103 protein-coding genes, 1 tRNA gene, 2 rRNA genes and 4 pseudogenes (1 of these 110 only partly in view) are annotated in these 111,748 nt (G+C 65.3%); 63 read left to right on the forward strand and 47 right to left on the reverse strand.

The features are described from left to right. The 3 genes from QU595_RS19605 to QU595_RS19615 form a co-directional block, all read left to right on the forward strand. Nucleotides 1–2,105, forward strand: a 23S ribosomal RNA gene (locus QU595_RS19605); it begins 694 nt to the left of the window's first position. Nucleotides 2,106–2,308: 203 nt separating this feature from the next. Next, nucleotides 2,309–2,423: ribosomal RNA gene (rrf, locus tag QU595_RS19610) — 5S ribosomal RNA — on the forward strand. 439 nt (nt 2,424–2,862) lie between these two features. Further along, nucleotides 2,863–2,939, forward strand: a tRNA-Met gene (locus QU595_RS19615). A 215-nt stretch (nt 2,940–3,154) separates the two neighbouring features. Here the strand turns inward: QU595_RS19615 and QU595_RS19620 are convergent. The 4 genes and pseudogenes from QU595_RS19620 to QU595_RS19635 form a co-directional block, all read right to left on the reverse strand. Next, entirely contained in the window at nt 3,155–3,439 is a 285-nt protein-coding gene (locus QU595_RS19620) for a hypothetical protein (RefSeq protein WP_315924993.1), read from the reverse strand. A gap of 50 nt (nt 3,440–3,489) precedes the next feature. Then, a pseudogene (locus tag QU595_RS19625) lies at nt 3,490–3,932 on the reverse strand (cupin domain-containing protein); the annotation flags it as partial. A gap of 338 nt (nt 3,933–4,270) precedes the next feature. Continuing rightward, complete coding sequence (locus tag QU595_RS19630) at nt 4,271–4,912, reverse strand: PQQ-binding-like beta-propeller repeat protein (protein ID WP_315924994.1); 642 nt, start codon at nt 4,910–4,912, stop codon at nt 4,271–4,273. Between the two features lie 34 nt (nt 4,913–4,946). Continuing rightward, nucleotides 4,947–6,167, reverse strand: coding sequence for a helix-turn-helix domain-containing protein (locus QU595_RS19635; protein WP_315924996.1), 1,221 nt, complete (start codon nt 6,165–6,167; stop codon nt 4,947–4,949). Nucleotides 6,168–6,277: 110 nt separating this feature from the next. Here QU595_RS19635 and QU595_RS19640 point away from each other — a divergent pair, with 110 nt between their 5' ends. Beyond that, on the forward strand, nt 6,278–7,075 hold the full coding sequence (locus QU595_RS19640; protein ID WP_315924998.1) for a thioredoxin family protein: 798 nt from the start codon (nt 6,278–6,280) through the stop codon (nt 7,073–7,075). A gap of 16 nt (nt 7,076–7,091) precedes the next feature. Then, nucleotides 7,092–7,355: a hypothetical protein gene (locus QU595_RS19645; RefSeq protein WP_315925000.1), complete on the forward strand. Its 264-nt coding sequence runs from the start codon at nt 7,092–7,094 to the stop codon at nt 7,353–7,355. A gap of 16 nt (nt 7,356–7,371) precedes the next feature. Here the strand turns inward: QU595_RS19645 and QU595_RS19650 are convergent, their stop codons facing one another. Then, nucleotides 7,372–8,292 (reverse strand): LysR substrate-binding domain-containing protein, encoded by a 921-nt coding sequence (locus QU595_RS19650; protein ID WP_315925002.1) that lies wholly within the window; start codon nt 8,290–8,292, stop codon nt 7,372–7,374. Between the two features lie 238 nt (nt 8,293–8,530). Here QU595_RS19650 and katG point away from each other — a divergent pair, with 238 nt between their 5' ends. The 3 genes from katG (at nt 8,531) to QU595_RS19665 (ending at nt 13,225) form a co-directional block, all read left to right on the forward strand. Further along, entirely contained in the window at nt 8,531–10,723 is a 2,193-nt protein-coding gene (katG, locus tag QU595_RS19655) for a catalase/peroxidase HPI (RefSeq protein ID WP_315925004.1), read from the forward strand. Between the two features lie 153 nt (nt 10,724–10,876). Then, entirely contained in the window at nt 10,877–11,524 is a 648-nt protein-coding gene (locus QU595_RS19660) for a 2'-5' RNA ligase family protein (RefSeq protein ID WP_315925006.1), read from the forward strand. Between the two features lie 54 nt (nt 11,525–11,578). Then, nucleotides 11,579–13,225: an acyl-CoA synthetase gene (locus QU595_RS19665; protein WP_315925008.1), complete on the forward strand. Its 1,647-nt coding sequence runs from the start codon at nt 11,579–11,581 to the stop codon at nt 13,223–13,225. A 14-nt stretch (nt 13,226–13,239) separates the two neighbouring features. Here the strand turns inward: QU595_RS19665 and QU595_RS19670 are convergent, their stop codons facing one another. The 6 genes from QU595_RS19670 to QU595_RS19695 all read right to left on the reverse strand — a co-directional run bounded on the left by QU595_RS19670 (nt 13,240) and on the right by QU595_RS19695 (nt 19,023). Further along, on the reverse strand, nt 13,240–13,752 hold the full coding sequence (locus QU595_RS19670) for an L-2-amino-thiazoline-4-carboxylic acid hydrolase (protein ID WP_315925010.1): 513 nt from the start codon (nt 13,750–13,752) through the stop codon (nt 13,240–13,242). After that, nucleotides 13,749–14,537 (reverse strand): ABC transporter ATP-binding protein, encoded by a 789-nt coding sequence (locus QU595_RS19675; RefSeq protein ID WP_315925011.1) that lies wholly within the window; start codon nt 14,535–14,537, stop codon nt 13,749–13,751. The genes QU595_RS19670 and QU595_RS19675 overlap by 4 nt, the downstream gene beginning before the upstream one ends. Then, entirely contained in the window at nt 14,530–15,333 is an 804-nt protein-coding gene (locus QU595_RS19680) for an ABC transporter ATP-binding protein (protein WP_315925013.1), read from the reverse strand. Before QU595_RS19680 ends, QU595_RS19675 begins: the two co-directional genes overlap by 8 nt. Continuing rightward, nucleotides 15,330–16,160, reverse strand: coding sequence for an ABC transporter permease (locus tag QU595_RS19685; RefSeq protein WP_315925015.1), 831 nt, complete (start codon nt 16,158–16,160; stop codon nt 15,330–15,332). Before QU595_RS19685 ends, QU595_RS19680 begins: the two co-directional genes overlap by 4 nt. Further along, nucleotides 16,157–17,143 carry an ABC transporter permease gene (locus tag QU595_RS19690; protein ID WP_315925017.1) on the reverse strand — a complete coding sequence of 329 codons (987 nt, stop codon included), beginning with the start codon at nt 17,141–17,143 and terminating at the stop codon, nt 16,157–16,159. Before QU595_RS19690 ends, QU595_RS19685 begins: the two co-directional genes overlap by 4 nt. A 269-nt stretch (nt 17,144–17,412) precedes the next feature. Further along, the gene (locus QU595_RS19695; protein ID WP_410000530.1) at nt 17,413–19,023 is read right to left on the reverse strand and encodes an ABC transporter substrate-binding protein; all 1,611 of its coding nucleotides are present in this window, start codon (nt 19,021–19,023) and stop codon (nt 17,413–17,415) included. Between the two features lie 137 nt (nt 19,024–19,160). Between QU595_RS19695 and QU595_RS19700 the strand changes: the two genes are divergently transcribed. Beyond that, a complete protein-coding gene (locus QU595_RS19700; protein ID WP_315925019.1) occupies nt 19,161–20,570 on the forward strand; it encodes an amidase in 1,410 nt (469 codons plus the stop codon). Nucleotides 20,571–20,595: 25 nt separating this feature from the next. Here the strand turns inward: QU595_RS19700 and QU595_RS19705 are convergent, their stop codons facing one another. Then, nucleotides 20,596–22,101: an altronate dehydratase family protein gene (locus QU595_RS19705; protein ID WP_315925022.1), complete on the reverse strand. Its 1,506-nt coding sequence runs from the start codon at nt 22,099–22,101 to the stop codon at nt 20,596–20,598. Between the two features lie 168 nt (nt 22,102–22,269). Here QU595_RS19705 and QU595_RS19710 point away from each other — a divergent pair, with 168 nt between their 5' ends. From QU595_RS19710 to gndA, 6 genes are all read left to right on the forward strand, one after another. After that, complete coding sequence (locus tag QU595_RS19710; RefSeq protein WP_315925024.1) at nt 22,270–23,166, forward strand: GntR family transcriptional regulator; 897 nt, start codon at nt 22,270–22,272, stop codon at nt 23,164–23,166. 158 nt (nt 23,167–23,324) lie between these two features. Beyond that, complete coding sequence (locus QU595_RS19715; protein ID WP_315925026.1) at nt 23,325–23,702, forward strand: DUF2946 family protein; 378 nt, start codon at nt 23,325–23,327, stop codon at nt 23,700–23,702. Nucleotides 23,703–23,801: 99 nt separating this feature from the next. Beyond that, a complete protein-coding gene (locus QU595_RS19720) occupies nt 23,802–24,365 on the forward strand; it encodes a copper chaperone PCu(A)C (RefSeq protein WP_315925028.1) in 564 nt (187 codons plus the stop codon). Nucleotides 24,366–24,406: 41 nt separating this feature from the next. Beyond that, nucleotides 24,407–24,928: a YcnI family protein gene (locus QU595_RS19725; protein ID WP_315925030.1), complete on the forward strand. Its 522-nt coding sequence runs from the start codon at nt 24,407–24,409 to the stop codon at nt 24,926–24,928. A gap of 56 nt (nt 24,929–24,984) precedes the next feature. Then, nucleotides 24,985–26,655, forward strand: a complete 1,671-nt coding sequence (locus QU595_RS19730) for a copper resistance CopC/CopD family protein (RefSeq protein ID WP_315925032.1) — start codon at nt 24,985–24,987, stop codon at nt 26,653–26,655. A 78-nt stretch (nt 26,656–26,733) separates the two neighbouring features. Next, nucleotides 26,734–28,152, forward strand: a complete 1,419-nt coding sequence (gene gndA, locus QU595_RS19735; protein WP_315925034.1) for an NADP-dependent phosphogluconate dehydrogenase — start codon at nt 26,734–26,736, stop codon at nt 28,150–28,152. 30 nt (nt 28,153–28,182) lie between these two features. On the opposite strand, the gene QU595_RS19740 is transcribed toward gndA, so the two are convergent. Beyond that, a complete protein-coding gene (locus QU595_RS19740; protein WP_315925036.1) occupies nt 28,183–28,458 on the reverse strand; it encodes a hypothetical protein in 276 nt (91 codons plus the stop codon). 189 nt (nt 28,459–28,647) lie between these two features. On the opposite strand from QU595_RS19740, the gene QU595_RS19745 reads away from it, so the two are divergent. The 4 genes from QU595_RS19745 to QU595_RS19760 all read left to right on the forward strand — a co-directional run bounded on the left by QU595_RS19745 (nt 28,648) and on the right by QU595_RS19760 (nt 33,000). After that, entirely contained in the window at nt 28,648–29,394 is a 747-nt protein-coding gene (locus tag QU595_RS19745; protein WP_315925698.1) for a sugar phosphate isomerase/epimerase, read from the forward strand. A 10-nt stretch (nt 29,395–29,404) separates the two neighbouring features. After that, nucleotides 29,405–30,544 carry a Gfo/Idh/MocA family oxidoreductase gene (locus tag QU595_RS19750; protein ID WP_315925038.1) on the forward strand — a complete coding sequence of 380 codons (1,140 nt, stop codon included), beginning with the start codon at nt 29,405–29,407 and terminating at the stop codon, nt 30,542–30,544. A 153-nt stretch (nt 30,545–30,697) separates the two neighbouring features. Next, nucleotides 30,698–31,744, forward strand: coding sequence for an L-glyceraldehyde 3-phosphate reductase (gene mgrA / locus QU595_RS19755; protein WP_315925700.1), 1,047 nt, complete (start codon nt 30,698–30,700; stop codon nt 31,742–31,744). Between the two features lie 167 nt (nt 31,745–31,911). After that, nucleotides 31,912–33,000, forward strand: a complete 1,089-nt coding sequence (locus QU595_RS19760; protein WP_315925040.1) for a glycosyltransferase — start codon at nt 31,912–31,914, stop codon at nt 32,998–33,000. A gap of 18 nt (nt 33,001–33,018) precedes the next feature. Here QU595_RS19760 and QU595_RS19765 read toward each other — a convergent pair whose 3' ends face one another. Next, complete coding sequence (locus QU595_RS19765) at nt 33,019–34,056, reverse strand: glycosyltransferase family 2 protein (RefSeq protein WP_315925042.1); 1,038 nt, start codon at nt 34,054–34,056, stop codon at nt 33,019–33,021. A 90-nt stretch (nt 34,057–34,146) separates the two neighbouring features. Between QU595_RS19765 and QU595_RS19770 the strand changes: the two genes are divergently transcribed. The 7 genes from QU595_RS19770 (at nt 34,147) to QU595_RS19800 (ending at nt 41,063) form a co-directional block, all read left to right on the forward strand. Then, nucleotides 34,147–35,424, forward strand: a complete 1,278-nt coding sequence (locus tag QU595_RS19770) for a glycosyltransferase family 2 protein (RefSeq protein ID WP_315925045.1) — start codon at nt 34,147–34,149, stop codon at nt 35,422–35,424. Nucleotides 35,425–35,549: 125 nt separating this feature from the next. Next, a complete protein-coding gene (locus tag QU595_RS19775; protein WP_315925046.1) occupies nt 35,550–36,062 on the forward strand; it encodes an acyltransferase in 513 nt (170 codons plus the stop codon). Between the two features lie 2 nt (nt 36,063–36,064). After that, on the forward strand, nt 36,065–37,102 hold the full coding sequence (locus QU595_RS19780; protein WP_315925047.1) for a Gfo/Idh/MocA family oxidoreductase: 1,038 nt from the start codon (nt 36,065–36,067) through the stop codon (nt 37,100–37,102). Then, complete coding sequence (locus QU595_RS19785) at nt 37,099–38,205, forward strand: DegT/DnrJ/EryC1/StrS family aminotransferase (RefSeq protein WP_315925049.1); 1,107 nt, start codon at nt 37,099–37,101, stop codon at nt 38,203–38,205. The genes QU595_RS19780 and QU595_RS19785 overlap by 4 nt, the downstream gene beginning before the upstream one ends. Further along, nucleotides 38,195–38,923 carry an acyltransferase gene (locus tag QU595_RS19790; protein ID WP_315925051.1) on the forward strand — a complete coding sequence of 243 codons (729 nt, stop codon included), beginning with the start codon at nt 38,195–38,197 and terminating at the stop codon, nt 38,921–38,923. The genes QU595_RS19785 and QU595_RS19790 overlap by 11 nt, the downstream gene beginning before the upstream one ends. Beyond that, nucleotides 38,920–39,894 (forward strand): NAD-dependent epimerase/dehydratase family protein, encoded by a 975-nt coding sequence (locus QU595_RS19795; RefSeq protein ID WP_315925053.1) that lies wholly within the window; start codon nt 38,920–38,922, stop codon nt 39,892–39,894. Before QU595_RS19790 ends, QU595_RS19795 begins: the two co-directional genes overlap by 4 nt. Then, nucleotides 39,891–41,063 carry a DegT/DnrJ/EryC1/StrS family aminotransferase gene (locus QU595_RS19800; protein WP_315925055.1) on the forward strand — a complete coding sequence of 391 codons (1,173 nt, stop codon included), beginning with the start codon at nt 39,891–39,893 and terminating at the stop codon, nt 41,061–41,063. Before QU595_RS19795 ends, QU595_RS19800 begins: the two co-directional genes overlap by 4 nt. Nucleotides 41,064–41,093: 30 nt before the next feature. Here the strand turns inward: QU595_RS19800 and QU595_RS19805 are convergent, their stop codons facing one another. From QU595_RS19805 to rfbA, 3 genes and pseudogenes are all read right to left on the reverse strand, one after another. After that, entirely contained in the window at nt 41,094–42,623 is a 1,530-nt protein-coding gene (locus QU595_RS19805; protein WP_315925057.1) for an O-antigen translocase, read from the reverse strand. Between the two features lie 25 nt (nt 42,624–42,648). After that, complete coding sequence (locus QU595_RS19810; RefSeq protein WP_315925059.1) at nt 42,649–43,953, reverse strand: polysaccharide biosynthesis/export family protein; 1,305 nt, start codon at nt 43,951–43,953, stop codon at nt 42,649–42,651. Between the two features lie 327 nt (nt 43,954–44,280). After that, nucleotides 44,281–45,147: pseudogene (gene rfbA / locus QU595_RS19815) on the reverse strand (glucose-1-phosphate thymidylyltransferase RfbA); the annotation flags it as partial. Between the two features lie 425 nt (nt 45,148–45,572). On the opposite strand from rfbA, the gene QU595_RS19820 reads away from it, so the two are divergent. From QU595_RS19820 to QU595_RS19845, 6 genes are all read left to right on the forward strand, one after another. Continuing rightward, nucleotides 45,573–46,340, forward strand: coding sequence for a response regulator transcription factor (locus QU595_RS19820; RefSeq protein ID WP_315925061.1), 768 nt, complete (start codon nt 45,573–45,575; stop codon nt 46,338–46,340). After that, on the forward strand, nt 46,337–46,909 hold the full coding sequence (rfbC, locus tag QU595_RS19825; RefSeq protein ID WP_315925062.1) for a dTDP-4-dehydrorhamnose 3,5-epimerase: 573 nt from the start codon (nt 46,337–46,339) through the stop codon (nt 46,907–46,909). The genes QU595_RS19820 and rfbC overlap by 4 nt, the downstream gene beginning before the upstream one ends. 2 nt (nt 46,910–46,911) lie before the next feature. Next, nucleotides 46,912–47,952 carry a dTDP-glucose 4,6-dehydratase gene (gene rfbB, locus QU595_RS19830; protein ID WP_315925063.1) on the forward strand — a complete coding sequence of 347 codons (1,041 nt, stop codon included), beginning with the start codon at nt 46,912–46,914 and terminating at the stop codon, nt 47,950–47,952. Continuing rightward, nucleotides 47,949–48,806 (forward strand): dTDP-4-dehydrorhamnose reductase, encoded by an 858-nt coding sequence (rfbD, locus tag QU595_RS19835; RefSeq protein ID WP_315925065.1) that lies wholly within the window; start codon nt 47,949–47,951, stop codon nt 48,804–48,806. Before rfbB ends, rfbD begins: the two co-directional genes overlap by 4 nt. A 24-nt stretch (nt 48,807–48,830) precedes the next feature. Then, nucleotides 48,831–49,565 carry a Crp/Fnr family transcriptional regulator gene (locus QU595_RS19840; RefSeq protein ID WP_315925067.1) on the forward strand — a complete coding sequence of 245 codons (735 nt, stop codon included), beginning with the start codon at nt 48,831–48,833 and terminating at the stop codon, nt 49,563–49,565. 166 nt (nt 49,566–49,731) lie between these two features. Then, nucleotides 49,732–50,679: a glycosyltransferase family 2 protein gene (locus QU595_RS19845; RefSeq protein ID WP_315925069.1), complete on the forward strand. Its 948-nt coding sequence runs from the start codon at nt 49,732–49,734 to the stop codon at nt 50,677–50,679. On the opposite strand, the gene QU595_RS19850 is transcribed toward QU595_RS19845, so the two are convergent. Next, nucleotides 50,669–51,898 (reverse strand): glycosyltransferase family 4 protein, encoded by a 1,230-nt coding sequence (locus QU595_RS19850; protein ID WP_315925071.1) that lies wholly within the window; start codon nt 51,896–51,898, stop codon nt 50,669–50,671. The genes QU595_RS19845 and QU595_RS19850 overlap by 11 nt on opposite strands. A gap of 396 nt (nt 51,899–52,294) precedes the next feature. Between QU595_RS19850 and QU595_RS19855 the strand changes: the two genes are divergently transcribed. Both QU595_RS19855 and QU595_RS19860 read left to right on the forward strand, forming a co-directional pair. Continuing rightward, nucleotides 52,295–53,209 (forward strand): hypothetical protein, encoded by a 915-nt coding sequence (locus QU595_RS19855; protein WP_315925073.1) that lies wholly within the window; start codon nt 52,295–52,297, stop codon nt 53,207–53,209. Nucleotides 53,210–53,218: 9 nt separating this feature from the next. Beyond that, nucleotides 53,219–54,715, forward strand: a complete 1,497-nt coding sequence (locus QU595_RS19860; protein ID WP_315925075.1) for a hypothetical protein — start codon at nt 53,219–53,221, stop codon at nt 54,713–54,715. Nucleotides 54,716–54,721: 6 nt separating this feature from the next. On the opposite strand, the gene QU595_RS19865 is transcribed toward QU595_RS19860, so the two are convergent. Continuing rightward, nucleotides 54,722–56,170, reverse strand: coding sequence for an O-antigen ligase family protein (locus QU595_RS19865; protein ID WP_315925077.1), 1,449 nt, complete (start codon nt 56,168–56,170; stop codon nt 54,722–54,724). A 467-nt stretch (nt 56,171–56,637) separates the two neighbouring features. On the opposite strand from QU595_RS19865, the gene QU595_RS19870 reads away from it, so the two are divergent. After that, a complete protein-coding gene (locus tag QU595_RS19870) occupies nt 56,638–57,762 on the forward strand; it encodes a hypothetical protein (protein ID WP_315925079.1) in 1,125 nt (374 codons plus the stop codon). A gap of 10 nt (nt 57,763–57,772) precedes the next feature. Beyond that, a complete protein-coding gene (locus tag QU595_RS19875) occupies nt 57,773–58,561 on the forward strand; it encodes a WecB/TagA/CpsF family glycosyltransferase (RefSeq protein ID WP_315925081.1) in 789 nt (262 codons plus the stop codon). 89 nt (nt 58,562–58,650) lie between these two features. On the opposite strand, the gene QU595_RS19880 is transcribed toward QU595_RS19875, so the two are convergent. From QU595_RS19880 to QU595_RS19900, 5 genes are all read right to left on the reverse strand, one after another. Beyond that, the gene (locus QU595_RS19880) at nt 58,651–59,547 is read right to left on the reverse strand and encodes an ExeA family protein (RefSeq protein ID WP_315925083.1); all 897 of its coding nucleotides are present in this window, start codon (nt 59,545–59,547) and stop codon (nt 58,651–58,653) included. Nucleotide 59,548: 1 nt separating this feature from the next. After that, complete coding sequence (locus QU595_RS19885; protein ID WP_315925085.1) at nt 59,549–60,355, reverse strand: CpsD/CapB family tyrosine-protein kinase; 807 nt, start codon at nt 60,353–60,355, stop codon at nt 59,549–59,551. 30 nt (nt 60,356–60,385) lie between these two features. After that, nucleotides 60,386–61,909 carry a GumC family protein gene (locus QU595_RS19890; protein WP_315925086.1) on the reverse strand — a complete coding sequence of 508 codons (1,524 nt, stop codon included), beginning with the start codon at nt 61,907–61,909 and terminating at the stop codon, nt 60,386–60,388. 208 nt (nt 61,910–62,117) lie between these two features. Continuing rightward, nucleotides 62,118–62,447 (reverse strand): hypothetical protein, encoded by a 330-nt coding sequence (locus QU595_RS19895; RefSeq protein WP_315925088.1) that lies wholly within the window; start codon nt 62,445–62,447, stop codon nt 62,118–62,120. A 69-nt stretch (nt 62,448–62,516) separates the two neighbouring features. Further along, the gene (locus QU595_RS19900; protein WP_410000531.1) at nt 62,517–64,127 is read right to left on the reverse strand and encodes a GMC oxidoreductase; all 1,611 of its coding nucleotides are present in this window, start codon (nt 64,125–64,127) and stop codon (nt 62,517–62,519) included. Between the two features lie 110 nt (nt 64,128–64,237). Between QU595_RS19900 and QU595_RS19905 the strand changes: the two genes are divergently transcribed. Then, nucleotides 64,238–65,155: a glycosyltransferase family 2 protein gene (locus QU595_RS19905; RefSeq protein ID WP_315925093.1), complete on the forward strand. Its 918-nt coding sequence runs from the start codon at nt 64,238–64,240 to the stop codon at nt 65,153–65,155. Between the two features lie 591 nt (nt 65,156–65,746). Next, nucleotides 65,747–66,346 carry a sugar transferase gene (locus QU595_RS19910; protein ID WP_315925095.1) on the forward strand — a complete coding sequence of 200 codons (600 nt, stop codon included), beginning with the start codon at nt 65,747–65,749 and terminating at the stop codon, nt 66,344–66,346. A gap of 380 nt (nt 66,347–66,726) precedes the next feature. On the opposite strand, the gene QU595_RS19915 is transcribed toward QU595_RS19910, so the two are convergent. Then, on the reverse strand, nt 66,727–67,545 hold the full coding sequence (locus tag QU595_RS19915) for a response regulator transcription factor (protein ID WP_315925097.1): 819 nt from the start codon (nt 67,543–67,545) through the stop codon (nt 66,727–66,729). Nucleotides 67,546–68,569: 1,024 nt separating this feature from the next. Between QU595_RS19915 and QU595_RS19920 the strand changes: the two genes are divergently transcribed. Further along, on the forward strand, nt 68,570–68,974 hold the full coding sequence (locus QU595_RS19920) for a Fur family transcriptional regulator (RefSeq protein ID WP_315925099.1): 405 nt from the start codon (nt 68,570–68,572) through the stop codon (nt 68,972–68,974). A gap of 52 nt (nt 68,975–69,026) precedes the next feature. Here the strand turns inward: QU595_RS19920 and QU595_RS19925 are convergent. Together QU595_RS19925 and polA are read right to left on the reverse strand one after the other, a co-directional pair. Then, nucleotides 69,027–69,240: pseudogene (locus QU595_RS19925) on the reverse strand (DUF4287 domain-containing protein). Nucleotides 69,241–69,259: 19 nt separating this feature from the next. Further along, a complete protein-coding gene (polA, locus tag QU595_RS19930; RefSeq protein ID WP_315925100.1) occupies nt 69,260–72,202 on the reverse strand; it encodes a DNA polymerase I in 2,943 nt (980 codons plus the stop codon). Between the two features lie 467 nt (nt 72,203–72,669). Here polA and QU595_RS19935 point away from each other — a divergent pair, with 467 nt between their 5' ends. The 5 genes from QU595_RS19935 (at nt 72,670) to QU595_RS19955 (ending at nt 75,657) form a co-directional block, all read left to right on the forward strand. After that, on the forward strand, nt 72,670–74,061 hold the full coding sequence (locus QU595_RS19935; protein ID WP_315925102.1) for a M20/M25/M40 family metallo-hydrolase: 1,392 nt from the start codon (nt 72,670–72,672) through the stop codon (nt 74,059–74,061). An 8-nt stretch (nt 74,062–74,069) separates the two neighbouring features. Beyond that, nucleotides 74,070–74,696, forward strand: a complete 627-nt coding sequence (locus tag QU595_RS19940; protein WP_315925104.1) for a ribonuclease D — start codon at nt 74,070–74,072, stop codon at nt 74,694–74,696. A gap of 93 nt (nt 74,697–74,789) precedes the next feature. After that, entirely contained in the window at nt 74,790–74,990 is a 201-nt protein-coding gene (locus tag QU595_RS19945) for a hypothetical protein (protein ID WP_315925106.1), read from the forward strand. A gap of 242 nt (nt 74,991–75,232) precedes the next feature. Further along, nucleotides 75,233–75,487 carry a GlsB/YeaQ/YmgE family stress response membrane protein gene (locus QU595_RS19950; protein WP_315925108.1) on the forward strand — a complete coding sequence of 85 codons (255 nt, stop codon included), beginning with the start codon at nt 75,233–75,235 and terminating at the stop codon, nt 75,485–75,487. A gap of 23 nt (nt 75,488–75,510) precedes the next feature. After that, nucleotides 75,511–75,657, forward strand: coding sequence for a hypothetical protein (locus QU595_RS19955; RefSeq protein ID WP_315925110.1), 147 nt, complete (start codon nt 75,511–75,513; stop codon nt 75,655–75,657). Nucleotides 75,658–75,729: 72 nt separating this feature from the next. On the opposite strand, the gene QU595_RS19960 is transcribed toward QU595_RS19955, so the two are convergent. Further along, the gene (locus tag QU595_RS19960; protein ID WP_315925112.1) at nt 75,730–76,032 is read right to left on the reverse strand and encodes a DUF982 domain-containing protein; all 303 of its coding nucleotides are present in this window, start codon (nt 76,030–76,032) and stop codon (nt 75,730–75,732) included. Between the two features lie 688 nt (nt 76,033–76,720). Here QU595_RS19960 and QU595_RS19965 point away from each other — a divergent pair. The 4 genes from QU595_RS19965 to QU595_RS19980 all read left to right on the forward strand — a co-directional run bounded on the left by QU595_RS19965 (nt 76,721) and on the right by QU595_RS19980 (nt 81,828). After that, complete coding sequence (locus tag QU595_RS19965) at nt 76,721–77,014, forward strand: hypothetical protein (protein WP_315925115.1); 294 nt, start codon at nt 76,721–76,723, stop codon at nt 77,012–77,014. Nucleotides 77,015–77,135: 121 nt separating this feature from the next. Beyond that, nucleotides 77,136–79,409 (forward strand): transglycosylase domain-containing protein, encoded by a 2,274-nt coding sequence (locus tag QU595_RS19970; protein ID WP_315925117.1) that lies wholly within the window; start codon nt 77,136–77,138, stop codon nt 79,407–79,409. Between the two features lie 397 nt (nt 79,410–79,806). After that, a complete protein-coding gene (locus QU595_RS19975) occupies nt 79,807–80,997 on the forward strand; it encodes an MFS transporter (protein WP_315925119.1) in 1,191 nt (396 codons plus the stop codon). 81 nt (nt 80,998–81,078) lie between these two features. Beyond that, complete coding sequence (locus QU595_RS19980; protein WP_315925121.1) at nt 81,079–81,828, forward strand: SDR family oxidoreductase; 750 nt, start codon at nt 81,079–81,081, stop codon at nt 81,826–81,828. An 89-nt stretch (nt 81,829–81,917) separates the two neighbouring features. On the opposite strand, the gene QU595_RS19985 is transcribed toward QU595_RS19980, so the two are convergent. After that, complete coding sequence (locus QU595_RS19985) at nt 81,918–82,367, reverse strand: host attachment family protein (RefSeq protein ID WP_315925123.1); 450 nt, start codon at nt 82,365–82,367, stop codon at nt 81,918–81,920. A 411-nt stretch (nt 82,368–82,778) separates the two neighbouring features. Between QU595_RS19985 and cysG the strand changes: the two genes are divergently transcribed. Genes cysG through QU595_RS20010 form a run of 5 tightly spaced genes read left to right on the forward strand, consistent with a single transcriptional unit; the run spans nt 82,779 to nt 87,574 of the window. Next, a complete protein-coding gene (cysG, locus tag QU595_RS19990) occupies nt 82,779–84,227 on the forward strand; it encodes a siroheme synthase CysG (protein ID WP_315925125.1) in 1,449 nt (482 codons plus the stop codon). Continuing rightward, a complete protein-coding gene (locus QU595_RS19995) occupies nt 84,224–84,529 on the forward strand; it encodes a DUF2849 domain-containing protein (protein ID WP_315925127.1) in 306 nt (101 codons plus the stop codon). Before cysG ends, QU595_RS19995 begins: the two co-directional genes overlap by 4 nt. Nucleotides 84,530–84,566: 37 nt before the next feature. Continuing rightward, on the forward strand, nt 84,567–86,237 hold the full coding sequence (locus tag QU595_RS20000) for a nitrite/sulfite reductase (RefSeq protein ID WP_315925129.1): 1,671 nt from the start codon (nt 84,567–84,569) through the stop codon (nt 86,235–86,237). Next, nucleotides 86,212–86,976, forward strand: coding sequence for a phosphoadenylyl-sulfate reductase (locus tag QU595_RS20005; RefSeq protein ID WP_315925131.1), 765 nt, complete (start codon nt 86,212–86,214; stop codon nt 86,974–86,976). Before QU595_RS20000 ends, QU595_RS20005 begins: the two co-directional genes overlap by 26 nt. A 49-nt stretch (nt 86,977–87,025) precedes the next feature. Further along, on the forward strand, nt 87,026–87,574 hold the full coding sequence (locus QU595_RS20010; protein WP_315925133.1) for a DUF934 domain-containing protein: 549 nt from the start codon (nt 87,026–87,028) through the stop codon (nt 87,572–87,574). A gap of 8 nt (nt 87,575–87,582) precedes the next feature. Here QU595_RS20010 and QU595_RS20015 read toward each other — a convergent pair whose 3' ends face one another. Further along, nucleotides 87,583–87,792: a hypothetical protein gene (locus QU595_RS20015; protein WP_315925135.1), complete on the reverse strand. Its 210-nt coding sequence runs from the start codon at nt 87,790–87,792 to the stop codon at nt 87,583–87,585. 216 nt (nt 87,793–88,008) lie between these two features. Here QU595_RS20015 and grpE point away from each other — a divergent pair, with 216 nt between their 5' ends. Beyond that, nucleotides 88,009–88,647, forward strand: coding sequence for a nucleotide exchange factor GrpE (gene grpE / locus QU595_RS20020; RefSeq protein ID WP_315925137.1), 639 nt, complete (start codon nt 88,009–88,011; stop codon nt 88,645–88,647). Between the two features lie 185 nt (nt 88,648–88,832). Beyond that, nucleotides 88,833–89,465, forward strand: coding sequence for a trimeric intracellular cation channel family protein (locus tag QU595_RS20025; protein ID WP_315925139.1), 633 nt, complete (start codon nt 88,833–88,835; stop codon nt 89,463–89,465). Between the two features lie 67 nt (nt 89,466–89,532). Here the strand turns inward: QU595_RS20025 and QU595_RS20030 are convergent, their stop codons facing one another. From QU595_RS20030 to sppA, 11 genes and pseudogenes are all read right to left on the reverse strand, one after another. After that, complete coding sequence (locus tag QU595_RS20030; RefSeq protein ID WP_315925141.1) at nt 89,533–89,904, reverse strand: MmcQ/YjbR family DNA-binding protein; 372 nt, start codon at nt 89,902–89,904, stop codon at nt 89,533–89,535. A gap of 10 nt (nt 89,905–89,914) precedes the next feature. Beyond that, the gene (locus QU595_RS20035; RefSeq protein ID WP_410000542.1) at nt 89,915–90,721 is read right to left on the reverse strand and encodes a GNAT family N-acetyltransferase; all 807 of its coding nucleotides are present in this window, start codon (nt 90,719–90,721) and stop codon (nt 89,915–89,917) included. A 257-nt stretch (nt 90,722–90,978) separates the two neighbouring features. Next, nucleotides 90,979–93,255, reverse strand: coding sequence for a response regulator (locus QU595_RS20040; protein ID WP_315925145.1), 2,277 nt, complete (start codon nt 93,253–93,255; stop codon nt 90,979–90,981). A gap of 81 nt (nt 93,256–93,336) precedes the next feature. Continuing rightward, on the reverse strand, nt 93,337–94,326 hold the full coding sequence (locus QU595_RS20045; RefSeq protein ID WP_315925147.1) for an MDR family oxidoreductase: 990 nt from the start codon (nt 94,324–94,326) through the stop codon (nt 93,337–93,339). 54 nt (nt 94,327–94,380) lie between these two features. Further along, nucleotides 94,381–94,863, reverse strand: a complete 483-nt coding sequence (lspA, locus tag QU595_RS20050) for a signal peptidase II (protein WP_315925149.1) — start codon at nt 94,861–94,863, stop codon at nt 94,381–94,383. Next, entirely contained in the window at nt 94,860–95,720 is an 861-nt protein-coding gene (locus QU595_RS20055) for an RNA methyltransferase (RefSeq protein ID WP_315925151.1), read from the reverse strand. Before QU595_RS20055 ends, lspA begins: the two co-directional genes overlap by 4 nt. Before the next feature lie 278 nt (nt 95,721–95,998). Next, nucleotides 95,999–96,961: pseudogene (locus tag QU595_RS20060) on the reverse strand (hypothetical protein); the annotation flags it as partial. A gap of 24 nt (nt 96,962–96,985) precedes the next feature. Beyond that, entirely contained in the window at nt 96,986–97,960 is a 975-nt protein-coding gene (locus tag QU595_RS20065; protein ID WP_315925154.1) for an ornithine cyclodeaminase family protein, read from the reverse strand. Between the two features lie 93 nt (nt 97,961–98,053). Continuing rightward, nucleotides 98,054–98,389: a DUF1049 domain-containing protein gene (locus QU595_RS20070; RefSeq protein ID WP_315925156.1), complete on the reverse strand. Its 336-nt coding sequence runs from the start codon at nt 98,387–98,389 to the stop codon at nt 98,054–98,056. A 57-nt stretch (nt 98,390–98,446) separates the two neighbouring features. Next, entirely contained in the window at nt 98,447–98,731 is a 285-nt protein-coding gene (locus QU595_RS20075; protein ID WP_315925158.1) for an integration host factor subunit beta, read from the reverse strand. Between the two features lie 77 nt (nt 98,732–98,808). Next, nucleotides 98,809–99,762, reverse strand: coding sequence for a signal peptide peptidase SppA (gene sppA, locus QU595_RS20080; RefSeq protein WP_315925160.1), 954 nt, complete (start codon nt 99,760–99,762; stop codon nt 98,809–98,811). 225 nt (nt 99,763–99,987) lie between these two features. Here sppA and lptC point away from each other — a divergent pair, with 225 nt between their 5' ends. From lptC to ptsN, 6 genes are all read left to right on the forward strand, one after another. After that, nucleotides 99,988–100,713, forward strand: coding sequence for an LPS export ABC transporter periplasmic protein LptC (gene lptC / locus QU595_RS20085; RefSeq protein WP_315925162.1), 726 nt, complete (start codon nt 99,988–99,990; stop codon nt 100,711–100,713). Beyond that, complete coding sequence (locus tag QU595_RS20090) at nt 100,700–101,326, forward strand: LptA/OstA family protein (RefSeq protein ID WP_315925164.1); 627 nt, start codon at nt 100,700–100,702, stop codon at nt 101,324–101,326. The genes lptC and QU595_RS20090 overlap by 14 nt, the downstream gene beginning before the upstream one ends. A 9-nt stretch (nt 101,327–101,335) precedes the next feature. Further along, nucleotides 101,336–102,136 (forward strand): LPS export ABC transporter ATP-binding protein, encoded by an 801-nt coding sequence (gene lptB, locus QU595_RS20095; protein WP_315925702.1) that lies wholly within the window; start codon nt 101,336–101,338, stop codon nt 102,134–102,136. 122 nt (nt 102,137–102,258) lie between these two features. Next, nucleotides 102,259–103,812, forward strand: a complete 1,554-nt coding sequence (gene rpoN / locus QU595_RS20100) for an RNA polymerase factor sigma-54 (protein ID WP_315925166.1) — start codon at nt 102,259–102,261, stop codon at nt 103,810–103,812. Nucleotides 103,813–104,070: 258 nt separating this feature from the next. Continuing rightward, entirely contained in the window at nt 104,071–104,655 is a 585-nt protein-coding gene (gene hpf / locus QU595_RS20105; RefSeq protein WP_315925168.1) for a ribosome hibernation-promoting factor, HPF/YfiA family, read from the forward strand. A gap of 58 nt (nt 104,656–104,713) precedes the next feature. Beyond that, nucleotides 104,714–105,178 (forward strand): PTS IIA-like nitrogen regulatory protein PtsN, encoded by a 465-nt coding sequence (ptsN, locus tag QU595_RS20110; RefSeq protein ID WP_315925170.1) that lies wholly within the window; start codon nt 104,714–104,716, stop codon nt 105,176–105,178. Nucleotides 105,179–105,296: 118 nt separating this feature from the next. Here ptsN and QU595_RS20115 read toward each other — a convergent pair whose 3' ends face one another. Next, nucleotides 105,297–105,554 carry a DUF1150 family protein gene (locus tag QU595_RS20115; RefSeq protein WP_315925173.1) on the reverse strand — a complete coding sequence of 86 codons (258 nt, stop codon included), beginning with the start codon at nt 105,552–105,554 and terminating at the stop codon, nt 105,297–105,299. A gap of 64 nt (nt 105,555–105,618) precedes the next feature. Continuing rightward, on the reverse strand, nt 105,619–106,044 hold the full coding sequence (locus QU595_RS20120; protein WP_315925174.1) for an Hsp20 family protein: 426 nt from the start codon (nt 106,042–106,044) through the stop codon (nt 105,619–105,621). Between the two features lie 142 nt (nt 106,045–106,186). Between QU595_RS20120 and QU595_RS20125 the strand changes: the two genes are divergently transcribed. Next, nucleotides 106,187–107,128, forward strand: coding sequence for a nucleoside hydrolase (locus QU595_RS20125; protein ID WP_315925176.1), 942 nt, complete (start codon nt 106,187–106,189; stop codon nt 107,126–107,128). 241 nt (nt 107,129–107,369) lie between these two features. Then, entirely contained in the window at nt 107,370–107,564 is a 195-nt protein-coding gene (locus QU595_RS20130) for a DUF2283 domain-containing protein (RefSeq protein ID WP_315925178.1), read from the forward strand. 3 nt (nt 107,565–107,567) lie between these two features. Here QU595_RS20130 and QU595_RS20135 read toward each other — a convergent pair whose 3' ends face one another. The 4 genes from QU595_RS20135 to QU595_RS20150 all read right to left on the reverse strand — a co-directional run bounded on the left by QU595_RS20135 (nt 107,568) and on the right by QU595_RS20150 (nt 111,660). Beyond that, nucleotides 107,568–108,182 (reverse strand): LysE family translocator, encoded by a 615-nt coding sequence (locus tag QU595_RS20135; protein ID WP_315925180.1) that lies wholly within the window; start codon nt 108,180–108,182, stop codon nt 107,568–107,570. Nucleotides 108,183–108,274: 92 nt separating this feature from the next. Then, on the reverse strand, nt 108,275–109,741 hold the full coding sequence (locus QU595_RS20140) for an amidase (protein WP_315925704.1): 1,467 nt from the start codon (nt 109,739–109,741) through the stop codon (nt 108,275–108,277). Continuing rightward, nucleotides 109,738–110,646 (reverse strand): ribokinase, encoded by a 909-nt coding sequence (locus tag QU595_RS20145; RefSeq protein WP_315925182.1) that lies wholly within the window; start codon nt 110,644–110,646, stop codon nt 109,738–109,740. Before QU595_RS20145 ends, QU595_RS20140 begins: the two co-directional genes overlap by 4 nt. Nucleotides 110,647–110,733: 87 nt before the next feature. Next, nucleotides 110,734–111,660 (reverse strand): bifunctional helix-turn-helix domain-containing protein/methylated-DNA--[protein]-cysteine S-methyltransferase, encoded by a 927-nt coding sequence (locus QU595_RS20150; RefSeq protein ID WP_315925184.1) that lies wholly within the window; start codon nt 111,658–111,660, stop codon nt 110,734–110,736. Between the last annotated feature and the right edge of the window lie 88 nt (nt 111,661–111,748).

Genomic DNA, 111,748 nt, shown 5'->3' on the forward strand with positions numbered 1-111,748 from the left:
AGTTCGATGCATTAGACCCGAAACCGAGTGATCTAGCCATGAGCAGGTTGAAGGTAAGGTAACACTTACTGGAGGACCGAACCCATAACTGTTGCAATAGTTCGGGATGACTTGTGGCTAGGGGTGAAAGGCCAATCAAACTCGGAAATAGCTGGTTCTCCGCGAAATCTATTTAGGTAGAGCGTCGACCGAATACCCTGGGGGGTAGAGCACTGGATGGGCTAGGGGTCCTCACCGGATTACCAAACCTAACCAAACTCCGAATACCCAGGAGTACTAGTCGGCAGACACACGGTGGGTGCTAACGTCCATCGTGGAGAGGGAAACAACCCTGACCTACAGCTAAGGTCCCCAAGTTATGGCTAAGTGGGAAAGGATGTGAGGATCCCAAAACAACCAGGATGTTGGCTTAGAAGCAGCCATCATTTAAAGAAAGCGTAACAGCTCACTGGTCTAAATAAGGGTCTTTGCGCCGAAAATGTAACGGGGCTAAAGCCATACACCGAAGCTTAGGGTTCGTCGCAAGACGAGCGGTAGCGGAGCGTTCCGTAAGCCTGCGAAGGGAGACCCGTGAGGGCTCCTGGAGGTATCGGAAGTGCGAATGCTGACATGAGTAACGTAAGGGGAGTGAGAGACTCCCCCGCCGAAAGACCAAGGGTTCCTGCTTAAAGTTAATCTGAGCAGGGTTAGCCGGCCCCTAAGACGAGGCGGAAACGCGTAGTCGATGGGAATCACGTTAATATTCGTGAGCCTGGAGGTAGTGACGGATCGCACAAGTTGTTCAACCTTATCGGATTGGTTGGGCAGCGGAGCGGTTCCAGGAAATAGCTCCTCCTTATAGACCGTACCCGAAACCGACACTGGTGGTCTGGTAGAGTATACCAAGGCGCTTGAGAGAACTATGCTGAAGGAACTCGGCAAATTGCACGCGTAACTTCGGAAGAAGCGTGACCCTTCATTGCGCAAGCATTGGAGGGTGGCACAGACCAGGGGGTAGCGACTGTTTATCAAAAACACAGGGCTCTGCGAAGCCGCAAGGCGACGTATAGGGTCTGACGCCTGCCCGGTGCTGGAAGGTTAAGAGGAGGGGTGCAAGCTCTGAATCGAAGCCCCAGTAAACGGCGGCCGTAACTATAACGGTCCTAAGGTAGCGAAATTCCTTGTCGGGTAAGTTCCGACCTGCACGAATGGCGTAACGACTTCCCCGCTGTCTCCAGCATAGACTCAGTGAAATTGAATTCCCCGTGAAGATGCGGGGTTCCTGCGGTTAGACGGAAAGACCCCGTGCACCTTTACTATAGCTTTACATTGGCATTCGTAGTGGCATGTGTAGGATAGGTGGTAGGCTTTGAAGCCAGGGCGCCAGCCTTGGTGGAGCCACCCTTGAAATACCACCCTTATTACTATGGATGTCTAACCGCGGCCCGTTATCCGGGTCCGGGACAATGTATGGTGGGTAGTTTGACTGGGGCGGTCGCCTCCTAAAGAGTAACGGAGGCGCGCGATGGTGGGCTCAGAACGGTCGGAAATCGTTCGCTGAGTGCAATGGCATAAGCCTGCCTGACTGCGAGACTGACAAGTCGAGCAGAGACGAAAGTCGGTCATAGTGATCCGGTGGTCCCGTGTGGAAGGGCCATCGCTCAACGGATAAAAGGTACGCCGGGGATAACAGGCTGATGACCCCCAAGAGTCCATATCGACGGGGTTGTTTGGCACCTCGATGTCGACTCATCGCATCCTGGGGCTGGAGCAGGTCCCAAGGGTATGGCTGTTCGCCATTTAAAGCGGTACGTGAGTTGGGTTCAGAACGTCGTGAGACAGTTCGGTCCCTATCTGCCGTGGGTGTAGGAATATTGACAGGATCTGTCCCTAGTACGAGAGGACCGGGATGGACGTATCTCTGGTGGACCTGTTGTGGCGCCAGCCGCATAGCAGGGTAGCTATATACGGACGGGATAACCGCTGAAGGCATCTAAGCGGGAAACCCACCTGGAAACGAGTATTCCCTTAAGAACCGTGGAAGACGACCACGTTGATAGGCCGGGTGTGGAAGTGCGGCAACGCATGAAGCTTACCGGTACTAATAGTTCGATCGGCTTGATCGTTCTCATTCTCAATGCTCATCTTCGATGAGCATCCAGCTTTCCTGTCCTTGCGGCCGTATCGGCTGGCTAGCGCCAGCCTGGCCTCCGGACGGGGCGTGGCAACAGCCACGACGGCCCGTCGGCCTTGCGAAGCTGCGCTTCGAAGGCGACGACTGGATGAAACAGCACAGAACAGCTTCTCAAAACAACGTGCGCTTTGCCGACCTGGTGGTTATGGCGGGGTGGCTGCACCCGTTCCCATTCCGAACACGGCCGTGAAACGCCCCAGCGCTGATGGTACTTCGTCTCAAGACGCGGGAGAGTAGGTCGCTGCCAGGTCTGCCAAGCGCACGTTGAAATCTTCTCTTTGCGAACAAGGCCCGCCAAACGGGATCACGGGCCGCGCAAGCGGCCCTTTCCATTGGCAAGGCCAAAAGGCAAGGCAAGCTTGCCCGACCGATACGGGATGGAGCAGCATCCCGTCCGACCGCAGGAGCCGCAGGCTTCGAGGACGGACAAGCAGAAAAAGTCCGGGCTGCCCGGCCGACGCAAGTCGCAGAAGTTGACGCGGGATGGAGCAGCATCCCGTCCGACCGCAGAGGCCGCAGGCTTCGAGGACGGACAAGCAGAAAAAGTCCGGGCTGCCCGGCCGACGCAAGTCGCAGAAGTTGACGCGGGATGGAGCAGCATCCCGTCCGACCGCAGAGGCCGCAGGCTTCGAGGACGGACAAGCAGAAAAAGTCCGGGCTGCCCGGCCGACGCAAGTCGCAGAAGTTGACGCGGGATGGAGCAGCCCGGTAGCTCGTCAGGCTCATAACCTGAAGGTCGCAGGTTCAAATCCTGCTCCCGCAACCAAACTCCCCAACCTCAAACGCCCCGGCTCCAACCGGGGCGCTTTTGCATGCCTATCCGCAATCCACTTCGCGCCAGATCCAGCCACCCTCAAAGCCGGCGCCAAATGGCCCGCCGAAATCAGCGCAGGGGAAACTGAAGCAGCCGCTCAAGCTGGTAGATCGACACAGAGGTGCGGGATCACCAAGCGATTGCTCGCGGACAGCCTCCCGCCGACCCTATTTCCCGCAATAATGGTCGTTTACGTCGTTGACGGCATTCCCGTCGGGACCAACAGGATGATAGGCGCAGGCGCCGGCGGCCGTCGTGGACATCTGCATGTCATAATAGCGAGGACCACCGAACAGATAGTCGATGATATCGCCGCCTGCCGGAACATAGCGCTCCGAATGGCGCATGCGATGGTCCCGGTCGTGGCGCCAGTCTCCGGCCAGAACAGGAAGGGCTGTCAGGCCGCCGACACAGAGGGCGAGAACGCAGATCGCGAGGCGCTTGACTGTCATGGGAGCCGTCCCCTTTCCGACTGTCGGGTTTTCATCCTGGAATCAAATCTTCAGATGCGTGATGGTTCCATGGCGGAGCGAAACAGCCGCGCGACGATCCCGACATGCCGGATGGCCGATCCCGGGTTGAGCCGCCATAATTCTGTATTGGACACCTTCTCCAGCCAATCGACAACCTTGCCGTTCAGCACTTTTGAAGCGCGATATGGGGCATCGCAGTGCTCGGCAAGGCGCCGTACCGATGTTTTTCGCCGGCCCGTACCATGGGACTTCCACCGGCCGGATCTCTTCGATCGGCCGCCGGAACGTTGCGCGCGCCCGACGCCGGACGAGACGAACAGCGCTTGCCCGGGGGGCGTATGCCAAGCTGTGCGGGCGCCGGGCTCAAATTTGACGCTGGCGCCTTGTACCCGGTCTGGGGCGTGAGCATGGGATAGATACGGACCCTGCCGGTGAACCATCCGGGCCCTTTACCGGACGGGCCATAGCCGGCGCAAGATTTCCAAGAGGTGTCTCCAACGGTTGCGGCGCTGACTTTCGGCGGCCTGACCGCAGGAGTCTCGTCGGAAAACAAGGCGCAGTCTTCATCAACTGTTCGAAGGCACCAGGGGCGAGGGTCGTTTCCTGTGTTTGGGAGCGCGTTCGAAGTTTCGCGGTGACCCACTGCCCCAGCCGAATGCTGCGGCAATTTGACAATTTTAATGTAAGTTATTCTTACAGAAAATGGCCATCCCTGCAGTTGGGTCAGAGAGCGCCAAGGCAGCGAAGAACCCATGGAAGCAGGAGTGCTGCATAATCGCCTCGACATGCGGCACTCCGTGGTTCCCCGTGTCATCGAACCGTTTCAGGGCGACGGACGACCCTTATCCTGCCGCTCTTGCCACCGCCGCAATGAAACCGGCCGGCGCCATCGGACTCCAGGCCGGATATGCCGGTACCCGGCGGCATGTCGATCACTTGCAGGACCTCGCCCGTTTCGGGGTCGATGTGCCTCAGGTCGCTGTCCTCCTCGGTCCAGGTCGCATGCCAAAGCTCGCCGTCGACCCAGGTGACGCCGGTGACGAACCGGCTGGATTCGATGGTGCGGAGGATTTGTCCGGTCTCGGGGTCGATCTGGTGAATCTTGCGGTCCCGGTACTGGCCCACCCAGAGCGAGCCTTCGGCCCAGGCGAGGCCGGAATCGCCGCCATTGCCAGGGGCCGGAATGGTGGCCAACACCTGGCCGGTGGCGGGGTCGATTTTCTGGATCCGGCTCTCGGCGATCTGGAAAAGATGAGTGCCGTCGAAGGCGGTTCCCGCATGCGCGGCGGCGTCGAACGAGCGCACGATCTTTCCGTTCGCAGGATCAAGGGCATTCAGCCTGTTCCCGGACGCGAACCAGACGTGATGGCCGTCGAAAGTGACGCCATGCACGGCTTCGACCTCGGGAAAGGGACCGAATTCGGCAAGGATTTCTGCTGGCGACCGTTTCATTTTCTACCTCCCGACAGTTAGCACTGTGCCGATCCTAACGTCCCGGCAGCGCACCGGGGAGTAACAAGCTTGTCGGGAAACCCGGAACCGGAGGGGTTGTCCAGCGGCGCGCCCGGCCGCGGCCGAACGATTCGATTTTTCCGGCCGACGCGAGTTGCTCCAGCGCCCGCTGCACCGTACGCGCGCTCGTCCCGAGCGCGATCGCCAGGGCCGAGCTCGACCAGACCTCGCCATCGGCAAGAAGGGCAAGCACCGCCGCGTGCCGTTCCTCGACCGGCGGCGCGAGCACGACGACGTCGGCGGCCTCGTGCGGCGACAGCGCGAAGCCATTTTCAGTGGCGCTGATCCCGGCGATCGAGCGCAGCTCGTCGCGAAGGCGTCCCATTTCGACCCGCAGGCGCGCCCGGTGGGACTCGTCGGCGGATTTGCCTCGGAAAGCGCGCGCGATCAGCTCTTCCCTCGTCGTGTCCCCTGGCCAGGATTCGGCCAGCGCCTGCAGCAGCGCGAACAGGACCGGCCGGGTGGCGAGCGAAAGGAAGCAGTGCCGAACATGCACGACGTTGCGGCAGGCATCGACGACAAAGACTTCGGAAGCCATCAATTTCTCGACTTCATCGAGCAGCAGAGGCCGCGCCGCGCCCTTGGCAACCAGCTGGGCGGCAGGCGCGGCAAGTGTCTGCGCCACCCGCTCCACCTCGGCCTTCTGGGCGGGGATATTGGCCGTCTCGGCCGCACGCACGGCCAGTTTGAGCGATGCGCGCGCCGCCTTGATCTGCAAGCGGCGAATGGCGATCCCTGCCGCCGCCAGTTCATGGGCCGCTCTCAATGCGGGCGGAAGCGATGACGCCTCGGCTTTTCCAAGCACGCGTTCGGCATCGTCCGCGCGGCCGACAAGAAGCAGGCGCCGTGCTTCCAACTGGCACGCATAGGCTGCGTTGATCCGGTCGCCATGCTTTTCGAGCGTCTGCCTCGCCGTATCGAGCGCCTTGACCGGCCAGGAGAGGTCGCGCGAAACGAGCGCGATCTCGGCCTCCGCGACGACGCATCTGGCGCGGGCCACGGGTTCGCCTTGACCGAAGGCGCGCGCGGCGCGTTTCAGGAGCGCTTTCGCACGCACGAGATCGCCAAGCTGCGCCATGGCAATTCCGCGCAGGGCGAGCGCGGGGGCGTCTTCGCGCAAGGCGATACGGTTCAGTGCGCCGAACGGGTCTCCCGCCGCGAGCGCCTGCGCTGCGGCGGTGATCAGCGAGTCCATTCGAATCCCGTCACGATTGTAACTCTCACCTTTCGGCACAGGCCCCTAGCTTATGTCGTGGCCGCAAGAGAACAACCCGGCGGCCGTGCAATCGACGGAAGGAGAAAGCGATGACGACGCATGTCACCGGAACACGCGAGGAATGGCTGGCCGCGCGGCTTGCGCTGCTCGAAGAGGAAAAAGCCTTGACGCGCAGGAGCGACGAGCTCGCGCGCAGGCGGCAAGAACTGCCTTGGGTCAGGATCGACAAAGACTACCGGTTCGAGACCGAGAACGGACCTGCCTCCCTGAAGGATCTCTTCGGCGGGCGTTCGCAGCTTCTCGTCTATCACTTCATGTTCGGGCCGGACTACACCGCCGGCTGTCCGTCCTGTTCCGCCATCGCGGACGGCTTCGACGGCATCGTCGTACATTTGGAGAACCATGACGTCGCCTTCTCCGCGGTGTCGCGTGCACCGTTGCCGAAGCTGCAGGCCTTCAAGCAAAGGATGGGCTGGACCTTTCCATGGGCGTCCTCGCGGGACGGTGCGTTCAATTCCGATTTCAGCGTCTCGTTCAGCGAAAAGCAGCAGGCGCAGGAGGGCATCGAATACAATTACCGGCACGAGCAACCGATACCGTTGGACGTCGCCCGCAAGGACGCGGCTACGATCGCCTCGCGCTCGACGCCGGACGGGCCGGCGCTGTTTTCGGCCATGACGGGAACGGACCCGGCCACCTATGCGCGTGAAAGGCCCGGCCTAAGCGCATTCGTGCTGGAGGACGGCGCGATCTATCACACCTATTCGGCCTATGCCCGCGGCGTCGATGGCATCTGGAGCGTCTATCAGTGGCTGGACCGGGCACCGAAGGGGCGCAACGAAACGGGAGTCTGGATGCGCCGCCACGACGAATACGGCGAACGCTGAGGACGCGGAGGTCGAGATGATTGCGGCCGGACATGAAACGACAGGCGCTCCCGCCGGACACGGGAGCGCCCCGATCGAATGGCTGGGTCTCGCGGCCGCGCCGACCTTCGCCATCATGGCGCTGGGCGCCGCTGTGCTCGCGGGGCCGGATATCTGCTCCGCCGCGCAGGGGATGTTTTCGCTGGGCGGGATGGTGCCGATGTACCTGCTGATGAGCCTGTTCCATTCGGGGCCCTGGCTCCGGCTTGCGCAGAGGCAATTCCATCGCGGCCGCCTGTAGAGCACCGGAGAGCGAGCTAGGACGGTAAGGAATCCTGCTGCGCGCGCAAGGTCTCGGCGGACTGGCGGACCACTTCGGAAATCCGCAGGAGTTGTTCGGCAAGGGGGCTCGCCCTGCGCCAGACCATCCCGATCGTGCGCGAGGGCTTGGGGCTTTTGAAATGGGCGACGGAAACGGAGGCCGAGCGCGTTTCCACCGGCACCGCCATTTCCGGGATCAGGGTGACGCCTATGCCGGCGCTGACCATCTGAACCAGCGTGGACAGGGAACTGCCGTCCAGCAGTTCGCGCGGCCGGGCGGGGTGCATGTTGCAGAAGGAGAGGGCCTGGTCGCGGAAACAATGGCCTTCCTCGAGCAGGAGCAGCCTCATTTCGCGCAGCGTTTCGCGACTGGGCGTCGGCTTTCCGGCATCCTCGCCGGGCCGGACCAGCACGAAGTCCTCCGCAAACAGCGCAACCTCCGTCAGGGAAGGCTCGGACACCGGCAGTGCGACGATGGCCGTGTCGAGCCTGCCTTCCGCCAGTTCCTCGATGAGCCGCTGCGTCTGCGTCTCACGCACATGGATATCGAGCCCTTCATACGCGCGGGTGAGATTGCCGACGATCGTCGGCAGCAGATAGGGCGCGACCGTCGGGATCACGCCTATCCTCAACCGTCCCACCAGCCGTTCGCGCGAGGCCCGCGCCATGTCGCCCAACTCGTCGACCGAGCGAAGGATGTCGCGGACGCGCAGGGCGAACGCCTCGCCGAAATTGGTCAGCCGCACCTGCCGTGCGCCGCGCTCGAAGAGCTCGGTGCCCAGCGTTTCCTCCAGTTCCCTGATCTGGACCGACATGGCCGGCTGCGAGATCGAGCACGCGTCCGCCGCGCGGCCGAAATGTTCGTGCCGCGCCAAGGCCTCGAAATAGCGAAGCTGCCTGAGTGTGACGCTGGTCATAACTCTAACTTATCGCGTCCATCAGCAAATCCAACTTAAATTAATCACAATGCTTTGATAAGGGATGCGGGAAGGAGCCTGCGTGACAAGCGTCCCGTCGGCCCTTCAGGTCTGTTTGCTCGGAGCGGTTCTCGAACCGTGACGAAAAGCGCGGTTCGCGCGTCTGGCGTTTTGTCGTCGCGCGGTCGTAAACTGGATTCATCTTCACGCAGCCGTTCAGCCACGACGGGAGAGAAAAATGGACGCAAAGACTGACGAGAGCGCGGGCAAGTGCCCGGTCGCGCACACGCCTTCGGCCAGGAGCAACCGTGACTGGTGGCCGAACCAGATGGATCTTACGGTCCTGCACCAGCACTCGAACCTGTCCGACCCGATGGGCGAGGCGTTCGACTATGCCAAGGAGTTCGACAGCCTCGATCTCGATGCCGTGGTCGCCGACCTCAAGGCGCTGATGACCGATTCGCAGGACTGGTGGCCGGCCGACTTCGGCCATTACGGGCCGCTGTTCATCCGCATGGCCTGGCATAGCGCCGGCACCTATCGCATCGGCGACGGGCGCGGCGGCGCCGGGGCCGGCCAGCAGCGTTTCGCGCCTCTGAACAGCTGGCCGGACAACGTCAACCTCGACAAGGCCCGCCGCCTGCTGTGGCCGATCAAGCAGAAATACGGCCGCAAGATCTCCTGGGCCGACCTGATGGTCCTCGCCGGCAACGTCGCGCTGGAATCCATGGGCTTCAAGACCTTCGGCTTCGCCGGCGGCCGCAAGGACGTGTGGGAGCCGGAACAGGACATCTACTGGGGTTCGGAAGGCAAGTGGCTGGCGGACGAGCGCTACAGCGGCGACCGTGACCTGGACGATCCGCTGGCAGCGGTGCAGATGGGCCTGATCTACGTGAATCCGGAAGGCCCCAACGGCAATCCCGACCCGCTCGCGGCGGCGCGCGATATCCGCGAGACCTTCAGGCGCATGGCGATGAACGACGAGGAAACCGTCGCCCTGATCGCCGGCGGCCACACCTTCGGCAAGACCCACGGCGCCGGTGATGCGGCGCTGGTTGGACCCGAGCCGGAGGCCGCCGATATCGAGCTGCAAGGATTGGGCTGGGCCAACAAGTTCGGCACGGGCAAGGGCGGCGACACCATCGGCAGCGGCCTGGAAGTCACCTGGACCACGACGCCGACGAAGTGGAGCAACAACTTCCTGTGGAACCTGTTCGGTTACGAATGGGAGCTGACCAGGAGCCCGGCCGGCGCGCAGCAGTGGAAGCCGAAGCACGGCATGGGCGCCGAAACGGTGCCTGATGCGCACGATCCCTCGAAGCGCCATGCCCCGACCATGCTGACCACCGACCTCGCGCTGCGTTTCGATCCCGAATACGGCAAGATCTCGCGCCGTTTCCTCGAGAACCCGGACCAGTTCGCGGACGCCTTCGCCCGCGCCTGGTTCAAGCTCACCCATCGCGACATGGGCCCGATTGCGCGCTATCGCGGCCCGCTGGTTCCGAAGGAGGAACTGATCTGGCAGGATCCGATCCCCGCCGTCGATCATGAATTGGTGAACGAGCAGGACATTGCGGCTCTCAAGGCCAAGATCCTGGCGTCGGGGCTGACGGTTTCCCAGCTCGTTTCAACGGCATGGGCGTCGGCGTCCACGTTCCGCGGCTCGGATATGCGCGGTGGCGCCAATGGCGCGCGCATCCGCCTCGAACCGCAGAAGAACTGGGAGGTCAACCAGCCGGCAGAGCTGGCGAAGGTGCTCGAAAAGCTCGAGGCGATCCAGAGCGAGTTCAACGCATCCCAGTCCGGCAACAAGAAGATCTCGCTTGCCGACCTGATCGTGCTCGGCGGTGCCGCGGCGGTCGAAAAGGCGGCGAAGGACGCTGGACTCGGCGTGAACGTGCCCTTCACGCCCGGCCGCATGGACGCTTCGCAGGAGCAGACGGACGTCGAATCCTTCGCTCCGCTCGAGCCCGCCGCCGACGGTTTCCGCAATTACGGCCGCGGCAACCGGCGCCTGTCGGCCGAGGAGCAGCTGGTGGACCGGGCGCAACTGCTGACGCTGACGGCGCCCGAGATGACGGTGCTGGTCGGCGGCCTGCGCGTGCTGGGTGCGAATGCCGGCGGCTCGACCCATGGCGTCTTCACGACCAGGCCCGGCACGCTGACCAACGACTTCTTCGTGAACCTGCTCGACATGGGCACGGAGTGGAAGGCGGTTTCGGACGCAAAGGACGTGTTCGAAGGGCGCGACCGCAAGACCGGCGAGGCCAAGTGGACCGCCACCCGCGTCGATCTCGTCTTCGGCTCCCACTCGCAGCTTCGCGCGCTGGCGGAGGTCTATGGTTCCTCCGATGCCGGCGAGAAGTTCGCGAAGGACTTCGTGGCGGCCTGGAATAAGGTGATGAACGCCGATCGCTTCGAACTCGCCTGAGACCGGCGCCCGAAAGCAGAATGACGGAAAGGCCCGCCACCGGCGGGCCTTTTTTGTGGCCGGCGGTTCCCCATGGCCGGCTTGCATGATGTTCTTGTTTTGTTCTAAACTTCGATCCGGTGGGACGCAGAAGTTCTTGAGACGAGGAACGTCATGTCCGACCAGCAGTTTCGTTTTGATTTTGGCGAGAAGCCAGCGCCGCGTCGGCCGAAGAAGCCCGAGCGTGTTTTCATCTGCCTCGACGTCGGAGAGGCTGGCCGGGAAATCGAAAACTGCAGATGCGGCGTCGTGAGCGAATACCGGCTTCATGGTTCGGAAATTCCGGTCGAGCGCTTCCATCTGTCGATCTGCCATTTGGGAGATTTCAAGAGGATACCGAGCCATATCCCGTTTGCGGTCATGCGTGCGGCACAGCGGATAGCCGTATCCGCTTTTGACATCGTTCTCGACCATACGGTTACCTTTCCGAGCGGCCGGCCCGACAAGCGCCCGACCGTGCTTTTGGCCCGCAGTCCGGAACTCACGGCATTCGGTGAAAGAGTGCATCGCGAACTGCTTGCCCAGGGGCTGAGGACAACCCCTTTGCGATCGCCGCATGTGACGCTGCTCTACGGTCCGCGTTCTATCAGTGCACATGCGGTCCGGCCGATCCGCTTCCGGGCGACGCGTTTCTATCTCATCCATAGCGAACTCTGGCTGACGAAATACAATGTGCTGGGTTGCTGGCCGTTGTCCGACAGAGGTCCCGCCAGCGAGCAGGAACTGAAAGTTCCCATAGCCTTTGGTTCGATGGCCGCTTAGCTTCGTTCGCGCTAAAAAGCGCAACCGCGTCACGACGATCGCAGGGAGAGGCAGATGGACTTTTCGTCCGTGGATCGGAGCTATGCCAGCGCGCGCAGGAATTTTCGCATCGAGGTGCCCGAGCGCTTCAATTTCGCTTTCGACGTGATCGACGACTGGGCCGCGCGCGACGACCGCACGGCGGTGATCGCCGTCTCGCGCGACGGCGGGACCATCCGGCGGATCGCCTTTTCCGAGTTGAGCGAAAGCTCGAACCGGCTGGCCAACGCGCTGGAAGGGATGGGCGCGAAGCCGGGCGATTTCGCCTGCGTCGTCGTCGGGCGCGTGCCGGCCTGGTACACGGTGCTGTTCGGCTGCATGAAGGCGGGGGTCGTTTCCATGCCCGGCACCAATCTGCTGACCGCGCATGACATCGCCTACCGGATCAATCACGCCAAGGCCACGCTGGCCATCGTCACGCCGGAACATTGCGCCAAGGTCGAGCAGATCCGCGCCGAATGCCCGACGCTGAAGCACTTCATCGTGGTGGACGGCGAACGGCAAGGCTGGCTGTCGCTGGACGGTCTGCTGGCCGATGCGTCTCCCGTACTCGACCGCGCCTCCCGCGCCCATATGCGCGCCAGCGACATGATGATGGCCTATTTCACTTCCGGCACGACGTCGATGCCGAAGATGGTGCCGCGCGACCACGGCTATGCCCTGGCCCATGCCGCGACCGGCCTGTTCTGGATGGATCTCAGGCCGAGCGACATCCATTGGTCGTTGACCGATACGGGCTGGGCCAAGGCTGCCTGGGGCATCCTGTTCCCGCAGATGCTGCTCGGCACGCCGGCCGTGCTCTACCATGGCGACGGCGCGTTCGACGCCGACATGCATCTCAAGCTGATAGGTAAGTTGGGAGTTACCACTTTCTGCGCCCCGCCGACCGTCTATCGGCTGTTTGCGCAGCAGGATCTCGATCTCTACGACCTTTCCAGCCTGCGCCGCTCCCTGGGCGCCGGCGAACCGCTCAATCCCGAGGTGATGCGCATCTGGAAGGAGGCCACCGGCACGGTGATCGCCGACGGGTATGGCCAGACCGAGACCATCAACATCGTCGCCAATTTTCCGGATCAGGAGGTGCGGCCGGGCTCGATGGGCCGGCCGGTGCCGGGCTACGACGTCGATGTGGTGGACGACGAGGGCGAGCGCCGGCCCGACGAAGAGGTGGGGCATATCGCCGTCAGGATAACCGATCCCTATCCGGGCGGACTGTTCCACGGCTATTTCCAAGGCGAGGGCAAGCCGCTCGACACCGCCTCGTTCCGTCATGGCTGGTACTATACGGGCGACACGGCTCGGCGCGACAGGGACGGTTATTTGTGGTTCGTCGGCCGGTCCGACGACCTGATCACGTCGGCCGGCTACCGCATCAGCCCGTTCGAGGTGGAAAGCGCGCTGCTTGTGCACGACGCCGTTGCCGAAAGCGCGGTGGTGGGCAAGCCGGACGCCACGCGCGGCGAGATCGTCAAAGCCTATGTCGTCCTGGCCAAGGGGTTTACGCCTACGGAAGACCTCGTGCGCGACATACAGGATTTCTGCCGCAACCTCACCGCGCCTTACAAATATCCGCGCGAGATCGAGTTCGTGGAGGCGTTGCCGAAGACCATTTCAGGCAAGATACGACGGGTGGAACTGAGGCGCGCTGCGCAAAAAGAGTAAGTTATAACTTACAATCAAGCATCCCTGTTCGTCAGGCAGATATGGCAGCAGCCGTTGCCGTGTCCGGGCGTCCAGGTGACGTTGTCGAAGCGCACGCCGGTGGCTTCGAACAGGCCCCGGTCGAAGGCGCCGGCGATGCGGCACAGCGTGGCGAGCTTTTCTTCGCCGACGCCGGCCTCGGTCCAGGCATCCTTGAGCGGACAGCGCTTCACCTTGAAGGAAATGCGGTCGGTGCCGCGTTCCACCTCGGTCGGGTACATGCGGCCGTCGTCGGGGCTGACGGCCAGGAACGCCTCGCCGATGGCGCGGGCGTCGTTGGGGCCGTAGCCCGAAAAAGCCACCGCCGCGACTTCGCGGCCCCGCCGTTCGACGATGCGGACCATGAGCGCTTCGGCGCGCTCGGCGCCCAGTTCCCCGGTCAGTTCGTCGAGGAACAGCCGATAAAGGTCGGCCCGGTTGCGGAAGGCGGCCTCCAGTTCGCGGGCCAGCTTTTCCGCTCTGGCTTCGGCATCGGCATCGGTGGTCATGGTCTGTCCTGTCCTGCGAGAAGTTTCGGGGCAGCGGCCACCAGAGCCTTGCCGATGGCCGATTGCGGCGCATCGATGACAGCCTGGGCGTTGCCCGTTTCCGCGATCCGTCCCTTGTCCAGGAGGACGACACGGTGGGCGAAGGCGCGCACAACGCCCAGGTCGTGGGAGATGAACAGATAGGCGATGCGTTCCTCCTGCTGCAGTGCCAGCAGCAGGTCGAGGATCTGTCCGCGCACGGAAACGTCGAGCGCCGACACCGCCTCGTCCAGCACGATCAGCGACGGTTTCGTGGAAATGGCGCGCGCGATGGCGACGCGCTGGCGCTGACCGCCGGAGATTTCGTGGATGGCGCGGCTGGCGAGTTCGGCCGGAAGGCCGACCCGCTCCAGCAAGGCGGCGATGCGAAGAGGCCGTTCGGCAGGCGCAACGACGTCATGGATGCGCAGCGGGTCGTCCAGCACGCGGGCGACCGTGGCGCGAGGGTTGAAAGCGGCGAGCGGATCCTGGAACACCATTTGCAGGCGGGCACGGCGGGCGCGCAGGGTTGTGCCTCCAAGCGCCAGCCAGTCCTCGTCCTCGAAGCGGATTGCGCCCGCATCCGGCTCGATCAGGTGCAGCACAAGGCGCGCGATGGTGGATTTGCCGCTTCCGGAAGGGCCGGCAAGCGCCAGCGTCTCGCCCGGCATGATCTCCAGGCCCAGGTCGTGCACGGCGGTAAACGCGTTTCCGTTTCGCCTGAAGGTCTTGGAGAGGCCGGATATGGTCAGCAACGGCTTACGCATCGGCGCGCCCTGCGGAGGCCTGTGACCACAGAGGAGGCGCGTCGAGGCCGATATGGGCGCCTATCAGGATACGCGTATAGGGCTGGGCCGGGTGCGCGATGACGGTAGCGGCCTCGCCGATCTCCACCATGCTGCCTGCGCGGAACACGGCGATGCGGTCCGCCAGTTCGGAAGCCAGCGCGATGTCGTGGCTGATGAACAGAAGCGTCATGCCGTCCTCCGCCACCAGTTGCCGGATCAAAGTCACGATCTCGGCCTGCACGATGGTGTCGAGGGCGCTGGTCGCCTCGTCGGCGATCAGCAATTTCGGCCCTGCGGCAATCGCAGCGGCGATGGCCACGCGCTGCTTCTGCCCGCCGGAAAGCTGGTGCGGGAAGGCGTGCCGGATGGCATCGGGGTCCGGCAGGCGCACGCGGTCGAGCAGGCCGCAGGCGCGCTCTTCCGCTTGCCGCCACGAAAGGCCGAGATGCGCGCGCGCCACTTCGGCCACCTGCCGGCCGACCGGCATCACCGGATCGAGGCTGCCGGCAGGGTCTTGGAAGACGAAGCCGATATCGCGGCCGCCAAGCGGCGGGCGGCCGAGGCCGGGCCAGGCGATCTCACCCGTCTGTGCGGCACCGGCGGGCAGCAGGCCGGCCAGTGCCAGAGCCAGGGTGCTCTTGCCGGAACCGCTTTCGCCGATGATGGCCAGCCGCTCGCCTGAGACGATGTCGAGGCTGAGGTCGCTCAGCGCGGCCGCGTCGGGGGCTCGACCATAGTGCACCGACAGGTCACGGATGGCGGCCAGCACGCTCACGGCAGGCCCTTTCGCATCGCGGCATTCTCCACGAGCCCCTCGCCGGCCAGATAGACGCCGAGAACGGTCAGGACCAGCGCGACGCCCGGCACGATGGAGAGAAAGGGTGCGGTGCGCAGCACGGTGCGGCCCTCGGCGATCATGCCGCCCCAGGTGACGCGATTGGGATCGCCGAGACCGAGGAAGGAAAGCGCCGCTTCGGTCAGGATGGCGGCGGCAACGATGACGGACGACAGCGCCAGCACCGGCGGCAGGGCGTTGGGCAGGATTTCGCGGAAGGCGATCTCCAGCGGGTGCATGCCGATGACGCGAGCGCCGGCGACGTAGTCCCGCTCGCGGATCGACAGCACCTCGGCGCGGGCCACGCGTGCTGGGCCGGTCCAGGCCGAAAGCGCGATGGCCGCCACCACCACGCCGAGCGAAGGCCCGACGATGCTGACGAAGGCGAGCGCCAGCAGGAAGGAGGGCACGGTCTGGAACGCATCGGTGAGGCGCATCAATGCTTCATCGACCAGTCCGCCGGCAAAACCGGCCAGCGCGCCGACCACGGCGCCGATGGCGAGCGATGCGGCCGCCGCCGCAAGGCCCACCGCGAGCGAGGTGCGCGCGCCATGGAACAGTTCGGCCAGCACGTCGCGTCCCAGGCGGTCGGTGCCGAGCGGCAGCGACCAGTCCTGAAAAGGCGGAAGCAGGGCCGGGCCTGCGATGCGCATCGGGTCGCCGGGAAACAGCAGCGGGGCCGCCAGGGCCATGGCGACCAGCACGGCCAGGATGAGCGCGCCGGCGGCAGCCTCCGGCATGCGCAGATAGCGGGCGATGCGGCTCATGCGCCAACCTCGCTGGCACCGATGCGCGGGTCGAGGAAGGCATAGGCGATATCGACCAGCAGGTTGATCACGATCACCAGCACTGCGCTGATGAGGATGATGCCGAGCAGCAGCGGCGTGTCGCGCTGGGCGACGGCTTCCTGTGCGAGACGGCCGAGGCCGGGAACGGAAAAGACGCTTTCGATGACGACGCTGCCGCCGAGCATCTGGGCCGATTGCAGGCCGAGCATGGTCACCAGCGGCAGAAGCGCGTTGCGCGCCACATGGGCCAGCACGACGCGGCGGCGCGGAATGCCGCGCGCGCGGGCGGCACGGAGGAAATCCATGCGCCAGACCTCGGCCATGCCGGCGCGCATCATGCGCAGGTAAAGCGCCAGGTAGATCAGGCCGAGCGAAGCCACCGGCAAAGCGAGATGCCAGGCGATGTCGCCGGCGAGCGAGATGCCTTGTTTGCCCGAGGCGATGGTCTCGATGCCGGCGATGGGGAACCAGCGCCATTTCACCGCGAACAGCACCGTCAGCACCAGCCCGAGCCAGAAGCCGGGCACGGCGTAGAGCGCCAGCGAGCCCACGGAAAGAAAGCGGTCGCGCAACGAACCCGGCCTTGCGCCGGCGACGATGCCGAGCGCCGAGCCGAGGCCGAAGGAAAGCGCGGTGGCGCTGCCCATCAGGAGCAGCGTGTTGGGCAGGCGTTCCAGGATCACGTCCCGGATCGGCCGGGAGAAGGCGACCGAATAGCCGAGGTCGAGCTGGACGAGCGCCCAGAGATAATTGGCAAGACGCGTCAGTTCCGACTGGTCGAGGCCCCAGCGTTGGCGCAGCACCTCCACCAGCCCGGCATCGCCGCCGGTCGCCACCGTATAGGCGTCCACCGCGTCGCCGGGGGCCGCTTCCAGCAGGAAGAACGTGCCGACGATCACGATCGCCAGCACGAAGACGGAGCCGATAAGCCGGCGGCGGAGCAGGACGAGCGCGCGGTTCATCGATAAAATCCGATTCCGCGAGGGATTGGGTGGCGCTTAACTGCCATACCCCCCTCTGTCCTGCCGGTCATCTCCCCCTCAAGGGGGGAGATCGGCCCGAGCCCCTGCTGTTGCCGATCGCCGAGGTTGCAAGGATGATCGGGAGGTTGAAATTGCTGATCTCCCCCCTTGAGGGGGAGATGACCGGCAGGACAGAGGGGGGTGGCTTCAGGCACAGGCGCCTCGGCGGTCATGGCACGGCGAAGGTGCCTGTTCCTGCACCGGCGATTTCAAGTCGCCAGCCACGTATCCGCCCAGTTCGACACGGCCCAGCGCGGATTGTCGGCGATATTGCCGACCTTCTCGCTGGCCACCGAGATAAAGCTCCAGTCGGCGACGTTGATAAGCGGCAGGTCGGCCGCGACCTTCTTCTGGAATTGTTTGTAGAGCTCGGTGCGGGCGCCGGGGTCGAGCGTCTCGGAGGCCTTTTCGATCAGAGCGTCCAGCTCGGCGTTCTTGTAGCCGCCCTGATTGGAGAAGGGCACGCCGTCGGGAATGCCGCTCTGCACCAGGATGGTGGTGGAGATCGCGGGATCGCCGCGGAACACGGGCGGCCCGACGGCAAGGTCGAAGGCATGGTCGGTGTAGACGGCCTTCATGTGGGCCGCGGCATCGTTGTTGACCAGTTGCGCATCGATGCCGATGGCGGCCAGCGCCTGGCGCAGATAGTCTCCGAACTGCTTGGTTTCGTTGAAATAGGGGGCCGGCAGGAGCTTCAGCGCGAAGCGGGTGCCGTTGTCGGCGCGCTTGTAGCCGGCCTCGTCCAGCAGCGCGTTGGCCTTGGCCACGTCGAAGGCGTAGGTGGGCACGTCGGGCGTGTAGAACTGCTTGTCGTTCTTCGGCACCGGGCCGGTCGCCGTCTCGGCATAGCCGAGGAAGATGGTCTTGACGACGAAATCCTTGTCGATGGCGTGCGCGATCGCCTGCCGCACCTTGAGGTCGGCAAGTTCCTTGCGGCGGTGGTTGATCTCGACCACGAGCTGGTAGGTCAGCCCCTCATAGCCCTTGGTGACGACCTTCAGGCCGGGAATCTTGCCGATGCGGCCGAGATCGGCCAACGGCACGGCGGAGAAGGCGGCAAGCTGGATTTCGCCCGCTTCCAGCGAGTTGGCGGCCGAGGCGCGGTCGGGCAGGACCTGATAGACGATCTCGTCGAGATAGGGCTCGCCCTCGCCCCAATAGGCAGGGTTCTTCTCCAGCCGGTAATACTGGCCGGGCTTGTACTCGGCGAACTTGAACGGCCCGGTGCCGACAGGCGCGTTGTTGGCCGGGTTGGTTTCGATGTCGCCGTTCTCATAGACGTGTTTCGGCACCACGCTGGTGAGCGCCGGCAGAGCGTTGCGGATGAGCTGGAACGGCGTGGGCCTGGCGAATTTGAACACGGCGGTCAGTTCGTCCGGCGTGTCCACCGCTTCCAGGTCCTTGAACACGGTACGGCCGAGATTCTGCAGCTTCTTCCAGACCTCCAGCGCCGAAAATGCGACGTCGGCAGAAGTGAAGGGCTTGCCGTCGTGCCATTTCACGCCCTCGCGCAACTTGAAGGTGGCGGAAAGGCCGTCGGCGGCGCCTTCCCAGCTCACGGCAAGGCGCGGGCTCAGGCCATCCTTGCCACTATAGTCGGCTTCGGCCAGCTGCTCGACGATCTTGCTGGAGATGAAGAAGACGCCGTTGGAAGCGACGATGGCCGGGTTGAGGTTGCGTGGCTCGGAATCGGCCGCCACGACCAGCCGGCCCCCCTTCTTCGGCGTTTCGGCGCGGCCGATCGTCGGCAGGGCGGTCGATGCGAGCAGCATGGCGGAACCCGCCAGAAGCGTGCGTCGTGAAACTGGAAAATCCCGCATGATCAACTCCCTGGGCCGCAGGGCGCGACCGCAATGCCGTTCGAGAAGGCCGCATCCCGACGGGGGCGATTATGGACGGCCGTGCGGCTTTGACCAGAGAAGGATTTGGCACGGAGCGGCGTGGCTTTGAAAATTCCATGCGCTGGACCAGTTCGGGCCGGAACCGGCTTGCACCGGCGTGGTTGCCGTTGCGGTTTCGCCGCCGGCATGACAAACCGGATCGCAACGATCTCCGACAAGGCACGGCATCGATGGAAAGCGTGCGGGAACGTCTCGACCAGATATTGGCGCGGCTCGCGGCGCGGGCCGACAGGGAAACGGTGTTTTCCCGCCTCTATCCGGAAGCGGCGCGGACAGCGGCCGATGCCGCGGACGCACGGCGAAAGGCCGGTGTTTCGCTCGGCCCCCTGGATGGGCGGATCGTTTCGATCAAGGACCTGTTCGACGTTGCGGGCGAGCCTACCCTGGCCGGGTCGCGGCTGCGCGCGTCGGCACCGCCGGCGGCGCGAGACGCTCTGGTGGTGGCAAGGCTGCGCCGCGCCGGGGCGGTCATCCTCGGTAAGACGGCGATGACCGAATTCGCCTTCACGGCCATAGGCGACAATCCGCACTACGGCACGCCGCACAATGCCGCCGATGCGTCGCGCATTCCCGGCGGCTCGTCGTCGGGCGCGGGTGTTTCGGTGGCGGAAGGCACCAGCGAAATCTCCATCGGTTCCGACACCGGCGGGTCGGTGCGCATCCCGGCGGCGCTGAACGGCGTGGTCGGGTTCAAGCCGACGGCACGCCGCGTGCCGCTTTCCGGAGCCTTCCCGCTGTCCTTCACGCTGGATTCCATAGGCCCGCTGGCGCGTTCGGTGGCCGATTGCGCCATAGCCGATGCGGTGATGGCCGGCGAGGAGTGGAGCGGTTTGCCTGCCGCTTCGTTGGCGGGATTGCGCATCGGCGTTCCGCGAGGCCGGTTGTTCGAGCACATGGAGGACGGAATCGCCGCCGCTTTCGACCTCTGCTTGCGCGATCTCGAACGCGCGGGCGCCCATGTCACGGAAACCGGCATGGACGATCTGCTGTCAGAGATGCGGACGGCGACGCGTCACGCCTCGATTGCCGCGCTGGAAGGGGCGGAGGTTCATGCCGACTGGCTGGCAAAAGGTGCCGCCGCGCCGGTCGATCCGCATGTGAGCGGGCCGCTGGCGCGCGCCGCGCAGGTGCTGGCGCCGGTCTATATCCGGGCCATGCGCCGCCGCGCCGAACTGGTCGCCGTCATGGACGAGCGGCTTGCCGGGTTCGATCTGCTGGCGCTGCCCACCGTGCCCGTCTTCGCGCCGAACATCGAAGCCATGGCCGACGACGAGAAACTGCGCGAGCGCACGGAAGGGCTGCTGCTGCGCAACACGCAAATGGCCAATCAATTCGATCTCGGCGCCATTTCGCTGCCGATGCCGGGCACGGACCTGCCGGCGGGGCTGATGCTGGTCGCGCGTCATGGCCGAGACCACCGGCTGCTCGCCATGGCCGCGGCGGTGGAGGCATTGCTGGCCGGCTAGCAGAGCAGGCGGCGTCGCAGTGACTCTAAAGCGTCGCGCCGAGATGCCAGGGCACGAACTCGTTGTCGCCGTATCCGAACTCCTCGCTCTTGGTCTTGCGGCCGGACGCCGTTTCGACGATCAGTTCGAAGATCTCGCGCCCCATCTGCGGGATGGTCTTCTCGCCCGAGGCGATGACGCCGCAATTCACGTCCATGTCCTCTTCCATGGAATTGTAGAGCGGCGTGTTGGTGGCGATCTTGATCGAGGGCGTCGGCCGGCAGCCGAAGCAGGAGCCGCGCCCGGTGGTGAAGACGATGACGTTGGCGCCGCCAGCCACCTGTCCCGTGGCGGAGACGGGATCGTAGCCGGGCGTGTCCATGAACACCAGGCCGTTGCCGCCGACCTTCTCGCCATAGGCGAACACGCCGTTGAGCGGTGTCTGGCCGCCCTTGGCTACCGCGCCCAGCGACTTTTCAAGGATGGTGGTCAGGCCGCCGCGCTTGTTGCCGGGGGAGGGGTTGTTGTCGATCGATGCGCCATGCATGGCGGTGTGGTTCTCCCACCATTTGATATAGCCGTCGAGCTTGGCCGCGATCTCCGGCGATGCGGCGCGATAGGCCAGCAGATGTTCCGCGCCGTAGATTTCGGTGGTTTCGGAGAGGATGCCGATGCCGCCGACGCCAGCCAGAATGTCCACCGCCGCGCCGAGCGCCGGGTTGGCGGTGATGCCCGACATGCCGTCGGAGCCGCCGCATTGCAGGCCCACCACGATCTCGCCGACGGGGATCGGCTCGCGTTTCAGCTGTCCGACCTCCTCGGCGATCTCGGCCAGAACTTCCATCGCCTTGGCGACGGACTTGCGGGAGCCGCCGGCCTCCTGAATGTTGAAATGGCGCTTGGCCGAAACGACGCCGCGCTGGCCGTAGAGGGTGAGTTGGTTGACCTCGCAACCGAGCCCCACCATCAGCGCGCCGCCAAAATTCGGATGGCGCGCATAGCCTGCCAGCGTGCGGTGAAGAACCGCCATGCCGTCGCCGGTGCCGCTCATGCCGCAGCCTTGACCATGGACGATGGGCACGAAACCGTCGATGCCGGGATATTTCGGCAGAAGGGTGCGGTTGGCCTCGTCGGCGATGGTCTTGCAGACGGTGGTGGAGCAGTTCACGCTGGCGATGATGCCGATGAAGTTGCGCGTGCCGGCGCGTCCGTCGGCGCGGCGATAGCCCATGAAGGTGCGGGCGCGATCGGCCTCGGTCGCATGCACGGGTTCCGAGGGCGGGACGACCGGGAGCCGGCCGGATTCGAAAACCAGATTGTGCGAGTGGACATGCTCGCCGGGCGCAATGTCACGCGTCGCGCGGCCGATGGCCTGCGCATATTTGACCACCGAATCGCCGGCGGATATCGGCCGGATGGCGACCTTGTGCCCCGATTCGATGGGTTCCAGCGCCGAAACGTCCCCCGGCAGCGCCATTCCGGGCTCTATCCGGCCGTTGGCGACGGCCACGTTGTCGGCCGGGGACAATAGGATGCTGTTGGCGGCGGTCATGGCACGTCTCGGAGGCTGGGCCCAGGGCCGGATCGATTGACAGCGGCCATGCTCAGGATATTGTCTTTTATCGTGAAAAAACATTTTGCGTCAATGGCTTTTTCAGCTACGCCGCATGTGTCGGGTATACCGCAGGAACGGTACGTCCGGCGATGATCGGGGCATGTCATGGCGAAGAGCAACAACGTCTACAAGCACGCCTACAACCGCTGCCTGCGCCTGTTCGGCGAGATGCAGAGCCTGCCTTCCGAGCCCGAGCTCGGGGCGGCGCTCGGCGTCAGCCGAACCACTGTGCGCGCCATACTCGCCGGCCTTGAGGAAAACGGCCTGATCGCTTGGAACAAGCGCGAGAAGACGGTGCTTCGAGCGCCCGGCGCGGCGGACTTCTTCCCGGAGGAGGAGACGGATTCGCTCTCCGAGATCATCGAGCGGAGCTTCATGCGCCGGCTGCTGGCGGAAGGGGCCTCCGCCGGAATGCAGATCAACGAGCTGGAGCTGGCGCGCGAGATCGGCGTCGGCACCACCAGCGTGCGCGAATTCCTCATCCGCTTCAGCCGCTTCGGGCTCATCGAGAAGCGCCGCAACAGCCACTGGGTGCTCAAGGGCTTCACGCCTGCCTTCGCGCTGGAACTGGCGGATATCCGCGAGATGTTCGAACTGCGCTCGGCGGCGGCCTTCGCCGCGTCGCCGCAGGGCGACCCGATTTGGGCCGAGCTCGACCTCCTGGAGCAGGAGCACCGCGCGCTGGCCGGTGAAATCGCCACACGCTACGCGGAATTCTCCGAACTGGACGAGCGGTTCCACCGGCTGATCCACCGCGCCTCGCACAACCGGTTCATCATCGATTTCTACGATGTGATCGCAATGATCTTTCATTACCACTACCAGTGGAACAAGGTCGGCGAACGGCAGCGCAACGAAACCGCGCTCGGCGAGCATCTGGCCTATATCGCGGCGCTCAGGTCGCGCGATCCGGCAGCGGTGGATGCCGCCTGCCGCCGCCATCTCAGGTCGGCCCGCGAGACGCTGCTTTCCTCCATTCCCGGCGACGACCGGAACGCATGAAGGGAAATCGCGCGGACAATGTGCGGCAGATCAAAGTCCGCCTGCGCGGCAAATCCTAGAAGGACGCGGATCGCGCCCAGTTGACGCGGTCGCCCTTTGCCGGTTTTCCGGCAGCGGGCATCATGTTAGGTGTACGGCGCATCGCGGGGAGTTCGGGTTTGCACGCAAGGCGCAGACGATGGAGCATGCCGGCGGCTCTTGCCGTCGCGTATCTTCTCGTCCTGCAGTCCGTGCTGGGTGCTTTCGCCTTTGGTACGGGGCCGAGCGCGGCCCAGCTCGATGCGTTCGGCAACGTCATCTGCACCCATGAGGGCGCGGGGGAGCGCCCTGCCGGCGATCCGCAGCACCAGCACAACTGCTGTGTGCTCGGCTGCAACCTGAGCGCTTTCGCCCATGGGGCGCCGCCTGCCTCGGAAATCGCCTTCGGCGCTGTCTGGTCGGAACCCCTGGCATCCGTTCTCCCGGTTTCCGACGCACCGGCGGTCGAGCGCGAGCGTACGCCGTCCAATCCGCGCGCGCCCCCGGCGATCGCCTGACCGTCCCCGCGCCCGCAGGAACCTTCGCGGGCGGCAGCCATCCAATTCAGAAATCGTTCGCGACCGTTCCGCGGCGCGACACCCGTTCATGGAGTTACCATGTCCATTCAGCAATTCGCCGCCGCGCGCGCGGCTTTCCGCACGGCCTGCCCGTTCCGTTCGTTCGAAGAACGGCTCGGCATCGTGGTTTTCGTTCTTGCCCTGCTGTTTGCCGGCATCCACCAGGCGGCGGCGCATGAGTTCAAGGCCGGAGACCTCGAAATCGACCATCCGTGGTCGCGTGCCGTCCCGGCGGGCGCTTCGGTTGCCGGCGGTTATTTCACCGTCACCAACAAGGGCAGCGCGCCCGACAAGCTGCTTTCCATCACCTCCGATATTTCGGCCAAGGCCGAGCTGCATGAGATGGCCGTCAAAGACGGCGTCATGACCATGCGCCCCGTGGAGGGCGGACTGGAAATCCCCGCCGGCGGCAAGGTCGAGCTGAAGCCCGGCGGGTTCCACCTGATGTTCATCGGGTTGAAGCAGCCGCCGAAGCCGGGTGAGAAATTCCCGGCCACGCTGACCTTTGAAAAGGCCGGTTCGGTGAAGGTGGAATTCGCCGTCGAAGCGATGGATGCCGGAAGCGGCGGAATGAAGATGGACCATGACAGCCACGCCAACTGACGGCTGTCCTTCCTTCACTTTTGCATTTTCAAGGAATCACCATGTTGAAGTCTGTTCTTTTTGCCGGCGCCTTCGTCGTTGCCGGCACCCTTCCCGTCTTCGCCCATATCACGCTGGAAACGCAGGAAGCGCCTGTCGGCTCCGCCTATAAGGCCGTGCTGCGCGTGCCGCATGGCTGCGAAGGCAAGGCGACCACCACAGTCCGGGTCAAGATTCCCGAAGGCATGATCGCCGTGAAGCCGATGCCGAAGGCCGGCTGGGAGCTGAAGACGGTAAAGGGCAAATATGCCAAGTCCTACGAGCTGTGGGGCGAGCAGGTCGGCGAGGGCGTGCAGGAAGTGGACTGGACCGGCGGCAAGCTGCCGGACGAGTTCTATGACGAGTTCGTGCTGCGCGGCCAACTCGCGGCCGACCTGCCGACCGGGGAGAAGATCTATTTCCCCGTCGTGCAGGAATGCGAGGGCGGCACCGTGGACCGCTGGATCGCCATTCCGGCAGCCGGCCAGGACGAGGAGTCCATCGAGTTCCCGGCACCGGGCGTGAAGCTCCTGCCGAAGAAGTAAGCCATGTCGCGGCGCGCCGGCTCGGACCGGCGCGCCGTCTTCACCTGTGGGCGGCGATGGAACAGGACACCGAAAGACCGGTCATTGGGACACGCGGGCAGTTGTCCGGGCAGCGCTGGTGGCGGTGCCATCGGCTCGCTCATGCCCTGCTGTTCTTCGCATTGGCGCTGCCGGCGCTATTCGTTCTGCCGAACGCCGCATTCGCACATGCCGCGCTGATCGCCACGCAGCCCGACGATGGCGCCGTGCTGGCGGAAAGCCCCAGGCGATTTTCGCTGCAATTCAGCGAGCCGGTTTCGCCGCTGGTGCTCACGCTCGTGCGGCCGGACGGCACGCCTGCGCAGCTTGCCTCCTTCCGGCTCGACGGCCAGACCGTCGATATCGATGCGCCATCCGGCCCCGCAGCCATGGAAAAGGGCTCCTATGTGCTGAGCTGGCGGGTGATCTCGGCCGACGGCCACCCCGTCGCGGGATCGATCCTGTTCTCCATCGGTGCGCCGAGTGCGGCACCGGTCGCGGCCGAAGCGGTCGACTGGGCGTTGCGTTCCGCGATCTGGTTCGTTCGCACCATGCTCTACGCGGCTTTGTTCCTCGGCATCGGCGGCGCGTTCGCCATCGCATGGCTCGGTAACGGGCTGCGCGACGGCTCGCGCGTGGCCGGTCTTCTCATGCTGCTCGGGCTCGTTGCCGCGCCGGTGGCGCTCGGCCTGCAAGGTCTGGACGCGCTCGGCGCTCCGCTGTCGCGCTTCGCCGACCCGGCGATGTGGCGCGCCGGCGGGGCGACGACCTATGGCTGGACGGTGCTGATCGCGCTCATCGCGCTTTTGCTCGGCCTGTCGTCGCTGGCGTTGCCACGGCTTCCGGCCCGGCTGCTTTCGCTCATTGCACTCGGTGGCGTCGGCGCGGCGTTGGCCGCCAGCGGCCACGCCAGCGCGGCGGAGCCGCAATGGCTGACGCGGCCCATGGTGTTCCTGCACGCGGCCGGCATCGCCTTCTGGACCGGGGCGCTGATGCCGCTGGGACTGACCATGAAGCGCCGAGGAGCTGCCGCAACACCGGTGCTCCTGCGCTTTTCAAGCGCGATCCTTCCGGTTGCCGCCGTGTTCGTCCTTGCCGGCATCGTGCTTGCCGTCATCCAGGTGCAGACGCCGGCAGCGCTCCTCGACACGGCCTATGGGAAGCTGCTTCTGGCCAAGCTTGCGCTGCTCGCCGTGCTTTTCGTCATCGCCGCCTGGAACCGCTGGCGGCTTACCCGCCCTGCGGAAGCCGGCGATGCCGAGGCGCAGGGAAAGCTGGTGCGTTCGATCGTCGTGGAAATGCTCCTGGTACTGGCAATCTTCGGCGTGGTGGCCGGCTGGCGCTTCACGCCGCCGCCGCGAGCGCTGGCCATCGCCGCGGCCCAGCCGGCTTCGACCCACATCCACACACTGAAGGCGATGGCCGACCTGTCGATCAGCCCCGGCCATGCCGGCCCCGTCACGGCGTCCATCGTGGTCATGACCGGTGATTTCGGTCCGCTTCCCGCCAAGGAGGTCACGCTGGAGCTGTCGAAGCCGGATGCGGGCATCGGTCCGCTCAAGCGGCCGGCGCGGAAGATGGATGACGGCACATGGCGCGTGGAGGACCTGGTCGTTCCCGTTCCGGGACGCTGGGTGGCACGCATCGATATCCTGATCTCGGATTTCGACATGGCCGAGATCGAGGGGCCGATCGACATAAGGCCGTGAAGCGCCTTTCGCCGTTGACGAAGCGGGTGGCCGGGCCGATCATCGGCCGCTGGCGGTGCAGGCAAAGGATCGGAAAAAATGGAAAAAGCCGAAATCGGCCTGATCGGCCTCGGCACGATGGGCTCCAGCCTGGCGCTCAACATCGCCGAAAAGGGCCATCGCATCGCCGTGTTCAATCGCACGGTCTCGCGGGTGGATACGTTCAAGGCGGAAGCCGGACCGCTCGCAGACCGCATCGTGCCCTGCCACAGCCTTGCCGAACTCGCCGAAGCCATCCGGCCGCCGCGTCCGGTCATCATCATGGTGGTGGCCGGCAAACCGGTGGACGAACAGATCGCCGCGCTACGCGAAATGCTGTCGGCCGGCGACATCGTCATCGACGCCGGCAACGCCAATTTCCACGACACCGTCCGCCGCTTCAACGAACTGGAAGGATCGGGGCTCGCCTTCATCGGCATGGGCGTGTCCGGCGGGAAGGAGGGCGCGCGCCATGGGCCCTCCATCATGGCGGGCGGCACCGAGGAATCGTGGCGGCGGGTGGAAAACGTGCTCACCGCCATCTCGGCCAAGTTCAAGGGCGAGCCCTGCGCGGCATGGCTCGGCCCGGACGGTGCCGGCCACTTCGTCAAGACCATCCACAACAGCATCGAATATGCCGACATGCAGATGATCGCCGAAATCTACGGCATCCTGCGCGACGGGCTCGGCATGGGCGCCAAGGAGATCGCGCCGATCTTCGCCGGCTGGACCGAGGGCAGGCTGAATTCCTACCTCATCGAGATCGCTGCCAGGGTGCTGGGGGCCGACGACGCCAAGACCGGCGAACCGGTGGTGGACATCATACTCGACCGTGCCGGCCAGAAGGGTACCGGCAAATGGTCGGTGATCGAAGCGCAGCAACTGGGCATCCCGGCAACGGCGATCGAGGCCGCGGTGGCCGCGCGCGTGCTCTCTTCCATGAAGGGCGAGCGGCTGGCCGCCGAAAACGCCTATGGCAGGAACGTTTCGAGGATTTCCGAGCCGAAGAAGGCGCTGCTGAAGCATCTGGAGCTCGGGCTGCTCGCCGGCAAGATCGCGGCCTACGCGCAAGGCTTCGCGGTGATGGCCGGTGCCTCTAAGCCGTTCGGCTGGAACCTGCCGCTGCCGACGATCGCCAGGATCTGGAGGGCCGGCTGCATCATCCGCTCGCAGATGCTCGACCAGATGGCCGAGGCCTTCGGCAAGGACGCTGCGACCACCAATCTTCTCATGGCGCCGACCTTCGTCAGGATGATGAACGAGGCGCATCCGTCGTTGCGCCGCATCGTCGCCGTGGCCGCCGAAGCCGGCCTGCCGGTGCCGGCGCTGTCGTCCGCGCTGGCTTATTTCGACGCCTACCGGCAGGGGCGCGGCACCTCGAACCTCATTCAGGCGCAGCGCGATTTCTTCGGCGCGCACGGCTTCGAACGCATCGATACGCCCGGCGCGCATCACGGGCCCTGGGGCCATGACCAATAGATACCGGACAGGTGACGCGCTTCGGCCGCGTCACTTCATCTGGCCAACCATGCGCGTGAGCGCCGAGAAAGAGGGCAGGTCCGCTTCCGGCTGGCACTGGTTGGCAAGCTGCAGCAGCCGGATCGGGAAGACGATGGCCTCGCGATTGGCCGGCGGTATCTCGTTCGAGCGGCTTTCGCGGGTTTCGGCCTCACGCAGGGCTGCGTCGATCTCCTGCATCGATACCAGGCCTTTCTGAACCAGCAGATGGTTCATCGCGGCGATGGCCATCACAAGGCCCTCGAGTTGCAGATTGGCGACGTTCATGGGTCGGCTCCTTCTGGATCGTTCTCAACGCGTGACCATTCCGGGGTCAGGACCTGTCAAGCTGGGCGAAATGGCCGGCGTCAGCCATGGCACCTGTCAACAGGTCCTGACACTAGACCGAGATGACGTCGTGCGGAATCGCCGTCTTGTTCAAGCTCTTGTTTTTGGAGCATGATCCTGTCCGAAAAGATGAACTGGTCATTCCAACTCTACAGCGCCCGGAATTTCCTCCCCTGGGACAAGGTGCTGAAAATGCTCGGCGAAACCGGTTACCGCCAAGTCGAGGGTTTCGGCGGTGTCTATGACGATCCGCGATCCTTCCGGGCCGAGTTGGACAGGAACGGCCTGTCCATGCCGACCGCGCATTTTTCCATCGAGGCGCTCGAGGGCGACTTCGACGGCGTGCGGCGCGTGGCCGATGCATTGGGGGTCGGGCTGCTGGTCTGTCCGTATCTGGAACCCGACGCGCGGCCCGCCGATGGGGCCGGCTGGCGCGGCTTCGGCGAGCGGCTGGCCAAGGCTGGCGAAGCGGCGCAGAAGGCCGGTTACGGCTTTGCCTGGCACAACCACGATTTCGAGTTCAAGCCGCTGCCCGACGGCTCGATGCCGCTGGAGCACATATTGTCGGCGGCGCCGGACATCGGGTGGGAGATCGACGTGGCCTGGCTGGTGCGCGGTGGCGCGGACCCGCTGTCGTGGATCGATCGCCATGGCCGGCGCATCGCGGCCGTGCATGTGAAGGATATCGCCAGGCCGGGTGAAGGGGCCGACGAGGACGGCTGGTCGGATGTCGGCCATGGCATCCTCGACTGGGCGAGGCTGTTGAAGCTGCTGAGGGCGAAGACGCCGGCCAGACACTTCATCCTGGAACAGGACAATCCCAACGACGTCGAGCGCTTCGCGCGTCGGTCCATCGCGGCGGTCAAGGCCTGTTAGGAGGGGGCATATGGCGCGGAAACTGGGGATCGGCGTGATCGGCTGCGGCAATATCTCGGCCACTTATTTCAGCCTGGCGCCGATGTTCGGCGGTATCGAGATGCGCGCCTGCGCCGATATCGACATGAAGGCGGCGCAGGCCCGCGCAAGGGCGTTCAACCTTCGTGCCGAAACCGTGGACGGCCTGCTGGCCGCGAAGGACATCGACATCGTCGTCAACCTCACGGTCCCCGCCGCGCATTACGGCGTGTCGAAGAAGGTGCTGGAGGCCGGCAAGCACGTCTATTCGGAAAAGCCCTTCGTGCTGTCGCTGAAGGAGGGGCTGGACCTGAAGAAGCGTGCCGATAGGCAGGGGTTGAGGATCGGCTCCGCGCCGGACAGTTTTCTCGGCGGAGCGCACCAACTGGCTCGCAACCTGATCGATGCCGGCAAACTGGGCGGGATCACCAGCGGCACCTGCTTCGTGATGGGCCACGGCATGGAGCACTGGCATCCGAACCCGGATTTCTTCTTCCAGCCGGGTGCGGGACCGGTGCTCGACATCGGTCCGTACTACATAACGGACCTGATCCAGCTCCTCGGGCCGGTTGCCCGCGTCGCCGCCTTCACTGCCACGCCGGCCAAGGAACGGACCATCCTGTCCAAGCCGCGCAGGGGGCAGAAGATTCCGGTCAACACGCCGACCACCGTCCACGCCATCCTCGAATTCGCCGGCGGCGCGGTGGTGACGCTCGCCGCGAGCTGGGACGTCTGGCTGCATGGCCATGCGCCGATCGAACTTTATGGCGAGGCCGGCACCATGTTCGTGCCCGATCCCAACTTCTTCGGCGGTACGGTCGCCTACACCAAGGCCAGCAAGGCAGCGAAAACGCTGCCGAAATGGGAACACCCCTTCGCCGTCGCGAACGAGAAACACGCGCATGGCATGATGGCCAACTATCGTGCCGCCGGACTTGCCGACATGGCGCTGGCGATCATGGAGGGGCGGCCGCACCGCTGCTCCCTGGAACTGGCGCTGCATGCAGTCGATGTCATGACCGGCATCCTGCGTTCGGGCGAAACCGGCAAGCTTGTCGCCATGCAGACGACCTGCGAGCGGCCGGCAGCGCTCGGTGTCAAGGAAGCGAGGGCGCTGCTGGCGAGAAGGTAGCGCCGCCGCTTTCCCCTTGCGGGGAGTGGCGATATTGTCCTGCTTGACCCGCCGCCATCCTGTTCCGGATTGTCGCTTCGTGGCATGCTTTACGAACCTCCCGACAAGCGGAGGGTGGGCGGTCGCACCGCCTCTACTGCTGAAAGGCCGATGATGTCCTACGTTCCCGCCGAGAACCGCTACGAGAACATGCTCTACAACCGCTGCGGCCGATCGGGGCTGAAGCTGCCGGCGATTTCGCTGGGGTTGTGGCACAATTTCGGCCATGACACGCCGCATCAGACCAAGCAGGCGATCGTTCGCAAGGCGTTCGACCTAGGCATCACCCATTTCGACCTCGCCAACAACTACGGCCCGCCGCCCGGCTCGGCCGAGGAGGCGTTCGGCGAGATGCTGCGCACCGATCTCGCCGGCCATCGCGACGAGCTGATCATCTCCAGCAAGGCGGGCTACGAGATGTGGGCCGGACCCTATGGCGAGTGGGGCAGCCGCAAATATCTGCTCGCCAGCCTCGACCAGAGCCTCAAGCGCATGGGGCTGGACTATGTCGATATCTTCTATTCGCACCGTTTCGACCCCGACACGCCGCTGGAGGAAACCATGGGCGCGCTGGACCATGCGGTGCGCTCCGGCAAAGCGCTCTATGTCGGGATCTCGTCCTACAATTCGCAGCGCACGCGCGAGGCGGCCGACATCCTCAAGCAGCTTGGAACGCCGTGCCTCATCCACCAGCCAAGCTATTCCATGCTCAACCGCTGGGTCGAAGACGACGGCCTGCTCGACACGCTCGAAGGCCTGGGCGTCGGTTCGATCGTGTTCACGCCGCTGGCGCAGGGCATGCTGAGCGACAAATATCTGAAAGGTGTTCCCGAAGGCAGCCGGGCGAGCCAGGGCAAGTCGCTCAAGTCCTCGTTCATCAACGAGCAGACCCTCGCCAACATCGCGGCGCTGAACGAGATCGCCCAGCGGCGCGGCCAGACGCTGGCGCAGATGGCGCTGGCCTGGGTGCTGCGCAAGGGCCGCGTCACCTCGGCCCTGATCGGGGCAAGCCGGCCGAAACAGGTCGAGGATTGCGTCGGCGCCCTCAAAAGACTGGATTTCACCGACGCCGAACTGGCCGAAATCGACCAGTATGCCCGCGATGCGAACGTCAATCTGTGGGCCGAGTCCGCGGAAAGGAACGGATTCGCCAGGAAATAAGGCGCATATCCCAACAGGCGGCAGGAGTATCGATCGGCTTAACGGAGTAGGGCCGCCACCCTTGCAGGACGAGGAGCGCGGCTGACACAATTCCGGCGGGCGGCTGCAGGCCGTCAGGCGTCGTTTCGCGCAAAGCGGGGCGGCGAGGCGGAAGGGAAAGGTTGCCGATGATGCTCGCCTTGAGAAGCGATGTCGTCCGGTCGTTCTATCGCAAGATGGCGGATGCGGGCGAGCGCCGCCGCAGGGGCAGGTTCGCCATTGCGGCGACGGAGACGCCGGGGCCTCGGCCGACGATCTATTTCCTGACACCCGACTACCAGATTCCCTCCGGGGGGGTGCGGGTCATCTACCGGCATGTCGATATCCTCAACGCCGCCGGCATGCGCGCCTTCGTCCTGCACTACCGGCCGGGATTCCGCTGCGCTTGGTTCGAGAACGGCACGAAGGTAACCGACCTGCCTTCCACCGTTCTTCATGGCGGCGACCTGCTGGTGGTGCCGGAGGTGGATGTGGACCTGTTGGCGCGGCTGCGGCCCGGCATCCGGCATGTCATCTTCAACCAGAACAGCCACTTCACCTGGCGGCGAAGCGCGGACGTCGCCCGGTTCTACGCTCCCAGGCCGGATCTGGCGGGCGTGGTAGCGGTTTCGCGGCACAATCAGCAGATGCTGCGCGACGCGTTTCCGGGCTGCGAGGTCGGCCGCGTCCGTCTCGGCATAGATCCGGACCTGTTCCGCGCCGGCGACCTGCCAAGGCCCCGTCGCATTTCCTACATGCTGCGGCGTGACCGCGGCGATGCTTGGCAGGTTCTCCAGATGCTGCGCGGCAAAGGGATGTTCGAGGGATGGGAAGTGGCGCCGCTGGCGGGTCTTTCCCAGGCAGAACTCGCGCGGCAGCTGCGCGAGACATCCATTTTCCTCTCCTTCACCTATCAGGAAGGTTTCGGGCTTCCGGCGGCCGAGGCGATGGCTTGCGGCTGCTATGTGATCGGCAATCACGGTTTTGCCGGGCGCGAGTTCTTCCGGCCGGAATTCAGCGCTCCGATCGAGGCGGGAGACGTGCCGGGCTTCGTTCGCGCTGTCGAAACGGCGCTGACGAATGAAGGGCACCAGCCCGGCTGGTGCGCCGAACGGGGCCGGCAGGCGTCCGGATTCATCCGGTCCCGCTATTCGCTGGCACAGGAGCGCGAGGACGTGACGGCGACCTATGCGGCCTTCCTCGACGTCCGCGCGCAGAGGCAGGTCGCGGGCGCCTGATCCGGACGGGCGGGCGCGTCAATAGACCCCCGTCCGCCACCATTTGCGCCAGGCATATCTGTCCTCGACATCCATCAGGCGCGCATGGCCCCTGGCGATGACGGCGGAAAGCGAGCCGCGTTCGGCGCTGCCGTACCGTTCGAGCCGGGACCACATCCTGGTCTTGACGACATCCGGCCAGAGCGAAAGCGCGAATTCGCGATATGGCTCGGCAGGGTCCCTGTCATCACGCCGGGAGGCAAGGGTGCGACAGGCGTGCCGAACCGCGGTCATGGCCAGCGCCCGCTCCGACGTCGCCAGCAGGGAGGAGGCGTCCGGCAGCGCTCCGGCATGGCTTTCGAATGCGGCCAGGAATGCCTCGCGCCGTGCCTTGAGGTCGAACAGGAAGCCGGCATGGACCGTGCGCTGCATGCTGGTGTCGTGGATGCGATAATAAGCCTGCTCGGCCCCGTTGACATGGCCGACATCCGACACCGCCGCGGCGCGTATCCACAATTCCATGTCGCCGGAATGGGGCAGCGAAGGCTTGTAGCCACCGACCTCGTGCTGGACGCTGGTGCGCAATACCGCTTCGGGGTTGACGATGAAGTTCCGTCCCGTGCGGCACATGCGCTCGATCCAGTCGCGTCCCTTCCAGATCGTCCAGCCCTTGTCGTCGCTTCGGGCAGGCGGAAGGGCGCCGCCGCGCCACGGGATCACATAGCCGTAGGCCAGGCCCACCGAAGGATTGTTGTCCATCAGCGCCGCCGCGCGCGCCAGCGAACCCGGAGTCAACAGGTCGTCCGCCGAGAGCAGCACGAAATAGTCCGCCGTCGCCAGGCCTATCCCTTCGTTGTAGGTGGCGATGTGGCCCTTATTGACCTTATGGCGGATGTAGTCGACCCGCGCGTCCTCCATGGCCAGTTGCTGGCATACCTCCGGGGTATTATCCGAAGACTGATCGTCGATAATAAGAAGACGAACGTCTACGCCGGATTGCGTCAGGACGCTTTGTGCAGCCTGATACAAGTATCTTCCATAGTTGTAGCAAGGCATGACCACTTGTACGCTTGCCATCTATCACCTTTACGCAAGAAATTTCGGATTTGCTTTGTCTGTTCGGGAGTATACTTCAGGAACGGATTCCGGCAAGTTCAGCAAATAGGCGTGCCGGAACTGCATCGCGACGGGCAGACGATGAACGAACCAGGCGGGAAGGATCAGGTGCGCAAGGTGAGGCCGCTGCCGAATCCGGACGGAAACGCGACCGTCACGGTGGTCGTCCCCTGCTACAATTATGCGCGGTATCTGCCGCAGGCCGTGGAGAGCGCGCTGTCGCAAGCCGGTGTCGTGGTGGACGTGGTCGTGGTGGACGACTGCTCGGCCGACGAGAGCCTCGATGTCGCCCGTTCGCTCGCCGCGCGTGACGCGCGGGTCAAGGTGATCGCCCATGGATGCAATAGCGGCCCGGTGCAGACCTTCAACGACGGTCTGGAGCAGGCGCGCGGCGAATTCCTGGTCAGGCTCGACGCGGACGATCTGCTGACGCCCGGTTCGCTGGAACGTTCGGTCGCGGTCATGCGCGCGCATCCGTCCGTCGGTCTTGTCTACGGCCATCCGCTGCATTTTTCCGGAACCGGGTTGCCGGTCGCGCGCGGGACGGCGACACGCTGGACGATCTGGCAGGGTCGGCGCTGGCTGGCGGATCGCTGCCGTTCCGGCTTCAACGTCATCACCTCGCCCGAGGCGTTCATGCGCAGGTCGGTGGTGGACAAGGTCGGCGGACAGCAACCGCTGGCGCATACCCACGACATGGAGATGTGGCTGCGCATGTCCGCATTCTCCGACGTCGCCTATATCCATGGCGCGGACCAGGCGTGGCATCGCGATCACGCGGCCAGCCTCTCCGCCCGGAAGGTGGACGGCTACCGCGATCTCGTCGAGCGGCAGTCGGCTTTCGAGGTGCTCTTTTCGGGAACGGCCGGAACCATCCCGGAGGCGCCGCAACTGCGGTCGCTGGCGATGACGGCGATCGCCGCCGCTGCGGTGGAAGCCGCTACGCGCCAATACGACCACCCCCGCCCGAATGCGGAACTCGTGGGGCGATATCGCGGGATCGCGCGATCGGCGGTACCCTGCGTGGAAGCGGTTCCGGGCTGGCGCGGACTGGAGAAACGGATGGCGATGAACCCGGATACGACCTCGCGGCATCCCGTGTTCTTCATGGAGCGCGCCCTGCGCGGCGTCCGAGGTGCCGTGCGGCACAGGAGATGGCATTCGACCGGCGTGTATGAAGCATCTTGCCTGCGGCCCTCCGTTATTGCCGAGGGCTCGCGCGCAAGCGGGATGGTCATCATGCGGAACTGGCGGCGTTGCTACCCCTTTCGGGCAAACTACTACCAAATTTTCCACGCTTTACTCCAGTTTGCAAAGAAACCACGTTAGCCGGGAAGTCAAATTCCAACGCGCAACCAGGGCGCTTTCCCGTCGCCGGCAGCCATGAATGTCGCGAGCGGTGGAACACGCCCCGCGATTGTGGAGCGCGTCGACAAGGGCGGGGAACCGGCAGGATGATCTCATCGGATGTCGAGCTTGAGGAAGGGGTGGTCATCCATCATCCCGACCTGGTCAATCTCTATGGCTGCCGCGTCGGCGCGGGCACGCGCATCGGCACCTTCGTCGAGATCCAGAAGAACGTCGTCGTCGGCCGCGACTGCAAGATCTCCAGCCACTCCTTCCTGTGCGAGGGCGTGACGGTGGAGGACGGCGTCTTCATCGGCCACGGCGTCATGTTCAGCAACGACATCTATCCGCGCGCGCTGACGGCCGACGGCAGGGTGCAGTCGGAAGCCGACTGGTCGGTGATCCAGACGCGGGTCGGGCGCTGCGCCTCCATCGGTTCCAACGCCACCATCCTGCCGGGCCTCACCATCGGCGAGGGCGCGCTGGTGGGAGCCGGCGCCGTGGTGACGCGGGACGTGCCGCCCTACACGACGGTGGCCGGCGTGCCGGCCCGAATTCTCGACCGGCTTTCGCATGCCGGCAATGGAACGGCCAGGCAAGCCGGCCGGGCGAGGGGTTGAACATGATCGGGGTGGCGGTGGTCGGCTACGGCTATTGGGGTCCGAACCTGGTGCGCAATTTCTGCGAGACGCCGGGTGTGCGGCTGATTTCGGTGTGCGACCTGCGGCCGGAACGGCTGGAGGCGGTGAAGGCGCGCTACCCGGCCGTGGAGATCACCGACGATTTCGAAAGCGTTCTGCATGACCCACGCGTCGATGCGGTCGCCATCGCCACGCCGGTCTTCGCGCATTACCGGCTGACGATGAGCGCGCTGATGGCCGGCAAGCACGTCTTCGTGGAAAAGCCGATGGCGGCGACCGCCGAAGAGGCGCGGCGCATGACCGAGGAAGCGGCCCGGCGCGGGCTGGTGCTCGCGGTCGACCACACCTTCGTGCACACGGGCGCGGTGCGCAAGATGCGCGAACTGGCCGAAGGCGGGCTTGGCGAAATCTACTATTACGACTCCGTGCGGGTGAATCTCGGCCTGTTCCAGCACGATGTCAGCGTCATCTGGGACCTTGCCGTGCACGACCTGTCGATCATGGATTTCGTGCTCAACGAGAAGCCGGTGGCGGTGTCGGCGACCGGCATGAACCATGTCGCCGGCGAGCCGGAGAACATCGCCTATCTGAACCTGTTCTTCGACAGCAAGATGATCGCGCATATCCATGTGAACTGGCTGGCGCCGGTGAAGGTGCGGCGCACTTTGCTCGGCGGGTCGAGCAAGATGGTCGTTTATGACGATCTCGAACCCAGCGAGAAGATCAAGGTCTACGACAAGGGCATCACCCTCAACGGCAATCCGAAGAAGAACGGCGAGAAGGTTTACCAGATGCTGGTGGGCTACCGCACCGGCGATATGTGGGCGCCCCAGCTCGACATGACAGAGGCGCTGGGGCGCGAACTGCGCGAATTCGCCGGTTGCATCGAGAATGGCGGCGTGCCGACGGCGGACGGCCATGCCGGGCTGCGCGTCGTGCGCATCCTGGAAGCCGCCACGCAATCGCTGGCGCAGCGCGGCCGGGTGATCGAACTTGAACAGGCGAGGCGCATCGCATGATCCCGTTCCTCGATCTCAAGGCGCAATATGCGAGCATAAAGAGCGAGGTGGATGCCGCGGTGCTCAGCGTGCTGGGGTCCGCCCAATATGTGCTGGGCGAGGAAGTGGCGGCGTTCGAACGCGAGTTCGCCGACTATTGCACCACCGACCAGGCGGTCGCGGTCAATACCGGCACCAGCGCGCTGCATCTGGCGCTTCTGGCCCTCGGCATCGGGCCGGGCGACGAGGTGGTCACCGTGCCCTTCACCTTCGTGGCGACGGCGGCGGCCGTCTGCTACGCCGGCGCGCGGCCGGTCTTCGTAGATGTCGATCCGCTCACGCTGACCATGGATGCGCGGCAGCTCGAAGCCGCCATCACGGAGCGCACCCGCGCCATCATGCCCGTGCATCTCTACGGACAGATGGCCGACATGGACGCGATCATGGCGATCGCCCGCCGCCACGACCTTCCGGTCATCGAAGATGCCTGCCAGGCGCATGGCGCGGAATATTTCGGCCGGCGGGCGGGCAGCATCGGCGACATCGGCTGTTTCTCGTTCTATCCCGGCAAGAATCTCGGCGCCTGCGGCGAGGGCGGCATCGCCGTCACCAATGACGAGGCATTGGCCGCCAAGATGCGCATGCTGCGCGACTGGGGGCAGGAACAGCGCTACCACCACGTCGTAAGGGGCTTCAACTACCGCATGGACGGCATCCAGGGTGCGATCCTGCGGGTGAAGCTGAGGTATCTGGAAGACTGGACGGAGGCGCGCCGCACGCATGCGCGCCGCTATTCGGCGCTGCTGGCAGGCTCGCCCACCGTGAAGCTGCCCCGCGAAGCGGCAGGGCGTCGCCACGTCTATCACATCTACGCGGTGCGCTCCCCGGACCGCGAAAGGTTGCGTCACGCGTTGCAGGCAGAAGGCATCCAGAGCGGCCTGCATTATCCCATCCCCGTGCATCTGCAGAAGGCATATGCCGACCTGGGCCATCGCGCGGGCGACTTCCCGGTCTCCGAGGCGGCGGCGCAGGAGGTGCTGTCGCTGCCGCTCTATCCCGAAATGACCGCAGCGCAAGTCGAACGCGTGGCGGCGACCTTGGAGATGGAGGCCTATGCCGGCTGAAGCTCAGCAGGGAGCACGCATCGTGCGGGCCGTGCACGGGCTGCGTGAGGCGGCATCCGATCCCGCTTACGAGGCGGGGCTCTCCGATGCGCTCAAATCCGCCTATGGAACCGCCGGCCTGACGGAACTCTACGGCCGCTTCAGTGCGGGCGACGGGTTTCTCGACGGGCTGATGCGTCGTGCGGTCTGGCGGGCGCTCGCCCGCCGCTGCGGGGCCGGCTTGCAGGTCGGCGCCGGCGCGCGTTTCCGCCATGCGGAGACGTTCGAGATCGGCGACCGCGTGTTCGTCGGGGCGCAGGCCGACATACAGGGCCGTCATGACGGCACCTGCGTCATCGGCGACAATGTCTGGATCGGGCCGCAAGCCTTCATCGATGCCCGCGACGTGGTTTTCGAGGACTATGTCGGCTGGGGTCCGGGCGCCAAGCTGCTGGGGTCCACTCATACGGGGATGCCGCACGACGTTCCGATCGTGCAGACCGACCTGGAGATCAAGCCGGTGCGGATCGGCGCATGGGCCGATATCGGCACCAATGCCACGATCCTGCCGGGCGTGACCGTGGGCAAGGGCGCCATCGTGGGCGCGGGCGCGGTGGTGGTCGAGGACGTTCCGGATTTCGCGATCGTGGCCGGCGTGCCGGCCCGGTTCCTGCGCTGGCGGGACGACAGGCATCAATCGGCCGCGAACGACGGCGGCGTCAACGGGGGCAATCCATGAAAGGCAAGCGCATCCTGATCACCGGAGGTGCCGGATTGATCGGCTCCCATATCGCGGAATTCGCCGCGCCCGACCAGCCGGCCGAGATCGTCGTGCTCGACAACTTCGTGCGCGGGCGCATGCAGAACCTGGAAGCGGCCATGGCGCGGTTTCCGGTCCGCGTGGTGGAAGGCGACATCCGCGACACGGCGCTGCTTGCCGAGCTCATGCAGGGCATGGACGTCGTCTTCCATCAGGCGGCCATCCGCATCACCCAATGCGCGGAGGAGCCGCGGCTGGCCTTCGACGTGCTGGCCGGCGGCACCTTCAACGTGCTGGAGGCGGCGGTGGCGGCGGGCGTGTCCAAGGTCGTTGCGGCCTCTTCCGCTTCCGTGCTCGGTCTTGCCGAAAGCTTCCCGACCACGGAGGCGCACCATCCCTACAACAACCGCACCATCTACGGCGCGGCCAAGACCTTCAACGAAGGACTGCTGCGCAGCTTCGCCGACATGTACGGCCTGCGCTATGTGGCGCTGCGCTATTTCAACGTCTACGGCCCGCGCATGGACATTCACGGGGTCTACACCGAGGTGCTGATCCGCTGGATGGAGCGTATCGCCGCCGGCCAGCCGCCGGTCGTCCATGGCGACGGCACCCAGACCATGGACTTCGTGCACGTGCACGACATCGCCCGCGCCAACATCCTGGCCGCGAAATCGGACGTCACCGACGAAGTGTTCAACGTGGCGAGCGGCACCGAGACCTCGCTGAACGACCTCGCCGCCGCGCTCACCCGCGTGATGGGTTCCTCCGTGCAGACCGAGCATGTCGAGGCGCGCAAGGTGAACCCTGTGTCGCGGCGGCTGGCCGACATTTCCAAGGCCCGCGAGATGCTGGGCTTCGAAGCCGGGATTTCCCTGGATGAAGGGCTGCGCGACCTCGTCGCCTGGTGGCGGCAGGAACGGGCCCGCGATCGGGAGGCCGCGGCATGAACGTGCCCTATCGAATCCCGGTTGCGAAGCCGCTGCTGGACGAACGGGAGGCGGACGCTGCGCGGCGCGTGATCCTGTCCGGCTGGGTCACCCAGGGGCCGGAGGTGGCGGCCTTCGAGCGCGAGTTCGCCGCCTTCGTCGGGGCGCCTTACGCCTGCGCCGTCTCCAATTGCACGACCGCGCTGCATCTGGCGCTGAAGGCGATCGGCGTCGGGCTGGATGACGAGGTCATCACGGTCAGCCATTCCTTCATCGCCACCGCCAATGCGGTCCGCTATTGCGGCGCAATCCCCGTCTTCGTGGACATCGAGGCGGACGGCTACAACATCGATCCCGCTCTGGTCGAGGCCGCAATCACGCGCCGCACGAAGGCGATCCTGTGCGTGCACCAGCTCGGCATGCCGTGCGACCTCGCCCGCGTCGTCGAGATCGGCCGTCGCCACGGCATTCCCGTCGTCGAGGATGCCGCCTGCGCCTCGGGCAGCGAGATCCTGTGGGACGGGCGATGGGAGAAGATCGGCGCGCCACATGGCGACATCGCCTGTTTCTCGTTCCATCCACGCAAGGTGGTCACGACCGGCGACGGCGGCATGCTGACGACGCGCAATCCCGATCATGACGCCAGGTTCAGGCTCTGGCGGCAGCACGGCATGAGCGTGCCGGACACGGTGCGGCACGGCTCGGCGCAGGTCATCTACGAAGCCTACCCCGAACTGGGCTACAACTATCGCATGACCGACGTGCAGGCGGCGATCGGCCGGGTGCAGCTCCAACGGCTGCCGGAAATCGTTGCCGCGCGGCGCGAGATCGCGCGGGGCTATGCGCTCCGCTTGCAGGGCATCGCCGGCGTTTTGGTTCCGCACGAGCCCGACTGGGCGCGCAGCAACTGGCAGAGCTATTGCATCCGCCTGGTCGGCGCCGATCAGCGCAAGGTGATGCAGGCCCTGCTGGATCGCGGCATCTCCACCCGGCGCGGCATCATGAACGCGCATCTGGAAGGCGCCTATCTCAACCGCGACTGTTCCGTTCCCGGCTCGAGCCTCGAACGCAGCGAAGCGGCGCAATGCAACTCGATCATCCTGCCGCTTTCGGTCCAGATGAGCGACGCCGAACTGGACTATGTCGCCGAGACGCTGGGCGATGTGCTCGGGCGGCGCGCCGCCGCCTGAGCCGTTCTTCCGCCGAAAATCCTTAGCCCTTCAGCTCTTTTTCGGAACCCAGGCCCGCAGAGGCGCGGGCAGGGCGTCCGCCGGCAGCAGTCGCACCAGCATGCGCAGCGAGTGGAGCCCCGTGGCGACGGTCACCGCCAGGCCGAACATGGTGGCCTGCAGTTGCGACAGCAGCAGGAAGGCCGCGAACACGGCGGCCGCGGCCGGCAGGAAGACGAGCGCCAGCCGCAGATTGGCGGCCGACCAGCGGAAGCCGGTCATGCGACGCACGATCGCGTAGACCAGCAGGCCGTGCCAGACATAGAGGCAGAAGAAAGCCGCGCCTGCCCCCGCCACGCCGAAGCGCTTGGTGAGCAGCCAGGCAAGACCGACATGCACCACGCCCGCGGCGATTTCCGTCGCCAGCAGCGCCAAGCGGGCGCCCTTTGCGAGGATGATGTAGCCGATCGGCCAGGAGACGATACGCAGCATCATGCCCAGGCAGATCCAGCGCAACACCTCCACCGCTTCGTGGAACTGGGACGAATAGAACAACGCGACGACCAGAGGCGTGACGGTCAACGTGGCCACCAGGCCCGGGCCGGCAAGCAGCATGCCGATCTGCGCCTGCTCGTTGACCAGGCGGTTGCAGGTGTCGGCGTCGTTGCAAACGGCCGTGAGGCGCGGGTAGAAGTCGGCGCCCATCGCCTGAAGGATGAAGCCGGCATACATGCCGCCCAGCGTCCACGCCGCCTGGTAGAAGCCGGCCGCGGCGATGCCTTCGTAATGCACGACGATAAGGCGGATCAGATAGGCCGAACCGACAGACACGAGGCCGCTTGCCATCAGGGCAAGGCCGAGCTTGACCAGTTCGGATGATTCCCTGCCGGTTTCCCGAAGGCCGACGGCGCGCGTTCCGATGTCGACGCGCCTTGCGTAGACCCAGGAGACGACGAGCGTCACCGCTGCGCCGGCGACCAGCGACGGCACGATGCCGTTCTTGCCGAAGAAAAAGAGCATGGGAATGGTGAGGAGCGTGGCAAGGAAGGCGCCCAGCGTGTTGACGCGGGCCAGATCCGCTATCCGTCGAAGTCCCTGGAGGAGAGCCACCTGTCCGCCGCTGACCAGCCGAAACAAGATTGCGATCGCGACCAGGGCTACCCCGGCCGCATGGGCGGTGTCGCCGAAGGTCAATCGCGCTACGGGGGCCGACACGGCGCACAGCAGCAGAAATCCTGCAAGGCCGAGCACGATCGAGACACGCCGCACCACGATGGTGGTGACGGTTATACGCGATCGATCGCCGGTGGCGGCCGCTTCGGCGACCTGGCGCACCGCGCTCGAATTGACCCCGAGCCCGGCAACCGCCTGCGTGAGATCGAGAACGGAATTGTAGAGGCCCATCAGGCCGAAGCCTTCCGGTCCGAGCAGCATCGCCGCTGCCTTGTTGCGCACGATGGAGAACAGGATGTTGATGGCGGTGGAGCCGCCGATCAGCAAGGTCGACTTCAGAATCTGGATGTAGGAAGCGTGGCCGGAGGCCGTGGGTGCCGAAGCCGACAGGTCGGATGCCGCGCTCATGCCGGTCGCGCCGCGTGCGACCGCGTCACTGGCTGGCTTCCTGGCCGGTGCCCGCCTCCGCCTGAGCCGGGGCAGGTGTCGCGTCCGGCGCGGCGGGGTTCGAAACCGGTCGATCCAGCCGCACTCTCAGCACGTCGCCGGGCACGAGCACGGTGAGTTCCGTCGCGGCAATCTCGGTTTCCTTCCCATTGTCGGAACGGAGCACCGACAGATGCATGCCGTTGTCATCTTCCGCGCCCGCGCCGCCGGACGACAGCTGGTCGAGCAGAAGCTTCTGGGAAGCGGCCTGCTTGATCCCCAGTTCTCCTTGCCTGGCCTGTTCCTGCTGCAACTCGGTCGCCACCTCGGTCTGGTGCCTGTCCTGGATGCCTTCGAGGTCGCGCGTCGCCTGCGCGATGTTCTGGCGCGCACGCATGATGGCGGTCACCTGGTCGAGCCGGTCCGCCTGCAAGGAGGCGAGAAGACGCTCCAGGTCCGACTTGCGCGACACCACCGCTATGCCCTTCTGGACCAGCATGGTCACGCCCGTCAGCTCTTGCTTGGTGTTTTCGATGCCGACGTCGGCAGCCTTGATCTTCTCCTGCAAAACGTTGATTTCCGCGTTGAGGAGGTCGCGAAGGTCGTTGAGCGTCTTGGTCTGGCGCTCGATCTCCTTCGCCCGGGTGGTGAAGATGAGACGCTCCTGCGCGGCGATCTGGGCAAACGTCTTCGGGTCGGCGCCGTCGGCCTGCACGGCGCGGAAGTCCGGCTCCGCCGCGCCGGCCATCTCGGCCTCGAGGCGGGCGATCTTGACCTTGCCGCGCAGGATCTGCTCCGCGGTCGCCTTCATGCCGGCGACGAGCTGGATTTCGGCCGCCCGCCCGCCCATGCTGCGCAACGGCCCGCCGCTCAACGCCAGCGCCTGAAGCGCGGTGATGCCGTCGCGGAACCGGTATTCGCCGGGCTTGGTGACGTCGCCCACGATATAGAGCGGCGGATATTCGACGATGTCCACGGTCGTGTCGGGCTTGTCCACGAGGCCCATCTTGGCCTTGAGGCGGGTGGCGATCTCGGTGGCGAGGCCGGCACTGTCCAGGTTGGTCACCGAAAGAGAGCCGATGACCGGCAATTGCACGGTGCCGGATCGGGAGACGACGAATTCGCCGCCGAGCGCCTGCCAATCCTGGTATTCGCCCTTGGTGGGCATCCACTGCACCACCGTCAGCTTGATCTTGGTCTGCGGCTGCAAAGTCGCTTCGTTCGCCTGCGCCGGCGCGACCGGCGCCAATTGCATCATGACGGCCGCCACTCCGCCGAGCCACGCCAGGAAGAATTTGCGCCTTGGGTCCATGATCGCCTCGGTCACCGAATGCAAGTTCTTGCCGTTTCAACCGCCGATGCCGCGCGCAGGCGCCTGCAGGCAGCGGATGGTGCGGTGCTCATGCTGCGTGTCCGGCGCTCGGCTGAAAAGAGCGCAAGCGGTCTGCCGACATCATCCATTGTGCGGAAGCCCGTGCAGCTTGCCGCCGGATGCCGGCTTCGACGGGTGACGAAGCGCGGGGCGATTGCCGTTGATCTCCGCCAAGGGGTGCAAGGACGGCGCAAAAGCGGGAAGCGGGTTCGCCTTGGCTACGCCATTCGCGGTAGGCTCCGGCACGTGAACCTGAACCGGGTTCCCGTCCTCGACCAGGCGGCGCAGATAGGTCGCATAGGCCGTCTTGCCCAGCGTATCTGCCCGCGCCAGCATCTGTGCGGCGCTGAGCCAGCCGTTTGCCAGCGCGATCTCCTCGGGACATGCGATCTGGACGCCTTGGCGTTTCTCGACGGCGCGCACGAAAGAAGACGCGTCGTAGAGGCTTTCGCAGGTGCCGGTGTCGAGCCAGGCGTGGCCGCGCCCCAGCTTCTCCACGCGAAGATCGCCGCGCCTGAGATAGACGTTGTTGACGTCCGTGATCTCCAGTTCACCGCGTTTGGACGGCTTCAGCGAAGCGGCGATGTCGATGACGTCTTTGTCGTAGAAATAAAGCCCGGTCACGGCCCAGTTCGAGCGCGGCCGGGCCGGCTTCTCGTCTATGGCAAGCGGCAGGCCGGACTTGCGGTCGAAGGTCAGCACCCCGTAGCGCTGCGGCTCCTCGACGTGATAGGCAAAGACCGTGGCCCCGCTCTCGCGCCTGGCAGCGGCGCGGCAGGCGTCCGGCAGCGCATGGCCGAAGAAGAGATTGTCGCCGAGGATCATGGCGACGCTGTCGCCGCCGATGAATTCGCGCCCGATGAGGAAGGCTTCGGCGAGGCCGTTGGGGTTCGGCTGCTCGCGATAGGAAAGCGATATGCCGAAATCAGACCCGTCGCCGAGCAGCGCCTGGAAGCTCGGCAGGTCGCGCGGCGTGGAGATGATGAGAATGTCGCGGATATCCGCCAGCATGAGCACGCTCAGCGGATAGAAGATCATCGGCTTGTCGTAGATGGGCAGGATCTGCTTGGAAACCGCGATGGTGAGCGGATAGAGCCTCGTCCCGCTGCCGCCTGCCAGAATGATGCCCTTCACCGCCACCCCCTGATCTCGATACGGGAAACCGACGAGGGCCCCGAACCTGAATTTTCGCAGCCAGTGTGCGGAATTATCCCGGGGCTGGTAAGTGGAAGCGGCCCGCGCGCGGCTTATCCAAATTGCGAATGCGGGCCGGGAACGGTCTCGCCAGGGCTCAGGCGGAGTAGCCGGGATGCGCCGTTTGGTGGCGTCGTATAGACCGAACGGAAGAGCATTTACCGTCGCCGGCTCCTACATTCGAAGCTGGCAGGCGAATAAAAATCACTTTCCCGTCATCGTAAGGCTTTGCCCTTCCTCTCTATTGTTCCGTCGCCGTTACGGAATGGCCGAAATATCCTTCTGCGATCGGTGTTCCTGTCTGAACAGGTTCGCCGTGTCCAAAAAAGGCCTGGCAGCAGAAGCTACGACTGAAGGGGGTCGGCTTGGATTCCAGAGCGGGAACTGCGACCGCGAATGGCGGCATAGGCAAGGCACGCCGCACCATCGTACTCGTGGCATCGCCGGACGCGGTGTCTGAAAGCCTGTTGCGGGCGCTTGAGAGCGAGTATCCGTGGATCGTCGTCGAGAAGGTTGCTTCCGTCGAGGAGGCCTTCGTCGAATTTACCTATCCGGTGGCGCTGCTTCTTGTCGGCGCCGCCTTCGTGGACCAGGTGGAAATGGTGGCGCCGGAACTGATGCGGCTGCATCCGGCAGCGACCGCGGCGCTCATCATGCCGGACTATCCGGACCCCATGCTGGAGTTCCCGCGTCTCCTGGAGCATCGGCTCGTGCGGGCCGCATTGCCGATGAACGTGAAGCTCGACGTCTGGCTCTGCGTGGTCGATCTGCTCCTGCGCGGCGGCGACTACCTGCCGGCAGCGCTGTTCCACTCCTATGCCAAGAATATCGCCAGGGGCGGCGGCCCGCAGCCGAACGCAAGCACCGCCTTGGTGCCGGTGCCATCGCAACTGCCCGAACTGACGGCGCGCGAAGTGCAGATCCTGGAACTGGTGTCGCGCGGGCTCCAGAACAAGACGATCGCGGCCGAACTCGGCCTGTCGGAGCACACGGTCAAGATCCATCTGCACAACATCATCAGCAAGCTCGGCACGCACAACCGGACCGAAGCGGCAGCCCGCTTCCGCGACCATCAGGCAAGCCTGGCGCCACGGCCGCCGAGCCGGCCGTCCTATCCGTCAGGTGTGCGATGAAGGTCGAGAGCCTCGGCATCGACGGCCCGTTGCTGATCCGCGCGACGCATTTCGCCGATGCGCGCGGCTTCTTCTGCGAAACCTGGAACCGCCGGCAGTTCCTCGAACACGGGATCGACGTCGAATTCGTCCAGGATAACATGTCTCTTTCCAGCCGCCCGGGCACGGTGCGCGGCCTGCACTACCAGGCGCCGCCGCATGCGCAGGCCAAACTGGTGCGCGTCAGCCGCGGGCGCATCTTCGACGTGGCTGTCGATTTCCGTGCGGGCTCGCCCACGCTCGGCCGATGGGCCGGTGCGGAACTGTCGGCCGAAAACGGCGACCAGCTGTTCATTCCGCGAGGGTTTCTGCACGGTTTCGTGACGCGCGAGCCGGACACCGAAGTCGTCTACAAATGTTCCGACTATTATGCACCGGCCTGCGAAGGCTCCGTGCGCTTCGACGATCCCGATCTCGGCATCGATTGGGGAATTTCGGCTGCCGATGCCGTGTTGTCGGACAAAGACGCCAGGGCTCCCGGTTTCCGGCAGGCCTTGTTGCGCCCGCTTCCGCTTTCCCGGAGTGCCTGACCATGCGAATCCTCGTGACCGGCGGGTGCGGCTTCATAGGCTCGGCGGTCGTGCGGCTGGCGATTGCAAACGGCCATCATGTGGTGAATGTCGACGCGCTCACCTATGCCGCCTGCCCGGCAAACGTCGCCGAAGTCGAACGCGCCTTCGGCTATCGCTTCGAGCACGCGGACGTCCGCGACCGGCCGGCACTGGACCGCATCTTCGAGCGCTGGCAGCCGGACGCCGTCATGCATCTGGCGGCGGAAAGCCATGTCGACCGCTCCATCGACGGTCCGGCGGCATTCGTCACCACCAATGTGCTGGGCACGTTCTGCCTGCTCGAGGCCGCCCGCAACTATTGGGAGGCGAAGGGACGTCCTCCGGCCTTCCGTTTCCACCACGTCTCCACCGACGAGGTCTATGGTTCGCTCGGGCCCGAAGGAGCCTTCAGCGAGGACACGCCCTATGCGCCGCGCAGCCCCTATTCGGCCTCGAAAGCCGGTTCCGACCACCTTGTGAGCGCGTGGCACGAGACCTACGGGCTGCCGACGCTCATCTCCAACTGTTCGAACAATTACGGGCCGTTCCAGTTTCCCGAAAAGCTCATACCGGTCGTCATCCTCAACGCGCTGGCAGGGGCGCCCATCCCTGTCTACGGCAAGGGGGAGAACGTCCGCGACTGGCTCTATGTCGAGGATCACGCACGGGCCCTGCTGCACGTGCTGCAGCAGGGGCAGGCTGGGCGCAGCTACAACATCGGCGGCAACAGTTGCGTGCGCAACATCGACCTCGTGCGCGCGATCTGCTCGGTGCTGGACCGCCGGCGTCCCGCCGCGGCGCCATATGCGCAGGCCATCCGCTTCGTGACCGACCGGCCCGGCCACGATCTGCGTTACGCGGTGGACCAGACCCGCATCCGTACCGAACTGGGCTGGCAGCCTTCGATCGCGCTGGACGAAGGACTGGAAAGGACCGTCGCCTGGTATCTGGAGAACGAAGACTGGTGGCGCGCGCTCCAGGACCGGGAAGGGGTAGGGCGCCGATTGGGAGCGATGCGGTGAAGGTGCTGGTCTTCGGCAAGACCGGGCAGGTGGCCCGCGCGATCAGCGCACGGGCACCGAAGGACGTGACGGTACGCGCGCTGGGACGGGACGAGGCCGATCTGGCCGATCCCGCCGCCTGCGCGCGGCTCGTCGAGACGGCGGATGCCGACGTGATCATCAATGCTGCCGCCTACACCAATGTCGATCGCGCGGAGGCGGAGGAAGTGCTTGCGGATGCGGTGAACGCCGCCGCCCCGGCGGCCATGGCGCGCGCGGCAGCCCGGCGCGGGCTGCCTTTCCTGCACATATCCACGGAGTTCGTCTTCGACGGCAGCGGTGACGCGCCGTGGACGCCGCAGTCTCCGACGGGCCCCCTCGGCGCTTATGGCCGCACGAAACGCAAGGGCGAGCTGGGGGTGATCTCCGCGCAGGGAGCGTATGCGGTGCTGCGCACGTCCTGGGTCTTTTCCGATCGCGGCGCCAATTTCGTCAACAAGGTGCTGCAACTGGCGCGGGAGAAGAACCGCCTCAGCATCGTTTGCGACCAGATCGGCGGCCCGACGGCCGCCGCCGACATCGCCGATGCCCTGCTGGCGATGGCCAGGCAGTTCCATGCCGGCAACGCGAAACCGGGCGTCTACCACTTTGCGGGCCAGCCCGACATCAGCCGCGCCGAATTCGCGCGCCATATCCTGCGCAAGGTCGGCCTCGACGCCGTGGTGGAGGATATTCCGACCAGCCGTTTTGTAACGTCAGCACGCCGGCCACTGAACTCGCGCCTCGATTGCGATTCTTTTACTTGGCAGTTTGGTATTTATCGGCCTGATTGGAGTTTATTTATTTCTGACGTGCTAAAGTATCCCGGCGGATAAAACTTTGAATGGCAGTCCTGAGCGATGCAGAGGACTTTGACGGGCGAACCCGATGCTCTGGCTAAGAAACTCGAAGCGTTTCTGCCGACGGCGGTCGAACGGGCATTGCTGAACGAGTTCACCGGCGTGAAGCGCCGCGTCGGGGCGCGCGAGGAACTGGACACCGAGAAAAGCGCCCACACGGCCTATCTGCTCCACCGGGGCTGGGCGTGCGTCTACAAGCTTCTGCCGGACGGGAATCGCCAGATCGTCGACTTTCGCCTGCCCGGCGATTTCGTCGGCCTGATCGGGCTCATGCTGCAAAAGCCGGACCGTCATCTGGAAACGATGACGGAGGCGATCATATCCGAGATCAACGTCAACCGGCTAATGGCCACGATCTACAAGTCTCCCATATTGGGAGAAGGATTGTTGTGGTCGCTGTCGCGCGACGCGGCGATCATGGGCGAGCATATCGTCAATCTCGGGCGGCGGACGGCTCTGGAACGCACTGCGCATCTGATGCTCGAGCTCGGGCAGAGGCTGGCGCAGATCGGGCATTCGTCGCCGACGGCCTACGAGTGCCCGCTGACGCAGAAGGACCTCGCCGACGCGCTGGGCATCACCAATGTCCATCTCAACAGGGTCCTGCGCACCTTGCGGGACGACGAACTCATCACCTTCAACGGCCACGCCGTCACCGTGCACAATCCGCAGGCGCTGGCACGTCTGGCGGGCTTCGATCCGGCCTTCCTGTTCCCTGCCCGCAAGGCGGGTTAGGCGGGCGGGATTACCTCGATAGGATAGGTCGAGCCTGAGGATACGATGCGCCCCGCGGCGCAGGCCGGCCTACACCGGAAGTGCGCGTTGCGCCCTTGCGCGGCGCGGGCGACATTGGCGGCGAGACCTGTCGTGAGACTGGGCAGCGGCTTTCGGAGGACGCGATTTGCACGACGGAGCGGATAACGCCACGGCTCCCGGCCCGGCCGAGCAGGGCTCGGTTTCGCAGGCGACTGCCGCGATGCCGGCGTCGCTGGCGGTCGTCATCGTCACATACAATAGCGGCGACGTGCTCGCCGGGCTGCTGGATTCCCTTTCCGCCGGATGCGAGGGCGTCGGCAGCCTTGAAGTGATCGTGGTGGACAACGCGTCCGCAGACGATTCCGTCGCCGTTGCGCGCGCGCATCCTGTCGGCGCCCGCGTGATCGAGACGGGCAGGAACGCCGGTTATGCCGCCGGCATCAACGCCGCTTTGGCGACCGTTACGGGGCAGCCGGACGTGCTGGTGCTGAACCCGGACATCAGGCTGATGCCGGGGGCCGCCCGGATTTTGTGCGAGCACCTGGCCGATCCCGCAGTGGGCGTCGCTGTTCCCCGCGTGGTGGACGAGGGCGGCCACCTGTCCTTGTCGCTGCGCCGCGAACCGTCCATGAAGACCGCATGGTCGGACGCCTTGCTGGGCACGAAGATCGCGGCACGGGTCGGTTACGGCGAGATCGTCGACGATCCGAGGCTCTACGCGCAGGGCGGCGATGCGGAATGGGCGACCGGCGCCATCCTGGCCATTGCCACGCGGGCCTGGCTGGCGGTGGGGGACTGGGACGAATCCTTCTTCCTCTACAGCGAGGAAGTCGATTATCTCGAGAGGGTCCGGCGATGCGGCCTGTCGGTGCGCTACGTGCCGCAGGCCCGCGCCGTGCATATCGGCGGCGAATACCATGCGAACGTCTATCTGTCGGCACTGATGACGCGGAACAGGATCCGCTACTACCGGCGCCACCACGGAGCGTTTTCGACGGCACTGTTCCGGCTCAGCATCATTGTCGGCGAAGCGATGCGCTTCCTGTTGGGTCCGGGCCATCGCGCGGCGCTGCGCGCCGCGCTCACGCTGTAGCGGCCGTAAGCGCGCCGCGCCTGCTTTCCAGTATATCGGTGTAGAGCGCGTCCATCCGGTCCAGCTTGGCGGACCACAGCGCGGTGGCGGCCACATGCGCGTTGGCCGCCATGCCCATGCGATGGCGCAGGCCGGGATCGAAGACAAGCCTGCCGATCGCGGCGGCGACGTCCCGCGCCAGCGCCTGCGGCGTGGTGACGGGAAGCTTGACGGCGCAGGCGGCGGATGTGGCGCTGCCGGGGCCGCCCCGATCCACGACGATGAGGGGCAATGAAAAGCTCATCGCCTCCAGCGCCACATTGCCGCCGGGCTCGCGATAGCTGGGAAAGACGAAAATGTCCGCGGCGCGATAGAAGTCGGCAACCTCGGCCTTCGAGCGCCAGCCATGTATCGTGACCCGGTCCGAGAGGCCAAGCGATACGATCAGGGCCTCGCACTCCCCCCGTTCGGGGCCGTCGCCCACTATGTCGAGAACTACGGGAAGGTCCGGAGCGAGCGCCAGCGCCCTGATGAGGTCCCGCGCGCCTTTTGTCCGCACCAGCCGGCCGACATGCAACAGGCGAACGGGACCGCTGCGCGCGGAACGATCGATCGGAGCGGGTACCCGGTCGAGCCCGGTCTCGCTCATGATCTCGAAACGGCGCAGCGGAATGTGGGCGAGAAGGTCCCGCACATAGCCGGCGATGCCCAGCACGCAATCGGCACTCATATAGGTCGAACGCAGGAAAGGATCGTGGCGGCGGCGATAGCCGTCGAGATGACGCAGGGCCATGTACCAGGGCTGGCGGCCGCCGTCTTCCGAGAAGCCTTCGGGATTTTCAAGACCTCCGCCGACCGGCCCGAGGACGAAAGGGATGCCGAGCCCGGCCACGGGCGAAGGGTAGCGCATGGCAACGGGCACGGGCTGGTGTGCGATGTCGAACAGTTCGCCGCTGGCCTGCGCGGCCCTGATCCACCGCCGTGCGCGCGCATAGAAAGGCACGTAAGCGGGCTTGATGATGCTGTTGAACCGCTCTGCCCGGCCGAGCGCCGCCGGTTCGGTCCATTCGACGATGCGCATTCCCTGCAGCTGCCGGGACGCCGGTTTGGCGCCGCGCTTGTTATAGGTCAGCAGCGTCACGTCGTGGCGTGTGGCGAGGCGCTGCGCCCATTGATGCGCGACCCAGGCTTCGCCCACGTCCTCGCCGTCGCATGTCGGTGCAATAAGCAGAAGTTTCACGATCCAGGCATGCCCCTTGTCCAAGCAGGCTAATGCGGGGGGAACCGAAAGAAAACGCGGATGAATGTACGATCGCATCATCCGATTGGCATACTTGCGCGACCCTGCGCATTCACAGTTATTCTTCGGGACGGCGAGAATATCCGGCGGCCAAGAAGGCTAGATCGCCGACAGGCCTTCTTCGATCCGGCGACCGGTCGGCATCGATGATCCCGACACTTGGCCGCGCCAGCCCGTATATGCGGGAGTGAAACCGTGAGGCGTAGAACCGGGTCGAGACCTCTGTTCCGCATTGCTGCGCTTCTTGCGGTTGCGATGCCGGGCCTTTACGGCCCTGCCCTGGCCGTGTCCGGATCCAAGCCGGCCGACTTGGCCTGCGGCCCGCAAGCGAAATGCATGCCGGCGCCGGATCGCGCCGATTGCGCCGCGCTTCCTTCCCGCTGCGGCTATCCCGACGCCACCAATACCGGGCCCGGCCCCGGAACCGTCTTCAGGCGCGTGCCCGAGGACATTGCGGACGGACCGGGCTGGCAATGGGACGCGAAGGCCGGGAGTCTGCGCGTGACGGGTGCCGGCACGGTGCTCGAGGGGATCGAGGTGCATGGGTCGGTGCTGATCGACGCGCCGGACGTGACGTTGCGCGACAGCAAGGTGTTCGCCTGCAATTCCTACTGGATCGTGGCGATCCGCGCCGGGCGGCCGGCAGACGGATACACGGCTGATGGCGCGCGCATAGAAAACAATATGATCGGCTGCGACGGCCCACCCCAAAACCGCAGCGACCGCGGTGTCAGCGACGTCTACGGCGCAGCGAAACGGGTGCTTGTGCGCGCCAACAACATCTGGAACGTCTCGAACGGTGTGTCGGTGGAGGTTGAGGGGCTGATCCAGGGCAATTTCGTGCACGACCTCGGCAACCAGCCGGGTGATCATCATTCCGGTCTCTCGAACCATGGTGGAGCGTCGAACGTGGTGTTCGACCTGAATACCGTCCTTTTGTCCCAGGAAAACGTCTCCGCGCCCATCACCGTCTATTCGGATTTCGTTCCCGCGCAGAACGTCACCATTTCCCGAAATCTCGTCTCCGGCGGCTCTTATTGCTTCTATGGGGGCGATTCAGGAGCGTTCGCGCCTGCCAGGGGACGCATCCGCATTCTGAACAACCGGCTTTCCGAGATCTACGGGCAGCAAGGCCATTGCGGCACGTTCGGTCAGGTCGCGAGCTTCGCGTTGAACCGGGGCAACGAATGGTCCGGCAATGTGTGGGACGACAATTTGCAACCTGTAGGCATCGGTAACGACGGGAGATAGGTGCGGCAGATGCGACCGGCGCATGACTTTTCGGGGCAGTTCGTCATTTCGCGCGAGGACATGCCGATCCGCGACGGCATGGAACGCCATCGGCTGACCGATTTGCATGTCGATGTCTTCGCTCCCCTTGAGACGGTGCCGGTTCTCGATGGTCCGGGCCGGACGGTCGGGCTGATCCTCGGGACGGCAATCGACACGGACAGGCAGGAATTCGTCACCGGCTCGCTTCGCCTGGACGCGGCGTTCGACAGGACTGACGATCTGGAAAGACTGGTCGAGGAGAATATCTATCGGCTCGGCGGCAGCTTCATCTTCGTGCTCGACGCATGTGGCGCCTGCCGCGTCTATCTCGACGCGAACGGCAGCAAGTCCCTCGTATATGATCCGCAGGCGGGTGTCGCGGCGGCCACGGCGGCGCTGCTGCTCGACCGGGACGACTATCGCGCGCGGTTCGATGCCGACCTCTACCGCGCCCTGGGGGTCGACGAGGACGGCTGGTTCCCGGTCGGCCTGACCGCCCATCGCGGGATCAGCCGGCTGATGTGCAACCACTATCTCGACCTGAGCACGATGACGTCGGTCCGGCACTGGCCGGCCGGGCAAATCGAGGAAACCGCGAATCCCGACGCCGCTATCCGCACCGTCGTCGGCGAGACCAGACGAACGATCCGAACCATCTGCCGGACCGGGCGAGCGACGATGGCGCTGACCGCCGGCAACGAGACGCGATTGATGCTGGGCTGCTCGCGCCCGTTCCTCGACGAGGTACGGTTCATGACCGTCAATGCGCCCGGCGCGAAGCTGGACGTCACGCGCGCCGGCGAGTTGGCGCGCCGTTTCGGTCTCGCTCACCGGCTGCTCGACTATGTGGAGGCGGATGCGGACAAGTCGGCGGCCTGGCAGATGCGCGTCGGCCACTGTGTCACGGGGTCGAACATGAAAATGCACCCGAGCGTCGAGCCTCTGAACGGCGGGATTTTCATAGGCGGACTCGGAGGCGAAATCGGCCGCGGGTTCCTGTGGCTGAACTCGCAGGAGGGGGTCGATATCGACGCGCCCGGCATCGTCTCGAGGCTGAAGCTGCCGCAGCACCCGCGGCTGGTCCGCGCCGTCGCCGACTGGCTGGACCCCTTGCGGCACCATAACAGCCTGCTTCTGCTCGATCTGGCCTATATGGAACTGCGCATGAGCTGTTGGGCTTTCGCCCAGTCCTACGCGATGCCGGAACAGGTCGAGATCAATCCCTTGGTATCGCGCCGCATCTATCAGGCGATGCTGTCGCTGCCGCCCGAGATGCGCCGCAACAACGGCATGATCATACGCTGCATCGAAGCGACCTGGCCCGAGCTGCTCGCGCTGCCGATAAACAGGTATGGCGACTGGCGCGACGGCATGGCGAAGGCCCGGGACGCCATCGCCAATCCGGGCCGCGCGATCCGCAAGATTCGCCAGTTGGGCAAGGTCCGGCTGGGCCGCCTGCGTCCCGCCCGGCTGTCTTCGCTTTAAGGAGGCTCAACGCCGTTGCGGCACGGTCCCGGATTTCACGGGCCTGTGCCCATGGGTTCTCGGGTTCCGGCGGCGTTTCGGTTCTTCCGCGGGTTCCTCGTCACCGGACGCGGCGGGTTCCGCCAGGAACGCGCCGGATCCCAGCAGAAACAGGAACAGCACATAGGTCGCGTTCCAGAAATGAACGGTCCAGCCGACCATGAAGAAACCCGTCATCATGATCAGAAAGGCCGTCCTGTAGACCACGGCCTTGCGGCCGAGCCCCTTGGCGGCTCCAACGCCGAACACGGTGGAGAGATAGGCGAGGAACATCGCCAGACCGCCCGGCAGTCCGTAGAATATCGCATTCGCGAGCCAGAACATGTCGATGCTGCTCGTCATCCAGTCCGGCCTGTCCCACTTGCCGTAGCCGACGCCGAAGAGCGGATGGTTCATGACGGATCCCGATCCGTACTGCCAGATCAGGGCGCGGTAGCCGGCCGATTCCGGATCGAAGGAAAAATGCGTCATGTAGAATTCCGGCACGCTCTGGTTGGAGGCCAGCGACACCAGGACGTACATGGCGAAGACGACCGTCCACAATAGCTTCCAGCGGTTGGGATTGTTCCTGAGCACCCAGTCCCAACCCAGCAGCAAGCCCTGCGCGGCAATCGCGCTGATGGGGCCGGCGGAAAAGCTGAGGAAGGTGGTTGCTCCGACGATGCCGGTCTTGAACAAACGCTTCGCGCCGGTTTCACCGTAACCGACCACCATGTTCGCGGCGGCAAGCGCGCTGCCGCAGATGACGCCGAAAAGGATCGGGTGCTCGAATACCGTCTGCACGCGGCGCAGGCCCCAGCGCGGCTCCGTATAGGAAACGGGATGGGAGGGCAGCACGCTCGAGAACAAACGCAGCAGGATATTGTCGTTGAAGACGGCCTCGTACAGGGCGAACGGCAGCAATGCGGCGATCAGCCAGAACAGGAGCCGGGCCATGTTGCGGAAATCGTCCAGCTTGCGCACATAGCAACGCGCCAGCAGATAGGCGCCCATCGTTTCCACGAAAAGGATTCCGCCCGACTGGGTCGCGGTGCCTATCCCGTGGTTCACGTCGAGCGCCAGCGTGCCCCAGCCGCAATATGCCAGAAGCAGAATGTCGGCCAGCCTGAAGCCGACCTTTCCGCGCAGCCAGTAGATGAGGCAGGGCACGATCGTCGCCACCAGCACCAGACGGTACATGGACATGGCAAGCGAGCCGATCTTGAACGTCCAGGGGTTGAACAGCGCAACCAGGAACAGGACGACCGGCCAGGCCAGATGATGGCGAGCCGCCTTCGCTTGCGTTCGCAGGCGGTCGGACATGCGCGGGCCTCGACGCCCCCTGGCCGGGCCGGCCACGGCGGTCGCGTGGCTGCCACCTGGCGCGATGTTCCCGGGCATGACCGTGGTCGAAGAGATGATCTGGCTTTCCGGCAAGGCCGTTCCCCGTGCGCTTGTCCGGACAGTTTGCCCAAAACTCTCCCGGTGAGCGCCCTGTGAAGAAGGTGTGGCGATAGGTATCGCTCATGCACTGATTGAAGGAGGGGGTGATCGTCCGGGCGATGCTCCTGGCCGGAAATCCTCCCATGGCGGTAGCTTTGACCTTACCCGGAGCGGTCGCAGCCGCCGAAGTCATCCTTTTGAGGCGATGGAATGTTTTGCAGGAATTTCTAGCATCGAAAACGAGCAAGGTGGTCTGTTGAGTGCGGATCGAGACCGGCGTGCAGGCCGGGCAATGGGATCTTGAACTCGTGAGTGCCTTGCCGATCTGGAGACGCTCAAGACCGAGGATCGCAATGGCGACAGCTTTTTCAGGACACGCGGCCTTCGAGGCGTTCCACCCTCCTGCCGCTCTCGACCGCTTGCAAGCGGCCGCAGCAGCATCTCCCATGATCGGAGGGCGGTTGCGCTATCTTGTCGGGCTTGCCAAGCAGGGGCTTCCGAAGATGCACCGCGACGGCGTGTTCGCCCACACCGCGCGCGGGGTGCAGACCCCGTCAGGCCGGGTGATCCGGCTGGAAGGCGAGAACCTGCGCTACGCGACGAATGTGGCCCTCGGCCTGGCATTTTTGCCGCTTGCCGAGCAGCGGCAGATATTGGACGGCAGCACGGCCGCCGATCTGGCCATTTCGACGATCGTGCGTGCCGAGACGGTTCATGACGATCCCGGCGCCGTGGCGCTCGCGGCATGGGCCGGCGCCGAGGCCGCCGGCGTTCATGCCTCGTCGCTCTTCGTCCGGCTGGAGGAGACTTTCGATGCGGGCGTGCCCCTGGCCACGGTGGCATGCGCCTGGACACTGATCGCGTGCATGGCGGCGCGGCATCTCGCCGACACGCGCCGGCTTTCCCTCATGGCGCGAGACAGGCTGCTTCAGGGACAGGGCCCGGGCGGGCTTTTTCCGCACATGCTGCCCGGCGGCGCCAACGGCCGGCTGCGCGCGCATGTCGGCTCGTTCGCGGACCAGGTCTATTCCATCCAGGCATTGTCGCGCCTGGCCGTTGCGGAAGGCGACGAGGAGGCGCTGACGGCCGCGGACGCGTGCGGCGGCCGCATCTGCGCTCTCCAGGGTCCCGCCGGGCAATGGTGGTGGCATTACGACATGCGCAATGGCTCCGTGGTCGAGGGTTATCCTGTCTACAGCGTGCATCAGCACGCCATGGCCCCCATGGCGCTGCTCGACCTCAGGGAAGCCGGGGGCACCGACCACATGGATTCCGTGTTGCGCGGCGTCTCGTGGCTCGACAAGCATCCCGAGACCTCCGATCCGCTCGTTTCGGAAAAGGAGCATGTCATCTGGCGCAAGGCGGGTCGGCGGGAGCCGAGGAAGATGGTGCGCTCCCTGGCCGCTCTTACCACCGCCACCCGGCCCGGCCTGCTGATGCCGGGGGTCGACGTGCTCTTTCCGCCCTGCAAGGTGGACTATGAATGTCGTCCGTACGAGTTCGGCTGGCTGCTCTATGCCTGGCTGGCCGGCGGCGTCGTGCAGCGGCTGCGCAGCAACGCCACGACGTCTCCGGATCATGGATGAGAGGCCGGCCATGGCCAGCGCGCGACACCTGCTGTTCGGCTTTCATCTGGATGCAGTCACGATGGAGGAGGTGGTGGAACGATGCCGCGTCGCCATCCTCACCCGCGATACGCTCCTGCTCAGCGTGGTCAATGCGGCCAAGATCGTGAAGGCGCGCGCCGATCCGGTGCTGCGCAACTCGCTGATGGAAGGCAATTTGATGCTGGCCGACGGGCAGTCGGTGGTGTGGGCAAGCCGCTTTCTCGGACGGCCGCTGCCGGAACGCGTGGCCGGCATCGACGTGTTCCAGCGGCTGCTGCAACTGGCGCATGACGAGCAGCGATCGATCTATCTGCTGGGGGCCCGGCCTGACGTGCTGGAGGCGCTGCGGCGCCGGCTGGAGACGCGATATCCCGGCTTGCGCGTCGCGGGGGCGCGCGCCGGCTATTTCGCCGACGGCGAAGCCGAAACGGTCGCCGCCGCGATCCGCGCCTGCCGGCCGGACATGCTGTTCCTTGGCATGACCTCTCCCAAGAAGGAAATCTTCCTCGGCCGCTTCGGCCCGTCGCTCGGCGTGCCGGTCCTACATGGCGTGGGCGGGTCGTTCGACATACTCGCCGGCGTCACCCAGCGCGCGCCGGTGCTGTGGCAGAAGGCCGGCATGGAATGGGCTTATCGCGTGCTGCAGGAGCCCCGCCGGCTGTGGTGGCGCTATCTGAGCACCAACACGGCTTTCCTGGCGCTGACGCTGCGGGAAATGGTGCGGCCGACGCGGGCCTATTCCCCGCCGATCGGCGGTCCCGGCATGGCCGGGCGCTGAACGCCTTTCGAAAGTCCGGCTTTCTCGACGCCACACGACGACTACCGGCCAGATTGAAAGCGGCTTGCCGTTCGGCGGCCGCGGCATCCCTACGACCTCTTGGCGCGGGCTTCGGCGCGGGACGCAATGCTCAGCAAGGGGCCGGTCTTCTGACCGGGGTGCCATCGCAGGCCTCTGTCGGCCGCGACCTGCTCGATGAGATCGTCATCGACCACGCCGACGTCGTCGGCGAAGGCGTTGACCAGCGCATAGTCGCAGATCTGGTTGATGACGCGCGGAAGTCCGCCGCTGGCTTCGTAGATCTTGTCGCAGGCCGCCGGCGTGAATATCTCGCGGCGGGCGCCGACCACGCCCAGCCGATGGGTGATGTAGTCATGGACGGCGTCGCGCGACATGCCTGCCAGGTGGAAGTCGGCCGCGACGCGCTGGGCAAACTGCAGCAGCTTCGGCCGGTCGATCGTTTCGCGCAGTTCCGGCTGGCCGACGAGCACGATCTGGAGCCGCTCGCTATCGGCACCGTTCAGATTGGAGAAGCAGCGCAGTTCCTCGAGCATCGGCATGGAAAGGTTCTGCGCTTCGTCCACGATCAGCACGCAGCGGTGGCCACGCTCGGCGCGCGCGGCCAGGAATTCCTGGAACTGCGAGAACAGCCGCACATAGGCCACGCGCTCGCCCACCGCCTGGCCGAAAGCCGTCAAGACCCAGTGCAGCAGGGCGCCCCGCCGGCCATGGGCATTGGCGATCATGCCGATATCGAACTCGCAGGGCGCGGAGCGCAGCAGGTGCTGGATCAGCGTGGTCTTGCCGGCTCCGACCTCGCCGGTGATTACGATGATGGGGGCGAAGCTGACGAGGCCGTATTCCAGCATGGAATAGGCGCGCCGATGGTTTTTCGACCAGAAGATGAAGTCGGGGTCGGGCAGCAGGCTGAAGGGCTTTCCCCGTATGCCGAAGTGATCGCCATAGATCGTTGCGTGGATCGACACATCAATACCCGTATTCTTCCTGGGTGTACCTGCATTTGTTCAGGACCACGCCGAGCAGGTTGGTCTTTTCGGCGAGTTCGCGCTCGCACATTTCCACCTCGGCGAATCTCGTGGTTTCGGCCGCCGTCACGAGCAGCGCGCAATCGACGTTCGGCAGGAACGCCATCAAGTCGTCGTTACACAGCATGGGCGGCATGTCGTAGATGACGATGTCCGGCTGCAGCTTGCGGAACGTGTCCTTCAGGACCTCGCCGGTCCTGGCGTTCTGCAGCAATTCGGCCGTGAACCGCAGAGGACGCGCATTGGTGGCGAAGGCGAGGTTGTCGGCATAGCGCACGAACACCTCTTCCGCGGGCTTGGCGCCCTGCAGCAGCTGATCGACCGGCGGACTGTCCTTGGCGCCGAGCAGCTCGTTTATGCGCGAACGGCTGAGGTCGAGATCGATCAGCAGGGTGCGGTAGTCCTTTTGCTTGGCGAAGGAAAAGGCGAGATTGAGTGAGACCAGGGTCTTGCCGCAGCCTGCGGTGGGAGAGGTGATGGCAATCGAAGTCCAGTTGTTGCGGACCATCTCCTGCAGGATACGGGTGCGCAACATGCCGAAGGCGACGTAGGCGGGATCGGACCTGTAGGCGGTGACGATACGGCTCGCCGACAAGGTGGCGGGATCCGGCGTGCGCAGCGGCAGGTTGTCCCAGATGGCCTCCTTCGTCTTGTCCGGCTCGCGCTCGCGCTTGACCACGAAACCCGGAAACAGTGCCCGGTCCTGTTTCTGCCTTGCCTTGTCCAGGGCGATCTCAATGCGCTCCATGAGCTTCCGTTCTCCCGGCGTGTCCTGATCCTAGATCTTGCGGCCCTGACCGAAGAGACCGGCGACCCTGCCCGCGAGGCCGGCGAGGGGAGAGGAACCTTGTCCTGGCAGCGCCAAAGCGGACATCGCCGCAAACCAGCCGAAGCCGGCTCGCCTTTTGCGCGTTTCTTCCTCGGTCCAGATGTAGGGGATGGTGGCCAGCGGCTGCATCTCAAGCAGGTCGGCCAGCTCTTTCGGCCGGCGAATCCGGTTGTTGATGAATTCCAGGAACACCATGAGGCCGAGTGCCGCGGCAATGCCGGCCAGGAGAGAAAGACCGGCGATGCGCGTGCGTTTGGGCTTGATCGGGCTGGTGGGCGGCGAAGCCGGCTCGACCACGGAGAGGCGGCTACCCTTGGAGTTGGCCTCGATCTGCTCGCCCGTCGAGGCCTCGGCGAGCTTGGCGACGGCGATGTTGTACTGCGCCTGGATGTTCTGCCGGTTGCGTTCGAGCGCCGACAGCTCGGTTTCGTTGGCGGGCGTGGCGGCGATGGTCCTGGCCAGATCGGCGAGGTTTCCGTTGATCGACCTGCGCTCGTCGGCAATGGCCTTGAGCCGGGTATCGATGTCCGAGAGCTGCAGGTCGAGATCGGACGGGCCGGACGTGTCGGCGGATTGCTTGGCCTTGATGCTTCCCTTCAGTGCCGCGATCCTGGCGCGTAGCGCTACGATGGTCGGGCTGTCCTCGGAGAACAGCACCAATTGTCCGGCAAGCGTGCGGTTGAGCTCGTCCAGCGTCTGCTGTTCCGGCGAGGTCGGCCCGGTGCTGGCAACGCGGCCGGTGCTCTCGAAAGCCCGCATCACATTGTTGCGCCGCGCGCGCAGCGCCGATTCCTCACGGTCCAGCAGCACGAGCTGCTCCTGAAGATTGCTCTGCTGCGTGCGGCGGAAATCGACGCTGTCCGGCAGCGCTTCTTCATGGGTGTTCTTGAATTTCAGGATATTGGCTTCGATGCTGGTCAGCTCACGGCCCAGCCGCGACGTTTCCTGCTGGAAGAACTGCATGGTGTCGCTGGCGCGGTCGGTGCGCAAGGTGATGTTCTTGTCGAGGATCACCTTCACGATCTGATTTGCCACACGCGCCGCCATGTCGGGATCGGCCGCATCGAACGAGACCGCGAACATGCTCGTGCCCTGGCCGGGCACGGTCATCTCGAGCGGCTCGAAGGTGACGCGCTTGCGCATGTCGTCGACGATGTCGGCTTCGGAAAGCGTGGTTGTCTCAGGCCCGTAGATGTTCAGCCGGCGCGCGAAATCGACCAGGTTCTCGCGGGTCGTCAGCCGTTCCTGGATGATCTGGACCTGCTGCCACGGGTCGGTCGACACGGTGGTGCGTGCGAGATCGGAAGGAATCTGCGGCGCCTCGACCAGAATCTTGGCGCTGGCGCGATAGACGACCGGCATCAGCAGGGCGACGGCGATGCCGGCCGCGGTGATCGATATCACCACCAATGCGAGATAGGGCAGGCGGCGCCATAGCAGGGTGAGATAAAAGCGTATGTCGACGTCGGTCATCGCGCAGTGCCGCCCCGGTGTTCACAACCGGCTTGGGCCGGCCTTCCCATCTTCACGCGGGGGAGGCGGCCACGATAGACCGCCCATAGGCGTGCCCGACAAGGTCGATGGCTAGGTATCTACCTCTTGTGGGTTAGGCCGGGCCGATGGCATCCGCCGACCGGAGCGGGATCGCGGGACGACGAGACGAAGTCCCGCCGGTCGGGGGTCATGCGGGCTTGAAGGCAAGAACTTCGCCGCGAAGCTTCTCAATGAAGCCTGCCTGTTCCTCGAGCGATTGCAGGCGCTTCGAGCAGGCGATCAGTTCGGCCGTCAATTCATCCGCCCGCGCCGACAACGCTTCCAACTGCTCGACCTCGTACTCCTCGAGTGAGAAGGCGGTGTTGCCGGCGACTTGCCGGTAGCCGGCGTACAGGCCGGCCCGCTCGGCCTCCACCTCTTCCAGCAGGTCGTCCAGCATCGCGGCCAGGCGGCTGAAGCGGGCACAGTCCGTTTCGCTATCCCTGGCGGAGTTTCTCGTGATGAAAGCGAAAGCCATGACCGGCCCTCCTCGCTCGGCAGGAGACGGGGCGAAGCGGCGGCATCCTACACCAAATCCCGGACGAGCTCACGGGATCAATGGCAGATAGGAAGAATTTTCGAGGTAGGTGTCGGCCAGCCAGAGGGCGAGTCCCATGATGGTGAAGGTCGGATTGGCGCTGCCCGCGGTGGGGAAGACCGAGGCGCTGGCGACCGCGACGTTGGGCACTGCGTGGCAATGCAGATCCGGGCCGACAACGGATTCGGCGGGATCGGTTCCCATTCGTGTCGATCCGGACGGGTGGGCGCAGGCCTCAGCCTGCGCGATGATCGGCATTCCGGGGTCGACGGCGGCAGGATGCCAGTTCAGCGGCGACAACCGTGCCAGTCCGGATTTGTGCCAGAAAGCCCCGAGATGCGCGATGGCGGAGCGGAAGGTGCGCTCGTCTGCTTCCGTCGGCCCCCATTCGAAACGCGCCTTGCGCATGCCGAACTTGTCCCGCTCGTCGGAAAGGCGGATGCGGTTGGAGGCGGCCGGCAGCTGTTCGGCGCAGATCATCACGTCGAACTTGATGTCGGCCGGGGCGAAAAGCTGCTTTCTGGTGTAGCGCCAGTAGAGGGACCGGGCCAGCAGAGGCAGGCTCGTGGACACGCGCAATGCGTCGCGCAGCACGAGATTTCCGCGCTGGACGTCGCGCATCATCTGGCGAAGATGCGAAAGGCGGCTGCCGGTGAAGTCCATGGCCACATAGGCGAAAGCGCTGCCCACCGAATCCTGACGCTGGGCCGCCGGGGAAAGCTCCATATGCAGGTCACGGCGCGTCGCGTTGACGAAGCGGTAGGCGAACACCCGATTTGTGAAGGCGGGGTCGCTGCGATCGATGGTGGCGACCTTGGCCTTCAGGTGATCCTGGAAGTAGGTGCCCAGCGCGTTGCAGCCCTGGAAAGCCCGGTTCTCCGAGGCTTCGTCCAGAAGCAGCAGCAGTCGCGTCGTCTCGATCGCGCCGGCCGCGACCACGAACTGGTCCGCCCGCACCTTCATGGTGTTGCCGTTGAAACTGCGGGCGGTGATCGAGGCCAGGCGACCGTTGTCACGGTCGTGCTCGAAGCCGCAGACGGTCGCGCCAAGCCAGATCTCGAGTGATTTCAAATGTTTCAGCTGGTCGCCGAGCGCGGCCTTCATGTTGCAGAACTTGAACGGCGCGCATTTGGCCCACCGGACCGTGATGTCCTCGTCGCCGCTGGAAAAAAACTCCGTCCCGCCGACCGTGCGCGGGTGGCCGCCGTGCTCGAACGGGCTCTTGTCCACCCGCAACAGGGTTTCCAGCAGAGCGTTGTACCTGTCGAAACTCGACATCGAGTCCGGCCATGCCGGTTGGGAGATGTAGTCGCGCTCGCCGCGCTCATGCTCGCTTATGGGGATGAGACGGCCGCCCCATCTGGACGAACTGCCGCCAAGACCGCGATAGCGTCCGTCGAGAGCCCGCGTGTAGTGGCCGCCGGGGTCTTCGATCTCATTGAGCGCCTGTATCATGGCGTCGAAGGAGGTATAGCCGCTTTCCACGACCACCACCCGTCTACCCTTTTGGGCGACCCGGCAGGCAAAGAGAAGACCTGCAATACCTCCACCAATTACACACAATGGTGTACTTGTTTGTGGCAAATTACACTCAAACTCTGACAGATTAAATAACGCCATTATTCACATATACATTGTTTTATCGGTTGTCTATATATGATCGAGACTGGTAGGTGCCGACGCTCGTCAAGCGGTGCCGGGAGACGGCCGGAAAGGTCTGGAGCGCGTTCATGGCGATGCGGCTGAGCGTCATCATTCCCCATCTCAACGAGCCGGATGATCTGCGCCGGTGCCTGCAATCGCTCGAGGCGCAGAAGTGTGACGGCATCGAGCATGAAGTGATCGTGGTCGACAACGGTTCGCGCACCCTGCCGGCCGAAGTGTGTGCGGCGTTTCCCGGCGTGCGGCTCGAGCGTGAGCCGACGCCGGGGCCGGGTCCCGCCCGCAACCGCGGCGCTGCCGTCGCTCATGCCGAGCTGCTTGCCTTCATCGATTGCGATTGCGTGGCCGGACCCGGCTGGATGGCGGCGCTGGTAGGTTTCCTGGACGCGCATCCCGAGATCGGCTTCGTCGGCGGCGACATCCGCATCACGCCGACGGATGCCGCCCGGCTCACCGCCATCGAAGCCTATGAGAGCGTCTTCAGCTACCGCGCCCGCTATTATGTGGAGCACCACAAATTCACCGCCACCGGCAACATGGCGGTGCGCGCTTCGGTTTTCCGTGCGGTGGGACCGTTCGGAGGGCTCTCGTCCATGGAGGATACCGAGTGGGGCCAAAAGGCATCGGCGCTCGGCCATGGCATCGGCTATGTCGACGAGGCCAAGGTGCGCACGCCTTCCTGCAAGAGCTTTGCCGAGCTGGCGCGCCGCTGGGACCGCCATGTCGCGCACGAATTCCGGCAGGTCAGGGACCGTCCCGGCAAGCTTGCGCTCTGGGCGGCGGGAAGCGTGCTGGTTGCCGCGTCGCCACTGCGCGAGATTCCGCGCGTGCTGCGGTCGGATCGGCTCGCACGGCCGCTGGATCGCTGCAAGGCTTTGGCATGTCTCACACGTGTCAGGCTCTATCGCGCCCGGCGGATGCTCTCCCTGGCGCTTAGCGGCAATGCAGCCGCCCTCGTGGGTGTCTGGAACCGCGAGCCCTCGTAAAGTTTCCGATCCGCCCGCGAGCGGCTGTCCGTTGCCGTGCCCCGATGGCGGCTCCCGCAGCCATGTTCCCGAATTTTGCAGGGCGTTCCGCCACGTCGCGCCGGAAATTGATTGTCCACAGGCCTGAGCCAAGCCCGTCCGCCTTCCGAGCCGGTGCAGCATGCGCGGACCTTCTTCGCCCTCCCCCATCGGGAGGGACCATGCATTGCGGCGTGCACAGGGCGGCCGATCGCCTCGCCGGTCTTCGTGCTTCCGGTCATCCGTTCCCCGTCGCGCAGTCTCCGTTGGGATGATGGCGCTTCGTCTGTTTGGATAGAGATTGCACCGCTCCTGCTATCTAGATCAAATTTCTTATAGATTTCAGCAAAGTCGCGAACCTACTATGATTTATATTGGAAAATAAATAGTTAAACGGCCATTCTAAACTGTTTGACTCGGGCGATTTTCCAACAGGCTGCTAAAACAGCGGACAACTGAACTGAAAGTGGCGGAGGAATCATGCTTGGGAATCTTCCCGGCGCGATTTTGCCTGGGCAAACTATTACTGGCCTTGAGACGCGACGGGCCGCGACCAGGGTCAAATCGAGGCGCATGTATTTCAGTGCCAAGCGGGTGCTCGACGTGACGACGACCCTGGTGTCGGCGCCATTGCTCCTGCCGCTCGTCGGTTGCCTGGCGCTGATCGTGAGCCGCGACGGCGGCCGCGCGTTCTACGGGCAGGCGCGGCTCGGCAAGGACGGAACGGTGTTCCGGATCTGGAAGCTGCGTTCCATGGTTCCCGACGCGGATGCGCGGCTGGAGGAATATCTGGCGCAGAATCCCGTGGCGCGGCAGGAATGGGAAAGCACCCAGAAACTGCGGCACGACCCGCGCATCACGGCGCTGGGGCGCTATCTGCGCAAATATTCGCTCGACGAATTGCCGCAGTTCTGGAACGTGCTGCTCGGCCAGATGAGCCTGGTCGGACCCCGGCCGATGTTCCCCGAACAGAAGCCGCTCTATCCGGGTACGGCCTATTTCGACGTGCGCCCGGGATTGACGGGCCTATGGCAGGTCAGCGAACGCAACCGTTGTTCCTTTGCCGAACGCGCCGACTACGACACCGTCTATGCCAGGACCATGTCCCTGCGAACGGATTTCATGATCCTTCTCAGGACGGTGGCCGTGGTCATGCGTGGCACGGGTTGCTAAAAAATTATGTCGCCCGAAAGCGGGAGCCGGTTTCGGGACGGCGACATGCTTGAACCAAGAGCTTGAAGCACGTCGCCTGAAACCGCCTGCTCGCGCCGCGCTTTAGACCGGCTCTGTCCGCTTCTCCGAGATCGTGCCCGATCGGGGTCGTTCCGAGGGACCGCCGAGGCGGACGGATCCTCATTCCGCGGTTGGAACGAGAGTGTTGCGCGGCGCGGCCAGGACCGGGAAGCCGCCGAGGCCGATACAGGAACGCGCGCATAAACGAGCCGCCGGTCTCATGGAGCCGGCGGCTGGTGAGTGGCAATAGCATTACGGTATCGGAGCGTTTCCGAGGCAGGAGGTCGAAACCGGCGACCGGCCGCCGGTCATCGATGGCGTCAAATGCTGATCGGCTCGCCGCTCCAGGTGGGCATCCGGGCCGCCGTGTGCTGGCCTTCGGCCGGCAGCAAGTCCTTGATCTTGTAGGCGACTTCGGTGCGGTTGGTGGCTTTGAGCTTCTTCATGATGTTGCGGATATGCACCTTCACCGTGCTTTCCCGCAGATTGAGTTCATAGGCGATGATCTTGTTGGCCTTGCCGCGACGCAGCGCTTCGACCACTTCGGCCTGGCGCATGGTGAAGAGACCCGCCAGCGGCCGAGCGGTTTCCCGACTCGATTCGAGGACCTGGCGGACGGCCATGACGCTGCTTGCCGGCACGAAGGTGCCGCCTGCCAAGGCCAGTTCGATCAGTTCCACGCAAACACGGATGCCGACGGTGGACGGGATATACCCGCGGGCGCCGCATTCGAGGGCCTTCAAGATCTGCGAAAGGTCGTCGGTGTCCGCCAAAACGATGATCGGAACCGATTTGAAGGCGGCGACCAGCTTGCGTATTTCGTCCTCGACGGTTTCGTCGCCGATGTTGCGGCCGCCGACATGGAGCAGTATAGCCGACAGCGGAGGATATTGATCCTTGACCCGCCGCCATTCCTCTATGGTGCCGACTGCGAGAACCTTGAGTCCGCGGGTGTGTGCGGCAATGCCCCGCGCAAAACATTCACGATCCAGTGCACGACTATCGATGATCGCGAGCGAGCGCTCGCTGTCCTTCGAGAGGTCTTCGCCAAGCAGACCCGGGGGGATCCCCTGGTCGAGCAGAGCTGCGGTCGAAGTGATAGGCGTGTGTCTTCCGTTTGTGCTGATTGCTGAATTCATGGCTTGCCCCCAATTCATTCAGACGAGTTGACCCGAGCCGCCAACTGACCTTTCGCAAGGATCGCCGACGACGTGGAAGTTGGATGGAGATATTCAGGAACGTTTTGAACCGGAATGCCCGATAGCCAATACCTCCTTTAGTGATGGCTGTGATGTCTCCGGCACCCATAACTATACATGGGAGTGTGTTTCGGGAATTAATCCATGTTAATTAACATAGTAAATTTTTTCTAGATAAACCTATCTACAATTTATGAATTAGTCATACCTTGTAGAATAAATAACTCAACAGAACTTTTGCCGTTATATTCAAATATATATTTATTCACGAAGCTGTGATCAGCGTATACTTATGTGATTTTCGAATAATGTAATTCGCGTACTTCTTTGTTCGGTAATCAACAGAAATAAAAAATGTATACCGGATCGAATTTTTTTGACGCGTACTTAAGTACGCTTTCGGCTGCAGAGATTTTCGGGAATGAAGTGGCAGCAGGAACGGCCGGTTCCTCCGGTTGATTCCTTAGCTTGAAAAAATATCTGTGGATTTCCAGAGGAGCAAATTGATTGGTCCAGTATCGCCCGCCGAATCAGGGCGAATCTGGTAGTCTTATCACGGGGGTAGAAGCTGCTTCCGCCTCTGGTTGTTGTCGTTTCCTTCCCCGGTTGCGTTCCCCACCATCCACGCATGCGGGGGAATGCTAGGAATCAATGCATTCGAAACCTTGCGCGAGGCTTTCGAAGTTGCCGCGCGCAGGTGCGTTTTCAGCAGATTGGTATGCGTTTGCCATGCGCATGGGGGATGGTCTCCAACTGCGCGTTCCTCGAATGGGGTAAGGGGCCTGCCTTCGGGCTTAAGCACCGGCTGCTCGTCCAAAAACGCCGGCGCAGCCGGTTTGATTGACCTACAAGGGCCGCCTCCGGCCACAATCGCGCATGCCGGATCATGCGCGCGATCTATGCGGCGGTGGAAAATTCATGCTTTCGTCGCTATTTCAGAGGCTGGCCCGAACGGGATGGGACTATGACGGCAAGGAATGCTCTGACCAAGAACCAGCTCTGCGTGCTCGAGAAGCTCGAGGCCGCCAGTGGCCCGCTCAGCGCCTATATGCTGCTCGACCAGTTGCGCGAGCGCGGATTTCGCGCACCCTTGCAGGTCTATCGGGCGCTGGACACGCTGATGAAGGAAGGCCTCGTCCACCGCCTGGAAAGCCTCAACGCCTTCGTTGCCTGCTGCGAGCCGCACGACCACAGCCATTCGATGACGGCCTTCGCCATTTGCGATCAGTGCGGACAGGTGGCGGAGTTTTCCGATCACGATATCGGCCATCAGCTCGATGATTGGGTGCGTTCCACCGGTTTTGCGCCGAAGAAGGCGGTGATCGAATTCCGCGGCACCTGCGCGAAATGTCGGGCGGAGGCGGCCTAGTCCGATCAGGGATAGCGTCTTCGCGCCGTAGCCTCGGTCGTATCGAGCAATTTTAAGCTGCGTTCCCGGCGCGGTAGTGGGCAACCAGGGCATTGGCATGCCCGTGGCCCATCCCATGCTCTGACTTGAGCATGGCGACCATCTCCATGTGCTTCATCTCCTTCACGCCGTCCAGAAGCGTCAGCCAGTGACTTATGGACTTGCCGTAGGTCTTTTTCGACAGAGGGAAAGTACGAAGCGGGGCCTATGACTTTTTTATCTTCCATCACGCCGGGGTTCTCCGGTTTAATGCGCCTCGTCCCAATTGTCGGCGGCGCGGGCGTCGACCTTGAGCGGCACGGACAGCGAAACGGCCGGCATCGCCGCGTTCTCCATCACGTCGCGCACCACGGGGATCGTCGCCTCGACTTCCGCCTCCGCCGTCTCGAAGATCAGTTCGTCGTGCACTTGCAGGAGCATGCGGGCCGACAGGCCAGCCCTGGCGAGTGCGTCGTCCATGCGCACCATGGCGCGGCGGATGATGTCGGCCGCCGTGCCCTGCAGGCGGGCGTTGATCGAGGCCCGCTCGTTGAAGGCGCGCACCGAGGGGTTGGGCGAGCGGATTTCGGGATAGTGGATGCGGCGGCCGAACACCGTCTCCACATAGCCGTTCTCGCGCGCATAGGTCTTGGTGGTGTCAATGTAATCGCGGATGCCGGGAAAGCGCTCGAAATACTTCTTTATATAGTCCGCCGCTTCTTCGCGCGGAATCGAAAGCTGGTTCGACAGGCCGAAGGCCGAGATGCCGTAGATGATGCCGAAATTGATCGCCTTGGCGCGCCGGCGCACTTCCGAGGGCATGCCCTCGACCGGCACGCCGAACATTTCCGAGGCGGTGATGGCATGGATGTCGGCGCCGTCGGCGAAGGCCTGCTTCAACTGCGGGATATCGGCGACATGGGCCAGCACGCGCAGCTCGATCTGGCTGTAGTCGGCCGAGATCAGCTTGTTGCCCTTTTCGGCGATGAAGGCCGTCCTGATCCGGCGGCCCTCCGCCGTGCGCACCGGGATGTTCTGCAGATTGGGGTCGGAGGAGGAAAGGCGCCCCGTCGTCGTGGCGGCAAGGGCGTAGGAGGTGTGCACGCGCTGCGTCTGAGGATGGATGAAGCCGGGGAGGGCGTCGGTGTAGGTGGATTTCAGCTTGGTCAGCTGGCGCCAGTCCACGATCTTGCGGGGCAGTTCATGGCCTTCGGCGGCCAAATCCTCCAGCACCTGGGCAGAGGTGGACCATTGCCCGGTCTTGGTCTTGGAACCGCCCGGCAGGCCCATGCGGCCGAACAATATGTCACCGAGCTGCTTGGGCGAGCCGATGGTGAATCTTTCCCCGGCGAGCCGGTAGATCTCGTCCTCCAGCCTGGCCGCGCCTTGCGCCAGTTCGCCCGACAGCCGCGACAGGATCTGCCGGTCCACCGAAATGCCGCGCTGCTCCATCTTCGCCAGCACCGGCACCAGCGGCCGCTCCAGCCGCTCATAGACCGAAACCAGCCCCTTGGCGGCAAGCCGCGGCTTCAGCACCCGCCAGAGCCTGAGCGTGACGTCGGCATCCTCGGCGGCGTAGCAGGTCGCCTTGTCGAGCGGCACCTGATGGAAGCCGATGAAGCCCTTGCCCGAACCGGCGACCTCCTTGAAGGCGATCGGCTTGTGGCCGAGCCATTTCTCCGAGAGCGCGTCCATGCCGTGGCCGCCGGAAGTGCCCGCGTCCAGCACATAGGAGATCAGCATGGTATCGTCATAGGGTGCGACGTCGATGCCGTGCCTGTGCATGACGACGAGATCGTATTTCAGGTTCTGCGCGATCTTGAGGACGGATCCGTCCTCCAGCAACGGCTTCAGCGCCGCCAAGGCGTTGCGGATCGGAATCTGGTTTTCGACCAGCCCGCCGCCGAGCAGGTCGTCGTTGCCGTTTCTGTGGCCCAGCGGAACATAGGCCGCGTGCCCGGGCCGCGTCGCGATGGAAATGCCGCACAGTTCCGCCTGCATGGGGTCGAGCGAAGTCGTCTCCGTGTCGAAGGCGACGAGCCCGGCCTCGCGGGCCTCGGCGATCCATGCCTCCAGCGTGGGCAGGTCGCGGATGCAATGATAGGCATTCACGTCGATCCTGTCGGCCACCGCCGCCTCGGCGCGCAGGGCCGAGAGCAGGGAGGGCGAGGGGCCTTCCTCCTTGGCGGCCGGGCCCATCGCGGCCGCCTCGTCCTCGGCGGCAGGCGCGGCTTCGGCTTCGCCCGCGCCGATATCCGGTCCATGCGCGGTGTCGCCGCGCTCCACCGCCACCGTGGCGGCCTCGATGTCGGCGGGCTCGGCGCCGGTGGCGTCGGCCACGCGCCGCGTCAGGGACGAGAACTCCATCGCTTTCAGGAAAGAAATCAGCCTCGGGCCATCCGACGGCTGCAACACGAGGTCTTCAAGCGTCTCGGCGACGGCGACGTCATTCCTCAGCGTCACCAGTTCGCGCGAGATGCGCGCCTTGTCGGCATTGTCGATGATCGACTGCCGGCGCTTCTCCTGCTTGATCTCGCCGGCGCGCTCCAGCAGCGCGTCCAGCGTGCCGAACTGCTCCAGCAATTGCGCGGCCGTCTTGGGGCCGATGCCCGGCACGCCCGGCACGTTGTCGATGGAATCGCCGGTCAGCGCCTGCAATTCGATCATCTTTTCGGGCGGCACGCCCCATTTCTCGATGACTTCGGGGATGCCGATCTGGCGATCCTTCATCGGGTCGTACATGCCCACGGTCGGGCCGACGAGCTGCATCAGGTCCTTGTCGGAGGAGATGATGGTGGTGTCGCCCCCCGCCTCGCAGGCCAGCCGGCAATAGGTGGCGATCAGGTCGTCGGCCTCGAAACCTTCCATCTCGATGCAGGGCAGGCCGAAGGCGCGCGTCGCCTGGCGGATCAGCCCGAATTGCGGGATCAGGTCTTCGGGCGGCGCGGAACGGTTGGCCTTGTATTCGGGGTAGAGGTCGTTGCGGAACGTCTTGGACGAATAATCGAAGATGACGGCGAAATGGGTCGGTGTGATGCCGACATCGGTGTTGCGGGCCTCGCGCAGCAGCTTCCAAAGCATGTTGCAGAAACCCGAGACGGCGCCCACCGGCAGGCCGTCGGATTTGCGCGTGAGCGGCGGCAGCGCGTGGTAGGCGCGAAAGATGTAGCCGGAGCCGTCGACGAGAAAGAGATGATCGCCTTTTTTCATGGCTGGTAGCCGTAACGTGGGGGGCGGGAGCTGTCCATGGGCAAAGCCGAAGCTGCCGCAAGACCCTGACAATATAGGACTTTCCGGGGATCGATCCGGCTGTCCGGCCTGTGGTATGCGGCCGCGCTGGCCCACCCCGAATCGGGGGAGCCTCGTTATCACGGCCATGTTACAAAGATGTAATGTTCGTGCCCTTGAATCGCCATGTTCACCGACACAAATAACGGTCATCGGCAGTTTTTGCCGAAGTCCGGAGCAAGGCCCGTCCCCCGCCTATACCGGACACTGCGGCAGCCTTATCCCCCTCTCCGGGCTGCCGCATCGTTTCGAGTAACGCCGCCGTGGTTCCCCCTCCGCCACGGCGGCATTTTTTTGTCCCGGTTGCGACGCGCCATGCGCAACAAGCACCTTCCCGTTTTACCGTGCCGCTATTACGGTTGTCGCGCAGAATCGAAAGGCAATCCAGCATGTCCGCGCTTTCTCCCGTCCTAGATCGTCTCGACAAGGGGCTCGACCAGAGCCTCGAACGCCTGTTCGAACTGCTGCGCATCAGGTCCATTTCGACCGACCCCGATTTCGCCGCCGATTGCCGCAAGGCGGCCGAATGGCTGGTGGCCGATCTGAAGACGATCGGTTTCGACGCCTCGCTGCGCGCCACGCCCGGCCATCCCATGGTGGTGGCCCATCACGACGGCCCCGAAGGCAGCCCGCATCTCCTGTTCTACGGCCACTACGACGTGCAGCCGGTCGATCCGCTCGATCTGTGGGAGAGCGACCCCTTCACGCCGTCGATCCGGGAGATCGAGCCCGGCCGCAAGGTCATCACCGGGCGCGGCTCCTCCGACGACAAGGGCCAGTTGATGACCTTCGTGGAGGCTTGCCGGGCCTGGAAGGCCGAGCACGGTTCCCTGCCCTGCAGGATCACGCTCCTGTTCGAGGGCGAGGAGGAGTCCGGCTCGCCCTCGCTCAAGCCCTTCCTCGAGGCCAACGCCGAGGAGCTGAAGGCCGACTTCGCGCTGGTGTGCGACACCGACATGTGGAACCGCACCACGCCCTCCATCTGCACGTCGCTGCGCGGCCTGGTGGGCGAGGAGATCACGGTCAAGGCCGCCAGCCGCGACCTGCATTCGGGCATGTATGGCGGCCCGGCCGCCAATCCGATCCGCATCCTGGCGAAGATATTGGCCGATATCCACGACGCGGACGGCCGCGTCACCATTCCCGGCTTCTATGACGGCGTGGAAGAGACGCCCTCGCAGGTGCTGAAGTCGTGGGAGGCGCTGGGCGAGACGGCCGAGGGTTTCCTCGGCCCTATCGGACTGTCGCAGCCGGCCGGCGAGAAGGGACGCTCGGTGCTGGAGATGATCTGGGCGCGGCCGACGGCCGAGTTCAACGGCATTTCCGGCGGCTACACCGGAAAGGGCTTCAAGACGGTGATCGCCGCTGAAGCCTATGCTAAGGTTTCGTTCCGGCTCGTGCAAAAGCAGGACCCAAAGAAGATCCGCGCGGCCTTCCGCCAGTTCGCCGCCGAGCGCGTGCCGGCCGACTGCAAGATAGAATTCCACCCGCATGGCGGCTCGCCGGCCATCCAGCTGTCCTACGACTCGCCCTTTCTGACCGAGGCGAAGCAGGCGCTGACCGACGAATGGAACCAGCCCGCCGCCATGGTGGGCAGCGGGGGGTCCATTCCCATCGTCGGCGATTTCCGCACTTACCTCGGCATGGAATCGCTGCTCGTCGGCTTCGCCCTGTCGGATGACCGTATCCATTCCCCCAACGAGAAATACGACCTCAATTCCTTCGCCAAGGGGCAGCGCTCCTGGGCGCGGATCCTCGCCGCGCTGAGCGCGAAGGGCTGAAAGACATCATGAGCAACGCCAAGATCCGTTTCCACAAGGGCGACCTGCCCGATCTCTCCCACTACAATGTCGATGCGGTCGCCATCGACACCGAGACCCTGGGGCTCAATCCGCACCGCGACCGGCTGTGCGTGGTGCAGATCTCGCCCGGCGACGGAACCGCCGACGTGATCCAGATCGCGCACGGTCAAAGGCGAGCGCCGAACCTGGTGGCGCTGCTGCGCAACCGCAAGGTGACAAAACTGTTCCATTACGGCCGCTTCGACATCGCCGTGCTCTACCACACCTTCGGGGTCATGGCGGAGCCCGTGTTCTGCACCAAGATCGCCTCGCGGCTGACGCGCACCTATACCGACCGGCACGGCTTGAAGGACATCTGCAACGAACTGCTCGGCGTGACCATCTCCAAGCAGCAGCAGTCGTCCGACTGGGCGGCCGAGACGCTGACGCCGGAGCAGCTCGAATACGCCGCGTCCGACGTTCTCTACCTGCACCGGCTGCGCGACGTGCTGGCCGGACGGCTGGCGCGCGAGGGGCGCGCACGCGAAGCGGAAGCCTGCTTCCGCTTCCTGCCGACGCGCGCCAGGCTCGACCTGATGGGCTGGCCGGAAGAGGATATCTTCGCCCATAGCTGACCGGGCCGAAGCTGCCGACACGGCGGTCAGCGAGGCGGGAACCGGAGAGGTGCGCCGGCGTTATGCTGGCGCACGTCAAACGAGGGGAACGACATGTCCGACCGCCAGCCCATTTCCACCGCGCCGAAGGACGGCAGCAAGGTCACCGTCTACTGGACCGACGGCGACGGGGTGATGAACGAGTCGCTCGCGCGCTGGGACGACGGCGCGTGGTGGGCCTATACGGATTCCAGCACCCAGAAGAAAATCACGCCGACGAGCTGGCGTCCAGCCTCGCGAGACGACGACGAGTGAGGATGGGCGCGGCCGTGTCGCCCCCGATCCTGGCCTGTTGCTGGAATTCGTCGGAAAACCGCTTCGTGAAGCGCGTTGATCTTTCCGCTTCGCTCCAGCGCCTCAGGGGCTTGTTTTTGCGCGTGCCTTGATCCCGAAACCGGTTTCCACTTTCGGGAGACATGCTTTAGCTTGGCACCTGTTGCAACCCTTGGTCGATTCGGGGCCGATGCTCCCGTGTCGGCTGTCTGCGGAGGACATCCATGGGAATTGAAAGCCTGATCATCTTTCTCATCGTCGGCGCCGTTGCCGGCTGGATTGCGGGTCTCGTCGTAAAAGGATACGGCTTCGGCCTTCTCGGCAATATTGTCGTAGGTATCGTCGGCGCGCTGATTGCGGGCTGGTTGTTCCCGACGCTGGGCATCAGCCTCGGAACCGGCATATTGGCGGCCATCATCCATTCCGCCATCGGCGCCATCATTCTTCTGGTGCTGATACGACTGGTGAAATCCGCCTGACGCAGCAAATCGAGGAGCGCGCCATGAACCGCAATACGCTGTACCTTGTCATCGGCGCGCTCGTCGTCGTCGTTCTCGGACTTGGGATCTATGTCTACAAGGAAGAGACCAAGCCGCAAGGCGTCGAACTGAAGATCGACGACAAGGGCATCTCGATCCAGCAGAATTGAATTTTCTCGGCGCAAACGCTGCCGTCCGGCGCCCAGCCGGCGATGTTCCGTGAGGCGGAACGCCTGCTTCCGTCAGCTCGCCAGCCGCCGGATCGCCGCATGGCGCTCGGCGATGAGCGGCGTCGGGCCGTCGTCGACCAGCAAACCGGTAATGCGCGCGAAGCCCGCGAAGGATTTCCGCGCCTCCTCGGCGCTCATCTGCGCTGCCATGGCGGCGGCGCAGCAATTCAAGGCGCAACGATAGACCGGTCCGCGGCGCCCGACCGGCCATTCGCGCAGGAAGACCATGGCGTCCGCGACGTTGTCGATTTCCTCCACGGGATGCCCGGGGCCACGAGACAGTCGCACCGCCGAAAGGAACTGCAGCCGATTCATGAACGACCTCCCCAGAAGTCCTTATTGCTGTGGGTAACCTTATCTAACGCATAAGCATAATCCAGGTTCCCCGATTCACGAAATAAATCGGCCCGCCACGAGGGGGTTTCGTGACGGGCCATGCGAGGGCACGGAGGGACATGCCCAACGGTCCCGATGGGTGGAACCGCCGCCATAACGCCGGCCTCGCCAACGGGTTCCTTTCCGGCGAAATTTGATCGGGCTGCGCCCGCCTCTAGGCAATTTCGAACCATGACCAACGCAGGCAGGGTGAAGAAGACATGGCCGCGCCGATAGCCGGGTCTCGTTGCCGGGGAGGCGGCGGGGCAGGGCGTTCACCGATTGATGTCGTCTCGTAAAACGGTCTGATCGATCCGTGTGTTTCCCGCTGTTGACCCTGTGACCATGTCTTGGCAAAGCTGAAGGATGGAGCGCCGTCCGACCGCCATGCCACATCGTTCGTCCGCTGCACCGAACACGGCATACCAGGGCGGGCTCACGCGTCCTCCTTCCGGCGACCGGATCGGCATTTTCCGCACCGTCGGCCGCGCTTTCGCGTGTGGCCGATAGAGATGCGCGCAACCGCTTGCGGCCACACGCGCCGCGCCGGCATCCGGGCAGCGCATCGCCGCCAGCCGGCCCAAAAGCTCCATCGGCGTACCGCTTTACCGGTTCCGGACGTGGTGAAATGCGCAATCTCGTGATCTCGTTCAACATAGTTTCGGTCGTTGCCATCTTGGTGATCTTGCCGTTCACCTTCTATGTCGGCGTGTGGGGATTGCTCGGCCCGGCTTATGGCCGGCCGCAGGACGCGGCTTTCGGGCTGCTGATCATGGCGGCGCCGATCCTCGTCACCATATTGTGCGTCTACCTGTCCTTGCGCGCCATGCGTCGCGGCTCGCCCTCCGCGCTCATCATATCGCTGCTCCCGCTCGGCGTGGCGGTTTTCGGCTTCGCGGCCCTCGTCTCGTTCATGAACTGATGTCTTAGGCGATTGTCCGTGATTCCGGCGGCGTGGCGGTGCGCTTGCTTAACCCGCCCTTAAATCGCCGCATCTAATGTCCAGTCGGGACGCCATTGGCATCGGGACGGCAACACAGCATATGGCGAGCCGCAACAGGGACAAACGCATCGAGCCCAGCTTCGAGGGACCGGCGGGCGCGGACTCCTCGGACAGCTTCTCGGTGCGGGAAGAGGATCGCGTCGTGCCCGCCAACCGCAAGGCTCCCGCAAAGCGCAAATCCGCCAAGGCCAAATCGAAGGGCGGCCGCGGCCGTCGTGCGCGCAGGCGCGGCCTGCTCGGTCTGCTGACGCGCGGCGTCTACTGGTGTTTCGTGCTGGCCATCTGGGGCGGCATCGCCGCCGCCGGCGTCGTCGTCTATTACGGCGCCAAGATGCCGGCGGCCACGACCTGGTCCATTCCCGACCGCGCCCCCAACATCAAGATCGTCTCGGTGGACGGCCATCTCATCGCCAATCGCGGCATGAGCGGCGGCGAGGCCGTCAGCCTCAAGCAGATGTCGCCCTATATTCCGGAAGCGGTCGTGGCCATCGAGGACCGGCGCTTCTATTCGCATTTCGGCGTTGACCCGATCGGCCTGGCGCGCGCCATGGTCACCAACCTACTTGGCGGCCATTTCAGCCAGGGCGGCTCGACGCTGACCCAGCAGCTGGCCAAGAACCTGTTCCTGACGCCGGACCGCACGCTGGAACGCAAGGTGCAGGAGGTTCTTCTGGCGCTTTGGCTGGAGCACAAGCACACCAAGGACCAGATCCTCGAAATGTACCTCAACCGGGTCTATTTCGGCTCCGGCGCCTATGGCGTGGAGGCGGCCTCGCGGCGCTATTTCGGCAAGAGTGCGCGCGACGTCTCCCTGTCCGAGGCGGCGCTGCTGGCGGGCCTGCTCAAGGCGCCGTCGCGACTGTCGCCGGCGCGCGATCCCAAGGCCGCGGAGGAGCGCTCGCAACTGGTGCTGGCCGCCATGCGCGACGAGGGCGTGATCAGCGGCAAGGAAATGTCCAGCGCACTGAGCGCCCCGGCAACGCGCGCGCCTTCCTACTGGACGGGCTCCGAAAACTATGTCGCGGACACGGTAATGGAGGAATTGCCGGACCTGATCGGCGACGTGCGCGGCGACATCATCGTCGACACCACCGTCGATCTGGACCTGCAGAAGCTCGCCGAGAAATCAATCCGGCAGCTTATCGACCAGAACGGCAAGAAGCTCAATGTCAGCCAGGGCGCGCTGGTTTCCATCGACAATTCGGGCGCGGTGCGGGCCATGGTCGGCGGCTACGACTACGCCACCAGCCAGTTCGACCGCGCCTCCGAAGCGCGGCGCCAGCCGGGCTCGGCCTTCAAGCCCTTCGTCTATATGGCGGCCATGGAAGCCGGCCGCACGCCCGACAGCGTGCGCAACGACGCGCCGGTCAAGATCGGAAACTGGACGCCGACTAATTTCGGCGGGAAATATTACGGCAAGGTCACGCTGGCGACGGCGCTGGCAAAATCGCTGAATTCGGTGGCGGCGCAACTCACCATGGAAGTCGGGCCAGGCACAGTGGTGGAGGTCGCGCACCGCATGGGCATCGAGTCGCCGCTGCAGGCCAACACCTCCATCGCGCTCGGCACGTCGGAGGTGACGCCGCTGGAGCTGACATCGGCCTATGTGCCGTTCGCCAATGGCGGCTATCGGCCGCAAGTGCATTTCATCCGCCGCATCACCACCGCCGACGGCAAGCTGCTCTATTCCTACGACGGCGGCAGCGCGCCGCGCGTGGTCAGCACCCAGGTCGTCGGCATGATGAACTCGATGATGGCCGGTACGGTCGAAACCGGCGGCACGGCCAAGAAGGCGGCGTTCGGCTGGCCTTCCGCCGGCAAGACCGGCACCAGCCAGAACTCGCGCGACGCCTGGTTCGTCGGCTATACGGCCAATCTCACCACCGGCGTCTGGTTCGGCAATGACGACGGCTCGCCGATGAAAAAGGTCACCGGCGGCGCCCTGCCGGCGCAGGCCTGGCACGAATTCATGCTGGCCGCCCATGAAGGCGTGCCGGTGGCGCCGCTGCCGGGCACGTGGAAGTCCACGCCTTCCAACAACATCGTGCCGGACGAGATTCCCCCCGTCGACGTTCCTTCCGCCGGTGCTTCTCCGGCGCCTTCCGCGCCCGCTACCGCCACGGCGCCCGACCCTGCCGCGCCCGTGCCGCCGCGGGCCGTCGGCGCCGACCAGACGGTCGATGCCGACGGCTTCGGCATGCCGAGCGACCGCGGCACCACGGGCGGCATCAATCATCCGGTGCCGCCGGGCGACATCGGCGGCCCGCTGAAGAAGCGCACCACCTCCATCCTCGACATATTGAGCGGCGGCTGAGGTTGCGGCCGGGTCAGCCGGCCGTACAGAACAAATCGAAATGCGGCCAGCGATCCAGATCGCCGGCTTTCAATTTCTCTCCCTTCAGGGCGACATAAGGTTCTGCAGTTCCAATTCGAAGGACAGGACGCGATAGCCATATGTCCTGGGCCGCCCCCGCAAACCGAGTGCGACGATGGCTGCGATATTCAAGAGCCTTTGGCGGGCCAGCGTCCGGCAATCCACTTTCCCCAGAAGCTCGGCGGGTCCAGTTTCCCATTTGCCGGATGCGGTGATACGCTGCCATCGAGGGATAACCGAAGCTCAGCCTCGAAACCCCGCACGCGCAACGCGGCCGTGCCGGGCAGGCGACATCCGACCTCCCGCGCATGGCCGGCCATGCATTGGGGAGAGCAGGATGGGCTTCGCCGTATATCTTCTGGCGCTGGCGACCTTCGCCACAGGAACCGCTGAAAACATCGTCATCGGCATTCTGCCGGACGTCGCCGCCGGCCTCGGCGTGCCGGTGGCTCTGGCCGGACAATTGACGGCCGTTTTCTCCATCACCTTCGCGCTGACCGCGCCGTTGGCACTGATGCTGACCAGGCACATGCGGCGCAAGCACATGCTTGCGGCGGCGCTTGTGCTGTTCATCGCCAGCAATTTTCTGGCGGCAGCCAGCCAGCACTTCTGGGTGCTGTTCGCCGCGCGCGTCGGCATGGCCGCCGCCAGCGCGACCGCCTGCCTGGTCGCCACGATGCTGGCGACGGAAGCGGTCAGCCCCGATATGCGCGGGCGGGCGATCGGCGTCATCTTCATGGGCGTGAGCGGCTCGCTCGTGCTCGGCGTGCCGGTGGGCATGGTGATCTGCGACCTGTTCGGCTGGCGAAGCGTGTTCGTCGCGCTGGCGCTGCTGGCCGGCTTCGTGCTCGCGGTCTGCCATTTCGTCGTGCCGTCAGCGGATGCGCGTTCGCCGGCCGAAAGCGGCTATGCACGGCATCTGTCGGCACTGCCGCTCGTCTGCGCGCAGCTTGTGTCGATCCTGATGATCGGCGGCCATTTCGTGCTGTTCGCATATCTGGCGCCCTATATTGCCGGCGTGGTCGGCGTCGAGGGCAGGGGTCTCGTCCTGGCTTTCGTCGCCTTCGGCGTCGCGGGCGTTTCAGGCGGCTATCTCGGCGGACTTCTGTCCGACCGGCTCGGGCCGCGCGCGGCGCTGCTTCTCACGCCGCTGGCCTATCTCGCCGCGCTGCTGGCGATCCCGGCTGTCGCCGGTGCCGGCATCCTCTTCTTCGCGGTGATGATGGCGTGGGCGTGCATAAGCTGGATGATCTCGCCGGTGGTGCAGAACTTCCTCATGGCGACGGACCCGCAGACGGCCGCGGCCGGCGTCAGTTTGAACCTCTCGGCCATGCATGTCGGCGTCGGGCTGGGCACGGCGGCCGGCGGCGCGCTGCTCGGGCCGTTGCCGCTGCAGGCGCTGCCCTGGGCCGGATCGATGCTGGCCGCGCTGGCTGTGGTGTCGGCCGCCATGGCCTTCCGCGGAACGGGGAAGGGTAGCGCAGAAAGCGTCGATGCCATGCGGGACGCGCCGGTGGAATTGCAGTAGGGTGCCGTGGCCGGGACATAGTGCCACGGCACTCGCCAGCGCCCCGGCGTTCGGCTACATGTGCCGCCGGAGGCCGAAACCATGGCGCAGACGGATTCAAGAAAAACCATCGTCCTGACGGGCGCGAGCCGCGGCATCGGCCATGCCACCGTCAAGCGCTTCTCGCGCGAGGGCTGGCGCGTCATCACCTGCTCGCGACAGGCCTTCACGCAGGATTGTCCCTGGCCGGCCGGTCCGGAAGACCATATCCAGGTCGACCTTGCCGATCCGGAGGACGTCGGCATCGCCGTTTCCGAAATCCGCCATCGGCTGGAGGCGCATGGCGGACAGCTTCACGCGCTGGTCAACAATGCCGGCATCTCGCCGAAGCTCGACGACGGCAGCCGCATGAATTCCATCGACACGCCCATGCATGTATGGCGCGACGTGTTCCAGGTGAACTTCTTCGCGCCCATCATGCTGGCGCGGGGGCTGTTCAAGGAACTGGCGGCGGCCAAGGGCGCCATCGTCAACGTCACGTCGATTGCCGGTACACGCGTCCATCCCTTCGCCGGCACCGCCTACGCTACGTCGAAGGCGGCGCTGGGTTCGCTGACGCGCGAAATGGCGCATGATTTCGGGCCGCACGGCATCCGCGTCAACGCCATCGCACCGGGCGAGATCGACACCGCGATCCTGTCGCCCGGCACGGAGAAGATCGTGCAGACCATCCCGCTGCGGCGGCTCGGCACGACCGCGGAAGTGGCCGACATCATCTTCTTCCTGTGCTCGGACCAGGCCGCCTACGTGGCTGGATCGGAAATCCACATCAACGGCGGCCAGCACGTCTGAAAGCATGCCGCCCGAAAGCGGAAGCAGCTTCAATACAAGGCGCGTCATCTCATGCGGCGCGGATCTGATACGACCTGTGCCGAAGAGCTTCAGGCGCGCAGTATCTCCCCGATGTCCCAGACCGGGCGGTTGGTCAGCGTCTTGGCGATCTCGGCCCTGATCCTGTCCGCCACTTCCTTGTGCAGTTTCTTGCGCATCTCGCCCAGAACCTGAGGCGGCGCCACCAGCACCAGTTCGTCGAAGGCGCCGCGATGGGCGTTCTTGTAGAGCCGCTCCGCCACCTCGTCGGCGAAGCGCTCCTTGCCCAGCCTGTGCCAGTCGGTTTCGCCGAATGCGCTCTTGTGCGCGGTCGGGCCGTCGCTGTAGCGGCCGGGCCGCTCGGCGCCCTGCTGGCGCGTGGGCGGGTTCTCCTGCTCCATTTCCTGCACCACGCGGAAGTCGGGATGTTGCACGTCGCCGTGATTTTCGAGGAACAGCGCCTTCTCGCCATCGGCCACGACCACCCACAGCCCGTGTTTCAGCATGATGAGGTCGTTCATGGCCTGCTCCTTTCCGTCAGCAAATCAAGCGCGCGCGAACGGGTTCGCACGCCCGCCTGAAAAACGCCCGCGGACAGCGGACGTTCCAAGCTTCCTGAACCAAAGCCAGTCGTCGTGACGTCGGTGCCGCGCAAAGATACGGGAGAGCACCTGCTGCGGTTTAATATACTAAATCTATAGACTTTTAGAAAGTTGTGCCTGCCCGACCCGCCGAAATGCAGGCGTGACGACCACCGATCCCCGGCTTTTTGCACATCCGATCCGGGTGCGGGGCAAAAGTGGAATGATTTTCTCTCCGCCTTCGCGCTTTCGCAAAAGCGATTGCCTGCCATGAAAGGCCGCGCGAGTGCGTTTCTTCTGGTTTTTTGCGCCTGCGAATAGAAATGCCTGTCCACTCAGGATTTTGCCGCAATGCCGCATGCCGCGCACAAGCTCAACGCTTTTCCCATCTTCCTTCGGGTCGAGGGGCAGGTCGTGGCCATCGTCGGCGATGGCGAGGAGGCTCTTGCCAAGGCACGGCTGATCGGCCAGTCGGCTGCCGCGCTGCGCATCGTCGCGGCGGCGCCCGCGCCCGCGCTGGCGGCCTTCATCACCGAACATGGCGCCGACCATGTCCAGGCCGGCTACGCGCGCGAGCATATAGAAGGCGCTGCGATGGTGTTCGCCGCTTCGGGCGATGCCGCGCTCGATGCCCGCGTGTCGGAAGATGCGCGGCAACTGGGCATTCCCGTCAACGCCGTGGACCGGCCGGAACTGTGCGACTTCTTCACGCCGGCGCTGGTCAACCGCGCGCCCGTGGCCGTCGCCATCGGCACAGAGGGTGCGGGGCCGGTGCTGGCCCAGATGATCCGCGCCCGCATCGACCGCATGCTCGCGCCTTCGCTCGGGCCGCTGGCCGCGCTCGCGGCTTCCTTCCGCGACGCCGCGGAGAAGCTGCTGCCCAGGGGCGTCGCCCGTCGCCGCTTCTGGGGCGAGTTCTTCGCCGGCGCCCCGGCGCGAGCCATGGAAACGGGAAATGTTTCGCTGGCGCATGACGCGGCCGCGAAGCTGCTTGCCGCGAATGCCCCGGTTCGCGGCCATATCGCGCTCGTCGGTGCCGGGCCGGGCGCGGAAGACCTGCTTACGCTGCGCGCGCAGCGCCTGCTGATGGAAGCCGACGCCATCGTCCATGACGCGCTGGTGCCGGAGGCGGTCGTCGCCATGGGCCGCCGCGATGCGGAGCGCTTTCCCGTCGGCAAGCGCAAGGGCTGCCACTCCAAAAGCCAAGACGAGATCAACGCCTTGCTGGTGCGCCTCGGCCGCGAAGGCCGCCGCGTGGTGCGGCTGAAGGGCGGCGACCCGCTGGTGTTCGGCCGCGCTGGTGAGGAAATGGCCGCGTTGCGTGAAGCCGGCATCTCCTACGAGGTCGTACCGGGCGTCACCGCCGCCTTTGCCGCCGCGGCCGATTTCGAACTGCCGCTGACGCTGCGCGGCGTCACCTCGTCGCTGGTCTTCACCACCGGCCACGACCTCAAGGGCGGCTCGCTGCCGGATTGGGCGAGGCTCGCCATCTCCGGCGCGACGGTGGCCGTCTATATGGGCCGTTCGGTGGCTGCCGATGTCGCCGGCCGGCTGATCGATGCGGGCCTGTCGCCCGACACGGCCGTGGCGATCGTCGAGAACGCCAGCCTGGCAGGCCGCCGCCGCTTCCACGGCACGCTGGCCGACCTGCCTTCCCTGGCCGGCCGCGACGACCTTTCCGGTCCGGTCATGACCATCATCGGCGACGCCGTCGCCGGCGCCAATTTCGACCGTTCCGAGCCGCTCGCGGCCCATCGTCATCAAGGCGCGGCACGCGCCGCAGAAGGAGTGCTTTCATGAAGATCCTGACCGCCAATCGTCTCTGCGACGGCGAGGCCGTGTGGTACTCCCACGGCCGCTGGGCGGAAGTCATCGACAATGCCGATCTCGCCTCCGACAAGGAGACCGAGGCAAGGCTGGAGGCGATCGGCGCAGCCAGCCTCGCCGCCAACGAAGTTATCGACGTCGCCCTCATCGACGTGGCGCTGGTGGACGGCGCCATCGAGCCGCTGCGGCTGCGCGAGAAGATCCGTGCCTCGGGTCCCAGCAATCGCAACGATCTCGGCAAGCAGGCGCGTCCGGAAGCAGCAAGGGCGGCCTGAAGGCAGAACGCGCCAAGGCGCACGGGAAGGCAAAGACATGTACCGCTACGACGAGTTCGACCACGAATTTGTGAAGGCCCGCGTCGCCCAGTTCACCGACCAGGTGGAACGCAGGCTGGCCGGCGAGATCACGGAGGACCAGTTCCGGCCGCTGCGGCTCATGAACGGCGTCTACCTCCAGCTCCACGCCTACATGCTGCGCATCGCCGTCCCCTACGGCACGCTGAACTCGCGGCAGTTGCGCATGCTTGCCCATATCGCGCGCAAATACGACAAGGGCTACGGCCATTTCACCACGCGCCAGAACATCCAGTTCAACTGGCCGGCGCTGTCCGACATTCCGGCGATCCTGGCCGATCTGGCCAGCGTCGAGATGCACGCCATCCAGACCAGCGGCAATTGCATCCGCAACGTCACGGCCGACCATTTCGCCGGCGCGGCCGCCGACGAGGTAGCCGATCCGCGTCCCTATGCCGAAATCCTGCGGCAATGGTCGTCGGTGCATCCCGAATTCTCCTACCTGCCGCGCAAGTTCAAGATCGCGGTGACGGGGGCCGAGCGCGACCGCGCCGCCATCCAGACCCATGACATCGGCCTGCACCTGAAAAAGAACGAGAAGGGAGAGCTTGGCTTCGCCGTCTATGTCGGCGGCGGGCAGGGGCGTACGCCGCTGGTGGCCAAGAAGATCCGCGACTTCCTGCCGGAAGAACAGTTGCTCGCCTACTGCACGGCGATCCTGCGCGTCTACAACCTGCATGGCCGCCGCGACAACAAGTACAAGGCCCGCATCAAGATCCTGGTGCACGAGACCGGCCTGGAGGAATTCGCGCGTCAGGTGGAAGCCGAGTGGCAGGCGCTGAAGGACGGCGAGCTGAAGCTGCCGGAAGCCGACATCAAGGCCATCGACGCCTATTTCGCGCCCCCGGCACTGTCCGACCGGCCGGAAGGGGACGAGGCGGTGAAGGTGGCAAGGCTCGATTCGCGCAGCTTCGGCGAATGGCTGAACCAGAACGTCACCACGCACCGCCACCCCGACTATGCCGCTGTGACGATTTCGCTGAAGGCCATCGGCGAAGCGCCGGGCGATGCCAGCGCCGAGCAGATGGACGTGGTGGCCGACCTCGCCGAACGCTACGCCTTTGACGAGTTGCGCGTCAGCCACGAGCAGAACCTGATCCTGCCGCATGTGGCGCGCGCCGATCTCAAGGCGATCTACGACGTGTTGGCGCAGAACGGGCTGGCGACGGCCAATTCCGACCTCATCACCGACATCATCGCCTGCCCCGGCCTCGATTATTGCGCGCTGGCCAATGCCCGCTCGATCCCGGTGGCGCAGGCGATCTCGCGCCGCTTCGCCGATCTGGAACGGCAGCTCGACATCGGCGAGCTGAAGCTCAAGATCTCGGGCTGCATCAATGCCTGCGGCCATCACCATGTCGGCCATATCGGCATTCTCGGCGTGGAGAAGAAGGGCTCGGAACTTTACCAGGTGACGCTGGGCGGCTCCGCCGACGAGAACACCTCGGTCGGCGAGATCGTCGGCCGCGGCTTCGGGCCGGACGAGATCACTGACGCCATCGAGACGATCGTGGAGACCTATCTGGCCATCAGGCTCGACCGCAACGAGCGTTTCATAGACGCCTACCGCCGCGTCGGCGCGAAGCCGTTCAAGGAGGCGCTCTATGCTGACGAAGCCAAGGCCGCTTGAGGACACGCGGCCGGTCGAGGCCGGCATCGAGGCGCGGGCGGCCGGGCTGGACGCGCTTTACGGGCATCTTGCGCCGCAACAGGTGATCGAGCGCGCCGCGACCGAGCTGTTTTCCGGGGCGATTGCGGCGGTCTCCTCGTTCGGGGCCGATTCGGCGGTGCTGCTGCACATGATCGCCGAGGTGGACAAGCGCCTGCCGGTGGTCTTCCTGGACACCGGCAAGCATTTCGAGGAAACGCTGCATTATCGCGATGCGCTCGCGGCCGATTTCGGCCTGACCGACATCCGGATCGTCGAACCGGACAGGACGGCGCTGGCCAGCGTCGATCCGGCCGGCAAGCTGCACCAGACCGACACGGACGGCTGCTGCCATGTGCGCAAGGTCGAGCCGATGGCGCGGGGCGTCGCGCCCTTCCAGGCGTGGTTCACCGGGCGCAAGCGCTTCCAGGCGGCCACCCGCGCGGCGCTGCCCGTGTTCGAGGCGGTCGGGCCGCGTATCCGCATCAACCCGCTGGCGCGCTGGACCACGGCCGACCTTGCCGACTACATGCGCGCACATGCGCTGCGGGAAAACCCGCTGGTGGCCTATGGCTACCTCTCCATCGGCTGCTTTCCCTGCACGCAGCCGGTGAAACCCGGCGAGGACGCGCGCAGCGGCCGCTGGGCCGGCAAGGCCAAGACCGAATGCGGCATCCACCTTTCGGGGCTGGAACGGTCGCTGACGGATGCCTCGCTGTAACCGATCTTCACTGGAAACCGACGCGATAATAAGCCATATGCTTGCCCTCATGACCGAGACAAAGCCCGAAGCCGCCGCCGTGCCCGCACAGCGCCTGTGGACCCGCGAAGGATTCCGCGAGGACGAATGGACCCATGCCGAAAGCGCCGAGGCGCTGGCCGGCAATGGCCGCTTCATCCTGCCGCTGAAGGCGTTCCTCGAAATCGATCCGGCCGAGCGCAAGCTGGCGCGGGACCGGATCGGCGTCGTGCTGCAACCCGGCGAACCGCTCGATGCCATCGCAGGCCTGCTCGGCGAATTGGCGCTGGTGGCGCTGGCCTTCCCGGCCTTCAGCGACGGGCGCTCCTTCTCCAAGGCCGAGCTTCTGCGCGGCCGCCATAACTACACCGGGCCGTTGCGCGCCGTCGGCCAGGTGCTGGTCGACCAGTTGCCGCACATGCTGCGCGTCGGCTTTGACGAGTTCGAGATTTCCAATCCGGTGCTGCTGAAGCGGCTCGAGGAAGGCCGGACCGACGGCCTGCCGCTGTTCTACCAGCCCTCGGCCGTCCCCGCCGGGAAGGCGGGCGGCTATTCCTGGCGGCGCGTGCCGACGAACTGAACGGGATGTTAGCCGCGGCTGCGATGGCCGGGTTCGACGTTTTCGAGCCGCTCGAGCAGCGTCTTCATGTGCTCGGGCAAGTCGCTGACGACCTTGAAGGCGGGCATGCCGCGTAGGAAGCGGCGGGTCATGCGGTCCGTGGCCTGCCGGCGAATGTCGCCGGAAAGGGCTTGGTCGTCCGGAGGTTTGGCCGGTTTCTTCCTGGCTGTTCGGGTCATGGTTCCAAAATCCTGTGTTGGTCTTTGAAACTCCGCCTGACAGAAATCGTTCCTGTAACGGCGCGCCGATGCAAGCCGGCAATGAAGTCAGGGTAAAATTTGAATTAATTCCGAGATAACCGGAAAGACGCTACAGATGGTCCGCCCCTTGATTTTTGGGCGCCGAACCTCGATATCGGGCGCAAAATCCGAACCATCGACATGACGGGAAATGGCATGAGCGACCAGGCAAAAAACGAACGCGCGCCCGAGGACATCGAGGCCACGGAAGCGAAAGCCGCGGGCGAACGCGCCGAGGGCAGCGTCGGCGACGACTATGAGGCGCTGGTCCGGCTGCTCAAGGAAAACGAGGAACTGAAGGACAAGACGCTGCGCGCCGCCGCCGACATGGAAAATCTGCGCCGCCGCGCCGCGCGCGACGTGCAGGACGCGCGGGCCTACGCCATCGCCAATTTCGCCCGCGACATGCTGTCCGTGTCAGACAATCTGCGGCGCGGGCTGGACGCGGTGAGCGACGAGGCGCGGGCGGCCGGCGGCCAGGCGCTGAACAGCCTGATCGAGGGCGTCGAGATCACCGAGCGCGCCATGCTTTCGGCGCTGGAGCGGCACGGCGTGAAGAAACTCGCCCCGGAGGGCGAGAAGTTCGATCCGAATTTCCACCAGGCTATGTTCGAGGTGCCGAACCCGGATGTGCCGGACCAGACCGTGGTGCAGGTGGTGCAGCCCGGCTACTCCATCGGCGAAAGGGTGTTGCGCCCCGCGATGGTCGGCGTGTCCAAGGGCGGGCCCAAAGCCGCCGCCGAGAAGCCGGCCGAACCCGGCCCGGTGAACCGGCAGGCCGAAAAGGACGCCTGAGGCAAGGCGACAGGGCGATAGATCAGGGCAGGGCAGGGAAGAACCCTGCCCGGCTGCCACTATCTCTAATCGGATAAGCTCGGCAGATGTGGGCACGGGGTAGGCTGTTCCTTGCCCGCAACCTCTTGTGCTTTGGCCGCGATTGGACGACCTTCCCGCAGTCCTAGCTCTTGCCTCGCCGATCCATGCCCCTGGTCACGCTCCTCGACTATGCCGGAGTCGCCGTTTTCGCGGCCACGGGCGCGCTTGCGGCTTCGCGCAAGCAGCTCGACATCATCGGCTTCCTGTTCCTGGCCAGCGTCACCGGCATCGGCGGCGGCACGTTCCGCGATCTGATCCTCGGCGTTCCGGTGTTCTGGGTGGCGAACAGCTTCTATGTGGTGGTTTGCGCGGCCGTGGCGGTGCTGGTGTTCTTCGGCGCGCACCGCGTCGAATCCCGCTACAGGCTGCTCTTGTGGCTGGACGCCGTCGGACTTGCGGCCTTTGCGGTGATCGGCGCCGCCAAGGGGCTCGCGCTGACCGGCTCGCCGACGGTTTCCATCGTCATGGGCATGTTGACGGCGGCCTTCGGCGGGATATTGCGCGACCTCCTGGCAGGCGAGCCGTCCGTGCTGCTGCGGCCTGAAATCTATGTCACGGCAGCCCTTGCGGGAGCCGCGGTCTATACGTTCGGCGTTCTGGCCGGCCTGCCTGTGCCGGCCTGCTACGTGGCCGGCTTCCTCAGCGCCTTGATCGTGCGGGGCGGCGCGCTTCGCTACGGCTGGTCGTTTGCGCGCTACAAGAGCCGGCCCGGCCGACGGCCGGAGGATATCCCGTAGGCGCCATCCCTTCCGCAGCCGTTTTCCCGGTTCTGCCGCCCGGTTTCAACGGGAACAGGTGGGCTGTTCAGCCGCCGTCCGAAGGCCTTCGGGCGGCCAGCCAGGCTTTCGTCAGCTTATTCGGTGCCTGTTGAAGCCAGATGCGTTCCAGACGGTGTCGCAATTCGCCCTCGCCGATCCTGTCCAGCCTGACCAGGAGCGCGGGCCAGCCCTTATAGTGGTCTGTCTCGAAATAGAGGTCGGGTGCGCTCTCGAGCAGCAGTTCCTTCTCGTCCAGCGGGCACACCAGGACGGCGGTATCGGCATCCTTCACGCGGGCAATCAGCTTCTTGCCGACCTTGAGGGCCGGCGTGCCGTAGGAGGTGCCTTCGACCACTTCGGGAAGGTCGCGGGCGGCGGCCCGCAGCCTGTCGAGTGCCGTGTCGAGGCTGCCTGGCATCGGATGATGCCTAAGCCGCGAAACGCTGGGCCTCGCCGCTGTAATAGTTGATGTAGCGGCTGCCGATGGAAGTGACGGGCAGGACCACGAACACGTCCACGGTGGAGAAGTCATGGTCGACGACGCAGCCGTCGCCTATGCGGGCGCCTAGCCTCAGATAGCCCTTGACCAGCGGCGGCATGGCCGCGATGGCGGACTTGGCGCTGACGGCCTCGATCGGCATCAGGTCCATGGCGCAATAACGGCCGGGAACCGCGCGCACGTCCCATGGCGGCGTCGCCCGGCAATGATGCGCCAGATAGGTCAGCGCCTCCGCATGGGCGGCCGGCACCGTGCCCGGGAAGGAGGCGCAGCCGGTCATCACGTCGATTTCGTAATGGTTGATGTAGGCCCAGATGCCCTGCCACAGCGCCTCGATGGTGCGCTTGGAGCGGTATTCCGGCAGCACGCAGGAGCGGCCGAGTTCAAGGAAGCGCAGGCCCGGATGGCGCGCGACCAGCCGTGCGAGCTCGAATTCGTCCTGCGAATAGAAGCCGCCCGATGCGTCGGCCGATTCCTGCCTGAGCAGCCGGTAGGTGCCGACGATGCGGGCGTGCTCTGGGCCGGGCAGGGCGGTGTCGAAGACCAGCAGGTGATCGCATACGGGATCGAATCGGTCGGCGTCGCGCCGGTCCAGCGCCTTGAGGCCGCCGCCGGCGCCCAGTTCGTCGTAGAACACCCGGTAGCGGACTTCCTGGGCGGCCGCGATCTCGGCCTGGTTGCAGGCAAGGCGTACTTCCAGGCTGCCGATTCGGCCCAGCGGCGCACCGGCCAGCATGCCTTCGATCTTGTGGCCCTGGAGCACGGCGGTGCCGGCGGTCGATTGGCGCTCGCCTTGCGGCATCGCTGTTTGCACGAGTGATTCTCCTTCGAGCCATCCCTCTGCGCGCGGGATACGATGGCGGTGCAACAGGATTGTGACAGTACCGTGATAGACCGTGATGGGCAATAGTTCGCTGGCCAGGCGTAACCGGATCGCCGGCGCCGGAGGGCGAAAGGGCACATGCGAGGCGACCAGCAGGGCCGCGGCCTCGCTCAGGCGGCGGCGCGATCCTGCACCGCGCGCACCAGTGCCTGCGGGTCGAGCGGCTTGGTGACGAAGCCGCTGGCGCCGTGGGCGAGCACGGCGTGACGGGTCTTTTCCTGGCTGTCGGCCGACAGCACCATGATCGGCACCGGCGGCGTGCCGTTTTCCTCCTCATGGCGCCGGATCGCCGCGATGGCGTCCAGGCCGTCCATCAGGGGCATGTGCAGGTCCATCAGCACCACGTCGTAGCGGGTGTTTCCCGCAGTGGTGACGGCCTCGACGGCGGCCTTGCCGTTGTTCACCACCTCCACTTGATGCCCGGCTTTGGTGAGGGTGGCGCGCGCCAGCATGGCGTTGATGTCGTTGTCCTCGGCGATCAGCACCGACAGGCCGGTTTGCGCGCGGCGCTGCGTGCTCTCGGGCGAGCCTCCGGCCGAATCGGCGCGCGACAGCGCGCCGGTGCGGCCGGCCACCAGCACGCGCAGCAGCGTTTCGCCGCGCACGGGCCGGGCCAGGAAGGTGGCGTAGCCATTGGCGCGGAATTCGGCCAGCGAGCCGCGGTCGGAAGGCGCGATCAGCGTCACCGCCTCGCACTCGGCGAAACCGGATTGGCGCAGGCGTTTCAGCAGCCGCCCGTCGTTTTGCTCCATGGCGGCATCCACCAGAAGCACGTCGCAACCCTGCGCCAGCTTGGCCGCCTGGGCCGCAGTGGCCGCCGTCTCCGCCGTGCCGCCATAGGCGCGGACGGTGCGGGCGATGGCCTCGGCTTCCATGGTGTTGCGCGACAGGATCACGGCATGGCGACCCGCCAGCAGGGTTTCGCGGCCGAAGGGCGGCTCCGTCGCGGCGCGGACGGGAAGCTCGAAGACGAATTCCGAACCTTCGCCCAGCGCGCTCGACACCGTGAGGCTGCCTTCCATGGCGGCCACGAGCCGCCGCGAGATGGCGAGGCCGAGGCCTGCGCCCCCATGCGGGCGGGTGGAGGTGCCGTCGGCCTGCTCGAACTCCTCGAAGATGCGCTCCATGTCGTCCTCGCGCATCCCCGGCCCGGTGTCGGCCACCGCGAAGCGCAGGCGGTCGCCCTTTTCGGTGCGCCGGCGCGAGATGCTCAGCAGCACGCCGCCGGTTTCGGTGAACTTGATGGCGTTGCCGATAAGGTTCAGCAGCACCTGCCGCATCCGCCCCGGGTCGGCCTCGATGATGTCGGGCACGTCGGGCTCGACATGGCAGCCGAGGCCGATCGCCTTGGCGAAGGCACGGGCCGAAAGCAGCTCCACCACATTGTCGGCCAGTTCGCGCGGCGACATGGGCTGCGGCTCGGGCGTGAAGCGGCCCGCCTCGATCTTGGAATAGTCGAGCAGGTCTTCGATCAGCGCCAGCAGCGCGCTGGCGGAGGTGGAGACGGCGCCGACATAGGTGCGCTGCTCGGGCGTCAGCTTGGTGTCGGCCAGAAGCTTGGCCATGCCCATGATGCCGTTCATGGGCGTGCGGATCTCGTGGCTGACGGTGGCGAGGAAGCGCGATTTGGCCTGGCTGGCATATTCGGCGCGTTCGCGCGCTGTGATCAGCGAGGATTCGGCGCGCTTGCGCGCCGTGATGTCGCGCGCGATGGCGCGGTGGGAAACCGCGCCGCTGTCCTTGTCGCGCACGGACAGTTCTATCCAGGAGTACCAGCGCGGGCCGTCCGGCGTGCGGATGGCGACATCGGTGGAACTGAGGCAATCGCTGTCGGAGAAGGCCGCGTCCGGCACTATGCCCACCTCGATGCCCAGCTCGCTCAGCGTCCGGTCCGGCAGGTCGCGCGGGTCCATGCCGAGCACCGCGGCGAACACCTTGTTGGCATAGACGATGCGGCCGTTGCGGTCGCGGTGCACGACGAGGTCGCCCAGCGCATCGATCAGGCCGCGGAAGCGCTCCTCGCTTTCCTGCATCTCCCACATGCGGTCGGCCATGGTTTCCAGTTCGGCGCGACTGCGGGCCGTGCTCTGGCCGAGCAACAGCGTGGCATGGTTTTCGGCGCGGCGCATGCGCAGGTAGAGCCCAAGGCCGGCAAGTCCGGTCGCCAGCAGGCCCGCCGCGATGAAGGGCGGCGCGCCGGTGAGTTGCGACAGCCCCGCCAGCACCACAACGGCGACGAAGGTCAGGAAGGCCAGCTTCTCGCGCCAGCCGCGGCGCGGCAGTTCGGGCACCAGCGGCGGAGCCTCGATGCTGGCGCGCGCGGGAGCGGCGGCAGGTCGCGCCCACACGCCTTCAGGGTCCTGCCTCGTGCCGGTCTGCGCCATCATGCGCAAGACCCTGCCAGACAGACCTTAGGGAAGCTTTGGACGGAATGCTCGAATTTTACCGGTTTTTCGCGTTTTCGCGGCCTACATGTCCACCACCACGCGGCCACGGATCCTGCCTTCCACGATGTCGCGGGCGGCCTCGACGATCCCGTCGAAGTGGATGGTCGTCGAAAGCGCCTTCAGCTTTCCGAGGTCGAGATCGGTGCCGATGCGCTTCCAGGCTTCCAGGCGCAACGCCTTGGGGGCCATCACCGAATCGATGCCGAGCAGGGAGACGCCGCGCAGGATGAAGGGGGCGACGGTCGCGGGAAGGTCCATGCCGCCGGCCAGCCCGCAGGCGGCGACCGCGCCGCCGTAGGAGGTCATGGACAGCACGTTGGCGAGCGTCGTGGAACCGACCGCGTCGACGCCGCCGGCCCAGCGTTCCTTGCCCAGCGGCTTGCCCGGCCCGGAAAGCTCCTCGCGCGAGATGATCTCGGCCGCGCCCAGTCCGGTGAGGTAGGCGCTTTCGGCACCGCGTCCCGTTGACGCGATCACGTGGTAGCCGAGCTTGGACAGGATGGCGACCGCCACGGAGCCGACCCCACCAGCCGCGCCCGTCACCACCACCGGCCCGCGCCTGGGAGGGATGCCGTGGCGTTCCAGCGCCATGACCGACAGCATGGCCGTATAGCCGGCGGTGCCGACCGCCATGGCGTCATGCGGGCTCATGCGGTCCGGAAGCGGCACCAGCCAGTCGCCGTTGACGCGGGCGCGGCCGGCATAGGCGCCGTAATGCGTCTCGCCCACGCCCCAGCCGTTCAGGATGACCTTGTCGCCCTCGTGCCAGTCCGGATGGGAGGAGGACAGCACCGTGCCGGCGAAGTCGATGCCCGGCACCAGCGGCCAGCGCCGCACCACCGGGCCCTTGCCGGTTATGGCCAGCCCGTCCTTGTAGTTGACCGTGGTCGCCTCGACGGCAACGGTCACGTCGCCTTCCATCAGGTCGGCTTCGGTCAGTTCGGTCACCGCCACGGACTGCTTCTTGTCCTCGTCGCGGGAAACCAGGATGGCTTTGAAGGTGTCTGGCATTTTTTCTCCTCGCCGCCGCGCGCGGGCAAAGTTTGCGACCCCTTGCCGGCCGGGTCAATCGTCCGAAGGTCGCGGTTCGCGGCGCCAGGCGACGAATTCGTCCAGCAACACCAGCCCCGCACCCACGGTGATGAAGGCGTCGGCGAGGTTGAACACGGCGAACGACCAGACCGGCGTGTGGAACAGGATATAGTCGATGACGTGGCCGTAGACGGCACGGTCGATGAGATTGCCAAGCGCGCCGCCGACGATCAGCGCGAAGCCGATGCGCGCAATCACCTGACCGGGCGCGGTGCGCACGGCCAGATAGAGCACGAAGCCCACCACCGCCACCGCCACCGCGATCAGGCCGATATCGCCCAGCGAGGACAGTATCGAGAAGGCGATGCCGGTATTGTAGGTGCGGTAAAGCGCCAGGAAGGGCAGGAGGTCCACCGGCTGCTGCAATTCGAGCCGGGTTTCGACCAGTTGCTTGATCCATTGGTCGAGGAGAATGGCGGCGACGGCAAGCAGTCCGTAGGGCAATATCCGTCTCAAGCCTGCACCGCCTCCAGCTTCAGCGCGCCGCGCCGGATCTCGTAGAGCATCACGCCGGTCGCCACCGCAAGGTTCAAGGAATCCGCGCGGCCGGCCTGCGGGATGCGCAGCAGCTTGTCGCAGCTTGCGGCGAGGTCGTCCGGCAGGCCCTGCTGCTCGTTGCCCATCAAAAGCAGCACCGGCCGGTTGCCGAATGGAACCGAGCGATAGTCCACCGCGCCCTTCAGGTGCGTGCCGACGGCGAGGCCGGGAAAGCCCTTGCGCCAGGCCAGGAACTGCTCGGCGGTAGCCCTGGCCACCGGCACGGCGAAGACCGAGCCCATGGTGGCGCGCACCGTCTCCACGGCGAAGGGATCGGTGGTGTCGCCCACGAGGATGACGCCCTTGGCGCCGACCGCGTCCACAGTGCGCATCACCGTGCCCAGATTGCCGGGATCGCGCACCCGGTCCAGCGCCACCCAGACGTCTCCTCCCTGGGGGCCTTCCTTCGGGCGGATGTCCTTCAGCGCCACGTATTTCTGCGTGAAGACGCCCACCACCATTTGCGGATTGTCGCGCCGGGTGATGGCGGAAAGCACCTTTTCCGACACTTCCAGCACCGTGCCGCCGGCCGCCACGGTGCGAGCCGCCACTTTCTCTACTGTCGGATTGCCGAGCCCGGCCTTGGCGAAGACCAGCGTCTTGATCTGCCAGCCGAGGTCGAGCGCGTCGATGACGAGCTTGAGCCCCTCCGCCATGAAAGCATGCTGCTGGTCGCGGAATTTCTTCAGCGCCAGCGCCTTGATGTCCTTGACCAGCGGGTTGGCGAGGCTGGTGACCTCCTTCACCCGGCCGACGGCGCGGTGCTGCTCGTTCATTTGGCCACCCATCTGGAAAACAGTGAAGTGGAAAGCGCCCGGCCGGCGGATTTCTCGCGGATGATGAGTTCGCCGGATTCCACGCGCCCGCCCATGCCGGCGAAGGTGTCGCGCATCAGGGCGTGGATGGCGAAGAAGGAAGCGCGGATCGAATAGGCGGTCAGCACCACGGCGAGCGGCTTGGGGGTCAGGATCGAACGGCAGATGTCGGCCAGCGCCGGCAGGTGTTCGAACAATTGCCAGACCTCGCCCTTCGGCCCGCGCCCATAGGCCGGCGGATCGAACAGCACGATGTCGTAGCGGGAGCCGCGGCGTTCCTCGCGCTCGGCGAATTTCATCGCGTCCTCGACGATCCAGCGGATCGGCCTGGTCATAAGCCGGGCGATCTCCTGGTTCTCGCGCGCCCAGCCTATGGCCTTCTTCGAGGCGTCGACATGGGTGACCTCGGCGCCGGCCCTGGCCGCGACCAGCGAGGCCAGGCCGGTATAGCCGAACAGGTTCAGCACCTTCACCGGGCGTCTGGCGTCGCGGATCAGCTCCGCCATGTGGTCCCAGTGCGAGGCCTGCTCGGGGAAGACGCCGACATGGCGAAAGGAAGTGAAGCGGCCGAGATAATCCAAGCCGTCATGCTGCATCGGCCATGTCTCGCCGAGCGGCTGCTTCGGGAAGCGCCAGCGGCCGATGCCTTCCTCGTCGGTATCGCCGGTGAAGACGGCGTCGGCGCGGTCCCATTCCTTCTCGGGCCATGCCGGTTGCCAGATCGCCTGTCCCTCCGGGCGCACGATGCGATAGGGGCCGTACTGCTCCAGCTTGCGGCCGTTGCCGCTGTCCAGCAGCGCGTAGTCGGCATTGGGCGCGACTTCGAGGATCAGCGGCAGCTTTTCCGCCGGCAGCGCGCCCTCGGGGCGGGAAAGTGGGCGCGGCGGTGCTTTTTCCTCGCGTTCGGCCCGGGGCTCCGGCCTGGACTCCGTCTGTCGCGCAGGCTTGTCGTGGCGCTCCGCCGAGGTGTCGTGGTGGTGCCGGCGGTCCTGCCGATCATCCCGCGGACGCGCTGCTTGCGCACCAGGGGGCTGGCGATCCCGTCCGCCTCGGTTCGGCCTGTCCCGGTCTCGGCTCTTGTCAGGGCGGTTGCCGCGCGTGGGTTTCAAGAAGGACGCTCCGCGTTTCGCGCTGCTTTTGGCATAGCGACCGGTACGGCGCAACTGCGAGGGCGGGGTTGCAAACGCGCCGATCCGGCTCATCCAGGGGGAACGGGCAAGGTACGTTCAGAGCCTGTGCTGCCTGAGCGCCTCATAGACCGCGATGCCGGCGGCGAGGTCCTCCAGCGCGGCGCCCACCGACTTGAACAGCGTGATCTCCTTGTTGCTCTCGCGGCCCTTCTTCGCGCCGCGCGCCAGTTCGAAAAGATCGGCAACGATGGCGTCCTGCTTCAGCACGCCCGAGGCGAGCGGTTGCACGATGTCGCCCGCCTCCTTGGTGGCGCCGGCGCGGGTATCGACATAGACGCGGGCGCGGGAGACGGTGTCGTCGTCGCTCTCGCGCAATTCCGGCGTGAAGCCGCCGACGAGATCGACATGCGCGCCGGGCTTCAGCAGCCGGCCCTTGACCAGCGGGACGGGCGAGATGGTGGCGCAGGAGATGATGTCGGCCTCGGCCAGTTCGGTGTCGAGGCTGGTCGCGGCTTCGGCCTTGAATCCGTCGGCCTGCAATTGCGTGGCGACCTTCTCGGCATTGGCATGGGTACGGTTCCAGATGCGGATCGTATCGATCGGCCGGATCGAGGCATGCGCCTTCGCCAGGAACGGCGCCAGCGCGCCTGCGCCGACCACCAGAAGGCGCGAGGCGTCCTCGCGGGCAAGCCAGGTCGCGGCCAGCGCGGAGGCACAGGCGGTGCGCCATTGCGTCAGCCTCTGCCCGTCGATGAGCGCCTGCGGCTCCCCGGTCGCGCCGTCGAGCAGCAGGTAGAGGCCCATCACCGCCGGCTTGCCGATGGCGTTGTTGTCGGGCGCGACGGTGACGATCTTGACGCCGATATGGCCGTCCTTCGAAGTGCCGGCGGCCTTGAAGTCGCCCCAGGCCGGCATCAGCAGCAGCGTGGCGTCGGCGCCGTCCGGCCGTTCGACCGTGTGATGGTGCCGGACGGGTTGCACCGCGCCCTTGGCGAATGCCTCGCGCAGGGTCTCGACGAGGCCGGGGAAGGTGAGCGCGCGGTCGACGTCGGCGGCCGAAATGGTCAGCATCGTGGTCTCCGTCGTGGTGCCAGGGTTTGTCGGGGAAAAGTGGAAGCCGATTTTCCCGAAAAGACAAACGAAATAAAGAAAACCGCGGCCGGGTCAGGCCAGCGGGCCGGGCGGCACGGGATTGGTCGGCGCGGGCGGCGGCGTGGCGGCGATGGCCTGGCGCAGGTTCTCCGCCTCGGCGCCACGCTGGCGCGCCAGCTTGCGGTAGCGGCCCTGCCTGAACCAGGTGACGGCACCGCCGATAATGATGCCGATCGCCAGCACCAGGAACAGCATGACGAAGAGCGGCAGGGTCACCGTCAGGGCCGGATTTCCGGGATTGAAGGGATCGAAGGTGAAGGCCACCAGTTCGCGATTGGCCACGGCCAGCGCGACCAGGATCACGGCCAGGGGCACGAAGACGACGATGAGCACGAAGCGGTTGAACATTAGCGTTCCTGTCGAGATGGGGTTCGTCGGAACCAGGTCCGAACCGCCTTGCCGGGCCTACTTGCTCCCGTTCAGCCTTTCGCGCAATTCCTTGCCGGTCTTGAAGAAGGGCACCCACTTCTCCTCCACCTCGACCGCTTCGCCGGTGCGCGGGTTGCGGCCGGTGCGCGCGGGGCGGTTCTTGACCGAGAAGGCGCCGAAGCCGCGCAACTCCACGCGATTGCCTTCGGCAAGAGCGTCCGTGATCTCGTCGAATATGGCGCCGACGATGTTCTCGACGTCGCGCAGGAACAGATGCGGATTGCGCGCGGCGATGATTTGCACAAGTTCGGACTTGATCATTCAGACGTCCCCGTGAAGCGCGGCGGTCAATTTATACGGATGATTTTATTTGGTTTTTCATTGAAAGCGGCAACCTGTCAAGGGTGCCAGAGCGAGACCAGACCGTCAAGGAACAAGCGGTCGGCGCCAAGTTCGCGCAGCAGGTCGCCGCTGTCCTCCGGCAGGCCGAGGGCGCGGGCGGCCATGCGCGCCAGCGAATTGGAGAAGAAATAGCTGTTGCCCTTGCTGCTCTTCCATTCCACCACCGTGAGCTTGGGGTCTACCCCCTTGGTGCCGAGCCAGGCCACGGCCTCGTCCTCGCCGCCGATCGCGTCCACCAGCTTGTTGGCCAGCGCCTGCCGGCCGGTGAAGATGGAGCCGTCGGCCAGCGCCAGCACCTGGTCGCGGCTCATGTGGCGGCGCTCGGCGACGATGCCGACGAACCAGTCGTAGCTGTCCATGATGAGCTTGCGAACCATCTCGCGGGCGGCGTCCGAGGTGGGCTTGAAGGGCGAGGGCTCGGCCTTCAGCGGCGAGGACTTCACCTCCTCCAGCTTGACGCCCAGCTTGTCCATCAGGCCGCTGATGTCGGGATACTGGATCAGCACGCCGATGGAGCCGACGATGGAGGTCTGGCGGGCCACGATGTGATCGGTGGCGCTGGCGATCATGTAGGCGGCGGAGGCGGCCAGCGATCCGACCTGCGTGACCACCGGCTTGTCGGCGGCCAGCTTGCGCACCTCGTCATAAATGAGCTCGCCGCCGGCCGTGGTGCCGCCGGGCGAATCGATGGCCAGAATCACGCCCTTGACCTGGGGTGACTTGCGGATCTTCTCCAGCCGTTCCACCAGCTCGTCGTTCTGGAAGATCGTGCCGTCGATCTGGACCTTGGCGATGTGGGCCACGGCGGTGCCGCCCGTATCCCCGCGGTAGAACCACGCCGAAGCCGCGATCACGATGGCCGCGACGATGAAGAGCGCCGCCACGCGCCAGAAGGTCAGCTTGCGCCGCAGGCGCCGGCGCTCGATCAGATCGTCTGCTCGGAAGGTCATGGGCGGCCTCGTCTGTTGCGTGTGCCTATGGTTCTAGAACATGCCTCAAGTCGCGGCCACCGGTTTGAGTTGCGGCGTAAGCGACATTTTTCCTCACTGCCGGCCGGAGACAGCCATGCTTCGGCGCAAAAGGCCATAGTTTTGCGGTTTTTCTTCGCTTGTGCTTGCTTGAGCGCGCTCGAATGCCGAACTATAGAGCGGCGAGCGGCTTAAAAAGGAAAACGCATGACGGCAACTGAAGCGCCGGGGACGGAGCTCCCCGAAGGGGATGTCGCTCCTGCGAAGACCGTGCAAGGCTCGCCGCGCGCCGTCGCCTTCGGCCGCGCCGAACGCCATTCGCGCCGGGTCCGTGTGATGAAACTAGCGCTGCCGCTGACGGCGGCGGTCATCGCCGTCGCTTTTCCGCTTTATTCCTATATGTCCGTTCCGCATTCGACTCCGGTCCAGGCCGACGGAAGCGCGTTCTCCAACGGCAAGCTGGTGATGGCCAATCCCAAGCTGGACGGCTTCACCAAGGAGAACCTGCCCTATTCGATGAGCGCGGTGCGCGCCATACAGGACGTCTCCAAGGAAAGCGTCATCCAGCTCGAAGGGATCGCCGCCAAACTGCCGATCTCCGCCGACAACATCGCGGCCGTCACCGCCAAGCACGGCGTCTACGATCGCGACAACAACACGATGCATCTCGACAAGGACTTCACCATCACCATGACCGATGGCATGGTGGCAAAGCTGAAATCGGCCTTCCTCGATATCGGCAAAGGGATTATGAAGACCGAAGATCCGGTGGACATCACCAGCAACGGAACGCATATCACGTCCGATGCGATGTCGGTCGGGGAACACGGCAAGGTGCTGGTCTTCGAGAACCGGGTGCGCGTCAACATCGATCCCGCCGCGGCGAAGAAGGCGGACAACGACAAGGGCGGAGAGCCGAATGCAGTCCAGTAATTCGATGCGGCTCCTCGCGGCAGCCGCCATGCTGGCTTTGGGGGCGGGGGCGGCGTTCGCGCAGACGGGCGGCACCACCAACATGTCCAACCTGAAGCTCAGCAACGACAAGCCGATCCAGATCGAGAGCGACAAGCTCGAGGTCCACCAGAACGAGAACCTGGCGATCTTCACCGGCAATGTCAGCGTGGTGCAGGGGCCGACGCTGATGAAGGCCGGCGTCATGAAGGTGTACTACACCAAGCAGGCCAAGGACGCCGAATCCAAGAACGGACAGCAGGCGAACGCCTCCACGGCCGCTTCCAGCCCTGCGGGCAACGCCGCCATGCCCGGTTCCGGCGACATCGACCATATCGAGGTGGACGGCAAGGTCTACCTGAAGTCGGACAACCAGGTCGCGACCGGCGATCGCGGCACCTTCGACATGAAGAGCCAGATCATGGTGCTTTCCGGCGAGAAAGTGGTGCTTTCCGACGGCGACAATGTGCTGGTGGGCTGCAAGCTGACGGTTCAGACCCAGACCGGGCTCGCGCAGGTGGACAGCTGCGGCAAGGGCGGACGCGTGATGATGTCCATCTCGCCGGATTCCCAGAAGAACCAGAAGAAGCCCTGACCGGTGACGATGGGGTTTGCCAAACGGACGGCTTCGGAGCCGGCGGCGCCTGCTACGGTGACGGCCGGGACCGACAAGGCCAAATTCAAGGGCACGCTGATCGCCCGGGGCCTGACCAAGAGCTACAAGGGCCGAAAAGTGGTCAGCGGCGTGTCGCTCGGCGTGCGCGCGGGCGAGGCCGTCGGCCTGCTCGGCCCCAACGGCGCCGGCAAGACCACCTGTTTCTACATGGTGACCGGTCTGGTGCCGGTGGACGAGGGCACCATCGAGATCGACGGCTTCGACGTGACCTCGATGCCGATGTACCGCCGCGCCCGGCTCGGCGTCGGCTATCTGCCGCAGGAGGCGTCGATCTTCCGCGGCCTCAGCGTGGAGCAGAACATCCGCGCCGTCCTGGAAGTGGTGGAGAAAAGCCGCAAGGAGCGGGAGAAGAATCTCGACGCGCTGCTCGAGGAATTCCACATCACCCATCTGCGCAAGGCGCCGTCCATCGCCCTGTCGGGCGGCGAGCGGCGGCGGCTGGAGATCGCCCGGGCGCTGGCCAGCCGGCCGGCCTACATGCTGCTGGACGAGCCCTTCGCCGGCATCGATCCCATCGCGGTGGCCGACATCCAGCAGCTCGTGCGGCACCTGACGGCGCGCGGCATCGGCGTGCTCATCACCGACCATAATGTGCGCGAGACCCTGGGTTTGATCGACCGCGCCTACATCATCCATGCCGGCCAGGTGCTGACCCACGGCCGCGCCGAGGAGATCGTGGCCAATGCCGACGTGCGCAGGCTCTATCTCGGCGAGGCGTTCACGCTCTGAGACAGGCTTTGCATCGGCGCGCGACTTACGTTGTGCGGCTTTGCATTGCCGCCCGGCTTGACAAGCAAAAGCCGGGCCAGTTTCATCATCGTTTATCGGATCGAGGCTAACGGATCCCCATCATGGCCCTCTCGGCCAAATTGCAGTTGCGCCAGACGCAGTCGCTGGTGATGACGCCGCAGCTCATGCAGTCGATCCGGCTGCTGCAGCTCACGCATCTGGAGCTGGAACGGTTCATCGACGAGGAGATCGAGCGCAACCCGTTGCTGGAGCGCGCCGAAACCCCCGATGGGGGAGGCCAGGAGGGAGGCGCGGAGGGAACGTCGTCCGACCTTCAGCGGGCCGAAGCGCAAAGTGGGGCCGAGGACGGCGACTGGTTCGACCGCGAGGCGGAGTGGAGCGCGGCGGCGATCTCCGACAAGCTGGACGCCTCGCTGGAGAACCTGTTTCCCGACGATCCCGGTACTGCGGAGCGGCTGGGGCCTGACCTTTCGGCGCAATGGAAGTCGGCGCAGGGCCATCCGGGCCAGGAAGGCGGCGCATCCGAAGGGTTCGACATGGAAGACATGGCCGCGGCGAAGTTGACGCTGCGCGACCATGTCGGCGAGCAGATCGCGCTGACCTTTGCCGATCCAGCGGCGCGGCTCATTGCCGGCGAACTGGCCGACGGCCTGGACGAGGCGGGCTATCTGCGCGTCGACATGGCCGAGATGGCCGAGCGGCTGGGCGCTGAGCCCGGCGCGCTGGCAGCGGTGCTGGCCGTTTGCAGGAGCTTCGAGCCGACCGGCATCTTCGCGACCGATCTCGCCGAATGCCTGGCCGTGCAGCTCGAGGCGCGCGACCGGCTGGACCCGGCCATGAAGGCGCTGCTGGCCAATCTGGAACTGCTTGCCAAGCGCGATTTCCAGGCGCTGCGGCGCATTTGCGGCGTCGACGAGGAGGACCTGCTCGACATGCTGGCTGAAATCCGTGCGCTGGACCCGCGTCCGGGCCTGGCCTTCTCGGGCGGCGCGAGTGACGCGATCGTGGCCGATGTCGAGGTCCGGCCGGCGGCGGACGGGAGCTGGGCGGTGGAGCTGAATTCGGAGACGCTGCCGCGCGTGCTGGTCAACCAGAGCTATTTCGCGACCGTCTCCGGAAGCGCCAAAAACCAGGCGGAAAAGGAATTCCTGGCCGAATGCCTGCAAAGCGCGAACTGGCTGACGCGCAGCCTCGACCAGCGCGCCCGCACCATCCTGAAGGTGGCCAGCGAGATCGTGCGCCGGCAGGACGCCTTCCTGGTCGAGGGCGTGCGCTATCTCAAGCCGCTCAACCTGAAGACGGTGGCCGATGCGATCGGCATGCACGAATCGACCGTCAGCCGGGTGACGGCCAACAAATACATGCTTACCCCGCGCGGCGTGTTCGAGCTGCGCTATTTCTTCACCGCCTCGATCGCGTCGGCGGACGGGGGCGAGGCGCATTCCTCCGAGGCCGTGCGCGACCGCATCCGGCAGATGATCGACGACGAGGTTGCCGAGGAGGTGCTGTCGGACGACACCATCGTGGACAGGCTCAAGGCCGACGGCGTCGACATCGCGCGCCGCACGGTCGCCAAATACCGCGAGGGCATGAACATCCCCTCGTCGGTGCAGCGCCGGCGCGAAAAGCGGGCGCTGGCAGGGGCCGGCCGCTGAGCGGGCCGGATTTCCACAGTTTCCTGGCTTCGTTGACAAGCAGCGGTGAAGTGTCTAGAAGCCCGCCCGCATAGGACGGGCTCGGGCCCTGATGCGGATGGCCCGATGGAATATCGGCTAAAACGGCCGGAGGCGGCTGTGATCAACCGCTAAGTCTGGATTCAAATTCGGCGCGGAGTGCGCCGGGAAGCTTGTGCGCTTGGACCACGGGTATAAACTCCAGACAGTGTCAACCGAGCAGGGAAGGTCGATTTCGAGATGACGCTGCGCATATCGGGAAAGCACATGGATATCGGCGATGCGTTCCGCGAACGCATTACCGGCCGTGTGGGTGAGGCGGTTGGGAAATATTTCGATCGCGGATTTTCGGGCCATGTCACGGTCATCAAGGCCGGGTCGCGCTACAGCGCCGATTGCATGGTGCGACTCGATTCCGGCGCGTCGCTTCAGGCGACCGGCGACGCGCAGGAGCCCACGCTGGCCTTCGAGGCGGCCGCCGAGCGGCTGGAAACCCGGCTGAGACGGTACAACCGGCGTCTCAAGTCGCACAATTCAGGGGCGTCCAACGGCCAGGCCGTTGACGTCGCCTATATGGTGATGGCCCCCCTGACGGACGAGGACGAGGACATACCGGAGGATTTCGCTCCGGCCATCGTCGCCGAATCGACCCTGTCGCTGCGCACGATGTCGGTTGCCTCGGCCGTCATCGAGCTCGACACCAAGGACAGCCCCGTCTTCGTCTTCCGCAACGCCGGAACCGACCAGCTCAACATCGTCTATCGTCGGCCGGACGGGAATATCGGCTGGATCGACCCCTCCACCACTGAAGCGGCACGGGGATAGGTCCCGGCCGGTCGCCCACCGCGGCCGGCCCCGACCGACGAAGCAAGGGGTTTTCAGAATGGATCTCAGCGATCTGATCGACGTTTCGGCTATCATGCCGGCGTTGAAGGCGAATTCCAAGAAGCAGCTCCTGCAGCTTCTTTCGGAGCGCGCCGCCGTGATCTCAGGCATTCCGGAGCGGGAAGTGTTCGACACCATCCTGCAGCGCGAGCGGCTCGGCTCGACCGGCGTGGGCAACGGCATCGCCATCCCGCACGGCAAGCTGGCCGGCGTAAAGCGCATCACAGGCGTGTTCGCCCGGCTCGAGCAGCCGGTCGACTTCGAGGCGCTGGACGACCAGCCGGTCGACCTCGTCTTCCTGCTGCTGGCGCCCGAAGGCGCGGGCGCGGATCACCTCAAGGCGCTGTCCAGGATCGCGCGCGTGCTGCGCGACGCCGACACGGTATCCAAGATCAGGGGCACGCGCGACGCGGCCGCCATCCACGCGCTGCTGTCGCAGACGCCGGCCTCGCACGCCGCCTGATCGTCTTTCCCGTATTTTCGGATTAAAGCCTGTATGGGCCGCCGCGCGCGGCCCGTTTGGTTCTTGATCTGCGTTCGCCTGACGCCGGGGCAGGTGGCCTGCCCCGCGCTTCAAATTCCTAATGGATGGCGACCGTGACCAGATCGTTCTCCATGGCGCCGGCCAGTGCCCGGTCGCGCGCGTCCGACAACAGGATCGGCTGGCCGTCGGCTCCGAAAAGCGCCCACAGTTCCAGTCCGGGCGCGATTTCGCCGAGGTTCGGGAAGCGGCCGCGCAGATCGTCGCTGGTCACCTTCCGCAGATATGCCACCGAGCCCTCGCCGAGATGGGCGAATTCGCCGCTGGTCATTGGCAGTCTTTCATCAGTCCTGGTCATTTCAGCCTCCTTCTCGCGAGGCGCCGGCGCTCCGGCCGTCTCGCATGAGAGCCATCGGCAAGGATCATTCTTTCACCGATATGTTTATTTTCCGTACCAGTCTCTCGGCTTCCGGACGGTCGAGATCGATCGAGAGCAAGCCGTTCTTCAACTCGGCCGACACCACCCGCATGCCGTCGGCCAGCACGAAGAAGCGCTGGAACTGGCGTGCTGCGATGCCGCGGTGGAGATATTCGCGCTCGGTATCGTCGGTTTGGCGTCCGCGCACGACCAGCTGGTTCTCCTCGATGGTCACGTCCAGATCGCTTTCGGCAAATCCCGCCACAGCGAGCGTGATTCTCAACCGTTCGGCCGTGCCTTCGGTTCCACGCAATCGCTCGATATTGTAGGGCGGATAGCCGTCGCCGGATTTCGCCAGGCGTTCCAACGTCTTTTCCATGGCGTCGAAGCCAAGCAGAAGCGGGCTGGAAAAGGGCGTCATTCGAGACATGTTACACTGTCCTCTCAAGAGCGACACAAATCGGAAAAGCCCTACTGGCATCTTTCCCGATGGCCTTGATATGGTCCGTCGCGCGGTCAAGTTCAAGCCATTCTGAAACCCGCCCAGCATTACCCGCCAGACAGGAATTTCCATGCCCCAAGCGCGCAAGATCATCATCGACACGGACCCTGGCCAGGACGACGCCGTCGCCATATTGCTGGCGCTGGGCAGCGACGAACTGGATGTCCTCGGCATCACCGCCGTGGCCGGCAACGTGCCGCTGGAATTCACCGAAAAGAACGCCCGCAAGATCTGCGAACTGGCCGGACGGCCGGACATCAAGGTTTTCGCCGGCGCGATCCGCCCGCTGGTGCGCCCGCTGGTCACGGCCGAGCATGTCCACGGCAAGACCGGGCTGGACGGTCCGGTGCTGCCCGAGCCGACGATGAAGCTGCAGGACCAATACGGAGTGGATTTCATCGTCGAGACCCTGATGCGCGAGGAAGCGGGCAGCGTCACACTTTGCGTGCTGGGGCCGCTCACCAACGTCGCGCTGGCGCTGATCCGGCAACCGCGCATCGCTCCGCGCATCCGCGAGATCGTGCTGATGGGCGGCGGCTTCTTCGAGGGCGGCAACATCACGCCGACCGCCGAGTTCAACATCTATGTCGATCCGCATGCGGCCGACGTCGTGTTCCGCTCGGGCGTGCCGATCGTGATGATGCCGCTGGACGTCACCCACAAGGCGCTGACGACGGCAAAGCGGGTGGAGGCGTTCCGCAAGATGGGAAGCAAGGTGGGCGATGCGACCGCCGCCCTGCTCGACTTCTTCGAGCGCTTCGACGAGGAGAAATACGGCACCGACGGCGGGCCGCTGCACGACCCTTGCGTGATCGCCTATCTGCTCAGGCCGGAACTGTTCAAGGGGCGCCATTGCAACGTGGTGATCGAAACGGCCTCGGAACTGACCATGGGCATGACCGTGGTGGACTGGTGGGGCGTGACCGACCGAGCCAGGAACGCCCTGGTGATGCGCGACATCGATGCCGACGGCTTCTTCGCGCTTCTGGTGGAGCGGCTGGGGCGGCTGTAGCATGCCGGCGATCCGCTATACGCAGCATGCCGAAACCGTCATGATGGAACGGGAGATCCGAAAATCATGGGTCGAGCAGACCGTGCTCGACCCGGAGTGGAGGCAACCCGATCCGAGTGGCGCCGACGTACAGCGGTGCTTTCGGATGATTCCGGAGAGAGGCGGGCGCGTCCTGCGTGGAAACCGCTGAAGAAATCCATATATTATCAGCATTCCTGGACCGCCGGGCTAGAAGGCCATCATGACGCCGAAAGTGAAATACGATCCCTCTGCGAATGCCGCTTACATTCGTTTTTCAGCGGCAAAGGTTCTGGAAAGCGAAGAAGTCCGCGACGGAATAGTTCTGGATTTCGATGCTGACGGGCACATCGTTGGCATCGAACTTCTCGACGCCCGCCAACAACTTCCTCCCGATTTGCTTACGCAGGCTGCTTGACGATCATTTCGCCCGCGAAAAAGCCAGCCACAGCCCGCCGCCGACCAGAAAGCCGCCGCTGATCCTGGAAAGCAGCCTCATGCGGCTGGCCGAGAGCGCCTTTGCCGCGCGGCCGGCGGCGAAGGCGTAGCCGCTGTCAGACACGGCGGCGCAGAGCATGGCGGTGAGGCCCATCACCGCGATCTGCGCCGCATAGTTGCCGGAGGGATCGATGAACTGCGGCAGGAAGGCGCCGAAGAAGATCAGCATCTTGGGGTTGCTGAGCGCGACCAGCAGGCCCTGCAGGAAGAAACCGCCGCGCGGCGCCTTGGCGCTGCCGTCGGGGTTCAGCCGGCCCTTCTGGCGGAACAATTGTATGCCGACCCAGATCAGATAGGCGGCGCCGAGCAGGCGCACCCATTCGAACCAATGGCCCATGCCCTCGATCAGGGAGGTGAGGCCGACGCCGACGATCGCGATGGCGATGCCCAGCCCGACCTGCGTGCCGGCGACGTTGGCGAGGCCCGCCCGCGTGCCGTGGCGGATGGAATTGGCGACGATCAGCGTGACCGTCGGGCCGGGGACCAGGATGATGACGATGCAGGCGACAAGGAAGGCGCCGTAGAGCGAAAGCGACATGACGCATGGTCCCGAACGGAAAACCGAACCGGCAAGAGTGCATGCCGGGACGGCCGGTGCAAGCCCGCGCTCAACCGCTGAACGGCAAGAGCTTACACGGAGGGAGTTGCGCCTGAGGGCCAGGGCAGCGTCGCCTCGTAGGCGGCTGCTGCGCGCAGCACGTCCATGTCGCCGCGCGGCCGGCCGATCAGTTGCATGCCCATCGGGCGGCGCTTTGCGTCGAAGCCGGCGGGTACGTTGACCGCGGGGCAGGCGCCGAGCGTCGCGGGCGCCGAAACCTGCATCCAGCGGTGATAGCTGTTCATCGTCCTGCCTGCCACTTCGCCCGGCCAGTGGGTGCCGATCGCAAAAGGAAAGACCTGCGCCGACGGCAAGGCGAGCAGGTCGAAGCGCTCGAACAGGCTGAGCAGCGTCCTGAGCCATGCCGAGCGGATTTGGGCCGCTTCGTGGATCTGCGGCGCGGTCAGGCGCAGCGCGCCTTCCGCTTCCCAAACGGCTTCCGGCTTGAGCAAGCTGCGCTTTTGCGGGTCGTCGTAGAGCGGTTTGAGCGCGCAGCCGCTGGTCGCCTGCCGCAGCACCACGAAAGCCTGCCACAACGCCTCGAAATCGAAGTCCGGCACCAAGGGTTCCGTTACGAATCCGGCATCTGCAAAACGGGTGAGGCTGGCTTCGCAAAGCGCCGGGATGCCGTCCTCCAGCGGCAGGTGGCCGCCGAGATCGCCCAACCAGGCGATGCGGCCGCCCTCTGCCGGCGTTTTCAACCCTGCCAGAAACGAACCATCCGCATCGTAGGAGAGCGGCGCGTGCGGGTGGTGGCCGGCCTGCACGTCGAGCAACAGCGCCATGTCGCGCACATTGCGGGCCATCGGGCCTTCCACGCCCATCTGTGCATGAAAGACTTCCGGGCCCGGTCCGCCCGGCACCAGCCCTTGCGAGGGACGGAAGCCATAGACATTGTTGTAGGCGGCGGGGTTGCGCAGCGAGCCGCCGAAGTCGCTGCCGTCTGCCACCGGCACCATGTCCAGCGCCAGCGCCACGGCAGCGCCGCCGCTGGAGCCGCCAGCGGTCCAGGCTGGATCGAAGGCGTTCAGGGTCGGGCCGAACACCGGATTGTAGGTGTTCGAGCCGAAGCCGAATTCGGGCGTGTTGGTCTTGCCGATGATGATGGCCCCGGCCTTGCGGATACGCTCGACGAAGTAGTCGTCCTCTTCCGGCACAAAATCCGCGAAGATCGGCGAGCCGAAGGTGGTGGTCAGCCCCCTGGTCTGGGCAAGGTCCTTGATGGCGAGGGGCAGGCCGAACAGCGGGCCGGCGGCACCGTCTTTCGCGCGGGCGTCGGCGGCTTCTGCCTCCTTGAGGATGTCGGCCCGGTCGCGCAGCGACACGATGGCGTTGACGAGCGGATTGGCCGTTTCGATGCGGTCGAGGAAGGCCGTTGCGACTTCTCCCGCAGAGAGGCGGCGGGCGCGGATGGATTCGGCGAGCTCGACGGCCGAAAGGCGGCAAATCTCGCTTGCCGGCGGGAGTGCGTGCCGGGTATCGGGGCGCGGCGGGCTCAGCGGACGGTCTCCTTCAGCGCGGCGTCCACCTCTGCCGCCAGCGGGATCGCCGGTTGCGCACCCGGCTTAAGGCAGGCCAGCGAGGCGGCGGTCGCGGCGCGTTCCAGCACCTGGCGAAGCGGCAGGCCGGCGCCGAGGCCGGCGGCGAGATAGCCGCAGAACGTGTCGCCGGCACCGACCGTGTCCACCGGCGTGATCTTCAGCGCCGGCACGGCAAGCAGTTCGTCGGGCGTGGCGGCCAGCACGCCTTCGCCGCCCAGCGTCACGACGATGGTATGGCCGGTGTTTTGCGCAAAGGCGCGCATTCGCGCCGTGCGGTCTTCGCCCGGCAGACCCGCCGCCTCGCAATAGAGGTCGAATTCCGTCTCGTTGGCGACGACATAGTCGGCCTTTCCGACATAGCCGGCCGCCTCGGCGAAGAAGGGCGCCGTGTTGAGCACGGTGATCGCACCGGCCGCGACGGCCGCGTCGAGCGTCGCTTCGACCGTGCGCAACGGGATTTCCTGCTGCAGCAGTACCACGTCGCCTTTTGCCAGCGGAACCCTTGCAAGGTCGCCTGGCAGGACGGAATCGTTGGCGCCGGGCGCCAGTGCGATCATGTTCTCGCCCGCATCGTCCACCAATATGGCGGCCGTTCCGGTGGCGGCATGGGCTTCGCGCACGCCGGAAAGCTCCACGCCCGCTGTGCGCAGCAATGCCAGCGCCTCGGTGGCGAGGCTGTCCTTGCCGACAGAGCCGAGCATGCGGACGGCGGCCCCGGCGCGGGCGGCGGCGAGCGCTTGGTTGGCGCCCTTGCCGCCGGGCGCGGTGGTAAAGCCGCTGCCCCGCACCGTCTCGCCGGGGCCCGGCAGGCGGCCCACGGTGGTGATCATGTCGAGATTGATCGAGCCGACGACGACGATCATGAACGGAAAAGCCTCCTGGATGTTCAGGAGGCTAGCCCATTCCCGGGTCGCTTGGGAATATGGTCGCTGCGGCTTAGCAGTGCTTTGTCAGCCGGCCACCTGGCCGGCCTCCCAGCCGAGGATGGCGCGCTTGCGTGTCAGGCCCCAGTGATAGCCGGTTAGCGCGCCGGTCGAGCCGATGGCGCGGTGGCAGGGCACCACGAAGGACACCGGGTTGGCGCCCACCGCCGCGCCCACCGCGCGCGCGGCCTTGGGCGCGCCGATGCGCTCCGCGATGGAGGAATAGGTGCAGGCGCGGCCCATCGGGATGCGCAGCAGGGCCTCCCAGACCCGCACCTGGAAATCGGTGCCGATCAGCACGACGCGCAGCGGCTGGTCGGCGCGCCAGCGGGCGGGGTCGAAGATTCGCGCCGCATAGGGCTGGGTCGCGGCCATGTCCTCGACATAGGTGGCGTTCGGCCAGCGGCCCGACATGTCGGCAAAGGCTTCGCGCTCGCCGCCGGGGTCGTTGAAGGACAAGCCTGCCAGGCCACGGTCGGTGACCATCACCAGCGCCATGCCGAAGGGCGAGATGTGGAAGCCGTAGCGGATGGTGAGGCCTGCGCCCCTGTTCTTGTAGTCGCCCGGCGACATCGCCTCATGGGTGACGAACAGGTCGTGCAGCCGGCCCGGCCCGGACATGCCGACCTCATAGGAGGCTTCCAGCAGCGGCATGCCCGAATCGAGCAGCCGACGGGCGTGATCCAGCGTGACGGCCTGAAGAAAGGCCTTGGGCGACAGGCCGGCCCAGCGCGTGAACAGTTTCTGCAGGCCGGTCGGGGTCTCGCCGACGGCTTGCGCCAATTCCTCCAGCGACGGCTGGTCGCGATAGTCGAGGCTGATTTTCTCGATGGCGCGGCGCACGACCTCGTAATCGACGGCGCTCGCGTCGCCTTCGATGGGCGTGATGTCCTTTTCGAGCGTGGCGACGGGCTTCAGCGTCATGGGCGCATTGATAGGCATCCGGGCGTTCATGGCAATATCTCCTTGGCCCCGAATATCGGCCCGGAGCGGCTGCCAGACCACCCGAAACCTGCCTTGTGGCCAAGCGATCCGGCTGGTC

The sequence above is a fragment of the Mesorhizobium sp. SP-1A genome (assembly GCF_032460275.1).
Lineage (GTDB): Bacteria > Pseudomonadota > Alphaproteobacteria > Rhizobiales > Rhizobiaceae > Mesorhizobium.

Bases quoted from the DNA above. Each gene is read 5' to 3' on its own strand.
- QU595_RS19620 (WP_315924993.1), bottom strand. From the start codon at position 3,439: ATGACAGTCAAGCGCCTCGCGATCTGCGTTCTCGCCCTCTGTGTCGGC.
- QU595_RS19630 (WP_315924994.1), bottom strand. From the start codon at position 4,912: ATGAAACGGTCGCCAGCAGAAATCCTTGCCGAATTCGGTCCCTTTCCC.
- QU595_RS19635 (WP_315924996.1), bottom strand. From the start codon at position 6,167: ATGGACTCGCTGATCACCGCCGCAGCGCAGGCGCTCGCGGCGGGAGAC.
- QU595_RS19640 (WP_315924998.1), top strand. From the start codon at position 6,278: ATGACGACGCATGTCACCGGAACACGCGAGGAATGGCTGGCCGCGCGG.
- QU595_RS19645 (WP_315925000.1), top strand. From the start codon at position 7,092: ATGATTGCGGCCGGACATGAAACGACAGGCGCTCCCGCCGGACACGGG.
- QU595_RS19650 (WP_315925002.1), bottom strand. From the start codon at position 8,292: ATGACCAGCGTCACACTCAGGCAGCTTCGCTATTTCGAGGCCTTGGCG.
- katG (WP_315925004.1), top strand. From the start codon at position 8,531: ATGGACGCAAAGACTGACGAGAGCGCGGGCAAGTGCCCGGTCGCGCAC.
- QU595_RS19660 (WP_315925006.1), top strand. From the start codon at position 10,877: ATGTCCGACCAGCAGTTTCGTTTTGATTTTGGCGAGAAGCCAGCGCCG.
- QU595_RS19665 (WP_315925008.1), top strand. From the start codon at position 11,579: ATGGACTTTTCGTCCGTGGATCGGAGCTATGCCAGCGCGCGCAGGAAT.
- QU595_RS19670 (WP_315925010.1), bottom strand. From the start codon at position 13,752: ATGACCACCGATGCCGATGCCGAAGCCAGAGCGGAAAAGCTGGCCCGC.
- QU595_RS19675 (WP_315925011.1), bottom strand. From the start codon at position 14,537: ATGCGTAAGCCGTTGCTGACCATATCCGGCCTCTCCAAGACCTTCAGG.
- QU595_RS19685 (WP_315925015.1), bottom strand. From the start codon at position 16,160: ATGAGCCGCATCGCCCGCTATCTGCGCATGCCGGAGGCTGCCGCCGGC.
- QU595_RS19690 (WP_315925017.1), bottom strand. From the start codon at position 17,143: ATGAACCGCGCGCTCGTCCTGCTCCGCCGCCGGCTTATCGGCTCCGTC.
- QU595_RS19695 (WP_410000530.1), bottom strand. From the start codon at position 19,023: ATGCGGGATTTTCCAGTTTCACGACGCACGCTTCTGGCGGGTTCCGCC.
- QU595_RS19700 (WP_315925019.1), top strand. From the start codon at position 19,161: ATGCGCTGGACCAGTTCGGGCCGGAACCGGCTTGCACCGGCGTGGTTG.
- QU595_RS19705 (WP_315925022.1), bottom strand. From the start codon at position 22,101: ATGACCGCCGCCAACAGCATCCTATTGTCCCCGGCCGACAACGTGGCC.
- QU595_RS19710 (WP_315925024.1), top strand. From the start codon at position 22,270: ATGGCGAAGAGCAACAACGTCTACAAGCACGCCTACAACCGCTGCCTG.
- QU595_RS19720 (WP_315925028.1), top strand. From the start codon at position 23,802: ATGTCCATTCAGCAATTCGCCGCCGCGCGCGCGGCTTTCCGCACGGCC.
- QU595_RS19725 (WP_315925030.1), top strand. From the start codon at position 24,407: ATGTTGAAGTCTGTTCTTTTTGCCGGCGCCTTCGTCGTTGCCGGCACC.
- QU595_RS19730 (WP_315925032.1), top strand. From the start codon at position 24,985: ATGGAACAGGACACCGAAAGACCGGTCATTGGGACACGCGGGCAGTTG.
- gndA (WP_315925034.1), top strand. From the start codon at position 26,734: ATGGAAAAAGCCGAAATCGGCCTGATCGGCCTCGGCACGATGGGCTCC.
- QU595_RS19740 (WP_315925036.1), bottom strand. From the start codon at position 28,458: ATGAACGTCGCCAATCTGCAACTCGAGGGCCTTGTGATGGCCATCGCC.
- QU595_RS19745 (WP_315925698.1), top strand. From the start codon at position 28,648: ATGAACTGGTCATTCCAACTCTACAGCGCCCGGAATTTCCTCCCCTGG.
- QU595_RS19750 (WP_315925038.1), top strand. From the start codon at position 29,405: ATGGCGCGGAAACTGGGGATCGGCGTGATCGGCTGCGGCAATATCTCG.
- mgrA (WP_315925700.1), top strand. From the start codon at position 30,698: ATGTCCTACGTTCCCGCCGAGAACCGCTACGAGAACATGCTCTACAAC.
- QU595_RS19760 (WP_315925040.1), top strand. From the start codon at position 31,912: ATGATGCTCGCCTTGAGAAGCGATGTCGTCCGGTCGTTCTATCGCAAG.
- QU595_RS19765 (WP_315925042.1), bottom strand. From the start codon at position 34,056: ATGGCAAGCGTACAAGTGGTCATGCCTTGCTACAACTATGGAAGATAC.
- QU595_RS19775 (WP_315925046.1), top strand. From the start codon at position 35,550: ATGATCTCATCGGATGTCGAGCTTGAGGAAGGGGTGGTCATCCATCAT.
- QU595_RS19780 (WP_315925047.1), top strand. From the start codon at position 36,065: ATGATCGGGGTGGCGGTGGTCGGCTACGGCTATTGGGGTCCGAACCTG.
- QU595_RS19785 (WP_315925049.1), top strand. From the start codon at position 37,099: ATGATCCCGTTCCTCGATCTCAAGGCGCAATATGCGAGCATAAAGAGC.
- QU595_RS19790 (WP_315925051.1), top strand. From the start codon at position 38,195: ATGCCGGCTGAAGCTCAGCAGGGAGCACGCATCGTGCGGGCCGTGCAC.
- QU595_RS19795 (WP_315925053.1), top strand. From the start codon at position 38,920: ATGAAAGGCAAGCGCATCCTGATCACCGGAGGTGCCGGATTGATCGGC.
- QU595_RS19800 (WP_315925055.1), top strand. From the start codon at position 39,891: ATGAACGTGCCCTATCGAATCCCGGTTGCGAAGCCGCTGCTGGACGAA.
- QU595_RS19805 (WP_315925057.1), bottom strand. From the start codon at position 42,623: ATGAGCGCGGCATCCGACCTGTCGGCTTCGGCACCCACGGCCTCCGGC.
- QU595_RS19810 (WP_315925059.1), bottom strand. From the start codon at position 43,953: ATGGACCCAAGGCGCAAATTCTTCCTGGCGTGGCTCGGCGGAGTGGCG.
- rfbC (WP_315925062.1), top strand. From the start codon at position 46,337: ATGAAGGTCGAGAGCCTCGGCATCGACGGCCCGTTGCTGATCCGCGCG.
- rfbB (WP_315925063.1), top strand. From the start codon at position 46,912: ATGCGAATCCTCGTGACCGGCGGGTGCGGCTTCATAGGCTCGGCGGTC.
- QU595_RS19840 (WP_315925067.1), top strand. From the start codon at position 48,831: ATGCAGAGGACTTTGACGGGCGAACCCGATGCTCTGGCTAAGAAACTC.
- QU595_RS19855 (WP_315925073.1), top strand. From the start codon at position 52,295: ATGCCGGCGCCGGATCGCGCCGATTGCGCCGCGCTTCCTTCCCGCTGC.
- QU595_RS19860 (WP_315925075.1), top strand. From the start codon at position 53,219: ATGCGACCGGCGCATGACTTTTCGGGGCAGTTCGTCATTTCGCGCGAG.
- QU595_RS19875 (WP_315925081.1), top strand. From the start codon at position 57,773: ATGGCCAGCGCGCGACACCTGCTGTTCGGCTTTCATCTGGATGCAGTC.
- QU595_RS19885 (WP_315925085.1), bottom strand. From the start codon at position 60,355: ATGGAGCGCATTGAGATCGCCCTGGACAAGGCAAGGCAGAAACAGGAC.
- QU595_RS19890 (WP_315925086.1), bottom strand. From the start codon at position 61,909: ATGACCGACGTCGACATACGCTTTTATCTCACCCTGCTATGGCGCCGC.
- QU595_RS19895 (WP_315925088.1), bottom strand. From the start codon at position 62,447: ATGGCTTTCGCTTTCATCACGAGAAACTCCGCCAGGGATAGCGAAACG.
- QU595_RS19900 (WP_410000531.1), bottom strand. From the start codon at position 64,127: ATGGCGTTATTTAATCTGTCAGAGTTTGAGTGTAATTTGCCACAAACA.
- QU595_RS19905 (WP_315925093.1), top strand. From the start codon at position 64,238: ATGGCGATGCGGCTGAGCGTCATCATTCCCCATCTCAACGAGCCGGAT.
- QU595_RS19910 (WP_315925095.1), top strand. From the start codon at position 65,747: ATGTATTTCAGTGCCAAGCGGGTGCTCGACGTGACGACGACCCTGGTG.
- QU595_RS19915 (WP_315925097.1), bottom strand. From the start codon at position 67,545: ATGAATTCAGCAATCAGCACAAACGGAAGACACACGCCTATCACTTCG.
- QU595_RS19920 (WP_315925099.1), top strand. From the start codon at position 68,570: ATGACGGCAAGGAATGCTCTGACCAAGAACCAGCTCTGCGTGCTCGAG.
- polA (WP_315925100.1), bottom strand. From the start codon at position 72,202: ATGAAAAAAGGCGATCATCTCTTTCTCGTCGACGGCTCCGGCTACATC.
- QU595_RS19935 (WP_315925102.1), top strand. From the start codon at position 72,670: ATGTCCGCGCTTTCTCCCGTCCTAGATCGTCTCGACAAGGGGCTCGAC.
- QU595_RS19940 (WP_315925104.1), top strand. From the start codon at position 74,070: ATGAGCAACGCCAAGATCCGTTTCCACAAGGGCGACCTGCCCGATCTC.
- QU595_RS19945 (WP_315925106.1), top strand. From the start codon at position 74,790: ATGTCCGACCGCCAGCCCATTTCCACCGCGCCGAAGGACGGCAGCAAG.
- QU595_RS19950 (WP_315925108.1), top strand. From the start codon at position 75,233: ATGGGAATTGAAAGCCTGATCATCTTTCTCATCGTCGGCGCCGTTGCC.
- QU595_RS19955 (WP_315925110.1), top strand. From the start codon at position 75,511: ATGAACCGCAATACGCTGTACCTTGTCATCGGCGCGCTCGTCGTCGTC.
- QU595_RS19960 (WP_315925112.1), bottom strand. From the start codon at position 76,032: ATGAATCGGCTGCAGTTCCTTTCGGCGGTGCGACTGTCTCGTGGCCCC.
- QU595_RS19965 (WP_315925115.1), top strand. From the start codon at position 76,721: ATGCGCAATCTCGTGATCTCGTTCAACATAGTTTCGGTCGTTGCCATC.
- QU595_RS19970 (WP_315925117.1), top strand. From the start codon at position 77,136: ATGGCGAGCCGCAACAGGGACAAACGCATCGAGCCCAGCTTCGAGGGA.
- QU595_RS19975 (WP_315925119.1), top strand. From the start codon at position 79,807: ATGGGCTTCGCCGTATATCTTCTGGCGCTGGCGACCTTCGCCACAGGA.
- QU595_RS19980 (WP_315925121.1), top strand. From the start codon at position 81,079: ATGGCGCAGACGGATTCAAGAAAAACCATCGTCCTGACGGGCGCGAGC.
- QU595_RS19985 (WP_315925123.1), bottom strand. From the start codon at position 82,367: ATGAACGACCTCATCATGCTGAAACACGGGCTGTGGGTGGTCGTGGCC.
- cysG (WP_315925125.1), top strand. From the start codon at position 82,779: ATGCCGCATGCCGCGCACAAGCTCAACGCTTTTCCCATCTTCCTTCGG.
- QU595_RS19995 (WP_315925127.1), top strand. From the start codon at position 84,224: ATGAAGATCCTGACCGCCAATCGTCTCTGCGACGGCGAGGCCGTGTGG.
- QU595_RS20000 (WP_315925129.1), top strand. From the start codon at position 84,567: ATGTACCGCTACGACGAGTTCGACCACGAATTTGTGAAGGCCCGCGTC.
- QU595_RS20005 (WP_315925131.1), top strand. From the start codon at position 86,212: ATGCTGACGAAGCCAAGGCCGCTTGAGGACACGCGGCCGGTCGAGGCC.
- QU595_RS20010 (WP_315925133.1), top strand. From the start codon at position 87,026: ATGACCGAGACAAAGCCCGAAGCCGCCGCCGTGCCCGCACAGCGCCTG.
- QU595_RS20015 (WP_315925135.1), bottom strand. From the start codon at position 87,792: ATGACCCGAACAGCCAGGAAGAAACCGGCCAAACCTCCGGACGACCAA.
- grpE (WP_315925137.1), top strand. From the start codon at position 88,009: ATGAGCGACCAGGCAAAAAACGAACGCGCGCCCGAGGACATCGAGGCC.
- QU595_RS20025 (WP_315925139.1), top strand. From the start codon at position 88,833: ATGCCCCTGGTCACGCTCCTCGACTATGCCGGAGTCGCCGTTTTCGCG.
- QU595_RS20030 (WP_315925141.1), bottom strand. From the start codon at position 89,904: ATGCCAGGCAGCCTCGACACGGCACTCGACAGGCTGCGGGCCGCCGCC.
- QU595_RS20035 (WP_410000542.1), bottom strand. From the start codon at position 90,721: ATGCTGGCCGGTGCGCCGCTGGGCCGAATCGGCAGCCTGGAAGTACGC.
- QU595_RS20040 (WP_315925145.1), bottom strand. From the start codon at position 93,255: ATGATGGCGCAGACCGGCACGAGGCAGGACCCTGAAGGCGTGTGGGCG.
- QU595_RS20045 (WP_315925147.1), bottom strand. From the start codon at position 94,326: ATGCCAGACACCTTCAAAGCCATCCTGGTTTCCCGCGACGAGGACAAG.
- QU595_RS20055 (WP_315925151.1), bottom strand. From the start codon at position 95,720: ATGAACGAGCAGCACCGCGCCGTCGGCCGGGTGAAGGAGGTCACCAGC.
- QU595_RS20065 (WP_315925154.1), bottom strand. From the start codon at position 97,960: ATGCTGACCATTTCGGCCGCCGACGTCGACCGCGCGCTCACCTTCCCC.
- QU595_RS20070 (WP_315925156.1), bottom strand. From the start codon at position 98,389: ATGTTCAACCGCTTCGTGCTCATCGTCGTCTTCGTGCCCCTGGCCGTG.
- QU595_RS20075 (WP_315925158.1), bottom strand. From the start codon at position 98,731: ATGATCAAGTCCGAACTTGTGCAAATCATCGCCGCGCGCAATCCGCAT.
- sppA (WP_315925160.1), bottom strand. From the start codon at position 99,762: ATGACCTTCCGAGCAGACGATCTGATCGAGCGCCGGCGCCTGCGGCGC.
- lptC (WP_315925162.1), top strand. From the start codon at position 99,988: ATGACGGCAACTGAAGCGCCGGGGACGGAGCTCCCCGAAGGGGATGTC.
- QU595_RS20090 (WP_315925164.1), top strand. From the start codon at position 100,700: ATGCAGTCCAGTAATTCGATGCGGCTCCTCGCGGCAGCCGCCATGCTG.
- lptB (WP_315925702.1), top strand. From the start codon at position 101,336: ATGGGGTTTGCCAAACGGACGGCTTCGGAGCCGGCGGCGCCTGCTACG.
- rpoN (WP_315925166.1), top strand. From the start codon at position 102,259: ATGGCCCTCTCGGCCAAATTGCAGTTGCGCCAGACGCAGTCGCTGGTG.
- hpf (WP_315925168.1), top strand. From the start codon at position 104,071: ATGACGCTGCGCATATCGGGAAAGCACATGGATATCGGCGATGCGTTC.
- ptsN (WP_315925170.1), top strand. From the start codon at position 104,714: ATGGATCTCAGCGATCTGATCGACGTTTCGGCTATCATGCCGGCGTTG.
- QU595_RS20115 (WP_315925173.1), bottom strand. From the start codon at position 105,554: ATGACCAGGACTGATGAAAGACTGCCAATGACCAGCGGCGAATTCGCC.
- QU595_RS20120 (WP_315925174.1), bottom strand. From the start codon at position 106,044: ATGTCTCGAATGACGCCCTTTTCCAGCCCGCTTCTGCTTGGCTTCGAC.
- QU595_RS20125 (WP_315925176.1), top strand. From the start codon at position 106,187: ATGCCCCAAGCGCGCAAGATCATCATCGACACGGACCCTGGCCAGGAC.
- QU595_RS20130 (WP_315925178.1), top strand. From the start codon at position 107,370: ATGACGCCGAAAGTGAAATACGATCCCTCTGCGAATGCCGCTTACATT.
- QU595_RS20135 (WP_315925180.1), bottom strand. From the start codon at position 108,182: ATGTCGCTTTCGCTCTACGGCGCCTTCCTTGTCGCCTGCATCGTCATC.
- QU595_RS20145 (WP_315925182.1), bottom strand. From the start codon at position 110,646: ATGATCGTCGTCGTCGGCTCGATCAATCTCGACATGATCACCACCGTG.
- QU595_RS20150 (WP_315925184.1), bottom strand. From the start codon at position 111,660: ATGAACGCCCGGATGCCTATCAATGCGCCCATGACGCTGAAGCCCGTC.